The organism is Cellulophaga baltica (genome assembly GCF_900102165.1).
Classification (GTDB): domain Bacteria; phylum Bacteroidota; class Bacteroidia; order Flavobacteriales; family Flavobacteriaceae; genus Cellulophaga; species Cellulophaga baltica.
Map to the genome: position 1 here is coordinate 57,672 of NZ_FNBD01000009.1, position 105,259 is coordinate 162,930.

74 protein-coding genes and 1 tRNA gene (1 of these 75 running past the window's edge) are annotated in these 105,259 nt (G+C 35.7%); 37 read left to right on the forward strand and 38 right to left on the reverse strand.

The genetic code is table 11. The features are described 5' to 3' along the window. The 3 genes from BLQ19_RS15465 to BLQ19_RS15475 all read left to right on the forward strand — a co-directional run. Nucleotides 1-743, forward strand: partial view of an aconitate hydratase gene (locus BLQ19_RS15465; RefSeq protein WP_074538938.1) — the 3' portion only. 1,531 nt of this gene lie to the left of the window's left edge; only the last 743 of its 2,274 coding nucleotides appear in the window; its start codon lies beyond the left edge, outside the window; its stop codon occupies nucleotides 741-743. A gap of 105 nt (nucleotides 744-848) precedes the next feature. Beyond that, the gene (locus BLQ19_RS15470) at nucleotides 849-1,409 is read left to right on the forward strand and encodes a TlpA family protein disulfide reductase (RefSeq protein ID WP_029446918.1); all 561 of its coding nucleotides are present in this window, start codon (nucleotides 849-851) and stop codon (nucleotides 1,407-1,409) included. Then, entirely contained in the window at nucleotides 1,409-1,975 is a 567-nt protein-coding gene (locus BLQ19_RS15475) for a TlpA family protein disulfide reductase (protein WP_074538939.1), read from the forward strand. The genes BLQ19_RS15470 and BLQ19_RS15475 overlap by 1 nt, the downstream gene beginning before the upstream one ends. A gap of 3 nt (nucleotides 1,976-1,978) precedes the next feature. On the opposite strand, the gene BLQ19_RS15480 is transcribed toward BLQ19_RS15475, so the two are convergent. From BLQ19_RS15480 to BLQ19_RS15500, 5 genes are all read right to left on the reverse strand, one after another. Continuing rightward, nucleotides 1,979-2,428, reverse strand: a complete 450-nt coding sequence (locus BLQ19_RS15480; protein ID WP_074538940.1) for a sterol desaturase family protein — start codon at nucleotides 2,426-2,428, stop codon at nucleotides 1,979-1,981. Between the two features lie 2 nt (nucleotides 2,429-2,430). Continuing rightward, nucleotides 2,431-3,270, reverse strand: a complete 840-nt coding sequence (locus BLQ19_RS15485; protein ID WP_074538941.1) for a phytoene/squalene synthase family protein — start codon at nucleotides 3,268-3,270, stop codon at nucleotides 2,431-2,433. Between the two features lie 4 nt (nucleotides 3,271-3,274). After that, nucleotides 3,275-4,735 carry a bifunctional phytoene desaturase/3,4-desaturase gene (crtID, locus tag BLQ19_RS15490; protein WP_074538942.1) on the reverse strand — a complete coding sequence of 487 codons (1,461 nt, stop codon included), beginning with the start codon at nucleotides 4,733-4,735 and terminating at the stop codon, nucleotides 3,275-3,277. A 15-nt stretch (nucleotides 4,736-4,750) separates the two neighbouring features. After that, nucleotides 4,751-5,650 (reverse strand): MerR family transcriptional regulator, encoded by a 900-nt coding sequence (locus BLQ19_RS15495; protein WP_024481486.1) that lies wholly within the window; start codon nucleotides 5,648-5,650, stop codon nucleotides 4,751-4,753. A 164-nt stretch (nucleotides 5,651-5,814) separates the two neighbouring features. Next, nucleotides 5,815-5,898: transfer RNA gene (locus tag BLQ19_RS15500), tRNA-Leu, on the reverse strand. 150 nt (nucleotides 5,899-6,048) lie between these two features. Between BLQ19_RS15500 and BLQ19_RS15505 the strand changes: the two genes are divergently transcribed. From BLQ19_RS15505 to BLQ19_RS15525, 5 genes are all read left to right on the forward strand, one after another. After that, nucleotides 6,049-7,047, forward strand: a complete 999-nt coding sequence (locus BLQ19_RS15505) for a GntR family transcriptional regulator (protein WP_306671377.1) — start codon at nucleotides 6,049-6,051, stop codon at nucleotides 7,045-7,047. A 4-nt stretch (nucleotides 7,048-7,051) separates the two neighbouring features. Continuing rightward, nucleotides 7,052-8,536 (forward strand): xylulokinase, encoded by a 1,485-nt coding sequence (locus tag BLQ19_RS15510; RefSeq protein ID WP_025615701.1) that lies wholly within the window; start codon nucleotides 7,052-7,054, stop codon nucleotides 8,534-8,536. A gap of 24 nt (nucleotides 8,537-8,560) precedes the next feature. Next, a complete protein-coding gene (xylA, locus tag BLQ19_RS15515) occupies nucleotides 8,561-9,886 on the forward strand; it encodes a xylose isomerase (protein WP_074538943.1) in 1,326 nt (441 codons plus the stop codon). 9 nt (nucleotides 9,887-9,895) lie between these two features. Continuing rightward, nucleotides 9,896-11,314: a D-xylose transporter XylE gene (gene xylE, locus BLQ19_RS15520; protein ID WP_074538944.1), complete on the forward strand. Its 1,419-nt coding sequence runs from the start codon at nucleotides 9,896-9,898 to the stop codon at nucleotides 11,312-11,314. A gap of 219 nt (nucleotides 11,315-11,533) precedes the next feature. Then, nucleotides 11,534-12,856: a Gfo/Idh/MocA family protein gene (locus tag BLQ19_RS15525; protein ID WP_074538945.1), complete on the forward strand. Its 1,323-nt coding sequence runs from the start codon at nucleotides 11,534-11,536 to the stop codon at nucleotides 12,854-12,856. A 13-nt stretch (nucleotides 12,857-12,869) separates the two neighbouring features. Here the strand turns inward: BLQ19_RS15525 and BLQ19_RS15530 are convergent, their stop codons facing one another. Next, the gene (locus tag BLQ19_RS15530) at nucleotides 12,870-13,739 is read right to left on the reverse strand and encodes an AraC family transcriptional regulator (RefSeq protein ID WP_024481481.1); all 870 of its coding nucleotides are present in this window, start codon (nucleotides 13,737-13,739) and stop codon (nucleotides 12,870-12,872) included. 214 nt (nucleotides 13,740-13,953) lie between these two features. Between BLQ19_RS15530 and BLQ19_RS15535 the strand changes: the two genes are divergently transcribed. The 17 genes from BLQ19_RS15535 (at nucleotide 13,954) to BLQ19_RS15615 (ending at nucleotide 42,648) form a co-directional block, all read left to right on the forward strand. Next, nucleotides 13,954-17,208: a DUF1553 domain-containing protein gene (locus BLQ19_RS15535; RefSeq protein WP_074538946.1), complete on the forward strand. Its 3,255-nt coding sequence runs from the start codon at nucleotides 13,954-13,956 to the stop codon at nucleotides 17,206-17,208. Nucleotides 17,209-17,234: 26 nt separating this feature from the next. After that, the gene (locus BLQ19_RS15540; RefSeq protein WP_074538947.1) at nucleotides 17,235-18,746 is read left to right on the forward strand and encodes a DUF1501 domain-containing protein; all 1,512 of its coding nucleotides are present in this window, start codon (nucleotides 17,235-17,237) and stop codon (nucleotides 18,744-18,746) included. 15 nt (nucleotides 18,747-18,761) lie between these two features. Beyond that, entirely contained in the window at nucleotides 18,762-19,868 is a 1,107-nt protein-coding gene (locus BLQ19_RS15545; protein WP_025615697.1) for a twin-arginine translocation signal domain-containing protein, read from the forward strand. Nucleotides 19,869-19,890: 22 nt separating this feature from the next. Next, a complete protein-coding gene (locus BLQ19_RS15550) occupies nucleotides 19,891-21,285 on the forward strand; it encodes a DUF2231 domain-containing protein (protein WP_074538948.1) in 1,395 nt (464 codons plus the stop codon). Between the two features lie 25 nt (nucleotides 21,286-21,310). After that, on the forward strand, nucleotides 21,311-22,804 hold the full coding sequence (locus tag BLQ19_RS15555; RefSeq protein ID WP_074538949.1) for an alpha-L-fucosidase: 1,494 nt from the start codon (nucleotides 21,311-21,313) through the stop codon (nucleotides 22,802-22,804). A 310-nt stretch (nucleotides 22,805-23,114) separates the two neighbouring features. After that, nucleotides 23,115-26,249 carry a SusC/RagA family TonB-linked outer membrane protein gene (locus BLQ19_RS15560; protein ID WP_024481475.1) on the forward strand — a complete coding sequence of 1,045 codons (3,135 nt, stop codon included), beginning with the start codon at nucleotides 23,115-23,117 and terminating at the stop codon, nucleotides 26,247-26,249. A gap of 12 nt (nucleotides 26,250-26,261) precedes the next feature. Further along, nucleotides 26,262-28,064: a RagB/SusD family nutrient uptake outer membrane protein gene (locus tag BLQ19_RS15565; RefSeq protein ID WP_074538950.1), complete on the forward strand. Its 1,803-nt coding sequence runs from the start codon at nucleotides 26,262-26,264 to the stop codon at nucleotides 28,062-28,064. Between the two features lie 10 nt (nucleotides 28,065-28,074). Continuing rightward, nucleotides 28,075-29,631, forward strand: coding sequence for a hypothetical protein (locus tag BLQ19_RS15570; protein WP_025615692.1), 1,557 nt, complete (start codon nucleotides 28,075-28,077; stop codon nucleotides 29,629-29,631). Nucleotides 29,632-29,789: 158 nt separating this feature from the next. Continuing rightward, nucleotides 29,790-30,788: a family 16 glycosylhydrolase gene (locus tag BLQ19_RS15575; protein WP_074538951.1), complete on the forward strand. Its 999-nt coding sequence runs from the start codon at nucleotides 29,790-29,792 to the stop codon at nucleotides 30,786-30,788. A 165-nt stretch (nucleotides 30,789-30,953) separates the two neighbouring features. Further along, nucleotides 30,954-32,642 (forward strand): sulfatase family protein, encoded by a 1,689-nt coding sequence (locus BLQ19_RS15580; protein WP_074538952.1) that lies wholly within the window; start codon nucleotides 30,954-30,956, stop codon nucleotides 32,640-32,642. 26 nt (nucleotides 32,643-32,668) lie between these two features. Then, nucleotides 32,669-34,291, forward strand: a complete 1,623-nt coding sequence (locus BLQ19_RS15585; protein WP_074538953.1) for a DUF5060 domain-containing protein — start codon at nucleotides 32,669-32,671, stop codon at nucleotides 34,289-34,291. A 116-nt stretch (nucleotides 34,292-34,407) separates the two neighbouring features. Further along, entirely contained in the window at nucleotides 34,408-35,952 is a 1,545-nt protein-coding gene (locus tag BLQ19_RS15590) for an alpha-L-fucosidase (RefSeq protein ID WP_025615688.1), read from the forward strand. An 84-nt stretch (nucleotides 35,953-36,036) separates the two neighbouring features. After that, complete coding sequence (locus BLQ19_RS15595) at nucleotides 36,037-36,963, forward strand: 3-keto-disaccharide hydrolase (RefSeq protein WP_074538954.1); 927 nt, start codon at nucleotides 36,037-36,039, stop codon at nucleotides 36,961-36,963. A 122-nt stretch (nucleotides 36,964-37,085) separates the two neighbouring features. After that, nucleotides 37,086-37,925, forward strand: coding sequence for a LamG domain-containing protein (locus BLQ19_RS15600; protein ID WP_083332261.1), 840 nt, complete (start codon nucleotides 37,086-37,088; stop codon nucleotides 37,923-37,925). Between the two features lie 33 nt (nucleotides 37,926-37,958). After that, nucleotides 37,959-39,470, forward strand: coding sequence for a sulfatase family protein (locus BLQ19_RS15605; protein ID WP_074538956.1), 1,512 nt, complete (start codon nucleotides 37,959-37,961; stop codon nucleotides 39,468-39,470). A 77-nt stretch (nucleotides 39,471-39,547) separates the two neighbouring features. Beyond that, nucleotides 39,548-41,116, forward strand: coding sequence for an alpha-L-fucosidase (locus tag BLQ19_RS15610; RefSeq protein WP_074538957.1), 1,569 nt, complete (start codon nucleotides 39,548-39,550; stop codon nucleotides 41,114-41,116). A 20-nt stretch (nucleotides 41,117-41,136) separates the two neighbouring features. Further along, nucleotides 41,137-42,648, forward strand: coding sequence for an alpha-L-fucosidase (locus tag BLQ19_RS15615; RefSeq protein WP_074538958.1), 1,512 nt, complete (start codon nucleotides 41,137-41,139; stop codon nucleotides 42,646-42,648). An 89-nt stretch (nucleotides 42,649-42,737) separates the two neighbouring features. Here BLQ19_RS15615 and BLQ19_RS15620 read toward each other — a convergent pair whose 3' ends face one another. The 9 genes from BLQ19_RS15620 to BLQ19_RS15660 form a co-directional block, all read right to left on the reverse strand. Further along, nucleotides 42,738-44,135: an SGNH/GDSL hydrolase family protein gene (locus tag BLQ19_RS15620; protein ID WP_074538959.1), complete on the reverse strand. Its 1,398-nt coding sequence runs from the start codon at nucleotides 44,133-44,135 to the stop codon at nucleotides 42,738-42,740. A gap of 27 nt (nucleotides 44,136-44,162) precedes the next feature. Continuing rightward, a complete protein-coding gene (locus tag BLQ19_RS15625) occupies nucleotides 44,163-45,719 on the reverse strand; it encodes a sulfatase family protein (protein ID WP_074538960.1) in 1,557 nt (518 codons plus the stop codon). Further along, nucleotides 45,719-46,969: a glycoside hydrolase family 117 protein gene (locus tag BLQ19_RS15630; RefSeq protein ID WP_074538961.1), complete on the reverse strand. Its 1,251-nt coding sequence runs from the start codon at nucleotides 46,967-46,969 to the stop codon at nucleotides 45,719-45,721. Before BLQ19_RS15630 ends, BLQ19_RS15625 begins: the two co-directional genes overlap by 1 nt. A gap of 8 nt (nucleotides 46,970-46,977) precedes the next feature. Beyond that, nucleotides 46,978-48,357: a glycoside hydrolase family 28 protein gene (locus BLQ19_RS15635; protein ID WP_074538962.1), complete on the reverse strand. Its 1,380-nt coding sequence runs from the start codon at nucleotides 48,355-48,357 to the stop codon at nucleotides 46,978-46,980. Nucleotide 48,358: 1 nt separating this feature from the next. Then, a complete protein-coding gene (locus BLQ19_RS15640; RefSeq protein WP_074538988.1) occupies nucleotides 48,359-49,252 on the reverse strand; it encodes a family 16 glycosylhydrolase in 894 nt (297 codons plus the stop codon). A 19-nt stretch (nucleotides 49,253-49,271) separates the two neighbouring features. After that, the gene (locus tag BLQ19_RS15645; protein WP_074538963.1) at nucleotides 49,272-51,122 is read right to left on the reverse strand and encodes a sulfatase-like hydrolase/transferase; all 1,851 of its coding nucleotides are present in this window, start codon (nucleotides 51,120-51,122) and stop codon (nucleotides 49,272-49,274) included. Between the two features lie 2 nt (nucleotides 51,123-51,124). Beyond that, on the reverse strand, nucleotides 51,125-52,516 hold the full coding sequence (locus BLQ19_RS15650) for a glycoside hydrolase family 28 protein (protein WP_074538989.1): 1,392 nt from the start codon (nucleotides 52,514-52,516) through the stop codon (nucleotides 51,125-51,127). Nucleotide 52,517: 1 nt separating this feature from the next. Next, a complete protein-coding gene (locus BLQ19_RS15655) occupies nucleotides 52,518-53,822 on the reverse strand; it encodes a sulfatase family protein (protein ID WP_074538964.1) in 1,305 nt (434 codons plus the stop codon). A 217-nt stretch (nucleotides 53,823-54,039) separates the two neighbouring features. After that, nucleotides 54,040-54,237 (reverse strand): substrate-binding domain-containing protein, encoded by a 198-nt coding sequence (locus BLQ19_RS15660; RefSeq protein ID WP_081690225.1) that lies wholly within the window; start codon nucleotides 54,235-54,237, stop codon nucleotides 54,040-54,042. Between BLQ19_RS15660 and BLQ19_RS15665 the strand changes: the two genes are divergently transcribed. Continuing rightward, nucleotides 54,199-54,852: a sulfatase-like hydrolase/transferase gene (locus BLQ19_RS15665; RefSeq protein WP_254788394.1), complete on the forward strand. Its 654-nt coding sequence runs from the start codon at nucleotides 54,199-54,201 to the stop codon at nucleotides 54,850-54,852. The genes BLQ19_RS15660 and BLQ19_RS15665 overlap by 39 nt on opposite strands. Nucleotides 54,853-54,993: 141 nt before the next feature. Here the strand turns inward: BLQ19_RS15665 and BLQ19_RS15670 are convergent, their stop codons facing one another. The 11 genes from BLQ19_RS15670 to BLQ19_RS15715 form a co-directional block, all read right to left on the reverse strand. Further along, on the reverse strand, nucleotides 54,994-57,495 hold the full coding sequence (locus tag BLQ19_RS15670; RefSeq protein ID WP_074538965.1) for a glycoside hydrolase family 2 TIM barrel-domain containing protein: 2,502 nt from the start codon (nucleotides 57,493-57,495) through the stop codon (nucleotides 54,994-54,996). Nucleotides 57,496-57,529: 34 nt separating this feature from the next. Next, nucleotides 57,530-58,396 carry a LamG domain-containing protein gene (locus BLQ19_RS15675; protein ID WP_074538966.1) on the reverse strand — a complete coding sequence of 289 codons (867 nt, stop codon included), beginning with the start codon at nucleotides 58,394-58,396 and terminating at the stop codon, nucleotides 57,530-57,532. Nucleotides 58,397-58,616: 220 nt separating this feature from the next. Next, the gene (locus BLQ19_RS15680) at nucleotides 58,617-59,858 is read right to left on the reverse strand and encodes a sulfatase/phosphatase domain-containing protein (RefSeq protein WP_254788396.1); all 1,242 of its coding nucleotides are present in this window, start codon (nucleotides 59,856-59,858) and stop codon (nucleotides 58,617-58,619) included. Beyond that, the gene (locus BLQ19_RS21640; protein WP_254788398.1) at nucleotides 59,842-60,258 is read right to left on the reverse strand and encodes a sulfatase-like hydrolase/transferase; all 417 of its coding nucleotides are present in this window, start codon (nucleotides 60,256-60,258) and stop codon (nucleotides 59,842-59,844) included. The genes BLQ19_RS15680 and BLQ19_RS21640 overlap by 17 nt, the downstream gene beginning before the upstream one ends. Nucleotides 60,259-60,261: 3 nt before the next feature. Then, nucleotides 60,262-62,046 carry an arylsulfatase gene (locus tag BLQ19_RS15685; RefSeq protein ID WP_254788401.1) on the reverse strand — a complete coding sequence of 595 codons (1,785 nt, stop codon included), beginning with the start codon at nucleotides 62,044-62,046 and terminating at the stop codon, nucleotides 60,262-60,264. A 72-nt stretch (nucleotides 62,047-62,118) separates the two neighbouring features. Beyond that, entirely contained in the window at nucleotides 62,119-64,995 is a 2,877-nt protein-coding gene (locus tag BLQ19_RS15690) for a glycoside hydrolase family 2 protein (protein WP_074538968.1), read from the reverse strand. Between the two features lie 224 nt (nucleotides 64,996-65,219). After that, entirely contained in the window at nucleotides 65,220-66,809 is a 1,590-nt protein-coding gene (locus tag BLQ19_RS15695; protein WP_074538969.1) for a sulfatase family protein, read from the reverse strand. Between the two features lie 7 nt (nucleotides 66,810-66,816). After that, the gene (locus BLQ19_RS15700; protein WP_074538970.1) at nucleotides 66,817-68,208 is read right to left on the reverse strand and encodes a sulfatase-like hydrolase/transferase; all 1,392 of its coding nucleotides are present in this window, start codon (nucleotides 68,206-68,208) and stop codon (nucleotides 66,817-66,819) included. 1 nt (nucleotide 68,209) lies between these two features. Beyond that, nucleotides 68,210-70,687, reverse strand: a complete 2,478-nt coding sequence (galB, locus tag BLQ19_RS15705; RefSeq protein ID WP_074538971.1) for a beta-galactosidase GalB — start codon at nucleotides 70,685-70,687, stop codon at nucleotides 68,210-68,212. 29 nt (nucleotides 70,688-70,716) lie between these two features. Continuing rightward, nucleotides 70,717-72,234, reverse strand: a complete 1,518-nt coding sequence (locus tag BLQ19_RS15710; protein WP_074538972.1) for a sulfatase family protein — start codon at nucleotides 72,232-72,234, stop codon at nucleotides 70,717-70,719. A 164-nt stretch (nucleotides 72,235-72,398) separates the two neighbouring features. Beyond that, nucleotides 72,399-76,682: a two-component regulator propeller domain-containing protein gene (locus tag BLQ19_RS15715; RefSeq protein ID WP_074538973.1), complete on the reverse strand. Its 4,284-nt coding sequence runs from the start codon at nucleotides 76,680-76,682 to the stop codon at nucleotides 72,399-72,401. A 313-nt stretch (nucleotides 76,683-76,995) separates the two neighbouring features. Between BLQ19_RS15715 and BLQ19_RS15720 the strand changes: the two genes are divergently transcribed. The 11 genes from BLQ19_RS15720 to BLQ19_RS15770 all read left to right on the forward strand — a co-directional run bounded on the left by BLQ19_RS15720 (nucleotide 76,996) and on the right by BLQ19_RS15770 (nucleotide 89,480). Next, nucleotides 76,996-78,306 (forward strand): MFS transporter, encoded by a 1,311-nt coding sequence (locus BLQ19_RS15720; protein WP_074538974.1) that lies wholly within the window; start codon nucleotides 76,996-76,998, stop codon nucleotides 78,304-78,306. A 12-nt stretch (nucleotides 78,307-78,318) separates the two neighbouring features. Next, nucleotides 78,319-79,479, forward strand: coding sequence for a mandelate racemase/muconate lactonizing enzyme family protein (locus tag BLQ19_RS15725; RefSeq protein WP_074538975.1), 1,161 nt, complete (start codon nucleotides 78,319-78,321; stop codon nucleotides 79,477-79,479). Between the two features lie 29 nt (nucleotides 79,480-79,508). Next, nucleotides 79,509-80,537 carry an SMP-30/gluconolactonase/LRE family protein gene (locus BLQ19_RS15730; protein ID WP_074538976.1) on the forward strand — a complete coding sequence of 343 codons (1,029 nt, stop codon included), beginning with the start codon at nucleotides 79,509-79,511 and terminating at the stop codon, nucleotides 80,535-80,537. Nucleotides 80,538-80,781: 244 nt separating this feature from the next. Continuing rightward, a complete protein-coding gene (locus BLQ19_RS15735; RefSeq protein ID WP_074538977.1) occupies nucleotides 80,782-81,792 on the forward strand; it encodes a zinc-binding alcohol dehydrogenase family protein in 1,011 nt (336 codons plus the stop codon). A gap of 4 nt (nucleotides 81,793-81,796) precedes the next feature. Further along, the gene (locus BLQ19_RS15740; RefSeq protein ID WP_074538978.1) at nucleotides 81,797-83,449 is read left to right on the forward strand and encodes a UxaA family hydrolase; all 1,653 of its coding nucleotides are present in this window, start codon (nucleotides 81,797-81,799) and stop codon (nucleotides 83,447-83,449) included. A 61-nt stretch (nucleotides 83,450-83,510) separates the two neighbouring features. Further along, entirely contained in the window at nucleotides 83,511-84,962 is a 1,452-nt protein-coding gene (locus BLQ19_RS15745; protein WP_074538990.1) for a tagaturonate reductase, read from the forward strand. 9 nt (nucleotides 84,963-84,971) lie between these two features. Then, complete coding sequence (locus BLQ19_RS15750) at nucleotides 84,972-85,799, forward strand: amidohydrolase family protein (RefSeq protein WP_024481436.1); 828 nt, start codon at nucleotides 84,972-84,974, stop codon at nucleotides 85,797-85,799. 10 nt (nucleotides 85,800-85,809) lie between these two features. Continuing rightward, a complete protein-coding gene (locus BLQ19_RS15755; protein ID WP_025615660.1) occupies nucleotides 85,810-86,601 on the forward strand; it encodes an SDR family oxidoreductase in 792 nt (263 codons plus the stop codon). 95 nt (nucleotides 86,602-86,696) lie between these two features. Next, a complete protein-coding gene (gene fucP, locus BLQ19_RS15760) occupies nucleotides 86,697-88,034 on the forward strand; it encodes an L-fucose:H+ symporter permease (protein WP_074538979.1) in 1,338 nt (445 codons plus the stop codon). 5 nt (nucleotides 88,035-88,039) lie between these two features. Next, nucleotides 88,040-88,381, forward strand: coding sequence for an L-rhamnose mutarotase (locus BLQ19_RS15765; protein ID WP_025615658.1), 342 nt, complete (start codon nucleotides 88,040-88,042; stop codon nucleotides 88,379-88,381). 148 nt (nucleotides 88,382-88,529) lie between these two features. Then, on the forward strand, nucleotides 88,530-89,480 hold the full coding sequence (locus tag BLQ19_RS15770; RefSeq protein WP_083332264.1) for a family 16 glycosylhydrolase: 951 nt from the start codon (nucleotides 88,530-88,532) through the stop codon (nucleotides 89,478-89,480). Nucleotides 89,481-89,545: 65 nt separating this feature from the next. Here BLQ19_RS15770 and BLQ19_RS15775 read toward each other — a convergent pair whose 3' ends face one another. The 12 genes from BLQ19_RS15775 to BLQ19_RS15830 form a co-directional block, all read right to left on the reverse strand. Beyond that, on the reverse strand, nucleotides 89,546-90,559 hold the full coding sequence (locus BLQ19_RS15775; RefSeq protein WP_029446858.1) for an L-rhamnose/proton symporter RhaT: 1,014 nt from the start codon (nucleotides 90,557-90,559) through the stop codon (nucleotides 89,546-89,548). Between the two features lie 32 nt (nucleotides 90,560-90,591). After that, nucleotides 90,592-91,632 carry an aldose epimerase family protein gene (locus tag BLQ19_RS15780; RefSeq protein ID WP_074538980.1) on the reverse strand — a complete coding sequence of 347 codons (1,041 nt, stop codon included), beginning with the start codon at nucleotides 91,630-91,632 and terminating at the stop codon, nucleotides 90,592-90,594. 9 nt (nucleotides 91,633-91,641) lie between these two features. Then, nucleotides 91,642-92,733 carry a mandelate racemase/muconate lactonizing enzyme family protein gene (locus BLQ19_RS15785; protein ID WP_074538981.1) on the reverse strand — a complete coding sequence of 364 codons (1,092 nt, stop codon included), beginning with the start codon at nucleotides 92,731-92,733 and terminating at the stop codon, nucleotides 91,642-91,644. 17 nt (nucleotides 92,734-92,750) lie between these two features. Beyond that, nucleotides 92,751-94,937: a glycoside hydrolase family 3 C-terminal domain-containing protein gene (locus tag BLQ19_RS15790; RefSeq protein WP_074538982.1), complete on the reverse strand. Its 2,187-nt coding sequence runs from the start codon at nucleotides 94,935-94,937 to the stop codon at nucleotides 92,751-92,753. 62 nt (nucleotides 94,938-94,999) lie between these two features. Continuing rightward, nucleotides 95,000-96,454: an aldehyde dehydrogenase gene (gene aldA, locus BLQ19_RS15795; protein ID WP_074538983.1), complete on the reverse strand. Its 1,455-nt coding sequence runs from the start codon at nucleotides 96,452-96,454 to the stop codon at nucleotides 95,000-95,002. A gap of 11 nt (nucleotides 96,455-96,465) precedes the next feature. Further along, nucleotides 96,466-97,869, reverse strand: coding sequence for a sulfatase (locus BLQ19_RS15800; RefSeq protein WP_074538984.1), 1,404 nt, complete (start codon nucleotides 97,867-97,869; stop codon nucleotides 96,466-96,468). 20 nt (nucleotides 97,870-97,889) lie between these two features. After that, complete coding sequence (locus BLQ19_RS15805) at nucleotides 97,890-98,654, reverse strand: SDR family NAD(P)-dependent oxidoreductase (RefSeq protein ID WP_175444441.1); 765 nt, start codon at nucleotides 98,652-98,654, stop codon at nucleotides 97,890-97,892. 16 nt (nucleotides 98,655-98,670) lie between these two features. Further along, the gene (locus BLQ19_RS15810; RefSeq protein WP_024481425.1) at nucleotides 98,671-99,687 is read right to left on the reverse strand and encodes a (R,R)-butanediol dehydrogenase; all 1,017 of its coding nucleotides are present in this window, start codon (nucleotides 99,685-99,687) and stop codon (nucleotides 98,671-98,673) included. Between the two features lie 218 nt (nucleotides 99,688-99,905). Then, the gene (locus BLQ19_RS15815) at nucleotides 99,906-100,697 is read right to left on the reverse strand and encodes an IclR family transcriptional regulator (protein ID WP_024481424.1); all 792 of its coding nucleotides are present in this window, start codon (nucleotides 100,695-100,697) and stop codon (nucleotides 99,906-99,908) included. A 109-nt stretch (nucleotides 100,698-100,806) separates the two neighbouring features. Next, nucleotides 100,807-102,033 carry a glycoside hydrolase family 117 protein gene (locus BLQ19_RS15820; protein ID WP_074538985.1) on the reverse strand — a complete coding sequence of 409 codons (1,227 nt, stop codon included), beginning with the start codon at nucleotides 102,031-102,033 and terminating at the stop codon, nucleotides 100,807-100,809. Nucleotides 102,034-102,040: 7 nt separating this feature from the next. Beyond that, nucleotides 102,041-104,563: a glycoside hydrolase family 2 TIM barrel-domain containing protein gene (locus tag BLQ19_RS15825; RefSeq protein WP_074538986.1), complete on the reverse strand. Its 2,523-nt coding sequence runs from the start codon at nucleotides 104,561-104,563 to the stop codon at nucleotides 102,041-102,043. Nucleotides 104,564-104,952: 389 nt separating this feature from the next. Further along, the coding region (locus BLQ19_RS15830) for an integrase core domain-containing protein (protein WP_139150272.1) at nucleotides 104,953-105,259 on the reverse strand (307 nt) is incomplete at its 5' end.

Here is a 105,259-nt window from a genome sequence, read left to right on the forward strand (position 1 = left end):
AAGGTTTTGAAGTAGAAGATGCTGGGTATTTAGCTCCAGATGAAGACGGTTCTGGTGTTGTTGTAAAAGTAGCAACAGATTCTGAAAGACTACAATTATTAGAGCCTTTTACTCCTATCAAAGATAAAAACTTAATGGGTGTTAAATTATTAATCAAAGCTTTTGGTAAATGTACTACGGATCATATTTCTATGGCTGGTCCTTGGTTACGCTTCCGTGGGCATTTAGATAATATTTCAAACAACTGTTTAATAGGTGCGGTCAATGCGTTTGGTCACAAAACTAATTTTGTTAAGAACCAATTAACGGGTGAGTTTGGTGGTGTTCCAGATACAGCACGTGCTTATAAAGCTGCTGGCGTTAGAAGTATTGTGGTAGGTGATCATAACTATGGAGAAGGTTCTTCTCGTGAGCATGCTGCCATGGAGCCTAGACATTTAGGTGTAGCTGCTGTCTTAGTAAAATCTTTTGCGCGTATTCATGAAACAAACCTTAAAAAGCAAGGGATGTTAGGTCTTACTTTCGCAACCGAAAGTGATTATGACTTAATACAAGAAGACGATACATTCAATTTTATTGATATTGCGGAGTTTGCTCCAGACAAACAATTAACAATTGAAGTGGTTCACGCAGATGGAAGTAAGGATGTAATTAAAGCTAATCATACTTATAATCAGCCTCAAATAGACTGGTATAGAGAGGGTTCTGCTTTAAATGTGATCAAAAAAGAGAACGCTGCTTAGTCAAAAGAACCTATTAAATTTAAGTTAAAAATTAATTAATATTAATTGAACAAAACTCCTGATATTTATCAGGAGTTTTTTAGTTTTGAGGAAACGTAAATTCGAATGAAAATTACTAAGAAAACTGTATTAAATATTTTATTATTTGCTTTTATTCTTTCATTTTTTGTGACTCCACTAGGAGATTATAGTAAAGTATTATTAAATAAAGTTTTCTCGTTTAGCCCTTCTGTTACCGAGGAATCCGATAGAAATAAGATTACAGATTACGATTGGAGACTTAAGGATGAAAACTGGAATTTTTTCAATTTTAAGCGATCAAAAGGTAAAGTCGTATTTGTAAATTTCTTTGCATCATGGGTGCTTCCTTGTGAAGCGGAACTGCAAAGTATTCAAGCTTTATACGATAAATACCAGGACAAAGTAGATTTCTATATTATTTCTGATGAAGAAAGAGAACCTGTAGAAACCTTTATGGCAGAACATAATCTTACTTTTCCTGTGACTTATTTATTTATAGGAGAGAAAATGCCTTTAAAAGATATTAAAGCTCCAACATCTTATTTAATTGATAAGGAAGGTAATATTGTAATTCATAAAGAAGGAATTGCCGATTGGGATAATTCTAAGATTTATGATTTAATAGATCGACTTCTAACCAAATAATGAAATTTAATAGAGAGAAAATTGTCAACCTTGTTTTGCTTATTGCAGCAGGGATTGTATTGTTTACTCCTTTGGGTTTCCCCGTGAAAGTTTTTGTAAATAAACTTATTTCTTTTGCTCCTTCTGAGGTAGCTGAGGAAAAACGGTTCATCTTAAAAGATTACCACTGGAACTTAATTGCTCCGGAAAATAAATCTGTAAATTTCCAAGAGTTTCAGAATCAAGTTGTGGTGGTGAACTTCTGGGCTACTTGGTGTCCGCCGTGTGTTGCCGAAATTCCCGATTTTCAAGCTTTATATGATGATTACGGAACTGAGGTAGTATTTCTCTTTGTTACCAATGAAGATGCAACTGTAGTAAATACTTTTATGCATAAGAAAGGCTATACTTTGCCTGTTTATTATTCTCAAAATGCGCCTCCGTCCTTATTGCAATCTTCGGCCATACCTGCAACATTTGTAATCGGTAAATCAGGAGAGATTGTCATTGATAAAACGGGTGCTGCAGATTGGAATAGTGAAAGCACAAGAGCACTACTAGACCGTTTGTTATTAAATAAAGTATAAAGCTTACTTTTTAAAATATTTAAACGGAACAAATAACATTCCGAAACATTCCCCGTCTTCTTTTCCAGTATGTTTATGGTGCATTTTATGCGCTCTACGTACGCCTTTTGCATACCTATTATTAGCGTTCCTAAACAACTTAAAACGTTGGTGGATGAAGATGTCGTGAACCAAGAAATATGCTGCCCCATATACCATAATTCCAAAGCCAATAGGTAGGCCATACCAAAACCAAGTTTTTACTCCGGCTAAAATAAAAGACATGCTTACAACCGCATAAATGATGAAAAATGCATCGTTGCGTTCAAACCAAGAATCATGGTCTTTATGGTGATGGTCACTATGTAATACCCATAAGAAACCATGCATGATGTACTTATGGCTAAACCAAGCCATGAATTCCATAAATGCAAATGTGCTGATAAATATAAGTATCCAGATAAGCGTATTCATTGTTAAACTAAATTAAGTTTGTAATTTACATATGATTTTGCAAGAAGTCCAAATTTTTCATAATTAGGAACCCTAATTCTTGCATTTTGTATTTCTAATGGGGGCGTTTTTTGTAGTTTACTAAGCAATCTAGAGTAATATTTGTAAGCAGTATACACACCAAATTTTGCCGTATGTGGTAATCGTTCAATTCCTTCATATCCTAATTGAAAATCGGCCTTTATTTCATCTACAATTCTTTTTTTAGAAACTTCATCTAGTTGTTTTAGATTTGTATTAGGGAAATACGTTCTGTTTAAATCTTCAAAGTCATCCTTTAAATCACGCAAAAAATTTACTTTTTGAAAAGCAGATCCCAATGCCATTGCAGACGTTTTTAAAGAATCATAACTTTCTTGATCTCCTTGAACAAAAACCTTTAAACACATTAGACCTACTACATCTGCAGAGCCATAGATATATTCCTTGTATTCCGCATCTGTTTTATAAACTGTTTTATAAAGATCCATACGCATGCTTTTTATGAAAGAGTCTACCAAGTGATAGGGAATTTTATACGCATGGTAGGTGTGCTGAAAAGAATTTAAAATGGGGTTGAGGCTTATTTTGTGCTCTAGGGCGTCTTTTAGATCATTCTCAAACTTATCAAAAAGCAGCTCTTTATCATAGTCGTGAAACGTATCTACAATTTCATCTGCAAAACGAACAAAACCATAAATGTTATAGATATCTCCCCGAATGGAAGAGTGTAGCATTTTTGTTGCTAAAGAGAAGGATGTACTGTATGATTCTGTAACCGTTTTGCTGCAGCTATAAGAAACTTGGTCGAAAATACTTTTCATAGTTTTAGTTATTTGATTTGGTAATCAATTCAGCCACTAATTTCCCTGAGATTAATGCTGGCGGAACTCCTGGTCCTGGAACCGTAAGCTGTCCAGTGAAAAATAAATTTTTCACTTTTTTGCTTTTAAGATTGGGTCTTAAAAATGCGGTTTGAGTTAATGTATTTGCTAAACCGTACGCATTCCCCTTGTAAGAGTTGTATTCTTCAATAAAATCATTCACACAAAAGGACTCTTTAAATATAATATTGTTTTTTATCTTTTGATTTGTTTTTTCCTCAAATCTGTTAAGAATTAGATTAAAATACTCTTCTCTAATTTCTTCAGTATCTTTTAAATTTGGTGCAATAGGGACCAAGAAAAAACCAGTTTCATTTCCTTCTGGCGCCATGCTTTTATCTGTTACGGAAGGGAAATTTGCATAGAATAATGGGTTTTTAGGCCATTTAGGTTCATCATAAATTTCTTCAGCATGCAATTCAAAATCAGTATCAAAAAATAAATTATGGTGTTCTATATTTTTAATACGTTTATCAAAGCCAACATAAAATAATAATGATGATGGGGCAAATGTTTTTTTGCTCCAGTAGGCTTCTGTATATTGTCTGTGCTTTTCCGTTAATAAAGTTTCAGAATGATGATAATCTGCACCGCTCAAAACAAAATCTGCTAAATGTGTTTCTCCGTTTACAATGATACCCGTAGTTTTTTTATTTTCTACCAGGATTTTAGTAGCGGAACTATTAGTTTCAATCTTGACGCCTAATTCTTTGATCAAGCTTTCCATGGCCAAAATAATTTCATACATGCCTCCCTTTGGATGCCATGTTCCTAAGCCAAAATCGGCAAAATTCATAAAACTATAGAATGAGGGGGTCTTGCTTGGCTTCGCTCCTAAGAACAATACAGGGAATTCTAAAGTAGAGATAAGTTTTTTGTTCTTAAATCTTTTGCGGACCTCGGAACTAATCGTTTTAAAAAATTGATCTACTCTGGTTATGGTTTCAGGAGTAACCAACTCTAAAGGCGAAAGTCCTGGTCGCAAAACTACTTTGTTGATAGCGATATCATAGTTTTCTTGCGCAACCTTTATAAATTTTCTCAAGTGAATAGCGCTACCAGGCTCAATACGCTCAAACTCTTCACCTATTTTATCCATGCAATCTCCAATGGTAATCACATCATCAGAGAAAAATATTTTATAGGCAGGGCTTAATTTATCTAATTGGTAATAGTCAGAAGTTTTTTTGCCGAAATCGTTAAAGAATTTATCGAAAATGTCTGGCATCCAGTACCAGCTAGGTCCCATATCAAAGGTAAAACCTTCCTTCTTTAGTTGACGTGCGCGGCCTCCAACGGTATTATTTTTTTCATAAATAGTTACGTCAAAACCCTCTTTTGCTAAATAGGCAGCAGCAGATAAAGAAGAAAACCCAGAGCCAATAATTATTACCTTTTTTTTCATGCAGTTTTTAAAATATTACAACGCGCTAACTAGTTTTTCAATCGATTTAAATTTGTTCATATTTTCAGGAAGCATATCGGCTTGTATGTGTTGTACTTGATGTCCTAAAATCCAAAACTTGTAATTATTCTCTATCCCTAGTTCTTGATTAAAATTTTCTAAATACTTACGCAGTTTCCCTTTGTTAGGTTCAACAGTAAAATATGAGAGGAAATAAATATTGTCACAATAGCTCAATAAATCTTTTAAACATTCGATAGGTACCGTCTGGCCTAGGTAGATTGTTTTGTAGCCTCTCAAAGTTATTTCATAGTTTAGATACAGTAAGCCAATATCGTGTATTTCATTGTCTGGTAGGAAAAGCACAAAAGTTTTATCTGTTTTAGTGGGTTTATCTACAAGAAGCTTTTCAGTATTTAAAATAATTTTTTGCTTAATTAAGTTGGTTATGAAATGCTCATGAGACGGACTCACGGCATTATTCTGCCATAGTAATCCAAGTTCATTTAAAAGCGGAATAAAAGCCTCATAGAAAACATCTTTAAAGCTATTCTCTTTCAATAGACTGTTATAAGTGTTGTAAAATAAATTGGAGTCAAAATTTACCATGGCTATTTTAAATGAATTTATAGCATGGTTTTTTACTGTTTTTTTCTCAATAACTTCTTGGACAACAGTTGGGATGTCTGCTTCTGGTATTTGTGCAATTTTAGAAATCTTATGTCCATTATTATAGAGCAGTGTAATGTTTAAAAGCTTTTGCAAGCTCTTTAAACTATAGTTTCTGATATTGGTTGTGGTGCGTTCTGGTTCTAGTAAATTATATCTCTTTTCCCAAATACGAATGGTATGGGCTTTTATTCCAGATAAATTTTCCAAATCTCTTATACTGAAGTATTTTTTTACGTTGTTCATTTATTTTGAAAAAAGATTAAACAAATTTAATCTTTTTAATGATTGCATTTATTATTTCTGTGATTTTTTTACGGAAATAAATGTTCTGTTGAAGAATGAGGAGTAGAATAGTAGTGTAAAACAAAAAAAAGTCATTTAAGAAATAATTTCTTAAATGACTTATGTGCCCACGACTAGATTCGAACTAGCACGTCCTTACGAACACCACCCCCTCAAGGTGGCATGTCTACCAATTTCACCACGTGGGCATTTTAAGTCTGCAAATTTAGTAAACTTTTTCTAACCACATTTATTTATGAAGTAAAACTCTACATCTGCAAAAATGAATATTTTTTGCAAATTCAAAATAAAATTATATATTTGATCCATACCAGAACAGACCAGTACGGTTGATGATTATGCAAAATAGTTTTAGTTTTATTATTGATCACGAGAGTGATGTGCCAAAATATCAGCAAATTGTTGATGTAATTAACCAATCTATCGCTAAAGATGTTTTAGCAATTGGTGATTCATTGCCTTCTGTGAATGCTTTTTGTCAAGAACATCATCTATCAAGAGATACCGTTTTTAAGGCGTATACTATACTAAAGGAGAATGGAGTTGTCAAATCCGTTCCCAACAAAGGCTATTATATTGCTAGTAAAAACAGAAAAGTTTTATTAGTCTTGGATACTTTTAAGGCCTATAAAGAAGTGTTGTATCATTCTTTTATTAATGAAATGGAAGATGATATTATTACCGATGTTCAATTTCATCATTATAATATTGACAATTTTAAAACGATACTTAACAATAGTTTAGGTAAATATTACAAATATGTGGTCATGGGGTTTGATCATAAGCAGGTTTCAAAAACCTTAGCTAAAATTCCGAATAATGATTTGCTTTTAATAGATTGGAATATAAATTCTAATCCAGAAAACAATTATGTTTTTCAAGATTTTGGAGTTGCTTTTTATAAAGGATTGGAGTCTATTACCGAAAACTTTAAGAAATATAAGGCGCTTCATTTTCTATATCCTACGTATACTAATCATGCCAAAGAGACGGTAGCTTATTTTGAAAAGTATTGTCAAGATAACAACTTCGATTACCAGATTAAAACAAATCCACAGGAATATAAAATAGAAAAAGGGATAGCTTACCTCAGTGTGAGTGACCGCGTCTTAGGTGTTTTTTTAGAACAGTGTCGTAAACAAAATTTGGAACCAGGTGTAGATGTAGGTTTCTTATCTTATAACGATACACCTATGAAAAAGTTTATTTATAAAGGGATAACGGTAGTGACTACTGATTTTGAGCAGCTGGGTATTAGTGCTGCAAAGTTTATTAATTCAGATAAACCACTTCAAGTGTATGTACCCACAAAAATTATTGTAAGAGATTCATTATAACAATATGTATTACATAGGATTCGATTTAGGAAGCTCGTCTATAAAAGCGGCTTTAGTAGAGATTAAAACAGGAAAAAGTCTAGGGGTTGTTCAAGAACCTGAGACCGAAATGAGCATGCTTGCCTTGAAAAATGGTTGGGCAGAACAAAACCCTGAGGAGTGGTGGAAACACATTTGTAAAGCTATTGAGCGCTTAAAAAGAAAATATGCTGTTTCTAAAACCGATATTAAAGGGATTGGTATTTCTTATCAAATGCATGGACTTGTCATTGTAGACAAAGATGGCAAACCTTTGAGAAAAAGTATTATTTGGTGTGATAGTAGAGCTGTAGAAATAGGTAATACCGCTTTTGAAGCTTTAGGAGAAGAAAAGTGTGCTGCACATTTATTAAACTCTCCCGCTAATTTTACCGCCTCTAAATTAAGATGGGTAAAGGAAAATGAACCAGAGGTATATGCTAATATTTACAAGTTTATGCTGCCTGGAGATTATATCGCTTATAAATTTTCTAATAAAATAAATACCACTATCTCTGGTTTGTCTGAGGGTATTTTTTGGGATTTTAAAACTGATGGTATTGCTCAATTTCTTTTAGACTACTACGGAATAGAGGAGACTCTGGTGCCTACGATTGTAGACACTTTTGGTTTGCAATCTAAGGTAGATGAAAAAGGCGCAGAAGAGAGTGGCTTGGCTATCGGAACTCCCATCTTCTATAGAGCAGGAGACCAGCCTAACAATGCATTGTCTTTAAATGTGTTTAATCCAGGAGAAGTAGCTGCAACGGGCGGAACTTCTGGCGTGGTTTACGCGGTAACAGATAGTTTGTCTGGTAAAGAAAGCACACGCGTAAATAATTTTGCACACGTGAATTATAAAAAATCAGACCCGCGTATTGGTAAGTTATTAAATATCAATGGCGCAGGAATACAATACCGTTGGTTATTAAATAACCTAGCAGTTAACTCGTATGAAGAGATGAATACGCTTGCTTCAGAAATAGGTATAGGAGCAGATGGTGTTTGCATGCTTCCTTTTGGAAATGGTGCTGAGCGTATGCTTAATAATAAAGATATAGGCACAAGGTTAGTTAATGTAAATCTTAACAACCACCATAAAGGTCATTTATGCAGAGCAGCCTTAGAAGGTATCGCCTTTTCTTTTGTATACGGAATGGAAATTTTAAAATCTGATGGCATAAATGTGAATGTAATTCGGGCAGGAAATGACAATTTATTTCGATCAGACATTTTTGCAAATACAGTGGCCACTTTGATAGGGTATGAAATAGAAATATACAATACTACTGGCGCTATTGGAGCGGCACGAGCTGCAGGTTTGCATGAGGGTGATTTTGAAACGTATGGTAAATTAATCATGGATAATGATCATGTGATGACTTTTATGCCCTTTAAGGATAAAAAGCCGTATCAGGAAGCGTATCAGAATTGGAAAAAAGAATTAGAACTCGTTTTAAATAATAAATAGAATAACAACTTAAAATTAAATAACATGGCAATCTTAGGATATAAAGAATATTTTAAAGGTATTGGGGAGATTAAATTTGAAGGTAAGGATTCTGATAATCCATTAGCATTTAAATATTATAATCCAGAGCAAGTAGTTGCAGGAAAAACAATGCGCGAGCATTTTAAATTTTCTATAGCTTATTGGCATACATTCTGTGGTCAAGGAGGAGATCCTTTTGGTCCTGGAACTCAAAGTTTTGAATGGGACAAAGCCTCAGATCCTATTCAAGCGGCAAAAGATAAAGCAGATGCTGCGTTTGAATTTATTGGTAAAATGGGCTTTGATTATTTCTGTTTTCATGATTATGATTTAATTCAAGAGGCATCCACTTTTGCCGAGTCAGAGAAAAGATTGGTAACAATTACAGAATATATTAAAGAAAAGAAAGCAGCTTCAGGAGTAAAATTACTTTGGGGTACTGCTAATTGTTTTTCTAACCCGCGCTACATGAATGGTGCTGCTACAAATCCCGATTTTGACGTGCTTTCTAGAGCTGGTGGTCAAGTGAAATTGGCTTTAGATGCTACCATGGCATTAGATGGTGAAAACTATGTTTTTTGGGGTGGTAGAGAAGGATACATGTCTTTATTGAATACTGATATGGGCCGTGAGTTAGATCATATGGGACAGTTTCTTGTAATGGCTAGAGATTACGCTAGGGCTCAAGGGTTTAAAGGTAATTTCTTTATTGAGCCAAAACCTATGGAGCCTATGAAGCACCAATATGATTTTGATTCTGCTACAGCAATTGGCTTTTTAAAAGAGTACGGTTTAGAGAAGGATTTTAAAATTAATATAGAAGTAAATCATGCTACTTTAGCACAACACACTTTTCAGCATGAAATTGCTACAGCGGCTAAAGCAGGTATGTTAGGTAGTTTAGATGCTAACCGTGGAGATTATCAAAACGGATGGGATACAGATCAATTTCCTAACAACATTCAAGAAACTACAGAAGCTATGTTGGTCTTCTTGAAAGCAGGCGGTTTACAAGGTGGTGGTGTTAATTTCGATGCTAAGATTAGAAGAAACTCTACGGATATGGAAGATGTATTCTTAGCGCATATTGGTGGTGCAGATACGTTTGCGAGAGCATTGTTAACAGCAGATAAGATTATTACTTCTTCAGCTTATGATGATTTGAGAACAAAACGATACAGTTCATTTGATGCCGGAAAAGGTAAAGATTTTGAAGCAGGAAAGTTAACGTTGGAAGACTTGTATAAAGTAGCTCAAGAAAATGGCGAACTAGAATTAAAAAGCGGTAAGCAAGAGTTATTTGAAAACATCATCAACCAATACATATAAACCTGATCTATGGAAACTCCTAGAAATTCTAAATACTTAATGCAACTAACGCTGGTTGCTACATTAGGCGGATTACTTTTTGGCTATGATACAGCGGTAATTTCAGGTACTGTAAGTGCATTAGATAGTTTTTTTGTATTGCCTTTTGGTTTAGATGAAATGTCTGCTAATTCGCGATTAGGCTTTTTAGTGTCTAGCGCATTAATCGGTTGTATTATCGGAGGTATTTCTGGAGGATATATCAGTAAAAAAATAGGAAGAAAAAAAGGATTGTTGCTCGCAGCAATCCTTTTTCTTTGTTCTGCATTGGGTTCTGCAATGCCAGAGCTATTTATGAAACCTATTGGTGAAGGAGATCATACCTTTATCTATTTCTTCATTGTTTATAGAGTAATTGGAGGTATAGGCGTAGGGTTAGCATCGATGTTATCGCCATTATATATCGCAGAAATAGCACCTGCAAAAATTAGAGGTAAACTAGTTTCGCTGAATCAGTTTGCCATTATTTTTGGGATGTTAATTGTCTATTTCGTAAACTATTATATCGCAGGTCAAGGAGATGATACTTGGCTAAATACTATTGGTTGGCGTTGGATGTTTGCTTCAGAAGTAATTCCAGCATCATTATTTCTAGGTTTTTTATTGTTTGTGCCAGATACTCCACGTTCTTTGGTGCTCAAAAATAAACCAGATAAGGCATTAGAAGTTCTTGAAAAGGTAAACGGAAAATTGGAGGCTCAAAAAATTCTACATGATATTCAGAATACCGTGTCTCATAAGTCAGGCAAGCTATTTTCTTTTGGAATAGCAGTAGTGGTAATTGGCGTTTTAATATCTGTATTTCAGCAATTTGTAGGTATTAATGTAGTCTTGTATTACGCTCCTGAGATTTTTAAAAATATGGGATCTGGTACAGATACAGCTTTACTACAGACTATTATTGTGGGGGGTGTAAATTTAGTATTTACGGTTTTAGCAATTCTTACCGTAGATAAATATGGTAGAAAACCGTTAATGATCATTGGAGCTTTAGGGATGGCTGTTGCTATGTTTGCGTTAGGCGCAACCTTCTACTCGCAAACCGTAGGTATTCTAGCCCTAATTTGTATGTTGGTATATGTTGCAGGTTTTGCTATGAGCTGGGGACCCGTAACTTGGGTTTTGTTATCTGAAATGTTTCCAAATAAAATTAGAGATAAAGCTCTAGCAGTGGCGGTAGCTGCGCAGTGGATTAGTAACTATGTAGTGTCTTGGACTTTTCCAATGATGGATAAAAACATTTACCTCTTAGAAAAATTTAATCATGGTTTTGCGTATTGGATTTATGGTATAATGGGATTAATAGCCATGTTTGTGGTGTGGAAATTTGTACCTGAAACTAAGGGTAAAACCTTGGAGGAAATGGATGACGTTTGGGAAAAAAGTTAAGATTTTTTTTTAGTTGTACATACCCTATAAATTATGGAATCCTTGACAGTTGCTACTGTTCAAGGATTTTTTTTGTGTTGACAGCGACGGATAAAAATCATATATAGTATCTTTTTACTCATATATGATCCATCATCCTTTTGTGAAGTTATAGTTTTATCAGAGTGACAACCAAATGAGTATATATAATATCAACCTATAAAAAAGAAGCAGCAAAAAATGAAAGACCAAAAAATAAAAAATGAAAAGATAGTAGATCAAAAACTATCGCGAAGAGGGTTTATTACCAAAACAGCATTAGCAGCAGGTGCCATTAGTATTTTGCCTAGACATGTATTTGGAAGAGGTTTTATAGCTCCAAGTGATAAAATGAATTTAGGATTTATTGGCTTGGGAAAACAAAGTCAAGGTCTTGCTAAAAATTTTATAGGGAATACTAGCGCACAAATAGTAGCAGCTAGTGATGTTTGGAGTACCAAAAATATATGGTTCAAAGGACATGTAGAAAAAATATATGCTGAAAAAAGAAATGTGTCTAATTATAATGCGATCAGCACGTATCTGAATTACAAAGAACTTTTAGAGCGAAGTGATATTGACGGTGTAGTGATTGCCACGCCAGATCATTGGCATGCTATTCAGGCTATTGATGCCATGAAATCTGGTAAAGATGTCTATTGTGAGAAGCCTTTAACGCATAATATAGAAGAAGGTATTGCTTTAGTAAAGACCACAAAAAAAACAGGTCAGATTTTGCAAACAGGAAGTATGCAACGCTCTTGGGATTCTTTCAGAAAAGCCTGTGAGTTAATAAGAAACGGACATCTTGGTGATATTCAAAAAGTTCTAGTTAATGTGGGTGATCCTGCCGTTCCCTATAATTTAAAGGCAGAAGCAATGCCATCTGAGGTTAATTGGAATAATTGGTGTGGCCCCGCACCAATGCTTCCGTACAATCACCGGTTAGCACCATCTCGTAATGATGTAGATTTCTGGCCAGATTGGAGACTTTATGAAGAAGTGGGGGGTGGTATTCTCTGTGATTGGGGTGCTCATATGTTTGATATTGTACAGTGGGCATTAGATATGGATAACTCTGGCCCCGTTAAATATATACCGCCTACAGATAGAAATGCAGTACGTGGATTAAAAATGTATTATGAAAACGGTATAGAGATGATTCATGAAGATTTTGGTAGAGGTTGGGGCGTTCGCTTTATTGGTTCTAAAGGCACTATGGATGTTAGCCGTAGTTATTTGGAAACGACTCCAGAGAATTTACTTACGACAGCTTTATCTAATGCTAAAGTAAAGTTGTACAATAGCAATGGAAACCATTTGCAAGATTGGGTAGATGCCACAAAAACTAGAACACAGCCTATTTGTGATGTAGAAACGGGGCACCGTTCTGCAACCGTATGTAATATTGCCAATATAGCCTACAATTTAGGAAGACCTTTGCAATGGGATCCTAAGAAAGAGAAATTTATGGGAGACTCAGAGGCTAATAAAATGCGTGGTAGAAAAGACCGTAAGTTTTAGTAAATTATAAGCATTAGATATGCACCTGCTCTTTTCTGAAAAAAGCAGGTGTTTTTCCTGTATGTTTTTTAAATAGCCTAGAAAAGTAGGAGATGTTATCTAGTCCCACTTTTTCAGCAATCTCTTTCAAAGAGTCATTGGTAGTCAATAATAAGAGTTGTGAGCGCTCTATCCTTTTCTCCTGAATAAATTTATTAGGACCAATGTTATAGATCTGTTTGAACTGTTTAGAAAAATAATCGGGACTATAATTACAGAAGGTAGCAAGTTCTTCTACAGTTATAGGTAAATGTAAATTATGGTTGATGTAATTTAGTGTTTTTTGCATTCCAAAATTATTCACCTTTTGTTCATTTTGCAACTTGTAATTAGTAATAAATTTTGAAAATAGCACGGTAAGTAGCCCTTGCGTTTCTAGAAAATCTTTGGTATTCAAACTTTCATTTTGCTTTATAAAATCTAATAGTGTGGGTTTGTTGTCATACGTTTTTGGATCACTATTTTTTATTTCACGCTTATTATTTAACTCCGTGAGCCGTTCAAAGTAAGTTAGCATATGAGGTGTTGCTTCTATTTCATAAATAAAATCTTTTAGACTATAGATAGATACGCCATTGTTTACTTCTTCTAGAAAGCTAATATAATATTGTTCATGGTACTCTTCGCAAGAATATCTAGCATAAGCATAGCTAGGAACAATGTACATAAAACCCGGTTTTAAGATGAAAGTTTGATTATTGTGATACACTTTAGCGCTCCCTTTAGTGATATAATACATGCGTGTAAAAGGACTAATGACATTGTCAAAATTCCAGGAGCTATCAAGTTTAGCATAGCCAATATTTAATAAGGTTAAACGTAGGGATTGTAGAATTTCGATCATTTTAAATCTGTTTTTTGCGCTATTAGAACTGAATATGTCATCTTTTCTAATTACATGCAACTGCGTTAGCCATGCTAAATTAAGGAAATATGAGCTGAAAAGCACTAGACAAAAAATGAACATGTCGGAAATGTGCATTTTATGAACTGATTTGTCCAATAGTATGATTCTTTTAAATTCTATTTTTGGTGAGTTACTTATTTTATAAATTTTTATGATGAAAATTAGCAATTATATAATTTTTGGAATCTTTATAGCTTTCTTGGTATCATGTGGTGGTCCTGAGCTTCCTGAGATGGTCTCGTTAGAATATGAAAAGCTGCCTGAGAAAGTAGATTTTAACCAACATGTGAAACCTATATTGTCGGATAAGTGCTATTTGTGTCACGGACCGGACAAAGGAAACATAAAAGGAGGTTTGCAGTTGCATGAGGCGGAGTTCGCTTACGGAGAATTAAGTGAAAGTCCAGGTAAATTTGCAATAACACCTGGCAATTTAAAGAAAAGTGAATTTTTTCATCGGATCATGTCTAATGATCCAGATTTAATTATGCCAGCGCCTGGTTCTCATTTAACGCTTACAGATTATGAGAAAGCAGTATTGATAAAATGGATAGAGAGTGGAGCTGAATATAAAGAGCATTGGGCTTTCTTAAAGCCAGAGAAATATGAAATTCCTAAAGTTGATAATAAAGAATTAGTAGGTAATGAGATAGATAATTTTGTTTTGGCTAAATTAAAGGAAGTAAACTTGGTGCCTTCCAAAAAAGCAGACAAAGAAGTTTTATTGCGTAGAGCTTCATTTGATTTAACAGGATTGCCACCTACTACCGAAGAAATAAACAATTTTTTAAACGATACCTCCTCTAATGCTTTTGAAAAACAATTAGACAGGCTTTTAGTTTCAAAACATTTTGGAGAGCAAATGACCTTAGATTGGATGGATGTTTCAAGGTATGCAGATACGCATGGATATAGTAATGATAAATATAGAGATACCTCTCCTTGGAGAGATTGGGTGATTAATTCTTTTAATGAGAATATGCCTTATGACGATTTTCTTACTTGGCAATTGGCAGGAGATTTGTTTGAAAATGCCACTCGAGAGCAAAAATTGGCCACTACGTTCAATCGTCTGCATCCTCAAAATTTAGAAGGAGGTATTATCGATGAGGAATTTAGATCTGAATATGTAGCCGATAGAACGGCTACGGTGAGTCAAGGTATGCTAGGCTTGCCTTATGCTTGTGCAAAATGTCATGACCATAAGTATGATCCTATATCTCAGAAAAATTATTATGAGATGTATAGTTTCTTTAATAACGTAGATGAAACAGGGTTAATACCTTGGGATTTGGCTACTCCGGTACCAGCTATGATGTTACCTACTAAGGAGCAAGAAGGCGTCCTCGCGTATTTAGATGAAATTGTAAAAACTAGTGAGAAAAAACTAACAAAAACAATTACAACAGAAAGCCAAAAAGCCGCGCAATGGCTGGCAAATGAATCTTACAAAAATATTGCTACAAATGTGAAGCCAGATGGTTTAGTAGCAGCATTTAATTTTGATGACCAAAGACTAGTAAATGCTATTGGTGGTAATGGCAAGAACAAGGTTCAAATGCGTCAAGAGTTTGTAGAAAATGAAAAGGCTGTTTACAAACAAGGTGTCTCAGGAAAAGGACTGGCTATGGATGGCGATACTTGGCTGGACTTAGATAAAATTGGAATTTTTAAAAGAAACCAACCTTTTAGTATTTCTATACAAGTTTTTATTCCGGAAGAAATTACGGATGGGGTAATTTTTCATAAGATGAATAGTTCTGAGCTGCATAGTTTTAGAGGGTATCATCTAAAAATAAAAGAAAACAAGATTGAAGCTTTATTGGCGCATGTATATCCAGATAATGCTATTGTTATTGAGTCTTTAAATGATGTGCCTAAAGAAAAGTGGGTGCAGTTAACCATGACGTATGATGGCTCTAGTAAAGCGAATGGAATACATATTTATCAAGACGGAGAGCAATTAAAAACAAAGATGAAGTTTGATAATCTTTATAAAGACATCATCTTTAATGGATTGCAACTTTATGGAAAAGAGAGTCCAAAACTTGAGCCAGGCTTACGAGTTGGGGCTATCTGGAGAGATAAGGGTATCGGCGGTGCTGTAGTAGATAATTTATTGGTTTTTGATAAAGAAATTTCTCCAATTGAGGTCTTACAAATTAGCACCTCAGATAAATTAAAGAATCTTCAGAAAAAACCATACGCTAATTTAAGTGCGCTAGAAAAGCAACAATTAACCCAGTATTTTTTAAGTACAAAATCTCAGGAATACGTATCAGTCTTAAAAGACGTAGAGCATAAAAGAGAGGCTTTAGTAGATAGTACGGAAAAGGTAAAACAAATTATGATCATGAAAGAAAGCAAGTCTCCAAGACAAGCTTATATTTTAGATAGGGGTAATTATGATTCTCCTACCGATTCTGTTTTTCCAAATGTGCCTCAAGATATTTTCCCTTGGAAAGAGGCATGGCCTAAAAACAGACTTGGTTTGGCTAAATGGATTACAGATAAAGATAATCCATTAACGGCGAGAGTTACTGTAAATAGGTATTGGCAGAATCTCTTTGGAAGAGGATTGGTATTAAGTTCAGAAGATTTTGGAAATCAAGGCGATTTACCAACACATCCTAAATTATTAGACTGGTTGGCGATTCGTTTTGTGTCTTCAGGTTGGGATATTAAAGATTTATTAAAAACTATGATGATGTCTAACACGTATCAGCAAAGTTCTGTTATTAGTAAAGAGCTTTTAGCAGTAGACGGAGAAAATAGATGGTTGTCTCGTGGTCCATCAACAAGACTATCTGGAGAAATGCTTCGGGATAATGCTTTATATGCTTCTGGATTATTAAATGAAAAAATAGGAGGAGAAAGTGTTAAACCATACCAGCCAGAAGGCTTATGGGAAGTGAATGGTGATACGTATGAGCAAGATGGTGTAGAAGGCTTGTATAGAAGGAGTATGTATACCATTTGGAAAAGAACAATTCCGAATCCTACTATAGCCACTTTTGATGCTCCAACAAGAGAATTGTGTTCTTCTAGAAGACAGAAAACCAACACACCATTACAAGCCTTAGTGATTCTTAATGATCCTACGTATATAGAAGCATCAAGAGTTTTAGGAAAGCGTATGGCAGAAGAGAAAACTATTGATGCGGGAATTAAGTTGGCCTTCATAAAATTAACGGGTAGAACAGCAACTGAAAAAGAATTAAGCGTATTGAGGAAATTACAAAAATCTGAATACGATAAATTTAATAGCAACCTGAATAAGGCCTTAGGGTGGTTAAATACAGGAGCGTATGAATTAAGTGAAAGTGATAATAAGGCATTAATAGCTGCAAATGCTGTAGTAGCAAGTACCATCATGAATGCAGATGCTACAATTACAAAAAGATAAATTGGTAACCTTATAAGAATAAAACAATGTGTAACGATCATCAACAATTAAGGTCTAATAATAAAGATTTACAAGACGTAGAAAGACAAGCAGACCGACGACAGTTTTTAAAGAAAACATCATTAGGACTTGGTGCTTTGGCTTTAGGCAGTCTTTTAGGGGCAGATAGAATGTTCGCGGGTATCGGGAAAGATAGCTCACCTGAAGATATTTTAAAATCCTACAATAAAAATAGACTAGGCTTACCACATCATTTGCCAAAAGCAAAGAGGATTATTTATTTATTTCAAAGTGGTGGCCCTTCACAGATGGATTTGTTTGATTACAAACCAAAATTGACGGACATGTTTGGAAAAGAATTACCAGATTCGGTGATGAGTGGTCAAAGACTAACAGGGATGAGTGGTAACCAAAGTACCTTGCCCATAGCGCCATCTACATTTAATTTTAAGCAATATGGAGAATCTAGGGCTTGGGTGAGTGATGCTATGCCTTACTTATCGGAAGTGGTAGATGATTTGTGTTTTATAAAAGGTATGCAAACAGATCAAATAAACCATACTCCTGCTATTACCTTTATGCAAACGGGGAATCAGTTGCCAGGAAGACCTTCTATTGGTTCTTGGTTGAGTTATGGCTTGGGTTCAGACAATGAAAACTTACCTACATTTATTACGCTAGTTTCTAAAAATGGAAAAGGGCAACCTTTAAAAGCTAGTTTATGGGGTAATGGATTTTTGCCTACAGAACATCAAGGGGTGCAATTTAGATCAGGAAAAGATCCAGTATTGTATCTAAGTGATCCTGAAAATTATGATGGTCAGGACCGTAGACATATGTTAGATTATTTGGGTGATTTAAATGATTTACAAAAAGATGCTTACGGAGATCCAGAAATTCAGGCTAGAATGTCGCAATATGAAATGGCCTTTAAAATGCAAACTTCGGTGCCTGAAGTTTCAGATTTATCAGATGAGTCAGACAGTACTTTTGAGATGTACGGTAAAGATAGTAGGGATCCAGGAACTTATGCAGCTAATTGTTTAATGGCACGAAAGCTATTGGAAAAGGGAGTGAAATTTGTGCAATTATATCACCAAGGATGGGATCAACATAACTATTGTCCTGGAGGAGTTAAGAGCCAATCGCAAAAAACAGATCAACCTACAGCGGCTTTGATAAAAGACCTAAAACAACGAGGTATGTTAGATGATACTTTGGTTGTTTGGGGTGGTGAGTTTGGTAGAACAGTATACTCACAAGGGCAACTTACTAAAGAAAATTACGGAAGAGATCATCATCCAAAAGCATTTACTATGTGGATGGCAGGAGCAGGTGTTAAGCCTGGGTTTAGCTACGGCGAGACAGATGATTTTAGTTATAATGTGGTGAAAGATCCTGTGCATGTCCATGATTTTCATGCAACACTATTACACCTCTTTGGGGTAGATCATGAAAGATTAACATTTAAACATCAAGGGAGACGTTATCGATTAACCGATGTTCATGGAAATGTGGTTAAAAGTTTACTTACCTAATATAAAATCAACACAATGCCAACCAGAAGAAATTTTATAAAAAAGACCACTGCAGCGACGGCAGCATTAGCGGCTGTACCGTCATTCGGCTTTACCATATTAAAAAATAATAAGCCAGAAGAAACCATTTTAGGTCATGGTGATTACCAATACAAAGTTCATAATGACTGGGCACAAATAAGTTCGGTAAGAACCCCTTTATTAAATTGCCATGAAATGCAAATGGATAGTAAAGGACGGTTGATTATGATAGGAGATCATCCTAAAAATAATGTTCTAATTTTTGATAAATCGGGAAAGCTCCTAGATTATTGGGGTACCGCTTATCCAGGAGGTCACGGATTAACTATTTCTAATGAAGGTGGGGAAGACTTTTTATTTCTTGCAGATTCAGGATGGTATTTAAATAAAACAGGACAATGGGTTAAGCATAATGGTAGAATAAGCAAGACAACTACAGATGGGAAAGTTCTGTTTGATATTGGACACCCGCAGACCATTGGAGTTTATGAATCAGGATTAAATTTTTGTCCTACAGAAGTCGCTATTGGCCCTAATGGAGATATTTATGTGGCAGATGGTTATGGTCAAGATTTTATTTTACAATATTCTTATAAAGGCGAGTTTATACGTAAATGGGGAGGTCATGATAATGAAGATGCTAATTATAATTTGCAGAATGCGCATGGTGTAGCTATAGATCATAGAGATAAAAATAATCCAATGGTTGTTTGTACTTCAAGAAACCAACAATCTTTTAAATGGTTTACTTTAGATGGTACGTATGTCAAGACCTTATTCTTGCCAAATATGCAAGTGTGTAGACCTGTTTTTGATGATATTAATTTATATGCAGGTGTCTGTTGGTCGCAACCAAAAGAAGGAAAAACAAACTGGAAAGATCATACTGGTTTTGTGACTATTTTAGAAGGGGATACTGTTGTTTCCAATCCAGGAGGAACCGCGCCAGACTATAAAAAAGGAACACTGCAGAAATCATATCAACTAGAAAATAAACCTATTTTACATGGTCATGATGTATGCGTAGATGAAGATAAAAATTTATACATCTGCCAGTGGAATGCCAATAAAACAGCACCAATCAAATTAGAACGCGTTTAAAAAGGATTAAGAAGTTATTGTTATGGAGAATAGTGTTCCAGATATTGTATTGTTTTTAGGCAGGTTTCACCCTCTTGTCGTGCATTTGCCTATTGGCTTTTTGTTTTTTGCCTTTGTTTTGGAAGTATTTAGTCGGTGGAAAAAGAACCCTGTACTTACTTCAGGAATTCCGTTAGCCTTGTTCTTAGGAGCACTTAGTGGTACCGTGGCCTGTATTTTAGGATACATGTTGTCCTTAAGTGGTGATTATGAAGAGAGTGCTCTAGATACCCACTTTTGGTTTGGTATTGCCACTACAGCTATTGCATTTTTAGCGTGGCTTATCAGAATTGAAAAAATTAATATAGCAAGCTTAAACAAGCTTCAACCGAACATAGCGGCACTTACATTACTAGTTATTTTATTAAGCGTAACCGGGCATTATGGCGGTAACCTTACCCACGGTAGTGACTATTTGGTAAAATACTTGCCTTTTGGTGGTGTAGACAAAAAGGAGCTTGTTGCGGTTACTAAGGTCCAGGATGCTGAGGTATTTGGTTATCTTGTGGCCCCTATTTTGCAAAATAAGTGTGGAAGCTGTCATAATTCTAGTAAGAAAAAAGGAGGACTCTCTATTGCAGACAGTGTGTCTATTTTAGTGGGTGGTAAAAATGGGGAGATACTAATTCCTGGGGATGCCAACAATTCTGAAATACTTAAAAGAGTAGTATTAGATCCGCATGATGATAATTTTATGCCTCCCGAAGGTAAAACTCCTTTGACCGAAGAAGAAATAGCCATTTTAACGTATTGGATAGAAAATGCTAAAGCGGGTTTCAGCACAAAAGTCGCCGCCGTAGAAACCAATGAAACTATTACAGGAATAGCTAGTACAATGTTGGGACTATCTGGCACTTCTACTTCTCAAGGTGCTGAAATAGAAACACCTAAAGTAGCATTGGTTCCGGATGACGCCATAATTGCGTTACAAGCAGAAGGGTTTAGGCTTAGAGAACTCGCATTTGAATCGGGTTTATATGAAGTGGTTTTAGCGCCAAATTCTAATGTAAATGGCACGCCAAAAAGCATGTCTGAAAAATTAGAAAAATTGCTTTCGATAAAAGAAAATATCCTTTGGTTATCGTTAGAAGATAATCAGATAGCGGATGAACATATAGCGTTGATTGCTCAATTTCCAAACGTTCAAAAACTAAAATTGAATGATAACCCATTGTCTGATGCTGCGGTAACCCCGCTAATAAAATTAGAGAATTTAACAAGTGTCAATTTATTAGGGACTAAAATAACGTCAAAAAGTATCCCTGCTTTTTCGGAAATGAAGCGCCTTAAATATGCCTATGTCTGGAAAACAAATATTAAAAAAGAGGACGTAGAGAAACAATCAATAGAGGATTTTCCTAAGATTATAATTGAGTAAATTTATATAGATAGCATCAAAGCCCATGAAGAAAGGTATTGTATTCAGTAGTATTATCGCATTAATTACAATCAGTTGTACCTCGCAAAAGATGATGGCTGATACAGAAATTGGTACGCAGAAATATACCGCTGATTGGGAATCTTTACAACAGTATGAAGTTCCAGCATGGTACAAAGATTTAAAATTCGGAATTTATTTTCACTGGGGACCTTATTCCGTTCCTGCCTATGAAAATGAGTGGTATTCTCGTTGGATGTATGTGGATGGGCATCTTATCAATAAACATCATAAAGAAACCTACGGAACTTTAGATACTTTTGGGTATAAAGATTTTATTCCCATGTTTAAAGCAGAAAAATTTGATGCTGAGGTTTGGGCAGATTTGTTTGTAAAAGCAGGGGCTCAATTTGCTGGTCCTATCGCAGAACATGCGGATGGTTTTGCTATGTGGGATAGCCAACTTACCAAATGGGATGCTAAAGATATGGGACCGAAAATAGACGTGGTAGGAGCTATGGAAAAGGCCATAAAATCTCGTGGACTTAAATTTATAACTACCTACCATCGGCACTGGTTGTATGCATGGTATCCAACATGGGATGAAAGTACAGATGCCTCAAATCCGCTTTATGAGGGCCTCTATGGCCCAAAAGTTCCAGAAGGTACTTTTGTGATGGCGAATAAACCTACACATCCTTTGCCAAGTGCTGCATTTAATCAAGAATGGTTAGATAGGCTTACCGAATTGACGACTAAATATGATCCAGATATTGTATGGTTTGATAATAAAATGGATATCATAGGAGAAAAATATAGAAAGCAGTTTTTAGCTGATTTTTACAATCGCGGTCTTAAGAAAGGGAAAGAGGTTGTTGTTACTTACAAGTTTGAAGATTTAGCGGTAGGTTCTGCAGTTTTAGATCTTGAGCGCTCTAGAATGAGTGAAAAAAAAGAGTTTACTTGGCTTACAGATGATTCTATTGATTGGAAAGCGTGGAGCAATATTCAGAACCCAGAATACAAATCTACTAACAGACTTATAGATTTTTTGGTGGATGTGGTTAGTAAAAATGGTGCAGTACTATTAAATATTACACCTACAGCGGCGGGAGAAATACCTTCTCAGGTACAAGAGCGACTGCTGCAAATGGGAGATTGGTTAGCTGTAAATGGCGAAGCTATTTACGGAACCAGGCCCTGGAAAATTTATGGTGAAGGACCAGCAGAGGTTGTAGAAGGCCATTTAAGTGAACATAAAAATCCAGATAATACAGCAGAAGATATTCGGTTTACTACTAATGATGACATTCTCTACGCAACGGTTTTAGATTGGCCAGAAAAAGAAGTGCTTATAAAATCGTTGGGGAGCCAAGAGCAAAAAATTAAAAGCATTCATTTATTAGGCAGTCAAGAAGTAATCAAGTGGAAACAAAGTGAAACCACTTTGATTATTCAACCTAGTAAGAGCAAGATTGGCGACTTCGCTTTTGTGTATAAAATTGAATTTTCTAAATAAAAAAATACCTCCTTTCCTTTTCTGTTGTGCACTTTTAGAACAAATGACTTTCTGTTTCAAAAGTGTTTGCCTAACATTTAAATTACTTTTCAAATTCTAAATATTTTAACATTTTTTTTCTTATTTCGCAGAATTGATATAGGCTAAATGTAAATACTTCACTTTGTATGTGTTTTTTAGGCTTTTATAAGGGTTTGGTTAACATTTTTTTAAGATTTTATACATATGTTCCGTTTAAAAAAACATTTGTTACGCCCCTTGATCTAAATAAAATCAAAATTTGTCTAACTAAACTTAAAAAGAACAGAATATGAAATTTAATTTATTTGTCAAGTCTAGACTCAAGGTTTTTCTGACAGCAATATTATGTATTGTTGGCTTTGGTTTGGTACAGGCGCAATCAAAAAGCGTAAAGGGGATTATCACTGGAGAAGGTGAGCCTCTTCCGGGCGTAAGCATCGTGGTAAAAGGTACCGCAGTCGGAGCGGTATCAGATTTTGATGGAAATTATGAAATACAAGCTCCGCCAAATAGTACATTAATCTTTAGTTATATCGGTTATCAACTTCAGGAAATACCTGTAAATTCAAAGAGTACTATTAATGTGGTCTTGACAGAAGATGTTGCTGCATTGGAAGAAGTGGTTGTTATTGGTTACGGTTCTCAAAAAAGAAGAGAAGTTACTGGTGCTGTAGCGCAAGTACAAGCAGAAGATATTGAAAAAATATCAACATCAGATATTGGTAGCGCACTTCAAGGACAAATTGCTGGTGTGAATGTGACATCGAGTAGTGGTCAACCAGGCGCTGATGCAGTCGTTTTAATTCGTGGTATTAATTCTGTTTTTGGAAGTAATAGTCCGCTATATGTGGTAGATGGAATACCTCAAGATGGAAACCCACAATTAAGTGTTGCGGAAATTGAAACTATAGACGTTCTTAAAGATGCTGCTTCTGCTGCAATCTATGGTACAAGAGGATCTGCTGGGGTTATTTTGATCACAACAAAAACCGGTAAGGTTGGAAAAATGAATATTGGAGTGACCAGCTATATGGGAGTCCAAGATATTACCTCTAGCGTGCCTTTGATGAATTTTGAAGATTCTATGTACTCTCAGTTTTTGAGACTGAATAATTTGAATGGGACGTTCCCTAATAATTCTTTTACGACACTAGAGCAAAATCCTAATGATTTTACAAACAATACCTATCTGATGGATCTTTTACAGAACGATATGGCATTAATACAAAATCATAATGTAAATATCTCTGGAGGCAAAGAAGGACTTACCTATAATGTTTCTATGAACTATTTTGATCAAGAAGGATCATTAATAAACTCTGGATTAGACCGTTTGAATGTAAGAGCAAATACTACATATAAAAAAGATAAATGGACCTTTACAACGGGTGTTGGTTTAAGAACAGATGAACAAAACTATACACCTTGGCAGATTTTGTTAGATGGGTATAGATACAAACCTTATCAAAAAGCGATAGATCCAAATTCTCCAACTCAGGATGATAGTGCAGGATCTAATACCAGTAATGATGCCGTAAACTTAAGTTATTTGACCAGTAAGTTAAAGCAGACCGATGTTAGGAATGGCGATAATTTTGATGTGAGAATGCAAGTAGATTATCAAGTACTTAAAAACTTGAAATTTACAACACGTGGTTCTTTGAGTCGCACAAATAATACGAGAGTTAGAATTAATCCATTGTTTACCGCCTATAGTGTAGATGGTGATTTGATACCGCAACAAGTAAGATCTGGTGTATATAATCAAAGTGATAGAGCTACCAGTGCTACTTTAGATGGGATTGTCTCTTATGATAAGAATTTTGGTGATCATCATGTTACTCTTGTTGGTGCCTATACTACAGAGAAATACACCTACAATTCGTTTTTTGCTCAAAAATTTGATCTTTTTAATAATGAAATTGTAACTCTAAATGGTGCAACATTAGATGCCAATGTGGGGACAGGTAATGGATATGGTCAAGATAGAATAAATACCTTAATAGGTATGTTGGGAAGAGCTCAGTATGATTATAAGGGGAAGTATTTATTAAGTGCCAGTCTTCGTCGTGATGGTACAAGTCGTTTTTCAGAAGAGAATAGATGGATCTATGCACCTTCAGTATCTGCAGCGTGGATTGTTTCTGATGAAAAGGGTTGGGATAAAGTGTTTGGAAATACGTTTAACTTCTTTAAAATTAGAATGAGTTCTGGTACTACGGGGAACCAAAGTATTTTAGATTATAGTACAGAACCTACCATAGGATTAGGTAACGATTATGTTTTTGGAACTGGCGCTAATGAGTCTTTAGTTTTAGGAGCGGTCCAAGAAGCTTATAAAAATCCAGATGCTAAATGGGAGAAAAAAATAGAAAAGAACTTTGGGGTAGAATTTGGATTTTTTAATAATAAACTAACAATTACGAGTGAAGTGTATGATGGTTCTAGAACAAATATGCTATTCCCTGTTGTTTTACCACCTACCGTTGGTGGAGGTAATAACTCTAGTGTAATACTTAATGTGGGTGATATGCGTAACTACGGAACAGAGCTGAGCGCTAATTATAAGCACCGAGGAAAATTCAGCTGGAATGTATCTGCAAATTATTCTAAGAATGAAAACACGATTACTAGAATGAGCGATTCTAATAAGTTTTCTTTTTTAAGTGGTAGTAGTGTTGCTCCAGGATTACCGGGAGAAGATTTAGTAACGGCATTAAGAGAAGGGTATGAAGCGGGAGCTTTTTTCCTTATCGAAACAGATGGCCTTGTTAGAACACCAGAAGAATTGGTAGAATATCAAAAAATAGATGAAACAGCTAGTTTGGGTTCACTGCGTTATGTAGATCAATTAACTGTAGATACTAATAATGATGGTATTCCTGATGAAGGCGATGGTTTAATAGATCTAGAAGATAGAGTATACAAAGGTAGTGGAGCTCCTGAATTTGAATTAGGATTAAACTTAAATGCAGATTACAAAGGGATAGATTTCTCTATGAATTGGTACGCAGCAATTGGTGGCGAAATTATTAATGGTAGTAAAGCTTATGCTTATAAGCAAGGTACCCATCAAGACTTAGTATATCAATGGACTCCAACAAATCCTACATCAGATATCCCAGCAGATAGAGGTCGTGATAATTTCAACTATCGTGGTTATACAGATTACTGGCTTCAGGATGGAAGTTTCGCAAGATTAAGAAACTTAACATTGGGGTATTCTTTACCTAAAAAATGGAATGATAAACTTAAAATTAGTAAGCTAAGGTTTTACCTCGCAGCAGATAACCTTATTACCATAACAAATTATGATGGTTTTGACCCAGAGATTGGTAATGATGGTTTAAATACCCGTGGAATAGATGCAGGGGTGTACCCAATTAGCACACAATATAGAGCTGGTATTGAATTTAAATTTTAAAAAAACATAGCAATGAGAAAAATAATTTTTAATAAAATAGTAGTTGCTTTACTGTGTATAATATGCGGTACGGCGTGCTCTGATGATTTCTTAGCAGAAACAAATCCTAATGAGCTTTCAACGGGTAGTTTCTGGAAAAATAATGTAGATCTTAATACGGGTTTAACCTCTGTTTATAATGGGTTTAAGAATACCAGTATTTTTAATGTAGTCTCAGAAAACCATCGGGCAGATATGACTTGGCCGGGATTTGGTAGACCAAATACACAAAATGCGTTTTATCTTCAAACGTTTAATGATGCTGAAAATGACATCAGAAATAAATGGGCTGCATTGTATGTAGTAATTTTCAGAGCTAATCAAGTAATTGAAAATGGGAATAGACTTAAAGAGACGTATACAGATCAAGATAAAATAGATTTTGCTACAGAAATAATAGCGCAAGCAAGATTTTTCAGAGGTATTTCATATACTTACTTGTACAATATGTTTAACCAAGGTAGTGTACCTATTTTTGATTTTGTTCCAGAATCTGAAGATGAATTTTACCAACCTGTAAGCTCAGCAAGTGATGTGAAAGCTTTTTATATTGCCGACCTTGAGTTTGCTTATGAAAATTTACCACCAGCTTGGGATGGGAATGTAAACTTAGGAAGAGTAACATCTGCAGCGGCAGCGGCAGAGTTAGGAAGAAGTTATTTGTATGAAGAAGAATATACGCAAGCGGCAGTATATTTTAATGATATCATCACGAACTCAGAATATGGGAGAAGTTTAGTAGATAACATCGATGATAATTTTTCTGAAGCGGGAGAGTTTAATTCAGAATCTATTTTGGAGGTTAGTTACTCTGTAAATTTCAAAGCAGAATTAAATCCTTTTGATAGTCAGAATGTATCAAATACTTTAGGTAGATCTTTTTCTCCTGGAAATTTAGGAGGTTACAGAAGTGGTGTTCCTAGTTGTTGGCTGCAAATGGCGTATAAAAATGAAGCGATGGATTTAAGCGATCCTCGTAATTTTGTACCCTGTGAAGATGGTTCTGAAGGTTGTGATCCGGTAACCTTAACTAGACCTAGATCATACTCTCTTCGTACCTCTTATTCGTTAGCACTTGTAGATGATGTAGATACCCCTTTTTATGGAGGCTTTTTACCGGGACAGGTAACTCCGTTTAATAATAAAGAATGTGCTTATTTCAGAAAATATTCTAATTGGGCTACGGTAAACTCAGAAAATGACATTGTTCCTAATACTCGTTCAGGAATTAACATTCGTCTCGTACGTTTAGCAGATGTATATTTAATGCTAGCAGAATGTCTTATAAAAGGCGGTACAGATGAAGGTGGTTTAAATGATGCTTTGGCATTGGTTAATGAAGTGAGACACCGTTCTGCGTTGCAATTAATTGGTTTAAATGGCACAGGATCTTATCCAGGTGCAGATCATGATAATGTAGCGTATTCAGCGCAAGAGCTAATGGAGCATTTAATGTATGTGGAAAGACCGTTGGAATTGGCAGAAGAAGGCCACGCCATTCGTTTTCTTGACCTTAGAAGATGGGGTGTTTTAAAGCAACGTTTTCAAGACTTAAGTACTAAAAAATATTGGGGCGATAATTATGTAACTACAGATACAGATGGTAAAGTAGTAACCAGATGGGGAGCTTTGTTGATAGAAGGCGAAAATCCTATAGCTGGTGGTTTTACTTATGTAGATTATGCGCAAGCAGCAGTAAACTATAGTGAAAATTTACACGGGTATTACCCAATACCAAATAGTGAGGTTACGGCTAATCCTAATTTGAACAACTAAAAAAAACAAAATGAAAAATAAATTAATAATAATAGCCCTAGTTATTGGCCTCTTTACCGCCTGTAACAGGGATGAGTATGATGCTCCAAATTCTTTATCAGATGTTTCATGGTATACAAGTGGTTTTAGAGATACCATTATACAAGTAAATGTAAATAATTTTGCTTCTTTTTCAGATTTGTCTCAAGGAGCGCTGTCTCATAAATGGACCATAGAGGAAGGGAGCTTTTATTTAAAAGGGCCAATCACTAGAAGTGATACCATATTTGATGATTTTAAGATTCAACCAGAATCCTTAGAAAGTGAAGATGAGACCATTCATGTGTTGTTTACACAAGGTGGACTAAAAAAAGTAAATTTATACAATGAATTTAGCGAGTATGTTGAATTTAAGGGGGCAGACGGATTTATATTTCCTTCAAAAGAAGTTGCTGGTAAATGGGTTATTGATACTACATTTATTGTAGATGTATACGATACTATCGTGCCAAAAATTCTAATTCGTCAAAATGGTATTGTGGTTCCTCACGAGTCTGAAACGGATGAAATTATTGTAGAGGCAGGTTCTACTCTAGAATTTGTAGATGTATCTACCATAGGGCGCCCTAATACAAGATCATGGTCTATAGCAGGAGTAACAAAAACAGATTCTCTTTCCGTAATTCAATTTAATAAATTAGGAAGTTATAAAGGAAACTTAAATATAAGTAGACAAGGGGAGAGTATTCCTGGAGATTTTGATAACTATAAGATACCTGCAACAATAACCGTTATACCTTCTTCCTTACCTTTTGAAGTAGCTGGCGAAGTTGTAGAGTTAGAGAATCAAACAATTCAAATACCGTATAATGGAGAATTTGCTCCTTTTTCAGATCAAAGTTCTCATTTTACGGTTACCGTAAATGGTACTCCTTTTGCAATAGCATCCATAGGGCTTAATGCTTCAAATGCAACACTTTTAGAAATTAAATTACAAGAACAAATTTATCGATCAGATGTAATCACAGTTTCTTATGATGGAAGCGGAGATTTTGAATCTACGGACACACGAATTCCGGGTGCATTTACAGACGTTCCCGTAGCCATGTTTCAGCATGAAATTGTAAAGTTTGATTTTGAATCTAATGGCGGTAATTGGACGGCAAATGTAGAAAATTTGCCAACCACTACCATTGATATTTCAACAGAACAAGCAGCTAGTGGTGTTAGTAGTTTAAAGGTGGATGCAGGTGCATCTGGTAATTGGTCTTCTTTTGAGAATCTTGTAGATCTATTTCATTTAGATGCAGGAGTATTGGTTCAATATGAATACAAAGTTTATAAAGCTACTGGTGCTAATTTAAATTTTATGGCTCCTTGGATTAATAATACAGGAGGAACAGTTACGCAGTTCTGGCATAATGATATTGCAACGGCTCCAGAGAATACTTGGGTAACTATAAGACCAGGTAAGCAATGGGCTACAGGAACAACGGCAGATGATTTTAATTTGTATTTAAGACATAGTGGTTCGGGAACACTTTATTTTGATGATATCCGAATTATAATAGTAGATGATAGACCATAAGATGGGTTAGTAAATTTTTAGACAAAGGGCTTCATATTATCTATGAAGCCCTTTTTTGCGATAAAAAATAGCATTGTCTATATTTTATCTAGTTTCATTTTAAGGATTCTTTAAATTCAATAATGAAATTTGAGAACACAATAAACAGATATAGAATTATGATAAAACTTAAATTGGTAGCCTTTGTTTTAATCTTTCAAGTACTTTCTTGTAGTAAAAGTAATGGGGAAGAAAAGCAGACGGTAGAAGAAGAAAGTCAAGAAGAAACGGTTACTCCTGAAGAGGAAGTAGAAGCGGAAGTAGAAGAGGAGACTACCGCAGATTGGAAAACTATTCCCGTGCCAGCAGATGCGGGTGCCGGTAAGGTATGGGAATTTCAAGAGCTTTCGGATGATTTTGATTATGATGCTCCTGCCGATGCTAAGGGAACTGAATTTGATAAGAAATGGACAGATTTTTACCACAACCAATGGAAAGGGCCAGGATTAACGGAGTGGAGAAGAGAAAATTCTTTAGTGGCCGATGGTAATTTGCAAATGATTGCAAATAGAGCAGAAGGTTCTAATAAAATAAATTTAGGCTGCATCACTTCTAAAGAACAGGTAGTATACCCTGTTTATATTGAGGCAAATGTTAAAATAGCCAATACAACTCTGGCTTCAGATGTTTGGTTATTGAGTTCTGATGATACACAAGAAATAGATATTGTAGAAGCTTATGGTGCTAGTTATTCAGAATTAGCCGATAGTGATCAAACCTGGTATGCAGAACGTATTCATATAAGTCATCATATGTTTATTAGAGATCCTTTTCAAGACTACCAACCAACAGACCCTGGTAGTTGGTATCGTGATGGTACCTTATGGAGAGAAGACTATCATATTGTAGGAGTGTATTGGAAAGATCCGTTTCATTTAGAATACTATATAGATGGTAAATTGGTACGAACAACTTCTGGTTCAGAAATGATTGATCCTAATAATTTTGCAGAAGGTAAGGGCTTATACAAGCCTATGGATATTATTATCAATGCAGAAGATCAAACCTGGCGCTCTGATAAAAATATTACACCTTCTGACAAGGAATTAGAAAATAAAGAAAATAACACTTTTAAAGTAGACTGGATCCGTATTTTTAAACCGGTTCCAGCTAATTAAAGGAATTAAAATAACAAGTGCTATAAAACGTATGAGTAGGATTCTAACTCATACGTTTTATTCATAAAATCATATGTTATCTTATATTCTTAAAAAATAGCTAACTTTTGTAAAGCGCTTCTAGCGCTTTTTCCTTTTTATATAAAGACAAAAAAATATTGAAAAATGCTTAAAAAAATCTTTGTACTTTCCGTTCTATCCATCTCCTTTTTTTCTTGCAAGGAAGCTGCTCAAGAAGAAGTAATCCCCACTAAAAAGCCAAATATTATTTACATCATGGCAGATGATCATACCACACAAGCATTTGGTATTTATGGCAGTAGGTTGGCAAGTTTAAATCCTACTCCAACCTTAGATCAATTGGCGCATGAAGGAATGGTCTTTGACAATTGCTTCGTAACCAACGCTATTTGTACACCAAGTAGAGCAACCATCCTTACAGGACAGTATAGTCAAGCAAATGGAGTATTAGATTTAGAGGGACATTTAGAGACAGCGAATCAATATTTACCGGAAGAACTTAGAAAATTAGGCTATCAAACTTCTCTAATTGGAAAATGGCATTTGGGTGAAAAGCCGAATTTTGATTATTACAACATTTTTACAGAGCATGGAGGGCAAGGATCTTATTTTGATCCTAATTTGACGGAAAGTGGAATGAATTTCGCGGAATACGGAACACCAGAATATGAGGGAAAAAAATATTCAGGTCACAGTTCAGATATTGTGGCAGACATCTCTATAGATTGGCTTAAAAATAAAAGAGACAAAAACAAACCATTTATGTTGATGGTTCAATTTAAAGCGCCCCATGATGATTTTGAATATGCGCCACGCTATAATGATTATTTAGCAGATACCTATATTCCTGAGCCTGCAAGTTTGTACGAAAATGGGAATAATGGTTCTATAGCAACACGCGGAAAAAATGACTCCTTACTTAGTGTAATTGGCTCATCAGTTTCTAAAAGAAATACCATAAGAAGTATGGGAATGCGTTTGTGGAGTGATGCTTTTACTAAAATATCAAACCCAGATTTTGATGCCTCAGTAGGGACAAATTTAGATTTAAGTGATAAGGCTTATACGCATGCTACTTATCAAGAATATCTAAAAAGATACCTGCGTTGCGTAAAAGGGGTAGATGATAATGTGGCACGCTTAATTAAATATCTAAAAGAAGAAGGGTTGTATGATAGCAATACCATCATTGTATATACGGGAGATCAGGGCTTTATGCTTGGGGAGCATGATTATATAGACAAACGTTGGATGTATGAAGAATCTATGCGTATGCCATTTATTGTGCATTATCCAGAAAAAATTAAGCCCAATACCAGAACAAATGCAATTATTAATAATACCGATTTTGCTCCAACCTTAATTGATTTAGCAGGGGGCACAGCACCAAAGCAAATGCAGGGGCATAGCTTCAAAACTATTTTAGAAACAGGCGAAGAGCCAGAAGATTGGCAACAGTCTACCTATTATAGGTATTGGATGCATATGGCTCATGCACATGCCAATCCAGCGCATTTCGGAATTCGAACAAAGCAATACAAGCTTATCTTTTTCTATGGTAAGTATTGGGTAGACACCAAAGATCCAGAAGCTACATGGAATAAAAAGAGTTGGGGTAACCGGTTTGAAATGGATACTCCCGTGGCTTGGGAATTTTATGATCTCAGTAAAGATCCTAAAGAGATGAATAATGCTTATAACAATCCAGAATACAAGGCTGTTATTGCCGATTTAAAAAATCAGTTGATAGCAAAACGTAAAAGCTTAAATGAAGAAGACGGGGAAAAATATCCACATATTCAGAAGGTGATTGACGCCCATTGGAACGATTAAATATAACCTTGTAGAACCAACTTTTTATGAAAATCAGCATTCAAATATTGGTAGTTATGGTGTTGCTAGTTTCTGTTGCAGGAAACAGCCAAATGAAAAAAGAGCGGTATACTTCTAGAGTTATTTCCATTCCAAAATGGGAAGTTGTGGATATTAGTTTTAAAAGTAATGAAGAAGCAGTAGCACCCTACACTACAGATTTTTCAGCAATTTTTACGAATGAAAAGGGTAAGCAACAAAAAGTACTTGGTTTTTATAACGGCAAAAATGAGTGGATCATTCGTTTTTCTAGTAATGAGGAAGGGCAATATACCTATGAAACCGCATCCGTTCTAAAAGCACTGAATCCGAAGAAAGGTAAAGTTAAGGTAGTGGCTTCGAGTAATACGAATCATGGAGGTATTGTAATTAAAGAAGAAGATCCTCAACACTTTTATTATGAAGATGGTACGCCTTATTTTTTATTAGCTTTTGAATGTGATTGGCTGTATGCCTTAGATTATCATACGGAAAAAAGCTTGCCTAAGACAGATCATTTACTGGATTTAATAAAGGAAAACGGATTCAATCAAATTGTGATGAACGTATTTTCTTATGATGTGAGTTGGCAGAAAGATGCGAAACTAGCACAGCATCCAGAGCACGAATTTGGAGGGCCAAAGGATATATTTCCTTTTCTAGGAACAAATGATACTCCTGATTATAGTGCCTTGAATCCAGAATTTTTTCAAAAGCTAGACCGGACCATCAGCTCAATGCACGATAAGCGCATAGCATCACATTTGATGATTTATGTCTGGAACAAATTAGTCGCCTGGCCCGATATGAATAGCGAGGCAGATAATATGTATTTTGATTATGTGGTAAAACGTTATCAGGCCTTCCCAAATATGGTTTGGGATATTTCTAAAGAAGCTTTGTATTATGGTAGAGCAGATGAAGCCTATATTCATGGAAGAATTGAAAGACTGCGTAAAGCAGATCAATTTAATAGATTGGTGTCGGTACATGATTTTAAATACTGTTCTAATTTCCCTGAAAAGGTGGACTTTATATCTACCCAAAACTGGTCGCACAATCTATATGACAAGATGTTAGCTGCTCAGACAAAATTTAAGGACAAGCCTGTATTTAATATAGAGCATGGCGGTTATGAAGAAGCTCCGTATACGGTTTTTACAGGAGATTATACGAACGCAGAAACGTGCCTAAGAAGAAATTATATGTGTTTGTTTGCAGGAGTATACACTACGTATTATTGGCAAGGAGCTTCTTGGAATGCTATTATTTACAATCCTTTTGAACAGCCAGAAGATTTTAAAAAACCAAAATTTGAATATTTTCAACACATGATGAAATTATTCACTGCATTTGATTTTAGCAAAATGAAACCCACACCTTGGCAAAATGGCAGCGCTTACAATCTAACGAATGATGAGAAGACTGTTTTACTCTACATTCATAAAGAAAATTACGGTATAGACGCTGCATTTTTGAAAAAAGAAAGTAGTAAAAGAACTGTGCAATGGTTTAATTCAGTAACCGGTGAATTTACTAGTGTAGCAGCTATGCAAGATTCAGGTAAGTTTATATCTCCTTGGTCTGGAAAAGCAGACGCTATTTTGATTTCTGAGCTCAGACAGCCCTAAAAACAGGTGTTTTAATCATTTGCTCTATTATTAAAGACATACGTTTTAATGCTTTTCGCGGGATAATTCGAATTTCGCTACAGAAACTAAAGGAAACCATTTAAGAATTATTTACCATGAATTTAAAAAGATATATGTTGTTTGCCATTCTGGTTTGTTCGTTGGCAATTTCTTCCTGTGCTGATAAAAAGGAGAAAAAAGAAACTGTAGAGCAAGAGAAGCCTGTATATGAAGCAAACTGGGAATCTATAAAAGCAAATTATAAAGACCCAACATGGTTTAATGAAAAAAAGTTTGGAATTTTTATCCACTGGGGAGCATACAGTGTTCCTGCTTATAGTTCAGAATGGTATCCTCGAAAAATGTATATGGATACAGCTACATTTTCTGCGCAATTAAAATTAGGAGAAAAGGGTCCCTCAGATGTTTTTTTACATCACAAAGAAAATTGGGGAGATCCAAAAACGTTTGGATATAAAGATTTTATTCCAATGTTTAAAGGTGAAAAATTTGACGCCAATGAGTGGATCAACATCTTTGAGAAAGCTGGTGCAAAGTACGTGATTCCTGTGGCAGAACATCACGATGGTTTTGCCATGTACAAATCAAATGTGACCCGTTGGAACTCGGTAGATATGGGGCCTAAAAAAGATATTTTGGGCGAATTATTTAAAGCTGGTAGAGATAAAGGTATGATCATGGGAGCTTCTTCTCACTTTGCCTTCAACTGGTCTTTCTATAATAAAAAAGATAAATTTGATACGACAGACCCAGAATATTCAGATTTGTATTCTACCAAGGGTAAAGATTTAACGCAACCTGTATCTGAAGAATTTAAGGAGCTTTGGTGGGCAAGAACAAAAGATATTATAGATAACTATCAACCAGATATTTTATGGTTCGATTTTTATTTAGATATCCCTGATTTTGCAGATCAACGCCCTAAATTAGCCGCCTATTATTACAATAAAGGTATTGAGTGGGGAAAAGAAGTAGTGTTGCAGGATAAAAACTTCTCTCATGAAGCATTTCCAGAAGGAACAGTTATCTATGATTTAGAACGAGGTAAACTACCTGGAATTAGAAAATTGCCATGGCAAACGGATACCTCAATAGGTAAAAACTCTTGGAGTCATGTAACCAATTGGGAATCTAAGACCGCCAATGAAATTGTAGATGATTTAATTGATATTGTTAGTAAGAATGGAAATCTATTACTGAATGTAGGTCCAAAAGCTGATGGTACTATTCCAGAAGATCAGCAAGCTATATTATTTCAAATTGGCGATTGGTTAAAAATTAATGGCGATGCAATATATGATACTACCTACTGGAAAACTTTTGGTGAAGGTCCTACAGAAGTAAAAAAAGGACACCACTCAGAAGGTGATAATGAAGGTTTGTCTTCCAAAGACATCAGATTTACAACAAAAGATAATAAGTTATTTGCTATCGTTCTTGATTGGCCAGAAGATGGGATTGTAACAATTGAGTCGCTTGCCAAAAATTCAGAATATGTAAAAGATTTAAAGATTACCAATGCGAAAGTTTTAGGTAGTCCAGACAAAATAAAATGGAGTCAAGAGGCTGATGGTTTAAAAGTAACAATGCCAACAGAAAAACCAGGAGACTTTGCTTATGTTATTCAATTCGATTTTTAGTAGTACTGTAGTTTAATTTTTAGTATGTGCCAAGGCTTTGTTTTCTGACGAGTCTTGGCATTTTTTTTTAATCCTAATCTATACATGATGAAATTTAGAAATTCACACTATTCCAACATACCCGTTTACACGCTAAGCGCTCTATTACTTTTTATGGTAGGGTGTAAAAGTTCTGCAGAGGTCACAACCATAACAGAGAAGAATACCCTAACAACAAATATGTTTGAGAAAAATCTATCTAATTGGGAAGTCTGGATAGGGGCGGTTCATACTTCTGTAGATTTAGACGTAGATAAGTTTGATAATGTTCAAACAGGCAAGCCTTTAGGATTGCATAAGGATGTAAAAAATGTCTTTTCGGTACAAGAGGAAAACGGAGAAGCTATACTAAAAATAACAGGAGAAATTTACGGAGGGTTAACGACGAAAAAAGAATATGGTAACTATCATCTATCAGTTCAATTTAAATGGGGAGATAAGAAATGGGAACCAAGATTAACTACAAAAAGAGATAGTGGCATACTCTATCATGCTAAAGGCCCCCATGGTGCTTTCTGGAATGTGTGGATGGCTAGTGCTGAGTTTCAAGTTCAAGAAGGAGATTGTGGAGATTTCATTGCTTTAGGTGATGTCTACGGGGATGTCCCTTCGGATAAAAAAATGAGAAGCGACGGTAAACCTTATTTTGTTTATAATCCTAAAGGGTCTTTAACGCCTTTAAAATGGGGAGCAGATTTTGAATCGGGACAAGCTAGTAAAGCTACTTTACATGAAAAGCCACATGGAGAATGGAACACTTTAGAGATTTATTGCTTAGGAAGTGAAAGTCTTCATGTCGTAAATGGTTTTGTAGTGAACAACGTAAAGAATATTCGCTATGATTTGGATGGAAAAACATACACGGTTACTAAAGGTAAGATTCAATTACAATCAGAAGCAGCAGAAGTATACTACAAAGATTTAACACTAACACCTATTACTGCGTTTCCAGAAAAATTTAAAGGCTTATAAGCCTTTCAGGTGTAATTAATCATCCGTTCTATATTCTAGAACATACGTAGTCTGCAATCCTAGTCTCTTAAATTAATTTTGAGAGTAATACTCCGGTAATCATAAAACTCAAATTTAGGACAATGAGAATTTTCACAGGTATCGCTTTTCTTTTGGTAAGTAGTGTTTTTTATGGCCAGACTCCCGAGGTCTCGAAAAATAAAAAATGGGTGCTAGTACCAGAATTATCGGATGAATTTGATCAAGATATTCTAGATACAACCAAATGGCAAAAAGAACCTATTGGCAATGATTGGGTATGGGATGGTAGGCCACCTGCACTATTTAAAGCTAGTAATGTTGCTGTAAAAGATGGGAAGTTAAATGTTACGGTAGGCAAATTAGATCAACCAGTCACTACTAAAGGTAAAGTATTCACCTATCAAGGAGGTATCGTTAGATCTTTAAACCCTGGAAAAGTTGGGTATTATTATGAGGCTAAGATGAAAGCTAATAAAACAGTTATGTCTTCTACTTTTTGGCTGATGAGTAAGTATGATTGTGAGCAAAAATTAGAATTAGACATTCAAGAATGTGTGGGCAGAACTACTGATAAAACAGAAGTTTGGGCACAAAAATGGGATCAAATTTTTCATGCAGATGCCATACACCGTAAAACTACTTGCAACCCTGAAGCTAAAAGGGTACAGCAGCAATTTACACCAGAAACAAAAAACCATGAACGCTTCTATGTCTATGGTGCTTGGTGGAAATCTGATACAGAAATTTTGTTTTATCTAGATGGTACATATACCTACACTTTAAACCCTACGGTAGCATGGAATGTGCCTGCATATATTCATACGGCTATAGAAACATATGATTGGAATCCTATTCCTGATGATGGAGGTTTAGTAACGCATGGTACTTTGGAAGAACGTACGACCCAATATGAATGGGTTAGAACATGGGAGTTAAAATAGATAAGAACAGATTATGAATTTTAATAACAGACGATGAAAAAGCTTTTAGTTACCGCTTGCTTTATAGGTGTTTCAGCAGTATTAACTGCGCAACAAAAACCAAATGTGATTGTGGTTTTGGCAGATGATATAGGTATAGGAGATGTTTCTTATTACCGAAAGATGCATTCTGATGCCATAATAGTAGAAACACCCGCTTTAGATCAATTGGCAAAAGAAGGTATGGTTTTTACGGATGCTCATTCACCTGCAGCGCTTTGCGCTCCTTCAAGATATGCAATCATGACGGGCAATAATTGCTACCGTAGTTATGCCCCATGGGGGGTTTGGGGAGCGTACCAACCATCGCCAATTGGCCCAGATCAATTAACCCTTGGAAAGCTCATGAAGAGTGCCGGATACCGCACAGCGTTTTTTGGAAAATGGGGATTCGGAATGGATTTTTTTAGAAAAGATGATCCCACGAAAATTTATGTAGCTCCTAGAAAACATATAGAACTTGATGTAGACATTCGTCAGATTGCAGGAAAAGGACCTATTCAAAACGGATTTGATTATAGTCTAACATTTCCTGCCGGAATTCAGAATGTACCGTATGCCGTATATGAGAATGAAAAATGGATGCCATTAACACCAAACTCAGAAATAGGATATATCTCTCAAGAAAATATGACCAAGCTTGGGGTTAAATTAGATAAGGATGAGGGTTTGGGAGACACCGCTTGGGATCCGCACAATATGGGACCTTTACTAGTGAATAAAGCTTTAGATTTTATCGAGAACAGTACAGAAGATCAACCCTTCTTTATGTACTACTGCTCTCTTGCAGTGCATTTACCGCATACGCCTTCGCGTGAACTTAATGCGGTTAAAATAGCCGAAACAACGCCTTCTCATCACCTAGATCTTGTAAAAGAATTGGATGTGCAAATGGCTATGTTAATTGAAACGCTTAAGAAAAAAGGAATTTATGAGAATACGATTATTCTATTTACTTCTGATAATGGCGGCCTTCTCCGTAAAGAAACCATTAGTTCAGGGCACCAATCTAATGATATTTATAGAGGAGGAAAAAATCAAGCTTATGAAGGCGGACAAAGAGTACCCTTTATTGCATCATGGCCTGGGAAAATTAAAGCAGGAACTATGTCTAAAGTACCCGTACTAGGATTAGATGTTTTAGGAACGCTTGCGGCAATTACAAACCAAGAAATTGCAGAAAACCAAGCGTATGATTCCGCTAATTTATTACCTATTCTACTAGGTGAAAATTCAAAGGAAGTACACCCATATTTAATGAATCAATCTGGTACAGGTAGAGAGGTTATGATTGTAGAAGATGGGTATAAATTAATTATAGCTTTTGATAAAAAGGATAAAACAGATACTACTCGAAAACCAATAGCGCTATTCAATTTGAAAGAGAATAGTGAGGAGAACGAGCGTCAAAATTTGATTCATAATCCTAACTATAAATCAAAAGTTAAGCATTTGTTTTCTACATATAATGAAACAAGAGCAGCGGGAACAAAGACAAAAATATAGCAACATTCTTCTAGTGAATAATGCTAGTTTTTTAGAATGCAACAATAGCCATACTGCAAATAAACCAATTATTGAAAATGATAAAATTTAATTTAACACTTTGCCTATCACTGGCCCTTTCGCTTAGTTATGGTCAAAAAGAAAACGCTTCAGCTACTAAAGACGTTAAACATTTTGAAGAAACCTGGGAATCTCTTGAAAAGGTAAATGCATCACCTAACTGGTTCCAAGATGCTAAATTCGGAATTTATGCACACTGGGGTCCTGTATCTTCTGCTTTTGAAGGATCAGACCCTGAGAAATTTTATGCAGGTTGGCATGGAATGAAAATGTATGAAGATGGTAAAAAAGTTCCTACCAAGAATGGGAAGCCTACAACGAACTTTCTACATCGCTCTAAGAAATATGGTGACCCTGCAAAGCATGGCTACAAACAAATCATAGAACAATTCAAACCTACGGCATTTGATGCAAAGGAATGGGCAGATTTATTCTTTAAATCGGGAGCTAAATTTGCAGGACCGGTTGCTATGCATCATGATAACTTTGCCATGTGGGATAGTAAGAGCACTAGATGGAATTCAAAAAATTACGGTGGTATTGATCCTTCGGCAGCATTAAAGAAAGAGATTGAAGCTACAGGTCTAAAATTTATGGCCTCTTTTCACCACGCTTTTACCTGGCAGTATTTTGCTCCAGCACATCAATATGGAGGTGTAGATCCTAAAGATTATGATTTGTATACCAATCCTCATGACTTAGATTCTAAAACTCCAGATGAGCAATTCTATGCAGACTGGTGGGCAAAGATCAAAGAATATATGGATGTGTATCAACCAGATTTAATTTGGTTTGATTGGTGGCTAGAAAATATGACGGAAGAGTCTAGACTACAATTTTTAGCCTATTATTATAATAAGGGAATAGAATGGAACAAGGAGGTTGTAGTTTCTTATAAAGAGTCTACGTTTCCTGAAAGTGTAGCGGTTAAAGATTACGAACGTGGCAGGCCCAACCAACCAAAATCATCAACATGGCTAACAGACACTTCTCCGGGTGCTTGGTTTTACAGACCAAATGCAAAATTTAAAACTCCAAATGAACTTGTAGATATTCTAGTAGACATCGTTTCAAAAAACGGATTAATGCTTTTAAATGTACCACCTAATCCAGATGGTTCTATTCCGCAGGAAATGAAAAATCTATTAATTGAAATGGGCGGATGGTTAGCTATTAACGGAGAGGCTATCTATGGAACAAGACCTTGGACAATATTTGGAGAAGGACCAACAAGGTTACCTGAAGGAGGACATAAAGTAGAGAAATTTAAGATTGAGTATAAGAATACCGATATCAGATTTACTAAAAAATCTGACAAAGAGTTTTATGTAATTGTATTGGATACCCCAAAAGAGGAACTCATCGTAACATCATTATCTACACAAATAGGAGTTCTAAATTCCAAAATAGAACATATTTCTCTTTTAGGAAGTGACGAGAAAATAAAGTGGACAAGAGATGAGCGTGGTTTAGTGCTACAAGCGCCTAAAAAGGTACCTACGAAATATGCGCACGCTTATAAAATTCAATTAGAAGGGTATGTTGAGAACAACATTGGAGGTGATGTAGATGCTCATGTAGAATAAATGAAACTAAAAACTGAATCATGAAAAAACATTCCATTTTAGTACTAGTGCTTATCGGTATACTAGGGACAACGAATTTTAGCCAAGCTCAAGAAAATTGGGCTATAGCACCAGGACCCTTTAAGGCAACCGATGCTTCCTTAGAAACGTATCAATTTCCAGATTGGTTTCGGGATGCAAAATTTGGCATATGGTCACATTGGGGGCCTCAAGCGGTGCCAAGGCAAGGAGATTGGTATGCGAAGAAAATGTACCAAGAAGGTAGTGATGTTTATAAATATCACCTAGAGCACTACGGGCACCCATCAGAATTTGGGTATAAAGATATTATTCCTTTATGGAAAGCAGAAAGGTTCAATCCAGAGGCTTTAATGGCATTATATAAGAAAGCAGGGGCCAAGTACTTTGTGAGTATGGGGACACATCACGATAATTTCTTCTTGTGGGATTCGAAAATACACGATTGGAATTCTTTAAAAATGGGGCCTAAGAAAGATATTGTTGGCCTTTGGCAAGAAGCAGCAAAAAAGGAAGGTTTAAAATTTGGTATTTCCGAGCATTTAGGGGCGAGCTATACTTGGTTTCAGCCTAGTCACGGAGCAGATAAAAATGGAGCGTATAAAGGAGTCTCTTATGATGGCGCAAATCCTGATAATAAAGAGCTATACCACCAAAACACGGCTGAAGGGGATACGGAATGGATGACAACGAACAAAGAGATGCAGAAAGAGTGGTTAGCGAGTATTAATGAAGTAGTTAATACATACAAGCCAGATTTACTCTATTCAGACAGTAAGATGCCATTTGGTGATACTGGACGCGCAATGATCGCTAATTTTTACAATACAAACTTAGCTGCTAATAATGGTGTTTTAGAGGCGATTTACAACTGTAAAGAGCCTTCAGGTGGTAAGTGGGTGCAAGATATGGAACGTGGGGTAATGGATGAGATCAATCCGCATCCATGGCAAACAGATACTTCTATTGGCGATTGGTATTACAGAACTGGCCAAGAATACAAAACAGCGACTTATACCATTCAGATGTTATGTGATATTGTAAGTAAAAATGGAAACTTACTAATCAATATTGTTCAAACTCCAGAAGGCGATGTAGAGCCAGATTTATTAAAAACTTTAGAAGAAATAGGGAATTGGATTGCCATTAATGGTGAAGGTATTTACGGTACACGCCCTTGGAAAGTTTTTGGAGAACGACCAGCGCAATCAGTAACGGTAAAGACAGCTAAATTTAATGAAAAGAACATTACCTATGATGAAGATGATATCCGATTTACCAAAAAGGGAAATCATTTAATGTATGCATTTTGCTTAGAACAGCCCACGAGAGATATCGCTATAAAATCGCTTGGAAAATCGGCTAAGCTGAATACACAAAAGATACATTCTATTACACTGCTAGGAAGTGATGAAGTCTTAGAATGGAAGGTAAAGAAAGAAGCTTTGATTATTAAGAAGCCAAAAAAGCTACCTGACTTCCATGTAATCGGACTAAAAATTGAATTTGAGTAATTATTGTTTTTATAGAAAATAACGAGCAAAGGCTTTCAAACTGAAAGCCTTTGCTCGTTAAAACACTGAAATGCGCAGTAATTAGTGAACTATTTGGTCTTATGTAATAGATACGTATGTGTTTTTGACTGACTTTTATCTTGAATATGATTTCTTATGGTCGTCAATTGTTTCCAAAGTGCTTTCTCGTTAGGCTTTTCTTCAAAATAGGCATTACACATTTTCACTAAATAGGAATGCCAGCTTTTTTCGCGTTGTTTCTCTAGCTCTTGATCTAAGTATATTCGCTTACCTTCAGTAGTATCAGGACCGGTATAATCTTTTAAGTTTTTGTATTCAATAAGTGCAATGATTCGTAATCTGCCATATATCTTATGGTAGGCTTCACACAGTTTAAAGACCTCTAGTGCTTGTAGGTATTGAGGAGTATTTTTATATACCGATAAATCTATTCCTGATGCTAGAGAGGTCGCAGAGAATTCGCCTATCATGAAAGAGTCTATATGCAATTGATAGTTGCCTTGTTTTAAGCCTTTAACCGTCAAAGTTTCTTCATTAATAGCTAATGGAGCTAAAATAGTTTCTTGCTCTTTAAACCTATCAGCAATAGGGAAGGGGAGTGCCTCTTGTATAACATCAAATTTAATGTTCTTTCTTTTACTTACGAGTTTGCTGATGCTACAATTTGTTGCTAATTCTATTTTATTTGACGCAGCATTAATTTGTATAGCAGACAATTTTCCGGAATCTAATACCGAAGTAATTATTTTAGTGGCCATAGCAAAATGCCCTAAATCTCCAGGATGAATTCTATCAGGACCAACAATAGTATAAGTGCTATCCTTTTGTTGTGCTGTATGATTTATTTCGTTTAAATAATCATAGAAATTAACTAGTGGGGCCTTGTTTTCAAGGGCTAACATTCTAATATGGGCAGCACATTTGGCCAAAGCTTCATTACAACCAACATCATTAACTTGATCTATTTTTGCCGTTTGATCATAAATGGTAGGTGTGAGAAAAATGGGTTTTATATCATGCTCTTTTAATAAAGCTACGATATGTGTTGTCTGTTGATAGTAGTGTGCTAATGCTTCTTCTCGTTTATTTAGTGTCTCTTGGGTAACGTCAATCCCTTCTGCATACAGCTGTCTTTGTATATCATTCATACCTAACATCAAGAAGGCGTAATCTGGCTTTAATGCAAGAATATCTTTTTCAAACCTGTAAAGAACCCCATCAGCAACATCACCTGAAATACCATTATTATAAACTTCTAAGGCTAAATCTGGATATCGGGTGGTTAAATAAGATTGCAGGATCATATGATATCTGCCGTCTTGTGTAATACCACTGCCAATAAAACTAATTTTATCTTTTGCGTGAAGCGTAATGTTTTTTTGTCCTTGTAACGCAAATGCCAAACCAATAAATAGGACTAGAAATAAGCTACTATCACGTTTTATTACTCGTTTAGAGTTTCTCATTTTTTAATTTAATAGGTTGGTTTGTAGTTAATAAAAATCCCAAAAATCATATTTTTCGCCTTCAATATTTTCTTTTTTATCACCTAACTCCGTAGCCTTGGATTTCATCTCGTTACGCATTAGAGTAAGCAGAGCTCTGTGTTCAGGAAAGAAAGATAAGTTTTGTGTTTCCCATGGGTCTGTTTTAATATGAAATAACTGTGTAACTTTTGAGCCTGCTTCTGTCTCGCCATCCTTTTTAGAAAAATCTTTAGCACGAACATACTCTATCAGTTTGTAATCACCTTTTCTGTAGGCTCTTTGAAATTGTCGGTAAGCATGGTAGGTGTAATCTCTAATAGCTGTAACTTCATTATTTATAATAGGTAATAGACTTTTGCCTGAAACAGTATTTGGTGCTTTTACATTGGTGAAATCGCAGATAGTTGGGAAAATATCATGGATATAGGCAAAACCATCATAACGCGCTCCTTTATTCTTGATGAGGTTACCGGAAAATATTAGCGGCACATGAACACCATCTTCATCATAAATGTTTTGTTTGCCCATCAACCCATGGTTGCCGACTGCCAAGCCACTGTCTCCAGATAAAACTATAAGAGTATTTTCATACTGTCCACTTTCTTTTAATGCCGTAATAACTTTGCCTATTTGTGCATCTAAATGGGTAATGATGGCGTAATAATCTGCTAGCTGTTTTTTGGCGACCAGTGGAGTTCTTGGCCAAGGAGCCAATTGTTCATCCCGTAAAAACATATGGCCGTTATCAAACGGATGTTGTACCATATAAGAGGGTGGTAATTGAATGTTATCAATATCATAAAGGTCTTTAAAAGCTTGTGGTGCTTGGCGCGGATCATGTGGGGCATGAAAAGCCAAATACATTAGGAATGGTTTTTTGCTTTTATAGGATTTAAAATATGAAGCGGCTTCATTAGCAAAAACCTCAGAAGTATGTGGGCCATTTTTTTCTGTTCCTGTAGGTCCTCTTTGAGCATCATTGGGAATTGGTGCTTTGACTATTTTTCCTTGCTCATCATACACTAATAAATAAGCATCTTCTTTTTTAAATTCACCGGCTTTATCCCAATCGTAGAAAGGCATTCTAAAATGATCTACGAGGTAAACTCCCTTACCCATTATCTTATCACCAGAGGTAAAACTTCGCTTTAAAGAAGCACCGTCTTGATGCCATTTTCCAATAATATGGGTATTGTATCCTACATTTTTGAAAGTTTCGCCAATGGTCGTATTTTTTTCTGGAATGGTATGACCGGCCCCTTGTAATTGAAATACATTGGTTCCTGTTAAAAGCATAGCTCTACTAGCTACGCAGGTAGCTCCTGTAAAAGCACCCATTAAGTACGTATTAGTGAATACCACTCCGTTTTTAGCTAAAGCATCCATATTTGGAGTTTGAACCTCCATGCCTCCTAATGCATGAATGCCTGAATATCGATGGTCATCCGTATAAATGACCAAGACATTGGGTATACTTTTTTTTCTTTGTCCAAAACAAGAGGTAGATACATTAAGGATAAAAAATAACCCTATGAATTTAAAAAATAGACCTGATATTTTCATTAGTGTTTCTGTTGTAATGCTTCATTTTGCAAACGAATACGTTCTTGTTGCTCTTTATTTAATCCCTGCTTATAATAAAATTCAGGCTTGTGGTATACATGGTGCTTTTTCATCTGAGGATCCTCTAAGTCTTGACTCAAATCACAGTCGAACCGCACTAAAATAGCATGATTTTTATCCCACGTAGTGGCATTGGTAAAATGGGACAAGCCCCAAGTAATACCTCTTCCATCTTTTGTATTGGTAAAAGCATCAGGAATAAAAGGCCCAGCGGCTGCTGGCATTAATTCTACCAGTGCTGCTATTTCAAAGTTTACCCCATCTTTAGCAAACTGTATGGTATTATGTTCGTTGCCATCTCGTATGGTAAGTGCGGCTATTCCTTCTTTGAATGGAAACAAGGTAGTTTCATGCCCAGAGGTTAAGACAGGATTCAAAGGGTTTTTTGTAAAGGGCCCATAGGGGTTATCGGCTGTTGCCAAACCTTGCATTCTTACCAAGTTTGGCTTACCATCAAAATCAGATTTATAATACAAGTATATTTTATCATTATACACCAAAGGGTAAGGATCATGAATAGAATATTGATCCCAAGTATCTTTAGGTCCATTGGGAATAACAATTGTATTGGTTGCAGTCCAAGGTCCATCAGGAGAATTAGCATAAGACATCAATACTGGGCAATCATCTCCTCGTAAGCCACTGGCTTCACTAAAGCCTTGGTAATACATATAATACTTGTTTTTCCATTTAAGAATATCTGCAGTAGCTACAGACCGATGTCCTAAATTTGGTTTTGGTGGTCTTGGAATGGCGACACCTTGCTCTTCCCATGTAAAACCATCAATGCTCGTGGCATACCATATTTCTGCTAAATCCCAATCAGCAGAGGGGATAGTTTCAGTAGCCGATTTGGCACCTTTTGGTGGTGTAGGAGTTTCTCTATGGGTATACCATACATAATATTTTCCGTTTTCAAAGATTACTTTAGACGGGTCTCTACGCGTAATGGTACCATCATGATTGCTGTAATCTAAGCCTTTGATTTCAGTATACTTAAATTGTGTGTATAACTCATTGTCTTCTGGTCGTGGTGCTGTGTAATTCTCGTAGTTGCGATTCATTGCGGCACTAAGAGGTTGGTTGGGTTTTTCTTTGGGTAATTTGAAAGGAAAACTCTGAGAAGTAGCTGTATGGGATACTAAAAGGAGTAGCCCTACAAGAGGCAAAATAAGCTGTTGTTTTTTCATAATTTGAATTATTCTATAACTACTATTTCAGATCGTTGGTCTGCTGTAGTGGTTTTGAACTTTAGGTCGTTAATTTTTAATTCTTTTATATGCCTTGCATATAAACCATAGGCTGGTAACACTTTAAAAAAGCTGAATTCCGGATACCGCGTTTCGTCTTCTGGAACTTGAATAATGTCGGCAGCTTTTCCTCCACCAGGCAAATCAATAGAAATATGATCTAGTGTTAACGACCCTATTTTGTATTTGGGAGTTCCTGTAATCAAAATTCCAGAGGGAGGTGAAACCCTGGAGCTATCTAAACCTCTAGTAGTTGCTTTTATATTTCTGATAACAACATCTTTAATAGATCCTACTGCTTGTTTGCTGGTGGTCCTATAGGTTCTTAAACGCTCTCCTAAACGCACAAAAATGGGCATGTCTACCTGATTCATTTCTATATTTTCTATGAGTACGTCATGAATATTAGCGCCATCTACACTTAATATTTTTATGCCCCCTCCTTTGGTATCTTCAATTGTACAATCGCGGATATCAATATTATAGAAATCGCCCATAGATTCCGTTCCAAACTTAATAGCTCCCCAATCACTCCTTAAGGTGCAATTAGAAACTTTTACATTGTAGGTAGGTAGTGGACTCGTAGATTTTATACAAATAGCATCATCGCCAGAATTGATAGTACAATTTTTAATTACAATATCATGACTAGAATCTAAATCTATACCATCATTATTTCTATTTGCATGATTATAGATGGATACATTGTCTATAAGAATATTACTGGATTGAAAAAAATGACAGGCCCAAGCTGCGGCTTCTCGTATATGAATATTTTTTAGGGTAATCTGAGTGGTTTTTACAAAACGTAATAAAAAAGGACGATTACCTCCAAATGTGTCTTCTCCCGAGATACCTAAAGCTTTCTTTTTTATAGCAAGATTTTTTGCAAGAAAGGCTGCGCCATTTCCGTCAATACTTCCGGTACCAGAAATACCAATATTTTTGGCACCCATTGCACCAATTAGACAGGTGCCACGTTCTTGGCCCGTAGCATCTATAAAAGTATCTATACTTTGATAATCTTGTGGGTTGGCACTGCCCATAAGTTTAGCATTTTCATCAATTTGAAGGGTGACATTATCTTTTAAAAGAATCGTACCACTGCTAAAAATGCCCTCTCTGAGGAGCACAATTCCACCACCATTTTTTGAGCATTTATCAATAGCTTTCTGAATAGCTTTTGTATTGATGGTTATACCATCGCCCTTGGCGCCAAAGTTTTTTATGTCGTAAATCTTTGGCTTCGGACTAAAAGAAACCATTGCTCCTAAAAAAAACAGCGCTATAACCAATGAGGTTATACTATAAACAATTATATTTTTCATACTAATTTTTACGATCAACTAATTCCCAAGATCGTACCCAATTGTAAGAGGTAGTTCTATCTTCTTCAGAGAGGTTCATGCCTCCATTTTCGGGTACAGGGTTCCAGTCATATGTTTCTACAACCATTCTTAAATACATTTCTATGTCATAATCTGCAGGTGGTGTAACCTTTGATTGAAACTCGCCATCTAAAAAGAATAGAACTTCATCTTTAGATTTCCACCAAACACCATACACGTGAAAATCATCGTATACTTTTCCTCCAGTATCTCCTTTACTTTTATTTGAGCCTTTTTCATAATCACAACCTTCAGGAATATTTCTACTGTGGGTATTTGAATTCATAGATTGATCAAAATATTTCATCCACGCTGCATCATTGGTAATTTGGCCCACACACTCTTGTATGTCTAATTCTACCGTTCTTTTATCACAACCTTCTAATTCTCTAGATTCATTAATCATCCAGAATGTAGAAGACATAAAGGTTTTATTAGCTTTCATTTTACATTCATAATAACCATAGGTCATGGCGTTTTTTGAACCGACATAACCTCCACCATGTGTAAATTCTTTACCCTGTTTCATTATGGGTTGTGGGAGTAGTTTGGTGGTGATTTTTAAGCTACCCTTATCTACTTTTATATTTTCTGCTTGGAATAGTCCTGGAGCTCGACCAATCCAACCTTGTCCAGAAATCTGCCATTTATGTTCATCCACTTTCTTCCCATCAAATTCGTCTGACATGTTTTTTATTAGTTTCCACTGCTTTGAAGAAGGTTTTGGATCTTCACCTTTGTTAAAATGTGGTGCTTTTTGTGCGAAGACCGTACCGGCTGCGAATAGGCAACTAGTAAGTAGCGTAATTTTTAGTTTGTTTAGAATTGATTTCATAGGTATTGATTTTATGGTTTTAATACGGTAATTCATGATTAAGATATTTGAGCCTTTCTTGAATTAGTTTGTTTTTAAGAACAGCCTTGTTTATCAATGTACTTTGAACAGAAAATTGATAGTTTTTATAATAATCTTGTTGCAGTACAATAGTATTGAGGAGCAATAGCGCTTCTTTTTCATTGTTAGATTGATACAAAAGGTTTGTTAAGGCATCAGAACTATCTTTTAAACCGGTAATACCTAAAAATTCTGCTGCTCGCATACGGTTAATTAATAAAGTATCAGAAGTCATAAGCGCTTCAATTTTATCAGATAATTCGCTAGCCTTTAGTCCAAAACTAGAACAGCTTATCAATGCCCAGTAGCGTTCTAGTTCATCAGAAGAATCTAAATATTTCAATAATTTTGGTTTCGCCTCATCAAAAGGGAGAAGTTGTAAATTGGCGATTTTTAAATATTTCGAAATGTCTTTCTTGTGGGCTGTTCCAAAGGCAATAGGGTTAGTAAATGCTTTTTCTATGATGAGGTGCTCTGGAAAAAATGAAAGGTCGGGCATTGATTTTATCCAAGAATTTAAGCTTTTCCTTAATTTTAGTAACTCTTTATGATACGCAGCATCATGCGCTAAATTATTAGTTTCAAAAGGATCTTTTTCAACATCATAAACTTCTTCAGGAGCTTTCGGTTTAAAAAAGCTAGCTTGTATTTCGTTTAGTTGCCCCTTATCAAACAATAGTTTCCATTCGCTATAGGCTAGTTGTTTATACCGGTAATTATTCATTAAACCATCTACATTAAAAGGCTGAAAATTCCGGATGTACTTTAAGTTGCCTATACGTACACTTCTAACCATATCATACTTTTCATCAAACCGATCGGCATAGCCAAAAGTTTCTTTATTTTGAAGCGTATGTTTAGAAACGTTTCTGCCTAGAAAAGGAACGCCGTCTATAGTTTTAGGTACTTTTACTCCTGCTACATTTAAAACGGTAGCACTGAAATCTACAAAGCTAACAAAGGTATTTGTGGAGGTGCCGGCTTTAAAAGAAGATAGATTTTTAAACTTTTCTGGAATATAGACCACTAGCGGAACATGTAAACCAGTTTCTTTTAAATAGCCTTTGCTATTAGGTAAAACCCCACCATGATCTCCGTAATAGAAAATAATGGTGTTCTCTAACAGATGGTCATCTTTTAATTGCTTGATGACTTCCCCAACTTGCTGGTCCATTTTACTGATTAAATCGAGATATCGGGCATTCGTATATTTAAATATTTTTGTTTGAGGATGATTAGGTTGTACGAAGACGGTCTCAATATTTGTTTTCGTTCTTATAGAATCAACATCCTTTTCAGAAAAATGTAGTTGCCCTTCATGAGTAGTTCCAATATTAAACACATGAAAAAAGGGTTGTCCTTTTTTTCTGTTTCTCCAACTTGCCTTATTGGAAGAATCGTCCCAAACCATATCATATTTAATAATATTATAATCTTCCTTAGCATTATTGGTGGTATAGTAACCGACTTCACGTAGATATTCGGGAAACATTTTTATATTTTCTGGGAGTGTTACTTTTTGTTCAGATCTATGATAATGTGTTGCTACTTTAGGACCGTAAACTCCGGTGATAATACTAGACCTAGCTGCACTGCAGACCGCGGCATTTGAAAAAGCGCGGTTAAATTGGATTCCGTTTTGGGCTAGTTTTTCAATATTAGGGGTGCTCACCCCATGTGCATTAAAAAGCTTCATGTAATGTTTGGAGTTGTCCTCAGAAACAATCCAAACAATGTTGGGTGTATCCTGAGCTGTCAGACAACTAGAAATAAATAATATAACTATGAGAACAATCGATTTAAAGTTCATTTCTAATGCTGTTTTATTTCTTTTGATATTATTTTTTTCCTATTTAAAAAAATAGATTTCAGATCAAAGTTTAGAACATCATCTAAAACTATTGGTTTGCGTTTATCATCAGAAATGGTAGTAAGTTGAAAATTGTTGATGTATAAACCGTCAATATGTCTGGCATAAACGCCAGAAGCTGGTAATGTGCCTACTTTACTAAATTCTGGCCACCAACCATCAAGCGTTTCTAACGTAAATTCTTTAATATCTTTTTTATCGGAATCTACTTGTGTTCCACCACCTGCTACTGTCATTTGTATGTTGTTTAACTGAATGTCTGTGATGTAATTTTTAGGCATTCCTGTTAAAAAAATGACCGAATTTTTATCCAGTTCTCTGTTGTCAATAATCATATGGTTGAATGAAAAGCTATGCATGGCCATCATCGGGAACATAGTTTCTGGAGTATCTACTCCTGCTCGTTGCTGGCAAAAGGTCAAAAAAATTGGTCTGGGTACATTCTTCATTACAATATTGGAGAAAATCATGTTTTTCATTTCGCCACCTTCGTTCATTTGTATTTTTAAACCCGAATCTTGAATGTCATGAAAGGTGCAATTGCTAACGGTTATCGATTCAAAATTTCCTCTAGATGCCAAGCTAATACGCATAGCAGCCCATTTGCTGGTAAAAACACAATTGGTAATTACAATGTTTTTACAGGGTTTATCGGGTCTAGAGGTTTGTAAACAAATTGAATCGTCACTAGTGTCAAAAGAAGAATTGGCCACACGTACATTTGTACAACCGTCAAAATCTAGTCCGTCTCCATTATTGTTAACCCGGCTGATAATTTTTATACCATCTACCACAATTTGATCACAATACAACCATGCTGAGGTCCATGCGGCAGGATTTAAAAGGGTTACTTCTTTTAATTGAATATTGGAGCAATTAAGAAAGCGCATCATCATAGGGCGGCCACCTTTTTCTTTCGTGAAATATTTTGGATGTCCATTGGCATCTATGGTTCCTAAACCTTTAATCGCAAAGGATTTTGCTTCCCGCGCAAAAATCAAGCAACGATCCATATGCGGCTCGTTCTTATACGTATTTTTATGCGTGTCTGTGGTATAATCTTCTATGTCCGGACTACCTAATAAGACAGCTCCATTTTCTATATAAAGGGTTACAAAGTCTTTTAGGTAAATAGTGCCTATGACAACGGTTTTACCGGCAGGGATAATCACGTTTCCCCCTCCGTTTTTAGTACAAGCATCAATAGCAGCCTGCACGGCTTTGGTATCTTTAGTAATTCCGTCTGCTTTTGCACCATAGTTCAATACATTATAGTCACTAGCGTTTGAAATAAGAGTAAAACCAAGAAGTAGTAAAAGCAGAAACTGTTTCATGTTATTGTTCATATTTTGAATAGATTTCGGCTAAATCTGTTTCATCTTCGGTTTGTAATTGCCACTCTTTCAGTTGGCTCAAAAGACTAATGATAGTAGATTTTGATTTCTTTTTAGTAATAAGATTTTTTGTTTCCCAAGGGTCTTTTTTTAAATCATACAATTCTAAGATTCCTGTTTTAGGGTAAACTATTAGTTTGTTGTCTTCAGAAATGATACCTCGTTGATCGTCAAACATGGCTAAATAAATAGAGGTTCTGGCTTTTCCTGTTTGGGTTAAGAGCGGTACTAAACTTTCAAAATCTGTTGGCTCGTTTACTTCAAGGTCTAACAAATCAAATAGGGTAGGAACCACATCTTGCAGATAAACGCGAGATGAAATTTTACTGTTTGGAGTAATACTTGGAGCTTTTATAATTAGAGGAGCGGTAACACTTGGTTCATAGAGGCAAACCTTACCCGCTACACCATTTTCACCAAAATTAATTCCGTGATCAGAAGTAAAGACAATCAATGTACGGTCATAGAGCTTTTGTTCTTTTAAAGTATTAATAATAGCTCCTATACGATCATCCATATGAGTAACCATAGCATTGTTTTGTTGCACGCGTTGTTGCATGGTTTTAGATCGTAGCGGATTATTGGTATACTGATATTTTACGTTTGTATTTAGTGGAGTGCTATCCACAACACTCGGTGGTAGCAAGACTTCACCCGCAGGATACATGTCATAATATTTTTGCTCCGTTTGTCTGGGAACATGGGGAGCATTAAAAGCTACGTAGGCAAAAAAGGGCTTGTCGTTTTTATACCCTTTGAGGAAGTCAATAGCCTCGTTAGCCGTAATATCTGTAATATGGCCTCCTTCCGAATTATAGGTTTTCAATTGTCCAGGTTGTATGCTTCCCGTTTCATTAAAAATCTCTTTTACATTTTTTCCCATGGCGTGCCATTTCCCTGTCATATAGGTATAATACCCATGGTCTTGTAATTTCTCTGGTAAAGATTTTGGGGCATTTTTTTTATTTATTTCTTGAGATTTCCATAAGTATTTTCCATAAATAAGCATGGTTCTACTTGGTATGCACACGGCGGGAGACCAACAACCCATATTGTAGGCAGCCGAAAATGAAGTGCCTTCTTTTGCTAGAGCATCAATATTTGGGGTACTTATAGCCTTATTTCCATAGGCACCAACTGTTTGATTACTTTGATCATCAGATTCTATGAATAAAATATTTAATTGCGCAAAGCTGGTTAATGTATATCCAAAACTTAGGAAGAACATTAGAAATCTTAATTTCATTTTTCATTGTATTAAGGCTATCTATACATTCAGTTTAGTGCTCAAAAATCTAAATAAAAAATAACCGTTTTATGAAAAATAAAAGTAGAAATAGATCTATAGGAGAAGGGTAAGTGATAGCTATTATACTACCATAAATGATTTATTTGTATAGTAAATAGGGAGAGAATTCCCTATAAAAGAGTGAAATTGAAAGAATCTGCTTTTATAGTAACCGTTACTTAATTTTTACAGATGAATCTCTAATGTTTAATCTTCCGTTTAATATGATTGTCTGGGGAACAAATAAGCCTTTATTATTAATCTGATCAAGAAGTAATTTGGCAGTAGTTTGACCTATGTCGTTTGTGGGTTGCTCAACCGAAGTTAAGGAGGGATGGGTGGTACCATTACCGAAAGTGGTATTCACCATCATGTTAATTATTTAGATTATCAGGTTTGGCAGTACATGAACAAATTAAAGGATATGGGAGTAGAGAATAATACCATCTTTATTTTTTGTGCGGATAATGGTACAAGCGGCTATGGAAAAGGAAGTCCTGTTTCTCAAAAAGGTACCCATGTTCCTTTAATCATCTATGCTCCAGGTATGAACATGACTAAAAAGGGATTGCAAGATACATTGGTAAATATGTCAGATATGCTCCCAACCATAGCTGATATTGCGAAGGTAAAGATTCCAGATAGTTATGAGGTTAATGGAGAGAGTTTACTGCCTTTTTTAACTACGGATAAACCAAAACATCGGGAGTGGATCTATGGCTATCATAAAGAAATGCAGATTATTCGAGGTGATTTTGTTTTAAAAGATGGTAGAAATGATTGGTGGGATGTTAGTGAGAATCCTGACGATTTAATCAGTTTTAAGAAAATAAAGGATTGGAGTGAAGTTTCTGAAGCACATAGAAAAGAAAGGGATGAACTAAATAAAGTACTTCCTAGATTTAATCTGCATGCTACAGCACATGATGCATCAATCAATAGAACAGAAACCCCAGAGCCATTAAACGTAATTGCAAGAAAAGAGTAAAGGCTTAATATAAATCTGAGTAATGAGCTCTCTGGTAGTTAAATTTTAAGGCCTCATATTTCAATATAATAAACTCCGCTTAGCATCCAAATCTAAGCGGAGTTTATTATTATCCGTATTATGTAGGCTAAGAAGCCCTATTTACTTTACAATTACCGTAGTGTTTGTACCTTCAAAATCTTCAGAATTCGTTTTTAATACGATGGTTCCTTTAGCAATAGATTGAACATAGATCACGGCTTGACCGTTGAAAAAGGCTCTAGTGGGTTTTGACAGGTTTTGTACATTAGTAGGATCTCCATTTCCCGAAGCTAAAAATTGAGCAGCTCCGCTGACTTCAATCTTCATGTTTTTATTATAGTGCGGATATAAATTTCCATCTTTATCCACTACGGAAACAACGTATACAGCTACTTCGCCCTCTTGAATTATTTGCGTTTCATTTTTTATGCTGATATGATGAGGTTTCCCAGCAGTAACACGCCTGGTTTCTGCTACTTTTTTACCTTTCTTGTTATACGCAATAATTTTGGCTTCCCCCGGTTCATAAATTACCTGTTCCCAAACTAAAGCATACGCTTCTACCTGAGCCATAGTTGTACCTCCGGAGGCTTCTTTCTTTATATCTGTTGCTAGAAATTCTGGTATTGCTGGTTTATTTTTGGTTTTTATACCATAGCTCTTACCGTTTACAAACAATTCTGCTTTATCATATGTCGTATAACATACCACAGGGATTTTTTTACCTTTCATTTCCGGTAAAGACCAATGCGGAAAGAAATGTAACACCTCTGTATCTTCATTCCATTCGCTTTTGTATAAGTAAAATTTATCTTTTTCCAATCCTACCATATCCACAGGGGCAAAATAAGAACTTCTTGATTTTGCCGTATGGTATGGAGAAGGTTCTCCTAAATAATCATAGCCCGTCCATACAAATTCGCCATAAACAAAATCATTATACTCTTGTGATGCAAACTCTTTATATGGGGCATAACCCCATGGAACGTTCGTGTTCTCATAATTTCCTGGTTGCCCGTCTGCATATAGCTCTGTATGCACAGATGTTCCTCTTTTATTTTGCAACGTATCAAAAACAACAGGGAATTTATAAGAATTTCGGGTGCTCAAAGAGCCTCCTGTTTCACTAGCGTAGAATTTTATAGTCGGATAGTGTTCTCTTATTTTATGGTAAATTCCTGGTTTATAGTTAAACCCTGCCACATCTACGGTGGAAGCCATACCACTTTCTAAGGCATTGTTAGCTGAATTAAAGCCTGCGGTGGTTGCTCGAGTAGTATCTAAAGATTTTACAATTGTATTTAGGTAGGAAGTAATTTTGTTAGGATCATGTTGATACTGTTCCATAATTTCATTTCCAATACTCCACATAATAATACTAGGGTGGTTTCTGTCTCTTAAAATCATATCACTAAGGTCTTCCTTAGCCCACAAATCAAAATGTTTAGAATACCCGTTTAAAACTTTTCCTAATTGCCATTCATCAAAGGCTTCATCAATAGCTAAAATGCCCATTTCGTCGCAAATATCTAGCGCTTCTGGCGCGGGTGGATTATGAGAAAACCGAATTGCATTAACGCCCATCTCCTTCATTTTTTTCATTTGTCGGATAAATAGTTCTTTATGAAAAGCAGCACCTACAGGGCCAAAATCATGGTGCATGTTTACGCCTTTAAACCGTATTTTTTCATCGTTTAAATAAAACCCATCCAGTTCAAATCGAATACTTCTAACTCCAAAGGTGGTCGTGTAGGTATCTACGACCGTTCCATTTTTTAAAATGGAAGTTTTTAAAGTATAAAGTTGAGGTGTTTTAATATCCCAAAGCTGAGGTTTTAGAATTTTAAAGTTTTCAGATAGTTTTGCTTCTCCATTTAAAGAAATATCTTTTGAATTTTGAGCTATTTTTTTTCCATCATGCGCTATTATCTCGTTGAGTATCGTACACTTTCCTTCACCTACGACTTCTAAATCTAAATGAACTAAGGCTTTCTTTTTTGTAATTTGATGAGTAGAAACAAAAGTTCCCCAAGTTTTAACATGGGTTTTATTTCTCTTTTGTACAGAGACTTTTCTATATAAACCAGCTCCAGGATACCAGCGTGATTGACTATTAAAGTTCTCTAGTCGTACAGCGATAGTGTTCTCTCCAGCTTTTAAGAATTTGGTAATATCAAAATGAAAAGAAATGTAACCAAAGGGTCTTGCTCCAACATAAGCACCGTTTACGTAAACTTTAGCATTACTCATAGCACCATCAAAGAGTAGTTCTATATTTTCTTCTAATTCTGTAGCAGAAACCGTATAATTTGTTCGATACCAGCCAATACCAACATAAGGCAAAGCTCCTGTACGTCCGGTTCTGTACTTTGGAGTTGTTTCACCATCTTGAATTACCATGGTTAACTGAATGTCATGAGTGAAGTTGAAATCTTCTTTAACCGCCCAATCATGAGGTACAGTGACATGCTCCCAATCGGCATCATTAAAATTTTCTTGAAAGGCAGCTCCGTGATCATAATTACTAAACTTCCAATCTCTTAAAATGTCTACGCTGCTATGTTGTGCCGCTAAAAAGTGCAGGGAACAAATTAGGAGTATTACTGATGTGTATTTTTTCATAGTTTATAAAATAGTGTTGAGACCTTATTTTGAATTAGTCTTTTTTGGTTACTAATTTGTAGGTTCTTATATAATCAATAAATGCAGTTCTATCCTCTTTGCTAGCACTTAGAACCTTACCGCCATTTTCAGGTATTGGATTCCAATCATAACTTTCAATAGAGAAGTGAATGAACAGTTGCTGATCAAAGGCTACAGGTGGCTTTATGGTGTATACATGTTTTCCATCAAGGTAAAACAAGAGTTCAGTTGGACTTTTCCACCAACACCCATACGTGTAAAATTTTTCTGAATTATTAACTTCTGGAAGCATCATATTTTGACTTCTAGTGGCTTCATTACAATCGGTTTTTCGGAATATAGTATTAGAGTGCATGATTTTATCCCAAACTTTGCCCCACTCTTGGGCTAAAGGTGATACACTTCCTACAGATTCTGTTATGTCTATTTCATGTTTTTTTCCACAAGTGTTTCTAGACATTAACCAAAAACCACCTCCCATTTCAGTTTTGCTCATTTTAAATCTAGATTCGAAATAATGGCCGTAAGATATGGGCTGAAGAGCTCTAACAATACCACCGTAATAGTTGTATATAGATGGTGTATTGTATTTTAAACTAGTGAAGGTTTTTTCTAATTTACCCACCTCAATTTCCATAAAACCATCATTGAGTGTAATAGCATTTTCTTTGAAAAGGGCAGGAGGGCGTCCTATCCATCCAAAATCAGGATGACCCTCAGGATCAGCTTCCCATTTTTTGGTGTTCAATTTTTCTCCTTCAAAATCATCTGAAAGCTGATCGATTTTTATCCATTTTTTACCTGTGGGAGCATCTATTTGTGCAGCTAAAGGGATGTTGAAAACAACGCAAAAGAATAAGGCAACATAAATTTTTTTCATTTTGAAATAGTTTGTTTGATAAGTCAATTTACGGAGAGAATTACTAGTTTTATTCTCACTAGAATAATTGCAAAGCAAAAGCATAACATCTTAAAATTATAATATGAGCTAGGCTTTGTATACTTCTATTGTATAACTATGCGTCATGGTTTAGAGGCTGATTGTTATGTTATGATTTAATGACATCAACAACTGGCTATATACATTAAGTTCAGGCATTTTAATGCTTGCCATCTGGGTAAAGGTCATTTGTATACCTGTAAACCTCAGCCTTTCCAGTGCCTCTAGCATTTGTAATTTCTACTTTCCATTGTTTTTTTAAGTTAGCGAGCACCTCTGATTGTTGTGGATTGTTTGCTAAATTAGAAAGCTCATTGGGGTCGTTTTTTAAATTATATAATTCTTCATATACAGGTTTTTCCCCATGTAAAGGCGCTTCAATATAATCTCGGTAAATGGCAACCTGAGGATCGTGCATGCTATATAGCATTTCATTGATTGGAATACCTATTTCTTTCGCATACTTAATTTCTTTTGAGGCAGAGAAGTTGTTGTTTTTGTAATACCGAATATATTTCCATTCTTTATTTTGTATCGCCTCACATCTAGGATTTCCAAAATGCGTAGACCAGAGATTTTCTGTGTAGACATAATTACGTACTTCTGTTGTAGAACCTGTGATTAACGATGAGATATTTTTACCTTGAAAAGTGCTTGGAGGAGTAACTCCAGCCATAGCAAGCATAGTAGGCGCAATATCTATGGTTTGCACTAAGGCATCACTCTTCAAGCCTTTTTGCTTTTTAGGTGCTTTAGGGTTAAATACAATAATTGGCACATGGGTAGTTTGTTCATAACAAAGAGCTTTACCTCCTAAACCTTGTTGCCCCCCAAATAAGCCGTGATCAGAGGTGAAAACAATAATCGTATTTTTATCTAGTTTTAGATCTTTCAGTTTTTTTCTTAGATTTCCCACCAGTCGGTCAATACCTGTCATTGCCTCTAATTCTCGTATGTAGCGTTCTTTTAATCCTTCTGCAGTATCAACATAATTATATCCTTCTTGTCTATCTTCAGTTTTAAGCAGGTCAGCAGGTAATTTTGGTGTCTTTATATCTGCTTTAGCGATATAATTTTCAGGTAATGAAAGGTCCAAATTACGATACATGGTTTTATAAATAGCATCGTCATCTTCTTTTAATTTAATAGAACGGGTACCCGCACCATGTGGTAAATTAAAATTGATAGATAGCATAAAAGGCTTGTCTGCAGGTCTGTTTTCTAAAAAATGTAGTGCTCCTTTTAGTTTTCTAGCATTAGGATCTAAGAATTCATCTACTCCTTCATTAATAATTTCTGGCTGCGTAAAGGCAATAGCATCGTTAAAAATTCGGTGATTGTCTTTCGGGTAAAATCCTAAATGTCCGTGGCCTGCATACCAATAATCAAAACTTTGTTCCATGTCCGCTATCGTATCCTCCTTCGCCAATGGGAGCATGGTTCTTTCCTACCCAGCCCGTATAGTAACCACTATTTCGTAGTATTACAGGATATGAATTTTCCCATGCAGTATCGGAAACACTTGTGCCAGAATTAAAATTTACGCCGTGTTTGCGTTCGTATTGGCTTAATAAGATAGATATTCTACTAGGTGTACAAATGGCACTCGTGACATGGGCATTGGTAAATAAAATACCTTCTTGAGCTATTTTATCAATATTAGGGGTTTGAACTACAGCATTGCCTGTGCACCCTAATAAATCATAGGATTGATCATCCGTTAGAATAAAAACAATATTGGGACGTTCTTGTGCTTTTAGTAGCGTAACAAAGAGAAAAAGAATTACAAATATATATTTCATGGTTTATATTTTTTTTATGTAAACGTAATAGGCAATATTTGATCGATTTTGAGTGTCAACAAAATTTCCAAAAAATTTAGTTTTACCCGCTTTTAAGTTTACCACGAAATCTGCTGAGCTAGCATCTTTTTGAACTTCAGTTTCTAATTTTAATTGATGTTCAAATTCTATAACAGCTTTGGTATACTGCATATTTTTTCCTTCTGGTATGTTTTTTTCTAATCCAGGAATTTCTGTGGTTGTTATTTTTGGGGTGGTGGTATTGATGCTTAGGTCAGCTTCTATCGGGTATCTTCTAAGTGCTACTTCGTGCGTGCCTTCTTCCAGAATATCAACACTCCAATACCCACTACCCATCTTACCTTCTCTTATTTGAATTTGATTCCAAGGTTGCATCGTTTCTTTGCCATGAGTGTCATGAGCAGTAAGGGTAGTAGGATTTTCACTTTTTGACCCTATTTTAAAGTAAATTTTTTCATTAAAATCTTTCGAAACTTGAGTCCACCATTGCTCATAAAACGCTTTCATTTCATTAACCTTCTCGGGGTTATCAGCAGCAATATTGGTAACCTGACCTATATCTTCGGAAACATCATACAGGTCTTTTCCATTAATTAAGCGCCAATTAGCTTGCATTACTGCAGAATTCTTCCATTTTCTAGGATTTTGTACCCGTTGAGAATCCGTAATTAGCATTCTATCGTTTAGGGTATCTTTTCCTTTTAATAGTGGGGCAATACTTTGGCCGTCCAGTGCCAAATGATCTTTAGGCAATGCGATACCACAGAGGTCTGCAAGTGTAGGTAGTATATCAATTTGAGCCGTAAGCGTATTAATATCTTTCGGCGTATTAATTTTGCCGTCTTTCCAGTGAATAAAGAAAGGAACTCTATGACCGCCTTCATATTCACTTCCTTTATGACCACGCATGCCCGCATTATAACCGGTAACTTTTCCTTTTTTATTGTAATATCCTGCTGCAGTACCATTATCACTCATAAAAATTAAGATGGTATTATCAGCAATATTGAGTTCTTTTAATTTGGTTCGTAGTGTTCCAAAATTATCATCAATATTGGTAATCATCCCATAAAAACGCTTTTGTGTATCTGCTAAAACAGCCTCATCTAAATCTTTATACAAGCCATAATATTCTGTAGGTACATTGTAAGGACCATGTGGAGCATTGGGAGCTAGATAACAGAAAAATGGCTCATCCTTATTCGTTTCAATAAATTTAATAGCTTCGTCAAAAAACACATCGGTACAATATCCTTCGTATTTTTCTGGTTTTCCATTATGAAAATAGGTGTCATTAAAGTAGGTGTTATCCCAATAATCAGGGGTTTGTTGTACGCCACCACCGCCATGCATTACCGTTTCTTGGAAACCACGATCTTCTGGTCTAAACGGATAATTATCACCCAAATGCCATTTTCCAAATCCACCCGTATTATAACCAGCCTCAGCAAACATATTGGCCAACGTTTTTTCATTTTCGCGTAATAAAGACCATCCGCCAACCGTATGCCAAACCCCAGTACTATTGGCGTATCTCCCAGTCATTAGCCCTGCACGTGTAGGTGCGCATGTAGGTCCTACATGGAAATTAGTTAAATGTGAGCTCTCTGTATAAAAAGAATCTATGTTGGGAGTTTTGATGATGTTGTTGCCATGAACACCTAGATCTCCATATCCTTGATCATCGGTAATTACAATAATTACATTGGGTTTTGATTTTTCTTCTTTATCTTTTTTGAGCTGTTTTTTATTGGAACAACCTGTCATAAAAATAAAGCTTAAAATTACAAAGAGAGTTGATTTTACTTTAGAATACCTCATTTTTGAAGTTTAGTTGATTTATTTTATTTGTTTTAAAACGAAACCATTTAGCCAAAGGCTTCCTTTTTCGATTTTATTTTTAAATTTTAAAATAACAGGATTGGAACCATCTGACACCAAGGTTGAGTTAATAGAAATCGGTTGACGCTCACCGCTACTATTATTATCGTAGTAATTTACAATATGATCGTCTGATGTTCTCGTGAAACTACCATCTGCATCATTTACAGTAACTTCTATTTCATTGGTTGATTTAATATCCAATTTTCTAGCATGATGAAATGTTTCTAGAACATATGAGCCGGCTTTTAAATTGCTTAATTTAAAATGAATTTCTCCTTTCTCAACAAATAGGCCGTCTGTACCTACGAAACTTAAATCCCCGAGCATACTTGTCCCATTCCCTAACCAATTTATTTTTTCGTTGGCGCTTATTTCTACTTGGGTATTTGTTTCTTTAATGGTATAGTTTAAATCATTATTGGTAATTCCTGTCCATTCTTCCCATTCAAATTGTACCAATTGTTTTTCTCCACCAATATCTACCCTGGTAATGGGAAAATCGTATATCGTTTTTGCAGTATTGGCAATTTCATCGGTATTAAATTTCGCGGTACTAATTGTTGCTTTACCAGACTTTATACCTGTTGCTTTTGCAGTAACCGTGATAGTGCCAGAGTTGTTGGTTCCTTTCACATAGATAGCTGCAACACCATTATATGCTGGTGCAGGATTTGCATAAATTTTACCATTGTCTATTAATTCTCCAGCTCCAGAAACCGAAAACCTAACTTCGTTTTCTGAACTGGTTACAACTTCTCCATTTTCATCTAAAATAGAAGCGTAGACCAATCTTACATCTGATCCACCTGCATAGAAAGGTTGGTCAGTAATGTTATACGTCACTTTTAGATGGTGTGGTTTACCTTCTTTCTGTCGTGTAAATTCCGTTACTTTTTCTCCATTGGTATAACCAACGGCTTTTAAAGTCCCTTCCTTCCAATGGTACTTGAAAGTAAAAGACGGATGATTTAGATTGATTTTGGTTATGTCATTATCCGGTACCTGTCTCGCCACTAAATTACCGTTGTGGTATAAGGCTACTTCTTGACAATTGCTGAATACACGAATTTTTCCATCTTTAGAAGCCGTTTCATCAGCAATGTGAACAATAGGCTTTGCCACCAGTTCTGATTGATACCAATAATACACAGGTTTAGGTACTCTGTAAGGTGATAGAACACCGTACGTGGTCATAAAATCTCGCGACCATTGATCATCTACAATATCAGGTTGCAAGTGATTGTAATCTGCTCCTAACCATGTGATTGCGGCAAAATTGTTTTTATTGCCCTTGTAACGAGATATGTGAAATTGATTTACTTCTGAATTAGGAGAACTACCGTGTTCCATAACCATGGTAAAGGCACTCTCGGGAAACTCCGTCCTACGATAATCCATAGTGGCATGTACATCTGTAATGCCTTCATTTTTTGGTCCGTCCCATGGGGCAGAGGCAGAGGCGGTCAATCTAAAAGGATCTTCTTCTTTTGCCACGGTTTGCATTCTAGGCACAGGACCTCTATGATTAATACCAGCTCCCCAAACAATTATAGAAGGGTGATTTCTATGGTTACGAATCATAGTTCTTGTTGCTTTTTCTAAATTTTCAAACCAAGTATCGCCGCCCCATTCTATCCAGGTAGATGGTTCTTCATAAATAAAGATTCCTAATTCATCACAAGCTTTTATAAAAGCATCATCTTGTGTGTAATGAGAAAGCCTTATGATATTCATACCGGCTTTTTTGTATTGTAGAGCTTCGTTGTAATGAAACGAGTTTGGAACGGCATCACCAATATTAGGATAACTTTGATGACGGTTTGCTCCAACTAGAAATAAGGGTTCTCCGTTTAATACAAATCCTTTTCCTTTTTCTAAGGCAAACTTTCTGAAACCAAAAGTGTTTTCAACAAAATCTAATGGTGTTTCATTATCATAGATGACGGAATTTACGCGATATAAATAAGGACTGTCTGGAGACCATAAATGGTAATCATCTTCAACAGTAACCGATTGTCTAAATGTGTGGGTACTGTGTGCTTTTATAGTAGATTCAGAAATCACTTTTCTAAGGACTAAACCTTCTTTCGTAATAATATTCGTGACAATCTTTGTTTTCTTATCTGCTGCATGATCATTCTTTACCGTAGTTTTAATAGTTACAGTACCATTATGCTTATTTACCGTAGGCGTCGTAATATGAACACCTGCATCATAATCTTCCCAATTGAAAGTTACATGTACTGGGTTTGTAGTTACCAAATACACATCTCTATACAACCCTCCAAATTTTACATAATCTGTTCTATGCGGATCAGGAGCAATAGTCTGGCTATAACTATTATCTGCTTTTATCGCTATCGTATTTTCTTTCCCTAAGGTAACAAAGTCGGTTATATCAAAATGAAATGGTACATATCCATTCACCGCGTATTTCCCTACTTTTTTTCCATTAATCCATAATTCTGTGGCATTATGAATTGCTTCAAATTCTAAATAAATCTTGTTAGATGGTTTTGCATCAATTTTTATTTTTTTACGATACCAGCTAATATCCCGTAAGAATTTTTCTTGTACCCAGGTTTCTTTAATAATATCCATTTCATAGGATACTAGTTGAGAAGTGTGCGGAACAGAAACCTCTTTCCAAGAACGATCATCAAAATCTGTAGCCGTAGGAGTCTGCTCTAGATCTCCCAAATGAAATTTCCATCCAATGTTTAAGTTTGTTTTTGTTCGGTCACCTGCTTCAAAACCTTGTGGTAATTTTGTGTTTTGACCAAATGTTAATGTGCTAATGAATAGGCTGAATAATAAATAGTTTAGTTTCATTTTAAGTGAGTGAGTTTTGTGGTAATAAAATTATTTATTCTTAAAATGGTACGCCAGTAGAAATGTTTGTAAACTTACCACATATGGTTTATTGTGGTTAGATACCTCGTAATCTTGAATATTTTAGTTTGTTTTGGCTTGGAAAATTCAGAATCTAGTGTAAAAACAAAGAAGACTTTGAAATACATTCCAAAGTCTTCTTCTCTTATTTAAATTAGCATTACTTATTTTAGTTCTAATTCTTTTATTTCTATAGTGGTTTCTCCTCTTAATTCTTCATAGGTCGCAATCATCTCTTTAAGTTTTTCTGCATGCGTAACGGCTAAATTAGTTTCCTGCTTGATATCTGTTTTGAGATTGTAGAGTTGGTATGTATCTGCTATCCCTAATTCTATATCTACCTGGGTGTTTATTGGATTGCCTGTATAAGGCGGAATTAATATCCAGTCGCCACTTCTTAGGGCTGTTTTTTGACCGGCTTCTAGTACTAGGTTAGTTCTTCCTATTTTAGATTTTCCTAATAGTACATCCATTAGCTCTTCACTATCGCTTGTTGTGATGTCACTGCCCGCAAGTTTCGCTAAAGAGTTCAATAAATCAACTTGGCAAACAAGAGCGTCAGAAACACTTGGTGTAATGGTGCCTTTCCAATACGTAATAAAGGGTACATGCGTTCCTGCATCAAACAAGCTATATTTTCCTCCTCTTAAACCGCCAGCAGGAGTATGGTTGCCTAATTTTTCTACAGCATCATCAAAATAACCATCATTTAAGACAGGGCCATTATCACTCGTAAAAACAATTAAAGTGTTTTCCAATATTTTTTCGTCTTCTAATGTTTTTATAAATTCTCCGATAACCCAGTCAGCTTCAAGAATTACATCGCCACGTGGTCCCATACCAGATGCGCCTAGAAAGCGTGGGTGAGGAGTACGCGGTACATGTGGTTGTTGTAAGGCATAGTATAAAAAGAAAGGTTCTTTTTTATGATTCTTGACATAGTCTTTTGCTTTTTCTAGAAAGTGATCGGCCATATCAACATCTTTCCATTTAGCGGTTTCACCACCTTTCATAAATCCAATTCTAGGGATACCATTTACAATACTATTATTATGACCATGATGCCACTTCATTTTTAATAACTCAGGATTATCTTTTCCTGTAGGTTGCCCTTCATAATTTTGCGCATAATCTACTTCGATAGGATCATTAGGATCTAAACCATCTACATGACCATCTTTAATGTATACGGTAGGAACTCGATCTTGTGTTGCTGCCATGATGTAAGAATAGTCAAAACCAACTTCGTTAGGACCAGGAGAAACCCGCTCATTCCAATTCACGTGACCTGTTCCTAAACCAAGATGCCATTTACCTACAATGCCGGTAGTATAGCCTTGTTGTTTTAGCATTTTAGGAACGGTAGTTTGTTCTGTACTTATAATTAATGGGGCGGTACCAGGTAATATTTGAGCATCTTTGTTTCTCCAAGGATACACTCCTGTTAAAATACCGTATCGGCTAGGAGTACAGGTTGACGAGGTAGCATAGCCATTGGTGAAACGCACTCCGCCATGTGCAAGTTTATCTATATTAGGAGTACTAATTTCTGTTGCGCCATTAGCACTGATATCACCATAACCTAAGTCATCTAAGTAAATTACCACAATATTAGGTTTTGAAGAAGCCTCTTTTACTTCGGTAGTAGCTGTTTCCTTTTTTTTATTCTCTTGTTTGCAGCTAAAGGTACAGACGATTAAAAGCAATAAACCAAGTTTTAAAAAAATGTTTTTAGAGATTGAATGTGATGTCATTGGTCTGTTATTTTATTTTTTTGTTTAGTGATTTGTTTCTGTTTCCTTGCCATTTTCTGTCTTCTTTAAGGACATTTTCTGCATGTGGATCTAACCAACCTGGAGCTATGTTTTTGGCATCCCATTTTTTGTAGGCTTTTTCTAAGGCGACTATAATTTCAGGGTTTTCATTTGAAATATCATAGCGTTCCAGATGATCTTTTTCAAGATCAAAAAGTAAGGTTTTGTTCTTATAAGCACTCTTGTAGAGCTTGTAATTGCCTTTTCTAACGGCATATTCAAAGTTTCCTGATGATCTCCAAAACAAGGTTTCATGAGGAATTTCTTGTGTTTTCTGTAGAATGAAAGGAAGTAAGTCTACTCCGTCTAACTGGCTTTCTTTTTTTGCTTTACCGCCAGCTGCATTTAAAAATGTAGGGAATAAATCTAAGGAAGATATTGGTTTATTATAGGTGTATTTTTCTTTTATTTTTTTAGGCCAAGTGATAAAGAATGGCACTTTAATTCCGCCTTCAAATAGCATGCCTTTGTGGCCTCTATAAGGTTTATTATCGGCATGTTCTATTCTCCCTCCATTATCACTTAAAAATACCAGAATGGTGTTTTCTTTTAAACCGTTAGCACTTAATGTAGAATCTATTTTACCAACATTAGCATCTACAGCATTAACCATAGCAGCATATATACTTCTACCAGCATATTCTATATGTTTGGTTTTTTCAAGGTATTCTTTTGTTGCTTGATCTGGGGCATGAGGTGCATTATAGGCAAGGTACATGAAAAAAGGTTTCTTATCTTTTTTGGTAATAAAACTAATGGCTTCAGTTGTGAAGTCATCAGTCAAATAGGTTAATTCCTCTTCGGGTACCACCTTTCTATTTCTATAAATTGTCTGAATTTCATTTTTAGATTCGCCCCAATAATTCATACCGCCTCCAGGAAAACCAAACCAGTGATCAAAACCTTGTGCTGGTGGATACAAATCTGGATGGTCTCCCAAGTGCCATTTTCCAATTGCACTGGTTCTATATCCTTGTTCTTTCAAGGCTTCGGAAATCATTTTTTCTGATAATGGTGTGCCTACAGTAGCATCATTTTTTCCATCATAGGGCATATTACAATCATGGCCAAAACGTGCTTGGCAGCGGCCAGTTAATAACCCTGCTCTCGAAGGACTACAATACGGATGTGATACATATCCGTTAGAAAAAATAGCACCTTCAGAAGCTAGTCTGTCTAAATTTGGTGTAGGTATATCTGTTGCTCCGTTAAAGCCAACATCTGCCCATCCTTGATCATCTGTGAGAATCACTATAATATTAGGTTGTTCTTGCCCATTGGTCTTCAGGACAAAACTGAGTACAGCACATAGCAATATAATTTTTTTGTAGGATATCATTCTACTCTGTTTTAATGGTTAAGGTTGCTGTAGCTAAATTTTCTCCGGTTGCCGTAATAGTAATCTCCCCTTTGTTTTCAGTACCTTTTATAATGGCTAAACTTTTACCGAAAAATGATTTGATGTAGTTTTCCTGAAAAGATTCTAGTGACGCAGAATTTCCATTTCCAACCGCTGCTAAATTACCAGATCCTTCCACTTTGAACTTAATCAAATTATCCGATTTAGGGCATAAATTACCCTCTTCGTCTTCAACACGTACCGTGATAAATGATAGGTCTTTACCATCTGCCTTAATTGTATTTCTATCGGCTACTAATGAAATTTTAGTAGGTTTTCCTGCCGTTTTTAGTTCTTTAGAAGCTACCTGTTTTCCATTGGTGTACGCAACCACTTTTAAACTCCCAGGTTGGTAAGGCACCTGCCATGATAATCGGTATTTAGATTTGTAGATGCCTTTCTTAAAGCCATTGTATTCTGTAAATACGTCTGTTAGATCTTTGCCCTTTACTTTTTTTCCAAAAGATATTCCGTTTACGAATAACTCCACTTCATCTGCATTGGTATAAGCGTAAACAGGTATGGTTTGCCCTTCTTTGCCTTCCCAATTCCAATGTGGTAAGACATGAACCATAGGAGTCGATGTCCATTGACTTTGGTATAAATAAAAACGGTCTTTAGGAAAACCAACTAAATCAACAGGAGCAAAGTAAGAGGCATGAGAAGGCCAATCATCATTCCAATAACCATTCGTAGAATTGTCTCTACCACCATAAGGCGTTGGTTCTCCTAAATAATCAAAGCCTGTCCATATAAATTCTCCTAAAGAATGTGGGTTTTTTTCTTGAGCATCAAACTCAATATCTGGAGCGTAGGCCCAAGGCGGACCAACAGTAACATCATAACTAGAAACTTGGTTGGTTTCTTTATTGACATGGAAATCTTGAGGAACTTCATAAAAACCTCTTGTAGATGTTTGTGACGATGTTTCTGATCCATAAAAAATCATATCCGGATTCTGTTCCCTGATTTCTCCATAATATGCAGGTTTATAATTAACCCCAACAACATCTATCTGAGCGGCTAATTGATTTACGAAGGAAGCTGGGTAATAATTGAAACCAGCAGTTGTGGGTCTAGAATCATCTTCATCATGGCAAATATCATTCAGCATTTTGGCAATTTTCCAACCGTCTTTTTTACCTTGTTCTAGGATTTCATTACCTATACTCCACATAATTACAGAAGGGTGGTTACGATCTCTCTTAATCATATCACGTAAATCTTTTTCTGCCCATTGGTCAAAATATTTGCTATAGCCATTGGGAACTTTTGGTTCTTTCCATTCATCAAAAGCTTCGTCGATAACCACAATACCTAATCTATCACAGACTTGTAGCATTTCTGGTGATGGAGGATTGTGACTGGTACGTAATGCATTGGCTCCCATCTCTTGCATAATTTGCATCTGGCGCTCTGTTGCTCTGTAATTTACAGCAGCTCCTAAGGGGCCTAAATCGTGATGCATACAAACGCCATTAAATTCTACCGCTTTTCCATTTAAAAAGAAACCTTCTTTTTTAAATTCGATAGTTCTAATTCCAAATTCCGTTTCAAATTCATCCACAATTTGATCTTTTATTTTTACGCGGCTTATGGCTTTATATAGATTAGGCTTGCCAATATCCCAAAGGCTTGGGTTTACAACCGTCATATGTTGTGTTAATTGCTTTTCCGAATCATTTGCTACTTCTATGGTTTCGGTTGATATGCCCATAGTTTTATTGGAGGCATCAATAATTGTAGTTTCTAAAAAGATTTCTTGAGGTTTATCGGTAGCATTTTTCAACGTTGTTTTAATCGTTACGGTCGCTTTTTCTGAAGTAACTTCTGGAGTAGAAATAAATGTTCCCCATTGTGGAATATGTACTTTCTCATTTAATTTTAAGCGTACGTTGCGATAAATACCGGCTCCAGGATACCATCTTTCTGATAAAACTTCAGGAGCAAGCTTTACAGCAATAATATTGTCTTCACCAAATTTTATATATGGAGTGATGTCAAACTCAAAACCACTATACCCATAGTGACGTTCACCCACAAAATTTCCATTTACATATATTTTAGAATTATCCATGACCCCATCAAATTCAATGGCTACTTGCTTATTTTTATTTTTAGCTTCAAGGGTAAAGTGTTTTCTGTACCATGCAATACCATCTATAGGTAACCCGCCATTTCGGGCATTATTTTTATTATTAAAAGGACCTTCTATAGCCCAGTCATGAGGTACGTCTAGTTTTCGCCAGGTACTATCATCTAAATTTATGGCTTCACCATTTGGTACGGTATCTTTTAAAAAAAGCCAATCTTTATTAAATTCTTGATCGGCTATAACTTCTACGCCGTTCTCTTGGCAGGAAGATATAAAAATGGAAATGAACAAAAAGATCAATGGGGTAAGTTTTAAAGCTTTCATGCGTTTTGTTTAGTTTTAGTCGAGTTGTTTTAGTTTATGGCGACAATACAGTCACTAATATCAAGAGGATCGTCCATTTCCTTTTGTAGTTTTTGTAAGTCTAGAAACAGTGTTTTTATTCTTTTTTGTTCCTCTGGAAGTTTTGAAATATCATTCATTTCCTCAGGGTCATTCTTTAAATCAAAGAGCAGTATTTTTTTAATTTTAGGATAGACCATTAATTTGTATCCATCTTTACGAATCATTCGTTGTACATCTAAATATGCTCCGTAAATAGCAGCATAGCTGCTTTTGGATTCTTTTCCTTTTGCAATGTTTAAGAAGCTGTTGTATTCAATGTATTTTGGTTTGTCTATACCCGCAAGATCTAATGAGGTAGCCATAGCATCTTGCAAGTACACATCTACATTTGTTTTTTTGTTTTTAGGGATATCAGGACCTAAAATAATCATTGGGGGTCTAATGCTGTGATCAAATAAACTCTGCTTTCCTAGTAAGCCGTGTCTGCCCATTGCTAAGCCATGGTCTGCCGTAAAGATGATGTAGGTATTGTCCATCTTGCCAGAGTTTTTTAGTGCCTCAATGATTTTGCCAATTTGAGCATCTACATGAGAGATGCTTGCATAATATTCTTTTTTATGGGTTTTTACAGCCAATGCTGTTCTTGGAAATGGCGCTAGTGCTTCATCTCTTAAATTATCACCATTGGCAATAGCATGTCTATAGGTATATTCGGGCATATAACTTTTAGGAACCGTCATATTTTCTACAGCATACAAGTCTTGGTATTCTTGCGGCGCTTGCCTAGGGTCATGCGGAGCGTTAAAAGCTAGGTATATGAAAAAAGGCTTTTCACTAGATTTAGCCGTATTTATAAATCCAATAGCATCGTCTTTTAACACTTCACTCCAATGCTGCCCACCTTGCCAGAATCCGCCTTTAGAAGTATCTGTTGGATCCCATGTAGTATCATTCAAGGAAAGCGGCCGGTTATAGCCATTAGGCATAATATCTTGCGATTTAGCATTTGGAATTTTTGAGAGCGAATCAAATTTAGCGACCATGGTAGCATGATCCCAAGCATCTTTTGGCATGCCTGGTCTAGTATGTGTGGTATGTTCAAAAACTTTATGGGCCGGAGCATCTACATGCCATTTCCCTGTCATGTAAGTCTCGTAGCCATTATTTTGAAGTAATTTACCCCAAGTTTTATCAATAGAGTCGTTTTGAATCCAATGTTGCCTAAAATTATTAGCTCTCCATACGGATCTTCCGGAAATTAACATAGCTCTAGAGGCAGCACAAACAGCGCCACTCCATGAACCCATATTGTAAGCATTCGTAAAGGTGGTGCCTTCGTGAACCATGGCATCCATGTTAGGAGTAATGATTTCCGAGTTTCCTAATGCATGTATGGAAGAATAGGTTTGATCGTCTGTGAAAATAAAAACGATGTTGGGTTTCTTAGGTTCCGGGTTTTGTTTTGGTTTGCTATTGCAAGCAAGAAAAAAGCTTGTAGCTACAAATAAGTAAACTTTTGTTTTCATGTGTAGGCATTCTTAAAAAATAATGCCCACCGATTAAAGTGAGCATTAAATAATTAACTCAATAAATTACTTATGTACTAAAAATCACTATAAAGCAAAATTGAGATTTCTATTCTTAGTTAAGAATCACAGATGGTTTTTATAATAAAACAAATGTTTTAAGTTTACGATTCCTCAGTAGTGCCCTCCTCATTGTTGGTAAGTCTTATGTACTTACTAGGGATGACACCAAATTGTTTTTTAAAACATTTAGAAAAGTATGATGCGGTATTAAAACCAGTCATATACATAATTTCTTTTACAGATAAATCGCTTTTTTCAAAAAGCTGTACGGCTCTTTTTAATCTGATATTTCGTATAAATTCACTAGAAGAGAGTCCGGTTAATTCTTTTATTTTTAAGTACAAGTTACTTCTACTCATACTCATTTCTTTGACTAACATTTCAACACTAAACTCTGAATTCATCATATGCTTTTCTACAATCTCAATGGCATTTTGTAGGAAGCTCTCATCAGATGAGGTTACAGTTACTTCATTTGGTTGTAATGTAATCTCTCGGTTAAATTTTTTCCGCAACTCTTCGCGATCTTTTAAAATATTGGAAAGTTTTAGTTCCAATAACTCCAGATCAAATGGCTTTCTAATGTAGGCATCTGCACCTGTTTTTAGTCCTTCAATTTCTTTCTCCTGTGATGTCTTTGCTGTTAACATTACTACAGGAATATGACTTGTTTCTTTGGCACTTTTTAGTTTGTTGCAAAGTTCTATTCCGTCCATGACCGGCATCATAAGATCTGTGATTATGATATTAGGCATAAATTTATTTGCTAATTCTAAGCCCTTTTCACCATTTTCAGCCTCATAAATATAATAGCTTTCTCCTAATCCTCTCTTAATAAAAGATCTAATGTCTGGATTGTCATCTACAATTAATAGCAATGGAAGCTTGGACCTAGATCTTGTCATGTTTTGGTCTATAATATCATCCATAAAGCTAATAGCGTGAGAATCAGCGTCAATTTTGCTGATAAAGGTATTGGGCTCAAAAACTTCATGGAAGTTTATTTCTTTAGTAGCTTCAAAAGTTTCTTTTTCTTTAGGGAGCCATACAAAGAAGGTAGATCCATTCTCAGAATCACTTTTTACTTTTATAATTCCTTGATGTAGCTCTACTAAGTTTTTAGTAAAAGATAGTCCAATCCCTGTTCCTTTTGTATTAACATGCGTGGTTAGTCCAATCTCCGTATAAAAGCGCTCAAAAATATGCTGTAATCTATGCGCAGGAATTCCAGGTCCAGAGTCTTTTACTTGTATAACAATGTATTTAGATTGATCTATATCTACTGCAATGTCACTTGGTTTTTTGAAGTCTGTGCCGTCAAATATATTTAAAAGAATAGTTCCATTTTCAGGGGTGAATTTAAAGGCGTTTGATAATAAATTATTAATAATTTTTTCAACCGCATCAGGATCAAACCAAGAAACAATAGCATCCTTGGAAGTTTCAATTTTAAAATTGATTTCTTTTTTTCGGCTTAAAAACTGAAAAGGTTCGCCTACTTCCTTCAAAAAACCACCAATATCACTCTTACTTAGATTAAGGTTCATTTTTCCATGATCCATTTTTCTGAAGTCCAATAACTGATCTACAAGGCGTAAGAGATAATCTGTATTTTTTCGCATTAAACCATATTGATCTCTTGCTTCTTTGGGGCTCATTTCTGATCCTTTTTTGATTAAGTAATCTAAAGGACCTTTAATAAGCGTCAATGGCGTTCTAAACTCATGGGAGATATTGGTAAAAAACTCCAGCTTTAAACGGTGAATTTCTTCATTTTTGTCATTTTCTAAATGCTCCAATTCTAGCTGATGTTTCTCTGCAGATCTAATAATTGTAAATCGTCTAAAAGCATATAGTAATCCAATGGCCATTAATGCATAAATAATTTTAGCAAAAGTGGTACGCCACCAAGGAGGTGTAACATTTATTTCTAGTTCTACTGGGGTTTCATCCCAAATATTATCATTATTTGACGCTTTTACGCGTAAAATGTAGGAACCTGGTTCAAGGTTGGTGTAGGTAGCAAACCTGTTATCTGCAGTAGTATAAATCCAATCTTTATCAAAACCATCTAGTTTGTAAGCATATTTGTTTTTATTAGACGCTGCATAATGCAAGGCTGCAAATTCGAAAGAAAAACTATTCTCACTGTATTTCAATTCAATATCATCAATAGAATTTATAGCTTGATCTAATATAATGCGACCATTAATTTTTGCACCTATAGCAACGGGTTTATTAAAGATTGAAAAGTTAGTTAAAACAGTTTCAGCCATAACTTTATTGCTAATAATCTCCTCTGGATAGAACGCAGTAAAGCCATTAATACCACCAAAAAGCATTAACCCATCTTTAGTTTTAAAAGCTGCTAATTCACTAAATTCATTGCTTTGTAACCCATCATTTACGTCATAATTTTGAATACTCTCTCGTTCAATATCAAATTTTGATAGGCCTTTGTTGGTAGATAGCCAAAGGTTTCCATGGTCATCTTCTAGTATACCTTTGATGACATTGTTGGGTAGCCCATCTTTTTCAGCATAGGTTTTAAAGTGTTCTGGCGTATCTTTAGTTGCGGGAATTAATTTGTTTAATCCGCCACCAAATGTTCCGGCCCAGATAACTCCAGATTTGCTTTCAAAAACGGTCAGAATATAATTATGACTTATAGTACGCGCATCATTAGGAACATTCTTATAAATAACAAATTTTGGATTCTTAGAGGTAATTTGATCAACAGGTAATTTAGCTAAGCCATTACCTGTTGCAAACCAAATGTTACCCTTATTGTCTTGATAGATATCTCTAATAATATTGTTAGGAATGCTAGTCTCAATAGTTGGGTTATGTTTTAAGTCATCTTTTGTAAAACTATCTCCATCTGCGTTGATTAACCAACGTTGTATGCCACCATTGTATGATCCTAACCAAACATTCCGGTCTTTGTCTTGTAAAATTGAAAAGACACTACTAGGAACTTCTGGGATTTCTTTGAGGTCTTCATCCGTGATTTTTTTATGCGTATTTAATTGTATTTCAAATAATCCGGGTGCATTTTCGCCACCCACAAATAATTTGGTAGAACTCTTGAGCTTTATCTCTTCAATAGCAAATACTTTATTAATTTTTGTAAAATGCTGAAATTCATTAAAATTACTCGTGGCATTGGTTTTACCTAGTAAATTTAGTCCGCCGCCTTCTGTTCCAATCCATAAGTTGTCATTACTATCTTCATGTATGGCTCTAATTTTATCGTTGCTTAAACTGCCTAGCTCAAGATTTTTTTTAATATGTGAAAACTGCTTTCTTTGAGGATCAAATTTATTGATGCCGCCACCATTAACACCTACCCAGACAATACCGGTATGGTCTATGTGAAGCGATTTTACAGCGTTCTTGCTTAAACTATTGGTAGGGTTTTCTGGATCATATTTATATAAGCCAACTAACTTAGGTATTTTATCTTCTGTTAGATTGGAGAATTCTAATAGACCGTCATCTGAACCTGCCCAAATATGAAAATTATTTATAGAAACGGTATTGAATGTACCCTTGTATATAAATTGAAGTTGATTTTCTTTTTCATTAGGTGCGTAGCGATATAGGCCATTATTTGTCGCTAGTATTAAATGACCGTAACTATCTTCAACGATAGACCTTACTTGAATGTTGGGTAAATTTATTTGCTTGTTAACTTCTTGAAAGTATATATCTCCATTGCTATCTCTGGATAATTTTGAAAGTCCGTTAATACCACCAATCCATACTTGATGCATACTATCTTCGTAGAAAGTACTAACGTTATTACTGTTTCTTGTAGGGGAGTTACTATTTTGGTATAAGTTAAAATGCTCAAATTTTAAGGAATCAGTAGATTTAGATAAATCGGCCATATCAATGCCCTTTGTCGTACCCACCCATAATCTATTATTACTATCTTTAAAAAGCAAGGTAATATAATCGCTCTTGATGCTAAATTCATTTTTTGGATCATTCTTAAAACTCTTGAACTTTTCCGTCTTTTTATCAAAATAATTTAGGCCACCTCCAGTAGTTCCAATCCATAAATTACCTTGGTCATCATCAATTATCTTCCAAATTAAATTGCTACTTATGCTATGAGGATTTTCTGGATTAGGTTTAAAAACAGTAAAATTATAACCGTCATATCTATTTAAGCCGTCATGCGTACCAAACCACATAAAACCATTATCATCTTGAAAAATGGTATTTACATCACTTTGTGATAATCCATTCTCGGTATTTAGATGCTCAAATTTTAATGAATTTTGCGCAAAACAAGCAGGAGATATTAATACGAGAAGACTCCATATTAAATAGACAATACTTTGTTTTGTGTTTATATGATTAAGGGGGTAGCTCATACTAACAAATATATCAAATTGCAGATATATATGTGTCTATATCGTTTTTAGGGTTCATGAACTATTTTTAATTTTCAACTTAAATTACTGTATTTCAGTATTTTAAAATAGATTTAATAAGGTGGTTCTATTTCTTTGTTCCATATGTTGTAGTCTTTTGAACATATGTTGCGTCCCTAAAAAATAGTTTGCTACGAACTAGATATTTTTTTTCTTACCTCTGTACTTCAACTTATTAAAAATCATTTTTTCGGATAGCTAATTCATTACTTTTTAGAGTTTTAGTGGTCTGCGCAGCAATACAAAAGAACAGATGCAAAAAGAACAAAACACCAAGAAAACCAATAAAAGGTACGGCATTTTAGCGATGGTCTTTTTAACGGTGGTTATAAATTATTTGGATAGGAGTAATATTTCTGTAGCAGCTTTTGCCTTAAGTGAAGATTTAGATTTATCATCTGTTCAAATGGGATTTATCTTTTCTGCTTTTTCATGGACCTATGCTATTCTACAAATTCCTGGAGGATTTATGGCAGATAAAATTAAGACTAGAGTTTTGTATTCGGTGATTATGGCATTGTGGTCTATAGCCACTTTGGTTCAGGGAATGGCTAATTCTTTTGTAAGCTTATTAGGATTAAGAGCTACAATAGGTGTTTTTGAAGCACCTTCTTATCCTACGAACAATGTTATTGTTACGCGTTGGTTTCCTGAAAAAGAGCGCGCGTCTGCCATTGCAATTTATACTTCAGGACAATTTTTGGGGCTTGCATTTTTAACACCAGTTTTGACGGCTATTCAGAGTTATCTGGGTTGGCGGGGATTATTTTATGTTTCAGGAGCTATTGGTTTGGTTTGGGCTATTTTGTGGTATGTTTTATATAGAGATCCTAAAGAGCATGCAACCATGAATCAAGAAGAAATAGACTATATCGCTGAAGGAGGTGGGTTGATAGACGGAGTGTCTGACACTGACAAAAAGGAGAAGGTAGAAAAGTTTAGTTGGTCAGATTTAAGAGAAGTGTTTTCCTATCGAAAGCTATGGGGGTTATATATTGGGCAATTTTGCTTAGGAACTATTATCATATTTTTTTTAACCTGGTTTCCAACGTATTTGGTAAAATATAGAAGTCTAGATTTTCTTGAGTCAGGGTTTTTAGCATCTATTCCTTTTTTAGCAGCATTTTTTGGCGTGTTGTTATCTGGGTTTACTTCAGATTTTTTAATAAAAAGCGGCTATACCGTTGAGATAGCGCGTAAGCTGCCTATCATATGTGGTATGTTGCTTTCTACAGCAATTATAGGGGCAAACTATACCGATGATACGTTTCTAGTGATCTTATTTTTATCCATTGCATTTTTTGGAAATGGTTTGGCCAGTATTGCTTGGGTATTTATCTCCTTAATGGCGCCCAAAAAACTTATAGGTCTTACGGGTGGTGCGTTTAATTTTATAGGTGGTTTGGCAGGTATTGTTGTGCCTGTTATTATAGGATACTTGGTTAAGGATGGAGATTTTAAGCCTGCTTTGTTTTTTATCGGAGCTATAGCTTTACTAGGTTTTATAAGTTACACTTTTATAGTAGGCAAGGTAGAGCGTATTGTTCCTAGGCCAAAGAATTAAGAATTTACAGTTATGAAAATAAAAGATATAAAAACCTACCCCATAAATGTCGGGTCTGGGAGCCAATTGGTAGTAAAGGTGGAAACAGATTCTGGTATATATGGCTGGGGTGCTTCGGGATTATCTGGGCGTGAACTTGCTGTTGTGGGAGCTATTCAGCATTTTAAACCATTTTTAATTGGTAAGGATGCAAGGCAAATTGGAGCACTTTGGCAAGAGATGTATAGAGGCCAGTATTTTGAAGGCGGACGCGTATTGGCTGCAGCTATATCGGCAATAGACATTGCTTTATATGATATTAAAGGTAAAGCACTAGGGGTCCCTGTTTATGAATTATTAGGAGGAAAACAACGCGATTATGTAGACTGTTTTGCATCCGTACGTTTTACCACGAGGGAAGAGTTATTTGATTATTCTCTCCTATTGGTTAAAGAAGGGTGGACAATGCTTCGGTTGGCACCTGCAGAATTTGAATCACAAGACGATAAAGGTCTCTTTGAATCTAGAAAATCAATAGCCTTATTATCAGATTGGCTTATCGATTTGAGAAAAGAGATTGGTTCTCAAGTCACATTAGGTATTGATTATCATACACGTTTAAATGCTGCAGAGACGTATTCATTTATCAGTAAGATGCCAGCGGGTACAATAGATTTCATAGAAGAACCTATTCGAGATGAGAGCCCAGAGGCTTATGGAAGTCTTCGTAAGCTTATAACGGTACCTTTTACTATCGGTGAAGAATTTTCAAGCAAATGGCAATTTGTACCTTTTATAGAGAAGAATATTACGCAATATGTTCGTCTTGATGTTTGCAACGTTGGCGGAATTACGGAAGCAATGAAAGTAGCGGCAATGGCAGAATCTCATTATATAGATCTAATGCCACATAACCCATTAGGGCCTATTTGTACGGCCGCATCCATTCATTTGGGGGCAGCATGTTCTAATTTTAGTTGGTTAGAAGAGGTAAATACGCCAGCACAATACATGGGAACTAATGCTCCGGAGTATTATCCATTACAACACACATTAGAAGGGCCTCGGTATAAAGTTCTAGATACGCCCGGTTTAGGTGTAGAATTCAATGAAGATTTGGCGGCACAATCAGAATTTGTTCCGGTAGAAATTCCTAGACTACACCGTAGTGATGGTTCTTTCACCAATTGGTAAAACAAGAAGTATAACTAAAAATAGATCCAGTGTTTCCTAAAAATATAAGTGTAGTTATTGTCTTTATCATCCTTTCTAGTTGTAAGATTAAAAAAGAAGCTGTAGTTGGTTCCAAAAGTGAGTTAGCCGCTAATTTCTCTATAGAAATTTTAACAGAGGAAGGTAATTTGGTCATAGATAAACACAGTAGTATAGAAATTCTGGCCAGTGGCTTTACGTGGACAGAGGGGCCATTGTATATAGAAAAAGGAGATTATCTTTTATTTTCGGATATTCCAAATAGTAAAGTTTTTAAGATTGATGCTCAAGGAAAAACGCGTGTTTATTTGCATCCGTCAGGAAGTGATGTAAAGAATTATACAGGAAAAGAAGCCGGTTCTAATGCGTTGATGTATTATAAGGATGAACTGATTTTGATGCAACAGGGGGAAAGACGAATTGCTAGAATGAAGGCACCTATGAATGCTCCAAAAGAGCGTTATGAAATGATTATTGATAGGTATGAGGGCAAAAGATTAAATAGTCCAAATGACGGCGTATTTGATGCGCAAGGGAACCTTTATTTTACAGATCCTCCTTATGGTTTGCCTGATGGAATAAACGATATTGCAAAAGAGCTAGATTTTCAGGGTGTCTATTGTTTGTTGGCTTCTGGAAAACTAATAGTGCTTGACAAAGAGCTAAAGTACCCTAATGGGATTACCCTAGCGCCCGACGAGAAAACACTTTATGTGGCGGCTTCTGATCCTGAAAAAGCAGCTTGGTATTCTTATGCTATTGTACAACCCGGAATAGTAACTGATAAAAAAATGTTTTATGATGTTACTACTCTAGATCGTGATAAAAAACATAAAGGGTTGCCAGATGGGATGAAAACAAATAAAGAAGGGTATCTGTTTGCTACTGGTCCAGATGGTGTTTGGATTTTTAATCCTGATGGAGTTGTAATTGCTAGAATCCATACAGGATTATTGACGGCAAATTGTGCTCTGTCTACAGATGAATCTCAATTATTCTTAACCGCCGATGATTATATCTTGAAAATTGCTCTAAAATAAAATGCACGTAAAGGCTTGCTATCATTTTTTGAGTGCATTAATAGGTTTAATTTTAAATACTTGTTTCTTAGTATGTTAAAATTTAAAGATCTTGTATAGGATTAAAAATCTATACATATGTTCTAGCTTTTAAATCATTTGCTATCTTTAGAAAATCGGATATTATCGAACTTTACACTTGTTAAATCTGAACGTGGAATTAACAAGCTTTAGAGTAATTTCAATCACCCATAATTCCGAATTAATGAAATATATCGTTTGTGAAAAACCAGGAGAATTTCTTTTAAAAGAAAAAGAAGCACCTGTTAGAAAAGAGAATGAAGCCTTGCTTAAAATAAAAAAAGTAGGAATTTGTGGTACAGATTTACATGCTTATGGAGGCAATCAAGCTTTTTTTACATACCCGCGAATTTTAGGCCATGAGTTGGCTTCAGAAGTAGTGGAGATTGGAGCAAATGACCGTGGAATTAAAGCAGGAGATAAGGTGGTAGTAATGCCTTATATCAGTTGTGGAAAATGTATAGCCTGCCGTAACGGTAAAACAAATTGCTGTACAAATATACGTGTGTTAGGGGTGCATAGTGATGGAGGAATGCAAGAGATGATTACAGTTCCTACCAATATTTTATTACTAGCCAATAATTTATCTGATGATCAGATGGCTATAGTAGAGCCTCTGGCTATTGGAGCGCACGCTATACGAAGAGCTCAGATAACTCCAGGAGAAACCGTAGCAGTAGTTGGTTGTGGTCCTATCGGAATTGGAATAATGAAATTAGCGCAAATTGCAGGAGCAAAAGTAATTGCGCTAGATATGAATGAACAACGTTTACAATATGTTAAAGATAAAATTGGCGTAGATTACGTGGTAAATGTAGCAAATGATCCTGTGGCAAAAATCACTGAAATTACAAATGGAGATTTATGTACTGCAGTTTTTGATGCTTCGGGTCACAAAGGGGCTTTAGAAATGTGTCCGTCGTACATGTCTCATGGAGGTAGGTTTATTTTAGTAGGTTTATCTAAAGGTGAACTTACCTATACACACCCGGCAATACATGCAAAAGAAATGACCCTAATGTGCAGTAGAAATGCAACAACCGAAGATTTTGAACATGTTATTAATGTTTTGGATCAATTTCCAACGGCATCATTTATAACACATTCCGTTCCCTTTACAGAAATGATTGAAAATTTTGATAGTTGGTTAAAACCAGAAACAGGCGTAATTAAAGCCACTGTAAATTTTAGTTAAATAGATGCAAAAAAGCTATGTTCAAATAGATTCAAAAGACAACATTATTGTTGCGATTACAAACCTAAAAGAGGGCTTAGTAGCTTCCGTTGCAGGAACGGAAGTTATTTTAAAAGAACCTATTAAGCAGAAACATAAATTTGCGCTTTATGATTTTAGCGTAGGCGATGAGCTATTTATGTATGGCGTTTTAATAGGTAGAGCAATCAAAGAAATTCTTTCGGGTACCGCTATTACTGTTGATAATGTTAAACATGCATCGGCAACATTTAGTGATACTAAAGAGCAGTTCGTTTGGGAACCTCCAGACATTACTAAATTTAAGAATAGCACTTTTAATGGGTACCATAGAAAAGATACTAAAGTAGGTACCGCCAATTACTGGTTAGTAATTCCATTAACTTTTTGTGAAAATAGAAATATAGATGTTCTCGAGGCTGCGCTTTCTGAAAAATTAGGATATCAAACTAAAAAAGATTTTGCAGTAGATACCGATGCCTTAATCCGTAAGTATAAAGCAGGTGCTTCTAAAGAAAACCTTTTGAATACGCCAATAATAGCTACCCATGAGGAAATGGCTAAGAATAGAGTGTTTCCTAATGTAGATGGTATAAAATTTTTGAAGCATGACGGTGGTTGTGGCGGCATTAGACAAGACTCTGAAACGCTTTGCAAGTTATTAGCCGGATATATTGCGAATCCGAATGTTGCGGGGGCTACAATTTTAAGTCTTGGATGCCAAAATGCACAAATATCCATGTTGCATAATGCGTTAAAAACGTTAAATATAGATGGTGATAAGCCTGTACATTATTTAGAGCAACAAGGAAGTTTAAGTGAAAGACATTTTATAGAAGAAGCAGTAAAAGTTACATTTTTAGGGTTAATAGAAGCCAATGAGATAGAAAGAAAACCAGCACCGTTAAGTAAGTTGGTGTTAGGATTAGAGTGTGGTGGTTCTGATGGTTTTTCAGGAATATCTGCTAATCCAGCATTGGGGTATGCTTCAGATTTATTGGTAGCCTTAGGCGGTAGTCCTGTATTGGCGGAGTTCCCAGAACTGAATGGGGTAGAACAAGAAATGATTAACCGTTGTGCCACAGAAAAAGACGCGAAAAAGTTCTATAACTTAATGCGTGCCTATTCTGCTGCTGCAGTAGCGGTTGGTTCTGGTTTTGAAAATAATCCATCACCAGGAAATATAAAAGATGGTTTGATAACAGATGCCATGAAATCTGCCGGAGCAGCTAAAAAAGGAGGAACTTCTCCTGTTGTAGCGGTTTTAGATTATACGGAACAGGTGACCAAACCAGGGTTAAATTTACTGTGTACTCCGGGCAATGATGTGGAGTCTACTACAGGTTTAGTAGGGTCTGGGTGCAATATTGTAGTATTTACTACAGGTTTAGGGACGCCAACGGGAAACCCTGTAGCACCTGTATTAAAAATGTCTAGTAATACAAATTTGTACGAACGTATGAACGATATTATTGATATCAACGCAGGTACTGTAATTAGCGGAGAAGATACCATAGCGACTATGGGTGAAAAAATATTAGAACATATTATAAAAGTAGCAAGCGGTGAGCTTGCATCAAAAGCCGTACTACATGGGAATAACGACTTTATTCCTTGGAAAAGAGGAGTCTCTTTATAAATTATTTTTCAGTTTAAAGAAAAGTAAACGCACGATGATAGTAGAAAAAAAGGCAGTGAAAATGAAAATATTAGATAGAACTACAGCAAATAAACCAATTACTCACCCAGTGAAAGTACTGCAATTTGGAGGAGGAAATTTTTTAAGAGCCTTTTGTGATTGGATGTTTGATGTTTTAAATAAAACTACTGATTTTAATGGGAGTGTTGTGGTGGTCAAGCCAACAGAACGTGGCGACTACACAGCGCTAAGAGCACAAGATGGTTTGTTTCATGTAGCGTTAGATGGGGTCCGTAATGGTGCATTAGTTTCGGAAGTAACCCTAGTAGAATCTGTGAGTGATGTTATTCAGCCTTATACAGAATGGGATAAATACCTGCAATTAGCAGAGCAACCAGAAATGCGGTTTATTGTTTCTAATACGACAGAGGCCGGAATAAAATTTTCTGAGAATGATAAACAAACTGATTTTCCTCCGCATGAATTCCCAGCAAAATTAACACTATGGTTGTACCACCGATTTAATTTTTTTAACGGTGCCGTAGATAAAGGCTGCATTTTATTACCCTGTGAACTGATTGAAAATAATGGAGAGGCATTAAAAAGCACAATCCTTCAATATTCCAAACATTGGAAGTTAGAAAAAGAGTTTGCGACTTGGTTAGAAAAATATAACTACTTCTGTAGCACTTTAGTAGATCGGATAGTTTCTGGTTTTCCTGAAGATCGTAAAGAAGCAATTGAAAAACAAATAGGTTTTAAAGATGAGTTATTGGTAGCTGGTGAAGATTACCATAGTTGGGTCATCAAAGCACCATCTTTAGTAAAGGCAGAGCTACCTTTTGCACAAACAAATTTAAATGTGCAGTTTGTAGAAGATTTATCGGCATATAGAGAAATGAAAGTGCGTATTTTAAACGGAGCACATACTTCTTTGGTGCCTGTAGGCTATTTAGCAGGCTTACGTACGGTAAAAGAGAGCATGGATGATACTGCAGTTTGTAATCATGTGATGCAAGTACTTTCTACCGAAATAAAACCTACACTTAATAATTTTTCTACAGCAGAAATAGATGCATTTATAAATGCCGTTATAGATCGTTTTAAGAACCCAACATTAAAACATTTCCTAATTGCAATTTCGCTGAATAGTACCTCTAAATTTCAAGCGCGTTTGCTACCTGCTTTTATAGAGTATACACAGCTGAAGGGCGTTTTTCCAAAAAGAATAGCCTTCTCTTTAGCTTGTATGATACGCTTTTATAAAGGAGATTTTAAAGGCGATAAAATAGCAGTGAATGATGATGAAAATGTTCTAGACTTCTTTAGTCAAGAATGGGGAAAGGTGACCAAAGAGGAGCAAACTATAGATGATTTAGTGCAGAATGTACTTTCTAATAGTGCTATTGTGGGAACAGATCTGAGCCAGTATCCTGGTTTGGTAAAGTATATTTCAGAAGTCTTATTAGCAATAGATAAAAAAGGAGTAAAAGTGTGTTTAAGCACCTTGTAAGTTAGAGATATGATTATAGATTCACATCAACATTTTTGGAAATACGAACCAAAAAAACATAGTTGGATAGACGATGACATGGCCGTAATCAGAAAAGATTTTATGCCAGCAAGTCTTAAGAAAACATATTTTGAAAACGGTATAGCGGGTTGTGTAGCCGTTGAAGCAAACCAAAGTACAATGGAAACCGATTTTCTAATGGATTTGGCTTCTAAGAACGATTTTATAAAAGGAATTGTGGGTTGGGTAGACTTTAGAGCCGATGATATTGAAGAGGTGTTAAAACATTACCATCAATTTCCTATTGTTAAAGGGTTTCGCCATGTAGTGCAAGGAGAGGCAGATCACAATTTTTTATTGAGACCCGATTTTTTAAACGGAATTTCAAAATTAGAGCCGTATCATTTTACGTATGATATTCTTGTATTTCCTCATCAATTAGGAGCTGTTTTAGAGTTTGTGAAAAAGTTTCCGAAAATCAATTTTGTTATAGATCATATCGCAAAGCCGTATATCAAAGATGGTTTTTTTGAAGGTTGGGCAGTGCTTATGGAGGCTATCGGAAAAGAGCCTAATGTGTTTTGTAAACTCTCAGGGATGATTACGGAAGCAGATTATAATACATGGAAGCCAGAGCAATTACAACCCTATATGCAATGGGTGTTAGATGCTTTTGGAGCCGATAAGTTGCTTTTTGGCTCTGATTGGCCGGTATGTTTAGTGGCAGGAAATTATCAAAGGGTAAAAGAAATAGTGACCAATTTTATTGCGCACTTACCAGAGGATGATCAGGCCAAAATTATGGGCTTGAATGCCATAAAGTTTTACAATTTATAAAATATAGCAGATGGATTTAAAGTTAAAAGATAAGATCATTGTAGTCACTGGTGCTGCAGGTATAAAAGGTAGCATTGGAGAAACTATTGTTCAACATTTAGCTGCAGAAGGTGCAATTCCAGTTATTGTTTGCCGTAATGATAGAGGGTTTGGCTACGAGAAAGAATTACAGGACAAAGGGATTGATGCGTTGTTTGTGAAAACAGATTTATCGGATGCCGTTCAGATTGAAGCAGCAGTAAGAAAAATAGAAAATAAATACGGTAAAATCGATGCGCTCATTAATAATGTAGGTGTAAATGATGGTGCAGGTTTAGATGCTTCTATTGATGATTTTATGTACTCTTTAAAGCTAAATATGGTAAGTTATTTTGCAATGACGAAATACTGCCTTCCAATGTTGAAAAAAACAAAAGGAAATATTCTAAATATAGGTTCTAAAGTTGCGCTTACGGGGCAAGGAGGAACGTCTGGCTATGCAGCTTCTAAAGGAGGTGTTTTTGGTCTAACTCGCGAGTGGGCTGTAGATTTAATAAAATTCGGAATTCGGTCCAATGCCATAGTTATTGCAGAAAGTTGGACTCCCGCCTATGATGCTTGGATAAAAACCTTAGAAAACGGCCAAGAAAAATTGAATGCTATTGTAAAGAAAATTCCTTTAGAAAATAGAATGACCATGCCTGCGGAAATTGCAGATCAATGTTTGTTTACCATCTCAGAGAAATCATCACATACTACAGGACAATTTATAACTGTAGATGGCGGATACGTTCATTTGGATAGATCACTACTCACAGAATAAGATTAAAAGACATTTGTGTTATTATTTAAGACGCTTATCGCCTTGAAGCACCCTTGTCATTTCTATTTTTGATTTTAAAATTAATCAATCCACATATGAGTCAATCTAAAAATACGCCAGTTGTAAAACGAGAGTTATTATTTCCTTTTATTATCATTACTTCTTTATTTGCATTATGGGGTATTGCCAATGATTTAACGAATCCTATGGTTTCTGCATTTAAAAAAGTGATGCCGGAACTATCTAATATGCAAGCTTCTTTAGTGCAATTTGCATTTTATTTTGGATACTTTTTTATGGCCTTACCAGCAGCGTTATTTATCAGAAAATACAGTTATAAAGCTGGAATAATTTTAGGCTTAACATTATATGCTATTGGCGCTTTCTTGTTTTATCCAGCTGCAGCTTTTCAAGAATTTAATTATTTTTTAATATCACTTTGGGTAATTACCTGCGGGTTGGCATTTTTAGAAACAACTTCTAATCCCTTAATTTTATCCTTAGGAGATAAAGAAACGGCAACGCAACGTTTAAATTTAGCCCAGGCTTTTAATCCTATAGGCTCTTTAATAGGGATGATTGTTGCGCAACAGTTTGTTATCTCTGCATTGCGTTCCGATGATAAAAATGAAGCAGGAGAATTGGTGTATGACACCCTATCTACCAGTGCAAAAGCTGTGGTGAGAGAAAATGACTTAAGTGTAATTAGTGTTCCTTATATTATTTTAGGTCTAGTGGTGTTGGCTATTATGGGAGTCATCTTATTTACTAAAATACCTAAAACAGTAGCTGCTGATAAGATGTCGCTCTCAGCGTCGTTTCAAAAATTGTTCGCCAATAAAAATTACCTTTTTGGGGTAGTGGCACAAGCATTTTATGTAGGAGCTCAAATTATGTGTTGGACGTATATTTTTCAATATGTAGATAATATCAATGAAAGTTTACCAGAAGATCAGGCATTAACGGCAACGTGGTATAATGTAGCAGCTATGATTATATTTTTATCAGGAAGATGGATAGGTACAGCTTTAATGAAAACCATGAATCCGTCTAAGGTTCTAATGTTATTTGGACTTGGAGGAGTTATTTTTTCTGCAGGAGCCATTTTATTGCCAGGAGAAATAGGCTTGTATTCACTAGTAGGAATCTCATTATTTATGTCCATTATGTTTCCAACAATTTATGGCATCGCCTTAAAAGATATGGGCGATGAAGCAAAGATTGGTTCTGCAGGTTTAGTAATGGCCATTGTAGGAGGTGCTTTAATGCCCGTTTTACAAGGAGGAATATTAGATTGGGGTGGCCCTGGTTTTTCAGATGTACAGGTTTTAGGATTTATTCCTGAAGTTAATTTTTCCTTTATTTTACCACTCATCTGTTTGGTTGTTGTGACAATCTACGGTTATGTAACTTTTAATACAGCAAAAAAATAGAACTAATGAGTATAAAGAGATATTGTTATTCTTGCGATCTGAAAGATGATTCTAAATTAATAGCGGAATATAAAGCCTATCATGCGGAAGGAAAAGCTTGGCCAGAAATTACAAAAAGCATTAAAGATGCAGGTATTGTAGACATGCAAATTTATTTAACAGGAAATAGAATGTTTATGATCATGGAAGTAAATGATGCTTTTAATCCTGATAAAAAAGCAGCAATGGATGCTCAAAATCCAAAAGTGCAGGAATGGGAAAATCTCATGTGGGATTATCAGCAAGAATTACCATGGGCAGAAAAAGGCGAAAAATGGATTGCATTAGATAAGATTTTCCAATTGTAAGATATTGTTGGTTTTAGTGTTAAATAGTTTAGAGTTTAGGAGTTTTATATAAAACTCCTAAACTCTTTTTTTTAGTTCAGTTTTTGTCTAGTGGTACCGTTCGCGGTATGATTTATTTTTTGAGATCTTCAGTTATAAAATTTAAGTGATGAAAAATAAAATAACCACCATGGGCAATGCTTTTAGAGTTTTGATGATAAGTATATTTCTGGGGAGTTGCTCTAGCCAACATCAAAGTGCATCTAATGAGCCTTTAGGTGAAGAAAAAACAGTATTGGATGATGTAAGTGCTCCTGAAAGTACGGATGTAGCATTTTTACCAAATGCAGGAGCAGGAAAAACATGGACTATACAAGCTAAGGTGTCTAACGAGTTTAATGATACAGAAGGAAAGCAGTCCGAAAAGTTTTCTGAAGATTGGCATGACGGATTTTTTAATGGTTGGACAGGTCCAGGTATTACAAAGTATACCGCAGCACAATCGTCAATAGAAGATGGGGAATTACTATTTAAGGCAACTATTGATAACGGAATTATCAAAACCGGTTGTATTACGTCTAAGGCAAAGGCGACTTATCCTTTATATATGGAAGTACGTGTTAAGCTCAGCGAATCTGTTCTTTCTTCTGTTGTATGGATGCTTAGTGATGATTCTACGGAGGAGATAGATAATTTAGAAGCCTTTGGAGCTAAAAGCAATGATTATTTCTCAAAACGATTGCATTTGAGTCATCATGTATTTATTCGAGAACCGTTTCAAGATTATCAACCAACAGGTACTGAAACTTGGTATGCGGATAGTAAAAATACTATTTGGTCAGAAGATTATCATAAGTATGGAGTACTATGGGAGAACCCTTGGAATTTATCTTATTATGTTGATGGCGTTCTAGTTCGTAAAACACCCATTGCAGAAATAGACCCTGAGAGGTATACCGATGGTATGGGTTTAACTAAACCAATGCATATGATTATTAGCGCCGCAGCCCAGTCCTGGAGAGAAACTCAAGGAATAAATTTTTTAACAGACCCTACGGTAACTAATGAAGAAAAAACAGTCATGAAAGTAGATTGGATTCGGGTTTACAAACCGGAATAAGAAGCAATAAGAAAGCCAAATCAAAAATGATTTGGCTTTTTTTAAATAATGTTTTTAAGGTAGGATTATGCTAAACTATTGCTGTAAGCAACAATGACGATACCTATTACCATACAGCTTAAACCAACATATAAGAATTTGCGTGCCTTCGGCGAAGCTTTAACCCATTCCTTGGTGATAATACCACTGATAATAGCTGTTACCACACAAGAGGTATTAAATATGGCGTAACCAACCGTATTTCCTGAAGCACCTAATTTATAGGCTGCAAATGCGAATAGGGCAGATGCGGCATAATGAAAGAAAGCCATGACGAGTATAAGTACAAAGTTTTTACCAAAAGCAGGTGTTTTAAAATCTCCCCATGCCTTTTTTGTAGTCAGTTGCCAAAGAAAATAGGCTGTCATTACTAGACCACCACTAATAAAAATAGGAAACATTACCGCAACGGCTGTTATCCATTCCGCATTTCCTGCAGCCTGACTAGCTTCATGTAAATAGGGTCTACCTGCTGCATTGGCATAACTGAATCCTGTGGCGAGTAAACCACCGATAACCGCAATTAAAATACCTGTAGCCATAGAACCTTTTTGTTCCTTATTTTCATGATTGGCCTTTTCAACTTTTTCACGAATAAAGCCTGCTTTTCCATTAGCAAATATTCCTATTAAAACAACAAAGAGTCCTAGTAGAATGGTTGTTAGTTTGTTGGTAGGAGGTAAGCCATCTTCAATAAATGGTAAGACGGAACCTACTAATATTATGGTACCGATAAAAAGAGAGAAACCTAAAGAAAGACCAATATGATTAATGGCTTTACTCCACATCATAACCCCGACGCCCCATAGAAAACTAGTTAGACCCATTTTTATCCAAATATCTGTAGGCATATTGCCAAATATGGAAACAAACCCATCAATTAAAGTAACCGATGCAATGATGGGTACCACAAACATGGTGAGTAAAAAGAATAAACTCCAAGTGTTTTCATACTTAAAGCCCTTGGTAAACTTTTCAGGTAAGGCATAAAGTCCAAGCATTAGTCCGGCAAAAATTGCCAGTAAAACTCCTTCTGTCATAATTGGTTATTTTTTGAGTTAATTAATTATCGTTAAAATGAAAATTTGAATACCGTCGTGCTCGTGAAATTTTCGCCAGCTTTGGTAATCGATTTAGGAGAACCTTCAATATTAGGCCCATTAGGATATCGATGTGTTTCGCAACAGAATCCTCTATATTTTCCATATTGAATTCCGTTTTCTCTTTTCAAATCATCTGAAGTATATTTTCCCGTATACAAAAGCATACAGGGCTCTGTCGAATAAACATCTAAACGTACTAGTTTCTGACTATCAACAATGGAAGCTACTTTCTTAAGGGCTTCTTCTTCATTAAAAACATAAAAATGTTCAAAGCCATCATTTAGGGCTTCGTGAACAGCTCCAATACGTTTTTCTTCTCGTAAGTCATCAGGTTGCCCTTCTACATTGACTATTTTTCCCGTAGCGGCACCAGTTTCATCTAATGCTAAACGCTTGTTGGTATGCACTTGAGCGGTATGGTTTTCAATGCTCTCAGAGAAGCCTGATAAATTAAAATAGGTGTGGTTAGTGAGCGATAAAGGAGTATCTTCATCTGGAGTGGCTAAGTATTGAATTTTTAGCTCATTATGATCGGTCAACGTAAAAGAAACACTTAATTTTACGTTTCCAGGAAAGCCTTCTTCCATAGCTTTACTTTGCAAAGACATCGTAATAGAAGCTGCATCAGCATCTTTGGTGGTAACACTCCAAATTCTCTTATCAAAACCAACAACGCCACCATGTAAATTGTTAGGCCCACAATTATCTGCTAAATCGTAGGTTTTACCATTTAGACTAAACTTCGCATCTTTTATTTGAGAGCAATATCGGCCCACCGTAGCTCCAAAATAAGGGGAGTTATTTTTGTATGCTTCAGAGAAATAGCCTTCTAAGGAATCAAAACCACATACAATTTCTTTCAGTTCCCCTTGAGCATCGGGTAGTTGTATAGAGGTGATAGTAGCTCCGTAGTTGGTAATTTTCACTACCATACCTTTGGCATTTTTTAAAGTAAATAATGCTACTTTCTTATCTTCTATAACTCCGAAATCACTTTTTATCACGTTCATACGATTATTTTATTGTTGATATGGTGCTAGTTTTTCCCAGTTAAAAACCACCCCTGTTCCAGGCTCGTTAGAAGCTACTGCACGGTAATTTTCTACTACGAGTGGTCTGGTGGTATATGCATCAATAGGGAAACTATGAACTTCCAACCATCCCGCATTTGGTTGCGCGGATACTAAACTCACATGTAGTTCTTGCATACCATGCGAGCATGCCGGTATGCCGTGCTTGTCTGCTAAACGTGCGGCTTTAAGCCAACCCGTAACTCCGCCACAATTAGAAGCATCTGGCTGAATAAAGGATAATTTTGCTTGATCAAAAGCATATTCAAATTCATGAATAGTATGCAGGTTTTCTCCCATAGCTAATGGGAATCCCGTTTTCTCCGCTATTTCCGCAAACCCTTTATAGTCATCGGGAATAATAGGTTCTTCAAACCAAGTGATGTCATATTGTTTGAAACCTTCAATGGCTCTAATTGCTTTTTCTATAGACATAGAATAATTGGCATCTACCATAAAGGTTACATCAGGACCAATAAATTCTCTTACCGCTTTTATACGTTCTAAATCTTCTTCTAAATTTTCTCTTCCTATTTTTATTTTAACAGCGTTAAAGCCATTTGCTAAATAGGTTTTTATATTATTTAAAAGCTTAGGTATCGGGAATTGTAAATCTATTCCTCCACAATATGCTTTACACGTATTATCTGCACCACCAGCCATTTTCCATAGCGGAAGTGCTGCTTTTTTACATTTAATATCCCAAAGCGCAATATCAATTGTAGATATAGCAAAAGAAGCTATCCCGCCACGACCAACGTAGTGAATATGCCACTCCATAAAATCATAGATACCGTCTATATCTGTACCATCTTTACCTAGAAGAACCGCTGCGAAATCATGATCTATCATTGCTTTAATGGCATGACCACCTTTTCCTCCGGTATACGTATAACCGGTTCCTTCACTACCATCTTCCAAAGTAATGGTGGTGGTAATTAATTCAAAATGGGTATGGTCACCATGTTTGGCATCATTCAATACTTCTGGTAAGGGTACTTTATATAGTTTTGAAATGATACTCTTTATTGCTGTGCTCATTTTATCGTAATTATTTGCTACTTTAATTTAATTGAAATTTCAACAGGAATAGCAGCACCAAGGTCTTGACTTCTCTTACTTGGTAAGGCGTTACTGAAGATAATTTTATAATTTCCTTTCATCCATGACTTTACGCCCTCTTGGTTTATTTGCATAAAATCATCCGCAGAAAGATTGAATTGGATTTTTTTTGTTTCTCCGCCATTTAATTCAATTCTTTTAAATGCTTTTAAAGAATACATGGGTAAGTAATCTGCAATGTCTAAAGGTACGAGGTATGCCTGAACAACTTCTTGAAGCTTCATAGCACCGGTGTTTTTGACATCAACAGTGATGTGTACTGATTGTTTTCTTTTTAAGGTAGCGGTACTTGCAGAGGCATTGTTAAATTTTGTTTTAGCGTAAGAAAGACCAAAGCCAAACGGATACATGGGTTCTTTGGTCATATATTTATAGGTTCTTCCTGTCATGCTATAAGAATCAAAAGGAGGTAGTTGTGCTACGTTTTTCGGGAATGTAATAGGTAAGTGACCAGATGGCGCAACATCTCCAAAAAGAACATCGGCAACGGCATTACCACCTTGCTCACCCGGATACCACATTAAAACGATAGCATCTACTAAAGGTTCTATTTCTTCTAAAGAAACCGGACTCCCAGTACCTAAAACTAAAATTAACGGTCCTACTTTATTTTCGCTAATTTCCTTGATATACTCTATTTGACTTTGTGGAAGTCTTAGGTCTTTTCGATCACCTTTGTTTTCTGAAGCAATGGCATCTACTTCTTCTCCTTCAATCTCATTAGATATGCCAACCACAAGAATAGTAGCATCTGTAGTTTTAGCCACTTTTGGTGCCCAATTTAATGGGTTTAAATTTTTCTGAAAAGGCAAAACACCGAGTCTGTACTCTAAGGAAGTACCTAGAGAAATTTTTTCGGAAACACCTTCTAAGACGGTGACCATATTGGGAGACATGCCATAGTAGTTGGCTAATAAAATATCTGTTGACGCCGCAAATGGTCCTGTTACATAAAGAGATTTTATATTTTTATCTAAGGGTAATGTATTATTATCATTTTTAAGTAATACGATAGACTGTTGTGCTGTCGTTCTAGCAAGTTCTTTGTTTTTTTTAGAATTGATGACTTCCGTGCCAATGAGGTTGTATGGGTTGCTTTCTTCTTTATCAAAGAAGCCTAGTTTAAACCGAATTAGGAATAGTTTTTTTAAGCGTTCATCAATTAATTCTTCGGTAATTAAACCTTGGTCTAATGCTTTTGTTAGGTTATTATATATCCATCCACAATTTAAATTTACTCCTGCAAGTAGTGCTAAAGCAGCAGCTTCTTCGGCAGTTTTAGCTCTTTTATGCCCTTGATAAATATCACCCAATGCACCACAATCGGAAACAATATACCCGTTAAAACCCCATTCTTTTTTTAGAATATCATCCAGTAGAAATTTACTGCTATTTACAGGCTCCCCATAAACGGCATTATAAGCCCCCATGATACCTTGTACATTAGCTTCTTTGACTAAGGCTTCAAAAGCAGGAAGGTAGGTTTCATTTAAATCTAATTTAGAAGGGCTGGCATTAAATGAATGGCGCAAAGCTTCGGGGCCAGAGTGCACAGCAAAATGCTTAGCACATGCTGTAGATTTGAAATATTTATGATTATCACCCTGCAAGCCTTCAACAAAAGCTACACCAATTTTTGAAGTTAAAAAAGGATCTTCACCATAGGTTTCCTGACCGCGACCCCATCGTGGATCTCTGAAAATATTTATGTTAGGAGACCAATAGGTTAAACCAGCATACAAACCTCGGTTACCAATAGATTTTGAAACTTGAAATTTAGCTCTTCCTTCGTCAGATATGGCGCTTGCTACTTGTTTTATTAAAGATGGATTAAAAGTTGCACCCATGGCAATACCTTGAGGGAAAATGGTAGCTTTTCCATTACGGGCAACACCGTGAAGTGCTTCATTCCACCAATTGTATTCGGGTATTCCTAAGCGCTCAATTTTAGGAGACGCTGATAAAAATTGACCACATTTTTCAGCAATGGTCATTTCCTTAATTAATGCATCTACTCGCTCTTCAAAAGCAATAGTTTCATCAAACCATTCAAAATTATTTTGAGCATAACCTTGAGAGATTACGCTAAAAAGAATTAAAAAAAATAAGGACTTTTTGTTCATTTTTATAAATAAAATAATTGGGCTTGTAGTTCTATAATACAAACCCAATTCATACAAATTAATTATGCTTTATGTCTAATGTAAAAAGTTTTCTTTTCCATGTATTGTTCAAAACCATACTTGCCATCTTCACCACCAGAACCCGATAATTTATATCCATTATGGAACCCTTGGTGCTGCTCTCCATGGCCACGGTTTACATAGATTTCACCATATTCTAATTCATCATTACACTTCATGATGGTATTCATGTCATTGGTGAAAACCATTGCCGCCAAACCATATTCACAGTCGTTTGCATACCCAATGACTTCGTCAAAGGTTTTGAATTTTAAAACCGGTAGAATAGGCCCAAATGATTCTTCGTGAACAATAGTCATATCTTGAGTCACATTCGTTAAGACGGTAGGCTCAAACCAAAACCCTTTTTCAAACTCGGCACCTTCCGGTCTTTTACCTCCTGTGGCAACGGTTGCACCTTCTTGAATACTTACCGCTACTAGGTGCTCCATGTGCTTTAATTCTGCGGCATTTACTTTAGGTCCCATATCTGTATCTTCCAACATAGGGTCTCCAACTTTTATAGCTTTTGTTTTGGCTATGAATTTTTCCATAAACGCATCATAAATGCCTTCATGTAAATACATTCTTTCGTTACAGGTGCATACTTGTCCGCAATTATCAAAACGAGAATGTAAAGCGGCATCTACAGCAGCATCAATATCGGCATCTTCAAAAACGATAAAAGGTGCTTTACCTCCTAACTCTAATTGAACATGAGTTAAGTTTTGAGCAGCATTACGTGCTATTTGTTGGCCAACGGGTGTAGAGCCAGTCATGGTGACCATTTTGCAAATAGGACTTTCTACTAAGGCATTCCCCATGGCTCTACCTGGTCCTGTAAGAATATTGATAACTCCTGCAGGAATACCTACTTTGTTTGCTAAATTTCCTAATTCTAAAGTTGCCAAAGGCGTTTCAGAAGTTGGTTTAATTACAATCGAATTTCCAGCAACTAAAGCTGGTCCCAATTTACGACCTGCTAACGCCAGTGGGAAATTCCAAGCCGTAATAGCAACTACGACTCCACGAGGAACTTTTTGAATCCATATTTGTTCGTTCGGATTATCAGAAGGAATTATATCTCCTTCAATTCTACGTGCACCTTCGCAAGCATATCTGATAAATGAAGCTGTAACAGCTACTTCAAACCGAGCTACTTTAAAAAGTTTCCCTTGTTCTTTAGTTAACAATTCTGCTAAATATTCCGTATTTGCATCAATTTCATCGGCTAACTTATATAACAAATCTGCTCTACTTCTAGCAGGTAATTTTTTCCATTCTTTTTGAGCTTTATCTGCAAATTGAAGTGTTTCTATAGCTTCTTCGGCAGTACCGTTTTGCACACGTGCTACAATCTCTCCATTGGAAGGGCTAATGATATCTATAGTTTCTCCTGATGTTGAGGTTCTCCATTCTCCGTTTATAAAAAGCTTGTATTCTTGTATTGATGACATAGTTTATGGTATTATTGTTTTGTATTCGTTTTTCTATAAGCATCCATTCGGTCGGCAGCTTTTCCTTCAAATTCTCTCCGTAATTGCCAAAGAGGTCTTTCTAGGGTCAGTTCCCAAGAAAATAACTGTTTGTAAAGTTCTTTTACTTTTTCAGGATATTGGCCTGCCAAATCATTGATTTCTGATTCGTCTTCTTTTAAGTTGTACAATTCTGCAGGTCTGTCTGGAAAGCGTAGTAGTTTCCAATCCTGATTTCTAATGGCTCCTCTGTTTTCTTTTTTCCAGTAGAGAAAATCGTGTGGACTTTCTGCGTTTTCTCCTTTTAAATATGGAAAAAGATTTACGCCGTCTAATCCTTCAATCGCAGAACTATTTCCACTAGCTGCGGATAAAAAAGTAGGGAAAAGATCTAAGGTGCTAATAGGATAGTTGTAATTTTTATTTTTTTGTAATTGTTTGGGCCAAGACATTAAAAAAGGCACTCTAATTCCGCCTTCTAAATGATTTGCTTTGGTACCACTTAACGGACTATTGTCAGAATCATTCGCGTCTGATGGGCCGCCATTGTCATTGGTAAAAACAATTAGTGTGTTTTTTGAAAGCCCTTGTTTGTCCAGTTCTTTTAGGACTGTACCAATAGCACGATCCATGGCCAACGTCATTGCTGCCAATGTTTTCCGTTTTCCTTTTAACTGAGGAAACTGTTCTAAATCTTCAGCAGTAGCTTCCATAGGAGTATGCACTGCATTAAAAGATAAATAGATAAAAAATGGATTTTCTTTATTTCTGTTGATGAATGAAATAGCTTCATGAGCCAGTTCATCTGTAAGATACCCTTCATGTTCTAAGAAGTTACCAAACCCTCGTTCTAGTCGGTCTTCGTTTCTGCTTAAAAGATTAGAATCATCATAAGGCATATAACTGCGAGCACCACCTCTAAATCCATAGAATTCATCAAAGCCACGTTTTGTGGGATGAAAACGATCTGCATTCCCTTGATGCCATTTTCCAAAGAGTGCGGTTTTATAACCTAGATCCTGCAGATAATCGGCAATCGTAATTTGGTCTAAAGGCAAACCCATTTCATCGCCTATGATACCAGAAGTACTCATATAACCAGGAACATTGTTTTCTTCAAAACCGAATTTTTGTTGGTATTTCCCGGTTAATATTCCGGCTCTGGAAGGGCCGCAAACAGCAGCACTTACATACGCTTGAGAAAATTTAATACTTTTTTTAGCAAGCTTGTCTAATTCGGGTGTTTTAAATTCTTTGCTTCCTTGAAAGCCAAAATCAGCATAACCCGCATCATCGGATAAAATAAACACAATATTTGGTTGCTGCTGAGCAGTTAAAAAACTCACCTTAAAAAAGCCTAGCAGAATTATTATTATTTTTATGTACCGATGATGCATTGTATACCTTTTTTTTGAATTTATCTACCCATCCAACCCCCGTCTACAAGGGTAATTGATCCATGCATGTAGTCTGATGCTTTAGAGCACAAGAAAACTATAGGTCCTGCAAAATCTTTAGGTTCTCCCCATCTACCTGCTGGTATACGAGATAGAATAGATTTAGAGCGTTCAGGATCATTACGCAATGCTTCTGTATTGTCTGTAGAAATATATCCTGGGGCAATGCCATTAACATTGACACCCTTGCTAGCCCATTCATTAGCGAATGCCATAATCATTTGGCCAATTGCACCTTTACTCGCGGCATATCCAGGTACGGTAATTCCTCCTTGATATGTTAATAATGAAGCCGTAAATACTATTTTTCCAGAGCCACGGGCAATCATATCTTTACCTATTTCCCGAGTTAAAATAAATTGCGCGTTCTGGTTTACTTCAATAACTTTATCCCACATATCATCTGGGTGTTCAGCAGCAGGAGTTCTTAAGATGGTACCTGCATTGTTAACCAAAATATCTATGGTAGGATGGTTTTCTTTTACCTTCGCTATAAAATTATAAAGGGCTTTTCTATCTGAAAAATCGCATTGGAAAGCGCTAAACTTACGTCCAAGTGCACTAACTTCTTTCTCTACGGCACTACCACTAGCTTCTAATGATGCCGAGACCCCGATTATATCTGCACCTGCTTCTGCAAGCGCTAAAGCCATTCCTTTTCCAATTCCTCTTTTACAGCCCGTTACTAGGGCCACTTTGCCTTTTAGGCTAAAACTATCTAATATGCTCATTGTTTGTGTGTTATAATTGGCAATCCATTAATACTTTTAAGCCGTCAGGATTGTTATCTATGTTTTCAAAAACTTGTTGAATGTTCGTTAAAGGCTGCACATCTGTAATCATTTGTTCAAATGGCAATTCATTTGCGGTGATCAGTTCAATGGCTTTTTCATAATCTTCTTTTTCGTATACACGAGCCCCTATTAAGCTTAGCTCTTTCCAGAAAAATTTAAATAGATCTACTGGTTTTTTCTCTCCATGGATGGCTACCATTAAAATTCTTCCTCGAATACCTGCTACTTCACACATCACATCTAAGGCAGGCTGCACACCAGCTACTTCAAAAACCACATCTGCACGTCTGTTTTCTGTCTTACTTTTTACATATTCAACTAAATCTAATTCAAGCGGACTTACGGCATCAAATCCTAATTCTTTTGCTTTTGCAATACGTTTAGGATTTACTTCAGATATTATTACTTGTGCACCTACTTCTTTAGCGACCATTGCTACTAATAAGCCAATAGGACCGCCGCCTAAAACTACAGCAGTTTCTCCTTTTACTAAACCACTTCTGCGCACATCATGTGTGGCAACAGATAGGGGTTCTATTAAGGCTGCTAATTTCAAATCGGTCTCCGCTTTTAATTTGTGAAGTACAAAGGCAGGAACGTTCCAATACTGCTGCATTGATCCTGGGCTATCTATGCCAATAAATTTTAATTCTTCACAGATGTGATTAAAACCTTTGTCAGAAGCCTTTACTTTTCTATCATCTAAGGGGCGTACCACTACTTTTTCCCCAACGGAAAAGCCAGTAACACCTGTGCCTACTGCATCAATAGTACCAGACATCTCATGTCCTATAGTTTGTGGCATAGCAACGCGCTTATCCATCATACCGTGGTAAATGTGCACATCAGTGCCACAAACACCTGAATACGCTACTTTAATTCGAACTTCTCCATTGCTAGGTTGTTCAATTTCTTTGTCTATAACTGTAAAGGTTTTATTGCCTTCGTATATGGTTGCTTTCATTAAATTTATTGTTTCAAATAATAAACTAGTTTCACATTTGAAACAAATATACAATTATTTATAAAACAACAAGCGTTTAAAAATGCATAGATCGTAGCTAAATTGTTAAAATTTAGGATGATGTTGTCAGGCCTTTTAAAATAGCTTTAAGATAAAACTGATTTAAAAAGATTAGATTTTGAAAATAAGAGCCAATAAGTTTGGCTTAAGAAGTTTGCTTATTGAGAGATATAGCCCAATTTGGTAGAGATATCTAAAGCATATTGCGCTATGATTTTTCCTTTCGAATCAAATTCTTCATGGGGTAATCTACCATGAGGAGCGGTTATCCAAAGTGCAGCAACAGGGTAACCAGATTCATTATATATCGGGGCTCCAATACAATGAATACCTTGAATGTCCTCGCCATTATCAATAGCGTAGCCTTTTTGTTTTACATCAAGTAAGGTTTTTTTAAACTCCTTTTTTGAGGTAATCGTGTTTTTGGTAAATTTTGTAAGCGTTATTTTCTTGAGAATATCATCACAATCTTCTTGAGGCATGTTGGCTAGTATAGATTTTCCACCAACAGAACTATGTAGACTAAATTGGGTGCCTTGTTCTACAAATAATTTTACAGGATAAGAGGAAGAGACTTGTTCTAGAATTGTTCCTTTATCGCCTAAAAGTATACCTAGCATTACAGATTCTTTTAATTCATCTCTCAGGGCGCGCATTACATCAATAGACATTTCAACGATGCTTTGTTCTGTCATTGCAGAAATACCTAAGGTGAGCATTTTCCGAGAAAGGGTAATTTTTTTTGTGGTCTCGTTTTTCTGAAGGTAATTTTTAAAGATAAGCGTGCTTACCACTCTAAATGCAGATGTTTTGGTAAGCGCTAAGGTTTCTGTAATCTCCGCTAAGGTTAATCCGTTTTTTTTAGTGGCTAATAATTCGATGACGAGTAACCCTCGTTCTAAATTAGGAACATTGTATTCAGATTTTAAATCGGTCTTAGGCTTATTCATCGAGAAACATTTGAAATACAAAATTACTATTATTTAGCTAATTACAAGGCGTCAAAAAAAAAGAGGAACACTGTTAAATTTGTTCCTCTTGATTTACTAATGCTTGAAGCTATTTAGATTTCTCTCCTTTTGCTGCATGCGTAGTTTTTCTAGCAGAGGTAAAGCTCATGATGCTTTGGTAATCACTATTGTTATAAATATGCGATAATCCCCATCGTAAGATTTCTGTAGGTTCTTTTTCGTTATCTGCCGTTCTATTTAAGCCTATGGCATGTGCAGAAACACCAGGAATGACTGACATGATTTCAAAATTAACACCGTCTGGCGCCCATTGTATCGTGTTTTTCTCAGGACCGTCTGTTGTAATTAAGGCTGCAATTCCATCATTATAAGGCCATACACAAATTTCATGACCACTGTTGCTAATAGGATTGTAAGGCGATTTTACGTAAGGTCCTAATGGGTTATCTGCAATAGCGACTCCATGGCGAATTTGTCTTCCTCCGAAAGTAATCTTTTCTCCCATTTGCTCTCCTTTATAGTATAAATAGAATTTTCCTTTGTAAGGAATAATACAAGGGTCATGTACTTTATGACTATCAAAATCTCCTTTTTTCTCTACTAAGAATCTATTTTGTTCTTCCCCTTTCCAAATGCCATTATCTGCCGGACTTAAAATAGGTTCCTCGCTTTTTATCCAAGGACCGTTTGGCGATTCTGACCACGCTAAGCCAACTTGATTTTTAACTCGTACATTGTAAGGCGATTTTACGGTTTGATAGCATAAGTAATATTTGTTCTCATACTTCATGATTTCTACAGTAAATACAGAACGGTCATCATAAGCACCTTTTTCTCCTCTAGGAACTGCTAACCCTTCTTCTTTCCAAGTTTCTCCGTCTTCAGAGGTGGCATACCAGATATCACAACGATCCCAAGGAAAAACCTTGTCGTTTTCTATATCCCCAGCAAAACCTTGAGAAGGTCCTATACTCTTACTATACCAAACATAAAATTTTCCGTTTTCTTTAATTACGGCACTAGGATCTCTTCTAACCACACCTTCTTCATAGGCTAAATCTCCTTTTAAAGGTTGAAGGTTGGAGAATTCTACAAACCATTCGTTACCCAAACCTTCGGGCCATTGCAAAGCTCGTTTAGACGCGGCACTTAGTGAATCTTTATTGGTGATACCTAATTCGTCCATTTGTGCATTAGTGATGGTTGTTTTTTGTTCTTCCATACCTGTTTCTTTTTCAGAGTTTTTAGATTCATCACATGCTGTGAATGCTAAGATACACGCTAGTGCTACTAATTTTATATTGTTTTTTTTCATTTTGCTATTAGTTATTTGGTTGAACTGTAATTTCTATTTCGGTACTCTTAAGTGTGGATGAACTTGCTTTAATTAGAATGGGAACTGTGCTATTTTTTATAGATTGAATAATTAATAAAGCGCGGCCTTTATCTGTAGTGATTTCTTCGCTTTTAAAATCTTGAATGTTCGTGATAGCGCCATTATCTACTCCTAATACTTTAGCGCCACCACTAACACTAAAGTTTATTTTTTGATTTTCAGTTTTAATAGCGTTTCCGTTTTTATCTGTAATTTGTAGGATGATATGGGCAGTATCATATCCATTAGCTTTTAATTGTTTCTTATCAGTAGACAATGTTAGTGCTTCAGGATTGCTTGTTGTTTTTAAAAACGTTTCAACTTTTTGCCCATCTTTTAGGCCAACAGCTTTTAATGATCCTTTTTGAAAAAGTACTCCCCATTTATAGATGTGATCTTCAAATTCAGTTAACTTTTTTATTCCTAAAGATTGCTCATTTAAAAAGAGTTCTACCTCCTCACAATTAGAATAGATTTCCACAATGGTGGCTTGACCATCTTCATAGTTCCAATGCTCATTTACATCTTGCCATACCCAAAGTGCATTTTTCCATGCACCTTCTTTCTTTTCTATAGGATTTGCGTTATGGGAAGATTTGTAGTTCGATTTTTCTTCTGTTTGTGTCGCAATGTATATAGAGGGGGCATCATTCCATAAAGACTTAAACATATAGTAAGAAGGTTTCTCAAAGCCTGCAACATCTAAGAGTCCGCTTGGTGTTCCTTTTTTAGGCCATCCACCATTAGATTCCCCTAAATAGTCAATTCCAGTCCATAAAAAGGTGCCTGAAATAAACGGCCGGTCTAATACTGCTTTCCATTCATGCCATTGTCCTAAATTTTCAGTTCCCATGATAGGCTTGTTAGGATAATTCTCATGGCCGTAATCATAAATAACCCTACGATAGCTAAAACCAATAATATCTAACGCATCGGCATAACCAGATTCATAACTAGAAGAAGGTAAAATACAATTAGCAATAACATAGCGCGTAGTATCTAATTCTTTGGTCCATTTTGCTAATTTTTGTGCAGTAGCGCCAATATCATACTTCTCTTTAGGAAGAGTTTTTATTTTTTCTTTTATTTCATCAATATTGTTAGGAGGTACAGACCAAAAATAGTTTCCACTCCAATCCATATTATTAAAGAAACCCGTAGCTTCTGCATTTCTAGGGTAGGTCCATTCTATTTCATTACCTATACTCCATTGAAAGATAGAGGGATGATTTCGGTGCGAAAGGATTGTATTTTTTAAATCTGTTTCGGCCCATTCCTGAAAATGCTCAGCATTACCTCGCGTAATGTAATCCACACTACGCTCATTCATATTTTTTCGTTTATCCTTTGGATTGTCCCATTCGTCAAAGAATTCATCTTGAACCAAAAAGCCCATTTCATCACATAGATCTAAGAATTCATTAGAGGCAGGGTTATGAGAAATTCTTATGGCATTGCAACCTGCTTCTTTTAATTTTTCTAAGCGCCTTCTCCATACATCTTTTGGTACTGCAGCACCTACCAAGCCGCCATCATGGTGCAAACAAACTCCTTTTATTTTTCTGTTTTTACCGTTTAAATAAAACCCGGTACTTGCATCAAATTTTATACTTCGTATGCCAAATACCGTTTCTTCTGTATCTATAATTTCACCATTTTCTATCACTTTAGTAATGGCTGTATATAGATGAGGTTGGTCTACATCCCATAACATGGGTTGTTCTATAGTTAGCACAGCAGTATTTTTTTTAATGCTTGATTTTCCGACATCCAGAGTGGAAGTTATGCTGCCAACTTTAGTTAGATTGGCATCTATTATTTCAGTAGTAACGGTTATATTTTTTGCTTCCTCGTAGTTGTTTTTAATACTAGTATCAATCCGTATGGTGGCAGATTCTTTAGTAGCCTTAGGGGTCGTAATAAAGGTTCCCCAGACCGATATATGTAATTTATTTTTGGTAATTAAATTTACATTCCTGTAAATTCCAGATCCTGTATACCATCTACTATCAGCATATCTTGTGCGATCTACGGTAACATTTACCGTATTTGTTTCATTATTTAATTTGTTGGTGATGTCATAATAAAAAGGAGCATAGCCATAAGGGTGCTTTCCTAGCTCCTGATTGTTTAAATGTACGGTGGCATTATTGTATACCCCGTCAAAAATAAGATAGGCCACTTGGTTGTCATTTAGATTCAGAGTAAAATCTTTTTTATAATGCCCAATACCTCCTAAAAAATACCCTGTAGCGCCTTCTCCTTTTATGGAGTCTAATGGAGTTTCAATGCTCCAATCATGGGGTAAATTAATTTTTCTCCAATCTGTATCATAGGTATTGGATACAGAATCTTCTAGTTTAAATTGCCAATCAAAATTAAAATCTGTTGTAAGATTTTGAGACATTTTACTTTGACAGCTTGTGACTAAAATTGAAATAAAGGCAAGAATAGTGATGATATATTTCATAAGGGTGATATGCTTTATTACTAGCTATTTTTTAACTGATTTTTATTTTTATAAAACGTTATCCAACTAAACATGAACTTTTAAACTGTGCTACACTATTGTTACTTTTATAGTTTTAAATCTGATTTTTGCTTTAGTAGTACCTCTTTACTTTATAAGTAATGTTTTGTGCTATATTTCTGTTGGATAGTGCTATTTGATAATATTGGGCATCAAAAATTTATAATATCATAAAAAATACCAACAAACGATGTCTCATTGATAATCACGCAAATATCAAGTTATTAAAGGATTTAAAGATATCATCTAACTAGACAAAAACTCAACAGACATTAATTTGTGCTAGTTTTAAAAACATTTGAACTAGACATTGTGTAGACTTCCCCTTCTTAGGACACCTCTAATTTCGATAAATAATTATTATTTAGGTCAGATTTGATGAAGAATTTAAATTCTTCATCAAATCTGGGCATGAATTCTTTAGGTGATATATTACCTAAAGATTTATGCGGGTGATTAAAATTATAGTCTTCTCTCCAGTTGTCGCTTATTTTTTGAAGTTGATAAATGTCATTGAAATAATAGGCATCTAATATATCCTCCCTAAAGAAACGGTTAAATCGTTCTATATATCCATTTTGCATTGGCTTTCCCGGTTGTGTATATTTAATTTCTATAAAGTTCTTTTTACACCAG

Excerpts from the sequence above, each read along its gene's own strand:
- BLQ19_RS15540 (WP_074538947.1), top strand. The coding sequence starts at position 17,235 with ATGTGTAACGATCATCAACAATTAAGGTCTAATAATAAAGATTTACAA.
- BLQ19_RS15680 (WP_254788396.1), bottom strand. The coding sequence starts at position 59,858 with ATGGAACAAAGTTTTGATTATTGGTATGCAGGCCACGGACATTTAGGA.
- aldA (WP_074538983.1), bottom strand. The coding sequence starts at position 96,454 with ATGTCATCAATACAAGAATACAAGCTTTTTATAAACGGAGAATGGAGA.
- BLQ19_RS15650 (WP_074538989.1), bottom strand. The coding sequence starts at position 52,516 with ATGAAACAGTTTCTGCTTTTACTACTTCTTGGTTTTACTCTTATTTCA.
- BLQ19_RS15735 (WP_074538977.1), top strand. The coding sequence starts at position 80,782 with ATGAAATATATCGTTTGTGAAAAACCAGGAGAATTTCTTTTAAAAGAA.
- BLQ19_RS15725 (WP_074538975.1), top strand. The coding sequence starts at position 78,319 with ATGAAAATAAAAGATATAAAAACCTACCCCATAAATGTCGGGTCTGGG.
- BLQ19_RS15785 (WP_074538981.1), bottom strand. The coding sequence starts at position 92,733 with ATGAGCACAGCAATAAAGAGTATCATTTCAAAACTATATAAAGTACCC.
- xylE (WP_074538944.1), top strand. The coding sequence starts at position 9,896 with ATGGAAACTCCTAGAAATTCTAAATACTTAATGCAACTAACGCTGGTT.
- BLQ19_RS15770 (WP_083332264.1), top strand. The coding sequence starts at position 88,530 with ATGAAAAATAAAATAACCACCATGGGCAATGCTTTTAGAGTTTTGATG.
- BLQ19_RS15530 (WP_024481481.1), bottom strand. The coding sequence starts at position 13,739 with ATGATCGAAATTCTACAATCCCTACGTTTAACCTTATTAAATATTGGC.
- BLQ19_RS21640 (WP_254788398.1), bottom strand. The coding sequence starts at position 60,258 with ATGAAATATATATTTGTAATTCTTTTTCTCTTTGTTACGCTACTAAAA.
- BLQ19_RS15690 (WP_074538968.1), bottom strand. The coding sequence starts at position 64,995 with ATGAAACTAAACTATTTATTATTCAGCCTATTCATTAGCACATTAACA.
- BLQ19_RS15550 (WP_074538948.1), top strand. The coding sequence starts at position 19,891 with ATGGAGAATAGTGTTCCAGATATTGTATTGTTTTTAGGCAGGTTTCAC.
- galB (WP_074538971.1), bottom strand. The coding sequence starts at position 70,687 with ATGAAAGCTTTAAAACTTACCCCATTGATCTTTTTGTTCATTTCCATT.
- BLQ19_RS15670 (WP_074538965.1), bottom strand. The coding sequence starts at position 57,495 with ATGAAAAAATACACATCAGTAATACTCCTAATTTGTTCCCTGCACTTT.
- BLQ19_RS15790 (WP_074538982.1), bottom strand. The coding sequence starts at position 94,937 with ATGAACAAAAAGTCCTTATTTTTTTTAATTCTTTTTAGCGTAATCTCT.
- crtID (WP_074538942.1), bottom strand. The coding sequence starts at position 4,735 with ATGAAAAAAAAGGTAATAATTATTGGCTCTGGGTTTTCTTCTTTATCT.
- BLQ19_RS15495 (WP_024481486.1), bottom strand. The coding sequence starts at position 5,650 with ATGAACAACGTAAAAAAATACTTCAGTATAAGAGATTTGGAAAATTTA.
- BLQ19_RS15685 (WP_254788401.1), bottom strand. The coding sequence starts at position 62,046 with ATGACAGGTTGTTCCAATAAAAAACAGCTCAAAAAAGATAAAGAAGAA.
- BLQ19_RS15710 (WP_074538972.1), bottom strand. The coding sequence starts at position 72,234 with ATGAAAACAAAAGTTTACTTATTTGTAGCTACAAGCTTTTTTCTTGCT.
- BLQ19_RS15615 (WP_074538958.1), top strand. The coding sequence starts at position 41,137 with ATGAAAAAACATTCCATTTTAGTACTAGTGCTTATCGGTATACTAGGG.
- BLQ19_RS15580 (WP_074538952.1), top strand. The coding sequence starts at position 30,954 with ATGCTTAAAAAAATCTTTGTACTTTCCGTTCTATCCATCTCCTTTTTT.
- xylA (WP_074538943.1), top strand. The coding sequence starts at position 8,561 with ATGGCAATCTTAGGATATAAAGAATATTTTAAAGGTATTGGGGAGATT.
- BLQ19_RS15745 (WP_074538990.1), top strand. The coding sequence starts at position 83,511 with ATGAAAATATTAGATAGAACTACAGCAAATAAACCAATTACTCACCCA.
- BLQ19_RS15625 (WP_074538960.1), bottom strand. The coding sequence starts at position 45,719 with ATGAAAATATCAGGTCTATTTTTTAAATTCATAGGGTTATTTTTTATC.
- BLQ19_RS15560 (WP_024481475.1), top strand. The coding sequence starts at position 23,115 with ATGAAATTTAATTTATTTGTCAAGTCTAGACTCAAGGTTTTTCTGACA.
- BLQ19_RS15775 (WP_029446858.1), bottom strand. The coding sequence starts at position 90,559 with ATGACAGAAGGAGTTTTACTGGCAATTTTTGCCGGACTAATGCTTGGA.
- BLQ19_RS15675 (WP_074538966.1), bottom strand. The coding sequence starts at position 58,396 with ATGAAAAAAATTTATGTTGCCTTATTCTTTTGCGTTGTTTTCAACATC.
- BLQ19_RS15590 (WP_025615688.1), top strand. The coding sequence starts at position 34,408 with ATGAATTTAAAAAGATATATGTTGTTTGCCATTCTGGTTTGTTCGTTG.
- BLQ19_RS15510 (WP_025615701.1), top strand. The coding sequence starts at position 7,052 with ATGTATTACATAGGATTCGATTTAGGAAGCTCGTCTATAAAAGCGGCT.
- BLQ19_RS15635 (WP_074538962.1), bottom strand. The coding sequence starts at position 48,357 with ATGAAAAATATAATTGTTTATAGTATAACCTCATTGGTTATAGCGCTG.
- BLQ19_RS15575 (WP_074538951.1), top strand. The coding sequence starts at position 29,790 with ATGATAAAACTTAAATTGGTAGCCTTTGTTTTAATCTTTCAAGTACTT.
- BLQ19_RS15700 (WP_074538970.1), bottom strand. The coding sequence starts at position 68,208 with ATGATATCCTACAAAAAAATTATATTGCTATGTGCTGTACTCAGTTTT.
- BLQ19_RS15755 (WP_025615660.1), top strand. The coding sequence starts at position 85,810 with ATGGATTTAAAGTTAAAAGATAAGATCATTGTAGTCACTGGTGCTGCA.
- BLQ19_RS15585 (WP_074538953.1), top strand. The coding sequence starts at position 32,669 with ATGAAAATCAGCATTCAAATATTGGTAGTTATGGTGTTGCTAGTTTCT.
- BLQ19_RS15630 (WP_074538961.1), bottom strand. The coding sequence starts at position 46,969 with ATGAAAAAACAACAGCTTATTTTGCCTCTTGTAGGGCTACTCCTTTTA.
- BLQ19_RS15720 (WP_074538974.1), top strand. The coding sequence starts at position 76,996 with ATGCAAAAAGAACAAAACACCAAGAAAACCAATAAAAGGTACGGCATT.
- BLQ19_RS15610 (WP_074538957.1), top strand. The coding sequence starts at position 39,548 with ATGATAAAATTTAATTTAACACTTTGCCTATCACTGGCCCTTTCGCTT.
- BLQ19_RS15740 (WP_074538978.1), top strand. The coding sequence starts at position 81,797 with ATGCAAAAAAGCTATGTTCAAATAGATTCAAAAGACAACATTATTGTT.
- BLQ19_RS15600 (WP_083332261.1), top strand. The coding sequence starts at position 37,086 with ATGAGAATTTTCACAGGTATCGCTTTTCTTTTGGTAAGTAGTGTTTTT.
- BLQ19_RS15810 (WP_024481425.1), bottom strand. The coding sequence starts at position 99,687 with ATGAAAGCAACCATATACGAAGGCAATAAAACCTTTACAGTTATAGAC.
- BLQ19_RS15765 (WP_025615658.1), top strand. The coding sequence starts at position 88,040 with ATGAGTATAAAGAGATATTGTTATTCTTGCGATCTGAAAGATGATTCT.
- BLQ19_RS15470 (WP_029446918.1), top strand. The coding sequence starts at position 849 with ATGAAAATTACTAAGAAAACTGTATTAAATATTTTATTATTTGCTTTT.
- BLQ19_RS15620 (WP_074538959.1), bottom strand. The coding sequence starts at position 44,135 with ATGAGAAACTCTAAACGAGTAATAAAACGTGATAGTAGCTTATTTCTA.
- fucP (WP_074538979.1), top strand. The coding sequence starts at position 86,697 with ATGAGTCAATCTAAAAATACGCCAGTTGTAAAACGAGAGTTATTATTT.
- BLQ19_RS15645 (WP_074538963.1), bottom strand. The coding sequence starts at position 51,122 with ATGAACTTTAAATCGATTGTTCTCATAGTTATATTATTTATTTCTAGT.
- BLQ19_RS15485 (WP_074538941.1), bottom strand. The coding sequence starts at position 3,270 with ATGAAAAGTATTTTCGACCAAGTTTCTTATAGCTGCAGCAAAACGGTT.
- BLQ19_RS15750 (WP_024481436.1), top strand. The coding sequence starts at position 84,972 with ATGATTATAGATTCACATCAACATTTTTGGAAATACGAACCAAAAAAA.
- BLQ19_RS15640 (WP_074538988.1), bottom strand. The coding sequence starts at position 49,252 with ATGAAATCAATTCTAAACAAACTAAAAATTACGCTACTTACTAGTTGC.
- BLQ19_RS15780 (WP_074538980.1), bottom strand. The coding sequence starts at position 91,632 with ATGAACGTGATAAAAAGTGATTTCGGAGTTATAGAAGATAAGAAAGTA.
- BLQ19_RS15815 (WP_024481424.1), bottom strand. The coding sequence starts at position 100,697 with ATGAATAAGCCTAAGACCGATTTAAAATCTGAATACAATGTTCCTAAT.
- BLQ19_RS15595 (WP_074538954.1), top strand. The coding sequence starts at position 36,037 with ATGATGAAATTTAGAAATTCACACTATTCCAACATACCCGTTTACACG.
- BLQ19_RS15660 (WP_081690225.1), bottom strand. The coding sequence starts at position 54,237 with ATGATGGTGAATACCACTTTCGGTAATGGTACCACCCATCCCTCCTTA.
- BLQ19_RS15475 (WP_074538939.1), top strand. The coding sequence starts at position 1,409 with ATGAAATTTAATAGAGAGAAAATTGTCAACCTTGTTTTGCTTATTGCA.
- BLQ19_RS15555 (WP_074538949.1), top strand. The coding sequence starts at position 21,311 with ATGAAGAAAGGTATTGTATTCAGTAGTATTATCGCATTAATTACAATC.
- BLQ19_RS15800 (WP_074538984.1), bottom strand. The coding sequence starts at position 97,869 with ATGCATCATCGGTACATAAAAATAATAATAATTCTGCTAGGCTTTTTT.
- BLQ19_RS15715 (WP_074538973.1), bottom strand. The coding sequence starts at position 76,682 with ATGAGCTACCCCCTTAATCATATAAACACAAAACAAAGTATTGTCTAT.
- BLQ19_RS15695 (WP_074538969.1), bottom strand. The coding sequence starts at position 66,809 with ATGACATCACATTCAATCTCTAAAAACATTTTTTTAAAACTTGGTTTA.
- BLQ19_RS15820 (WP_074538985.1), bottom strand. The coding sequence starts at position 102,033 with ATGAAAAAAAACAATATAAAATTAGTAGCACTAGCGTGTATCTTAGCA.
- BLQ19_RS15565 (WP_074538950.1), top strand. The coding sequence starts at position 26,262 with ATGAGAAAAATAATTTTTAATAAAATAGTAGTTGCTTTACTGTGTATA.
- BLQ19_RS15665 (WP_254788394.1), top strand. The coding sequence starts at position 54,199 with ATGGGTGGTACCATTACCGAAAGTGGTATTCACCATCATGTTAATTAT.
- BLQ19_RS15535 (WP_074538946.1), top strand. The coding sequence starts at position 13,954 with ATGATGAAAATTAGCAATTATATAATTTTTGGAATCTTTATAGCTTTC.
- BLQ19_RS15480 (WP_074538940.1), bottom strand. The coding sequence starts at position 2,428 with ATGAATACGCTTATCTGGATACTTATATTTATCAGCACATTTGCATTT.
- BLQ19_RS15825 (WP_074538986.1), bottom strand. The coding sequence starts at position 104,563 with ATGAAATATATCATCACTATTCTTGCCTTTATTTCAATTTTAGTCACA.
- BLQ19_RS15505 (WP_306671377.1), top strand. The coding sequence starts at position 6,049 with ATGCAAAATAGTTTTAGTTTTATTATTGATCACGAGAGTGATGTGCCA.
- BLQ19_RS15655 (WP_074538964.1), bottom strand. The coding sequence starts at position 53,822 with ATGAAATTAAGATTTCTAATGTTCTTCCTAAGTTTTGGATATACATTA.
- BLQ19_RS15605 (WP_074538956.1), top strand. The coding sequence starts at position 37,959 with ATGAAAAAGCTTTTAGTTACCGCTTGCTTTATAGGTGTTTCAGCAGTA.
- BLQ19_RS15570 (WP_025615692.1), top strand. The coding sequence starts at position 28,075 with ATGAAAAATAAATTAATAATAATAGCCCTAGTTATTGGCCTCTTTACC.
- BLQ19_RS15545 (WP_025615697.1), top strand. The coding sequence starts at position 18,762 with ATGCCAACCAGAAGAAATTTTATAAAAAAGACCACTGCAGCGACGGCA.
- BLQ19_RS15525 (WP_074538945.1), top strand. The coding sequence starts at position 11,534 with ATGAAAGACCAAAAAATAAAAAATGAAAAGATAGTAGATCAAAAACTA.